The following is a 113,687-nucleotide window of genomic DNA, read 5'->3' as shown; positions in this document are numbered from 1 at the left end:
CAGCGTGCGTTGCGAACGAAAGCCCCTGTCGAATGCCGGCCGGGCGCCGGTGTGCAGCACCAGGTCGCAGCGCCGCGGCCAGTGCTCGCGCAATGGTCCCGCCGGCAGCAACCAACCGTTGCCAACGCCGCGATCGTCGAACACGCAAATCTCGAAGTCCCGCGCGAGCGCCAGGTGCTGCAGCCCGTCGTCGCTCACGATGAGCCGGGTTCGAGGATGCTGCTGCAGCAAGGCGCGTGCGGCCTCGATGCGCTTCGCCGCGACGAAGACCGGCACGCCTGTGAGCTGGCGTGTCAGCGCGGCCTCGTCGCCGACCTCGTGCGGGTCGGCGCCGGGCAGCACCTCCCGGCAATCCGTTGTCTTGCGGCCGTAGCCACGCGAGATCACGCCGACCTGGACGCCGCGCGCGCGCAGATGCTGGACCAGCGCGATCACCACGGGCGTCTTGCCCGACCCACCTGCGATGACGTTGCCGACCACCAGCACCGGGACGTCCACGCGCTCGGTGCGAAAGACGCCAAGCCGGTACAGCCAGCGTCGCAGGCCCGCCAATGCGCCGAAGACCAGCGAGACCGGCCACAGCAGCCGCGCCAGCGGGCCGCGACCGAGCCATGCCCGCTGCAGATCCAAGCTTCAGCGCCCGGCCTGTGCGGCCGATTGCGTCGCGAACGTGATCTGCATCAGCCCGGCTCGGCGAGCGCCCTCCATGACCGTGATCACGGATTGATGGGAGGCATTGGCGTCGGCACTGATCACCACCACCGAATCCTTGCCGCCCCGTGATGCGGAGGAGAGCGCGGCGGCCACCGTTTCGACGCTGCGATCGGGCAGGACGGTCTTGTTGATCGAATAGCGACCGTCTGCTGACACGGCGGCAATGATTTCCTTGGGGTAGTCGCGCTGCGCGTCCGCGTCCGCCACGGGCAGCCGCAGTTGCATCTCCGTGAACTTGCTGTACGTGGTCGACAGCATCAGGAAGATCAACACCACCAGCAGCACGTCGATGAACGGAATCAGGTTGATCTCCGGTTCATCGCGCGCACCGTGGCGAAAATGCATGCGGCCCCGCGTCACGACATGCCTCCGCAGGCCCGCTCAGATGAGCCGAGGGGTAGCGAGTTCAGGATGGGACAGGGCATGCGGCTACTTCCTCAGCGCGTTCAGGTGTCGTGCGAAGCGCTCGCCTGCGAGTTCCAGGTTCAGCAGGTACTCGTCGACGCGCGTGCGGAAGTATCGCCAGAAGATCAGCGTCGGGATCGCGACGATAAGCCCGAAGGCCGTGTTGTAGAGCGCAATCGAGATGCCATGCGCGAGTTGCGCCGGGTTGCCCGACCCCACGCCCCCGCTCGCAGGCGACTGCGAACCGAAGATCTCGATCATGCCGATCACCGTCCCCAGCAGCCCCAGCAGCGGTGCGGCGGACGCGATGGTCGCCAGCGCCGGCAGCCAGCGCTCGAGCTTGTGCGCGACGGTGCGGCCGGCCGCTTCCATGGCGGCGCGCAGATCGTCTTCCGTGCAACGCGGATTCGCGTTGAGCGCCCGGAAGCCCGAAGCCAGCACCTGCCCGAGCGCGGAGTTCTGTTCCAGCTTGGTGACCACGTCCGGCCCCGGAATCGAGGAATGCGATACCGTGATGGCTTCGTCGAGCAACTTGGGTGGCAGGACGCGAACGGTCTTGAGGTTGACGAAGCGCTCGATGACCAGCGCAAGCGCCAGCACTGAGCAAGCGAGCAACGGCCAGATGGGCCAGCCCGCGGCAACTATGATCGATAACAAATGATTCTCCAGCCGGGTGGATTGCAAAATTCGGCGCGATTATCTCCGAGCGACGGGTCTGCGAAGGGAGCGCCAACCCTGTAAGACCAGACGCACAGTTTCTGTGGACAACTTTGTGAGTAACTGCGCTGGAAAGGCGTCCGGAGCCGCATGCACAGGGGCTCTCATTAGATCGACTTAATTTTGAGCAGCATATTCTTCAATCAAATCAATTACTTGCACGGCAGAGACTGTATGTGTGGCGACATCGGCGGGCTGCCCGCGCTTGGTGCATGCGGCTGTGGAGCAATCACCGGGCCAACTCGCTTTCCATGGATTTCGTGTGGGTGAATTTAATGAAGTTTCGGCGTTGGCGCGCCGAGTCTGGCCCGTAGGTGCCCTTTGTCGCGCGGTGGCCGATGCGATCGACGCGCGCTTCAATCCGGTGACCGTGCGCGGCGAGATTTCCGGCTTCTCCCGCGCGTCGAGTGGCCACTGCTATTTCTCGTTGAAGGACGAAGCGGGCCAGTTGCGTTGCGCGATGTTCCGGCGTGCCGCAAGCCTTCTGGATTTCCAGCCGCGCGACGGCGACCAGGTCGAGGTGCGTGGCCGTCTTGCGGTGTATGAGCCCCGGGGGGACCTGCAACTGGTCGTGGAAAGCCTGCGCCGCGCCGGCCAGGGTGCCCTGTTCGAGCAGTTCCTGCAGCGCAAGGCACGGCTGGAGGCCGAGGGCTTGTTCGATCCAGCCCGCAAGCGACCGTTGCCGGTGATGCCAACGCGCATCGGCCTCGTGACTTCGCTGGGCGCTGCCGCATTGCATGACGTCGTGACGGCGCTGCGCCGCCGCGCGCCGCATGTCGAAGTCGTGCTGGCGCCCGCGGCAGTGCAGGGCGCACAGGCGCCGGCCGAACTGGTCGACGCCTTGCGAGCGCTCTACGCGCTGGTCCCGGCGCCGGACGCCATCTTGCTTGTTCGCGGCGGCGGTTCGATCGAAGACCTCTGGGCCTTCAATGACGAAACCCTGGCGCGCACGATTGCGGCAAGTCCGGCGCCGCTGGTCAGCGGTGTCGGCCATGAGACCGACTTCACCATCGCCGATTTCTGCGCCGATGTTCGCGCACCCACCCCTACGGCGGCGGCCGAACTGGTGGCTGCCCCGCAGGCGCTGTGGCTGGACGCGCTCGGCCTCGTGGGAGAACGGCTGGACGACGCGCTCGGCCGCCGCCTCGATGCGCTCGAGCAGCGGCTGGACCTGGCCGCGGGCCGGCTCGGACGGCCTTCCGGCCTGGTCGCCCGCCAGCGCCTGGGTCTCGCGCACCAAGCGCAGCGCCTCCACTATGCGGTCGTCTCGAAAACTGAGCGGCTGGCGCAAGCGCAGCGGGTCTTGCAAGCCGACCTGCCCTTGAAATTCGCGCGCGCGCTGGCACAGCGGCAAGATCGCCTGGGGCGCATCGGCGATCGACTCCAGCTGCTCGACCCGGCTCTTGTGCTGCAGCGCGGCTACGCGTGGCTCGCAGACCCGCAAGGGCGTGCGATCACCAGCGCACGGCAACTCGCCCCCGGCGACGCGGTGCAGGCGCGCCTGGCGGACGGGATCGTGGAGATGACGGTCAATGCAGCCTGAGGGGAAGCGTCTGCGTCCGACATCAGGTGCGGCAATCCTTTCTAGAATGCTGCACTCCCACAACCAACCCGCGAGTCAAAAAACATGGAACACGTACTTCCTCCGCTGCCGTATGCACTGGATGCGCTGGCCCCCGAGTATTCGAAGGAAACGCTCGAGTACCACTATGGCAAGCATCACAATGCCTACGTGGTGAACCTGAACAACCTTCAGAAGGGCACCGAGTTCGAATCCATGACGCTCGAAGAGATCGTCAAGAAGTCCAGCGGCGGCATCTATAACAATTCCGCCCAGATCTGGAACCACACCTTCTTCTGGACCTGCATGAAGCCGCAAGGCGGCGGCGCACCCACCGGCGCCTTGGCCAAGGCCATCGAGACCAAGTGGGGCAGCTTCGACGCGTTCAAGGAAGCCTTCACCAAGTCGGCCGTCGGCAACTTCGGATCGGGCTGGACCTGGCTGGTGAAAAAGCCGGACGGCACCGTCGACATCGTCAACACGGGCGCCGCCGGTACGCCGCTGACGACCGCGGACACCGCCCTGCTGACCATCGATGTGTGGGAACACGCCTATTACATCGACTACCGCAACCTGCGCCCGAAGTTCGTCGAAACCTTCCTGGCCAAGCTGGCCAACTGGGATTTCGCCGCGAAGAACTTCAGCTGATCCGAAGCTCGGCGATCAGGCAAGGCCGACCCGATGAGGTCGGCCTTTTTCTTGGCGGCGCATGAAAACAAGGCGATCGAACCCATGCGTGGGCACCCGCGGACTCGGCTTTGCCGGGCCGTGTTGCGCGCCCTCGAGGGGCCGAGGGCCGCGGCTCCAAGCCTGCCTTGGCGGCCCGCAAGAGCTCCGCCTAGGGCTGCCGCCCATGGCGCCGCAGGCGCGTTCGGGGGGAGGTTAATTTCTAGCGGTGCGCTTCGAACGGTGGGCCACCGAGCTTGACGCCCTTCTTGATGTTCTTCTTGGCGAACCAGCCTTGGTTCATTTCCAGGACATAGCGCACCGGCGCCTCGGAGCAATGCGTGTTGGTGGTTTGCGGCTGCATGTCGACCAGGTTGACGATGCGTCCGTCATCGGCCACGAAGGCGGCCGTGAGCGGCAGGATGGTGTTCTTCATCCAGAAACACTGGGTGGACGGCTCCTCGAATACGAACAGCATGCCTTCCTGCTGCGGCATTTCCCTGCGGAACATCAAGCCGATCTCACGCTCGCGCGGTTGCAGCGCTACTTGGGCGTCGATCTGGTACATGCCGGCCGTCAGGCGCACGCGCTGCAGATCCGTCTGCGGTTCCTGCGCCAAGGCAGGGGCCATGGCCGTCAATGACAGGGCGAGAAGGGCGAAAAGGCGCTGGAACATGGGTTGACTCTTGAAAGGAAACGGCGGAGGTTGCCAAGGAAGGGCGTTCGACCCCATGGCCTCCAATCGGGCTGCGAAGCTTACATCTTGCGGCGACGCTGCCGGAGGCGGCGATGGCTTTCCCGACTTTCGATGTGCGACGGACCACAAAAAAGCGCCCCGCAGGGCGCTTTGATGGACGCGGGTCGCGACTTACTTCGCACCCGGCATATCGGGCGTGCCGCCTTGGGTCGAACGGCGCTTCTTGGTGCCGTCCTTGTTGGTGCGGCGGGTGTCGCGGGTTTCAGCACGTGCTTCGCCGGATGCGGCAGCCTTGTCGGTGCCGATCGCGCCGCCTTCGGGCGTCTTGGCGATGTCGCCGGCGGGTGTCTTCACCTGGCCTTGTGCCTTCGAACTCTTCTTCGTTTCAGCGCGTTGCTGGGACTTGCTGTTGGTCGCGTTGCCTTGCTCGTCCGACGTGCCGCTCGGGTTTTGGGCGTATGCACCAGCTGCGAACAGGCCGGCGATCATGACTGCGAGAATCTTGCTCATTACTGAATTCCTCATGGATGGGTTGTAAACGCCTCCCGGCCAGCAGAAGGTCTGCCAACAACGAAGGCGCCTGATCTGTGGTTGACAGATGTTTAGAGCCTTTGCCGGTTGCGTCTAAAATTCTACGGCCATTCAGCCGACTGGAAACACACTGTCTCCTAGTCACCACTCCTCGACATTTCTCCCCGGAGCGCCCGACCACATGCCAAGCTATCAGCACATCAAAGTCCCGACTGAAGGCCAGAAGATCACGGTCAACGCCGACAATTCTCTGAATGTGCCCGACCAGCCCATCATTCCGTTTATCGAGGGAGACGGCACAGGCCAGGACATCACGCCGGTGATGATCAAGGTGGTTGATGCAGCGGTGGCCAAGGCCTACGGCGGTAAGAAGAAGATTCACTGGATGGAGGTCTACGCCGGTGAAAAGTCGACCAAGGTCTACGGTCCGGACGTCTGGCTCCCGGAGGAAACCCTGCATGCCGTACGCGACTATGTGGTTTCCATCAAGGGTCCGTTGACCACGCCAGTGGGCGGTGGCATTCGTTCGCTCAATGTCGCGTTGCGCCAGGAACTGGATCTTTATGTGTGCCTCCGCCCGGTCCAGTATTTCCAGGGTGTGCCCAGCCCGGTGAAGGAGCCGCACAAGACCAATATGGTGATCTTCCGCGAGAACTCGGAAGACATTTACGCGGGTATCGAATTCGAGGCCGAAAGCGAAAAGGCCAAAAGACTCATCAAGATCCTGCAAGAAGAATTCGGCGTCAAGAAGATTCGCTTTCCGAATACCTCGGGTATTGGCGTCAAGCCGGTTTCACGCGAAGGCACCGAGCGGCTCGTGCGCAAGGCATATCAATATGCGATCGACAATGACAAGTCCAGCGTGACCCTGGTGCACAAGGGCAACATCATGAAGTTCACAGAAGGTGGCTTTCGTGACTGGGGCTACGCCTTGGCCGCCAGGGAATTCGGCGCGGAACTCATTGACGGCGGCCCGTGGATGAAGTTCAAGAATCCGAAGAGTGGCAAGGAAATCACCGTCAAGGACAGCATCGCCGATGCGTTCCTGCAGCAGATCCTGTTGCGCCCGGCCGAGTACTCCGTGGTCGCGACCCTGAACTTGAACGGCGACTACATCTCCGATGCCCTGGCAGCCCAGGTTGGCGGCATCGGCATCGCTCCCGGGGCGAACTTGAGCGACACCGTGGCCATGTTCGAGGCCACCCACGGCACTGCGCCCAAGTACGCGGGCAAGGACTACGTGAACCCGGGCTCCGAGATTCTTTCCGCCGAGATGATGTTGCGCCACATGGGCTGGACGGATGCGGCCGACCTGATCATCAGCTCGATCGAGAAGTCGATCGCCAGCAAGAAGGTCACCTACGACTTCGCGCGGCTGATGGATGGCGCTACGCAGGTGAGTTGCTCGGGCTTCGGTCAGGTGATGATCGAAAACATGTAAGCTCAGTTTCAGGTCGCTCCACAAAACGTCACGTTGATGGAGAAGTTGAAGGAAATCAACAACTTGAGCTGAATGAGCGTCCCATGTCCCTGCCACTCCTCAAGCAGGCGTCCTCCGCAGGCGAGGCAGGCTCGGCCTTGATGAAAGAGACCGGTTCAGCACTCGCGACGATTGCTGAGCCGGCCCCCAGTACCCCTCGTTGAGCCGGGAGCGCGGGCGGCGCACGCCGAGGGCAGGGAGAAAGGCGCGGCTATTTTGCCGCCGATGCCGCCACGCGGAGTGTTCGATTTACGTCGCAACGGAGCGCGACACAGGAGGCCACAACGAATCGCTTCACGACCAGAACGTTTTGCCTTCGAACCTATGGCGGGAGGCGGCAGGAGCTTCCCACGCCTTATGGTGTGACGATGGGGAACCAGAAGTCGAAGTTATCCAGATAGGAAACCAGCTCACCCAGCTTGCCTTCGTTGCCCTGAACCTTGACCGCGCCTGAGGCGATCGCATCCTTGAGCGTGGTCTCCTTGAGCATGATCTTGTTGATGGTGTCGCGCGTCAGCGTCAAGCTGGTGTCGGCGTTATTGAGTACACGGCCTTCGGTATGGTTGAGCACGCCGTTTTCCATCTCCAGTGCGTACTTCTTCTTCAGGTCAGTGAAGTCCAGATTAATGCGAATGGTCTTGCCATCAGCCTTCACGCCATCGAGGCGCATGGCCAGGTAGTCGAAGAACAGTTCCATGTTCATCGCACGTACCGTATCGGGGCTGGCCGTGTCCGGTGTCGGCAGCTTCTTGACTCCTTCACGCAGTTCCTTGGCACCGGTGAGGTAGAAGTTTCGCCACGGGCCGCTCTCGGCCTGATATCCCAATTGCTCCAGTGCGTCTGCCTGAAGGTTCTTGGCGGCCTGGTTATTGGGATCAGCGAACACGAGGTTGTTCACGACCTGAGCGACAAAGCGATAGTCACCCTTGTCGTAGTACTCCTTGGCCTTCTTCAGCAGGTTGTCGGCGCCGCCCATCATGTCCACGTAGCGCTTGCCCGTTTCGTCCGGTGGCAACTCGTTCAAAGTGGCGGGGTTGCCGATGAACCAGCCCAGGTACAGCACGTACGTGGCCTTGACGTTGTGGTTGACCGAGCCGTAGTAGCCGCGATTGGAGAAGTTCGCGGCAATCGCCTTGGGCATCTTGAACTGCTCGGCAATCTCCGTCATGGTCATGCCCTTGTTCGCCATGCGCAGCGTCTCGTCGTTGATGTAGCGGTACATGTCGCGCTGCTGTGCCAAGTGGTCGTTGACTTGCTTATTGCCGAACACCGGCCAGTGGTGCATGCCATACATCACCTGCACGTCACTACCCCACATGCTCATCGCCTGGTTGAGGTATTTGGACCACGGCAACGGCTCGCGAATCTTGGCGCCGCGTAGCGAGTATGTGTTGTGCAGCGTGTGCGCGGAATCCTCGGCAGCGTTGAGCGCCTTCTTTTCTTTGATGTAGAAGAGGAACTCGGCTGGCGCCTCGCTACCCGGCGCATACAAGAACACGTAGGTCAGCCCGTCGATGGTGCGGGTGTCGCCTGTCTTGCCGATGATGTCCGTGGGCGGGATCAGCGTCACCGTACCTGCAGATGTCGTGGTGCCCAGACCGGCCCCGATTTGGCCGGTGGGACTGGGAGGCAGCAGGTTGCCGTACATGTAACTGGCGCGGCGGCTCATCGCGGTGCCTGCCATCACGTTCTCGGCCACGGCTGCATCCAGGAAGCCAAGCGGCGCATAGATTTTCACCTTGCCGGACTTCACGTCGGCTTCGTTAATCACGCCGCGTACGCCGCCATAGTGGTCCACATGGCTGTGCGTGTAGATGACGGCGACGACAGGCTTCTTGGGGCGGTTCTGGAAGTACAGATCCAGCGCCGCCTTGGCGGTCTCCGAGGACACCAGGGGGTCCATGACTGTGATGCCCGTCTTGCCTTCGACGATGGTCATATTCGACAGGTCATAGTTGCGGACCTGATAGATGCCATCGGCCACCTTGAACAGGCCGGAGATGTTGATCAGTTGCGACTGGCGCCAGAGGCTCGGATTGACGGTGTCGGGCGCGGGCTGGCCTTCCTTGATGAAGCCGTACTTGGTCGGGTCCCAGATCTGGTTGCCGTTGGGGCCGGTGAGCACGCTTTGCGGTAGCGGCGCGATGAAACCTTTGTGGGCCGCCTCGAAAGAAGTGTTGTCGTTGAACGGCAGATCTTGAAGCAGCTTGGCGTTGGCCGCCTTGGTGGCGTCTGTGGCGAGTTTGGGCTGGTCTTGTGCGTAAGAAAGCGACGAGAGCAAGCCAATAGAGACCGCAACCGTCCAAACAGGCAGACGGCTAAAAGACCTGCCTGAAATTCCCTGGGAGTCGATTAGCGAAGACACGATATTCATGACTCGGACCTTTCACCTCGAAGAGGAAACGCGCGGCCCCCGCGACGCGCGGAGGTTTGGCCGCAGGATTCTGTCTCAATAAGTTGACTGTTTGTTTAGGCCTGTTCCTGAATGCAACCTTGTCGGTGAGGCCGATGCGTTCGAACCCACGGGGCTTGATCTAAAGGCAAATTGATGCCAGTTGGACTGAGATGCAACACCGCTTCAGGCTCGATGATCCCAAGTACGCGGGCCATTTGGCGAGTGTCTGTCTGAGATCTGGTTGCGGCGGGAGAACTGGAGGTTTGCCCGATTGAACAAGCGCCGGAGACAAAGCCTGAACGGCAAGGGGCTCCAAGCAGCCCATCGATCGCGAATCTTGTGCTGAGAGAGCCATCGAACAGGCCCACCGAGGTCGAGGCGTCCCGTCACGGCGTCGAATACTGCAGATTTATCGATGATGCGGCGATGTCGGGGGATGATCCACAACCGCTGATCAATGCAATGGGGAAGCGCTTCGAGTCCATCGGCCCAACAAGCAACCCCGAGAGGTCCAAGCTCCGGATCATGCCGAGCACGGAACCTCAGAAAGTCACCGGCCTCGCGTAGCGATTGCGGCGGGGGCTTGCGGAGGGGGACTGAAACGCACACTCCGTCATTTGGACCGACAGATTCTGATCGAAATCAAGTGACGCAAGCGTCGCCGACACCCATCGGCAGCCTTGACCAAAGTACCCCGGCGGCCTGCAAGACGCCGGGGTTTTTTGTGGCATTCGGGGCGCGCGTGCCGTCTTTCACGCCGCCGGGCCCTTGTTATGTCGGGAAGACGCCACCAATTCCTCTTGGGCCGGCATGGCGCTTGCTCGATCTATAGAATGATTTTCATGGCAACCAGAATCCCCTCGACTCCGAAAACGCCCCCGGTGCGCAAGCCGGCGCGCGACGACGGCGACGCGGTCGTCCTGGAGCGGCGCCCGCAGAAAACCGCACCACCGCAGATGTACCAGGTGGTGATGCTGAACGACGACTACACGCCGATGGAGTTCGTGATCGTCGTCATCCAGGAATTCTTCAACAAGGACCGGGAGACCGCGACCCAGATCATGCTCAAGATCCACCTCGATGGCCGGGGTGTGTGTGGCGTGTTCTCGCGTGACCTGGCGGCCACGAAGGTCAATCAGGTGATGGAAGCGGCGGCCCAGGCGGGCCACCCTTTGCAGTGTGTCAGCGAACCCGTTGAATAAATTGCAATCCAACCCATATCGAACATATTTACAGCAAGGCAAAAAGGAAATCACATGATTGCCCAAGAACTGGAAGTCAGCCTGCACATGGCCTTCGTGGAGGCCAGGCAGCAGCGCCACGAGTTCATCACCGTGGAACACCTGTTGCTCGCTTTGCTGGACAACCCAAGCGCCGCCGAGGTGCTGCGGGCCTGCTCTGCGAATGTCGACGACCTTCGGGCCTCGTTGACCAACTTCATCAAGGACAACACGCCGCAAGTGGCCGGGACGGATGACGTGGACACCCAGCCGACGCTGGGCTTCCAGCGCGTCATCCAGCGCGCCATCATGCATGTGCAGTCCACCGGCAACGGCAAGAAGGAAGTCACCGGCGCCAACGTGCTGGTCGCGATCTTTGGCGAGAAGGACTCGCACGCCGTGTACTACCTGCACCAACAAGGGGTGACGCGCCTCGATGTGGTGAACTTCATCGCCCACGGCATCAAGAAGAGCGATCCACCGGAAGCCGCCAAGGGCAGCAGCGAATCGTCCTCGAACGAGAGCGAAGAGGGCGGCGGTGAGAAGAACGAGAAGTCTTCGCCGCTGGAGCAGTTCACCCAGAACCTCAACCAGGCAGCCAAGGACGGCAAGATCGATCCGCTGATCGGGCGCGACTATGAAGTCGAGCGCGTGATCCAGATCCTGTGCCGCCGGCGCAAGAACAACCCGTTGTTGGTCGGCGAGGCCGGCGTGGGCAAGACGGCGATCGCCGAGGGCCTGGCCTGGCGCATCACGCAGGGCGAAGTGCCGGAAATCCTGGCCGAGTCGAGTGTGTTCTCGCTGGACATGGGCGCGCTGCTGGCCGGCACCAAGTACCGCGGCGACTTCGAGCAGCGCCTGAAGGGCGTGCTCAAGTCGCTGAAGGACAAGCCGAACGCGATCCTGTTCATCGACGAGATCCACACACTGATCGGCGCCGGCGCAGCCTCGGGCGGCACGCTGGACGCATCGAACCTGCTGAAGCCGGCGCTTTCGAGCGGCGCGCTGAAGTGCATCGGTGCGACGACGTTCACCGAATACCGCGGCATCTTCGAGAAGGACGCGGCCTTGTCGCGGCGCTTCCAGAAGGTCGATGTGGGCGAGCCGACCGTGCAGGAGACGGTCGACATCCTGAAGGGACTGAAGTCGCGCTTCGAAGAGCACCATGGCGTGAAGTACGCGCTAGCCGCGTTGCAGGCCGCCGCCGAGTTGAGCGCCAAGTACATCAACGACCGGCACCTGCCCGACAAGGCGATCGACGTGATCGACGAGGCTGGTGCGGCCCAGCGCATCCTTCCGCCGAACAAGCGCAAGAAGACCATCAGCAAGACCGAGGTCGAGGACATCGTCGCGAAGATCGCGCGCATTCCCCCGGCCAATGTCAGCAACGACGATCGCGGCAAGCTGCAGACCATCGAACGCGACCTCAAGAGCGTGGTGTTCGGTCAGGACAAGGCACTCGAAGTGCTGGCCTCCGCGGTCAAGATGGCGCGCTCGGGCCTCGGCCGTGCGGACAAGCCAATCGGCTCGTTCCTGTTCAGCGGCCCCACGGGCGTCGGCAAGACCGAAGCGGCGAAGCAGTTGGCCTACATCATGGGCATCGAGCTGATCCGCTTCGACATGTCGGAGTACATGGAGCGCCATGCGGTGAGCCGGTTGATCGGCGCGCCTCCGGGTTACGTCGGTTTCGACCAGGGCGGCCTGCTGACCGAAGCGATCACGAAGAAGCCGCACGCCGTGCTGCTGCTCGATGAAATCGAGAAGGCGCACCCGGACATCTTCAACGTGCTGCTGCAGGTCATGGACCATGGCACGCTGACCGACAACAACGGACGCAAGGCCGACTTCCGCAACGTGATCATCGTGATGACCACCAATGCGGGCGCCGAGACCATGAACAAGGCGACCATCGGCTTCACCAACCCGCGTCAGCAGGGCGATGAAATGGCCGATATCAAGCGCCTGTTCACGCCGGAGTTCCGCAACCGCCTCGACGCGATGGTGAGCTTCAAGGCGCTGGACGAGCAGATCATCCTGCGCGTGGTCGACAAGTTCCTGCTGCAACTCGAGCAGCAACTCGCCGAGAAGAAGGTCGACGTCACCTTCACCGACACGCTGCGCAAGCACCTGGCGAAGAAGGGCTTCGATCCGCTGATGGGCGCTCGCCCGATGCAGCGCCTGATCCAGGACACGATCCGTCGCGCGCTGGCCGACGAGTTGCTGTTCGGACGCCTGATCGACGGGGGCCGCCTCACGGTGGACCTCGATGACAAGGAAGAAGTGCAGCTCGACATCGTTCCGCTGCCGAAGAAGGAAGGCAAGTCCAAGCCCGAGGCTGAGGAAGCGGCGACCGGCTGATACGATCCCTGCGCTCGGACCCAAGGTCGGTAGCATTCGCTCCCGACCTTTTTTCTTTGCCAAACCCGCTTCCTGCCGCCTTGAACTTCCCCGCACTCAGCCACGAATGGAAAACAGGCCTCTCGCTGGCCTGGAGCGGCTATATCGCGGTGTTGTCGGTGTGGATCGTGATGCAGAAGCGGGCGCCGGTGTCGACGTTGGGGTGGATCCTGTCGCTGGCGTTCATCCCCTTCGGCGGCTTTCTCATCTACTACTTCCTGGGGCCGCAGCGGCTGCGGAAGCAGCGGATCAAGCGCTTGCGCAGCCGGGTCAGCTCCCACAGCACAGGCGACCTGGCACGGCTCGGACAGTCCCTGGAAGCGGCGCCGCCGGCGTTGCGGCAAATGGCGGCGCTCGGCACAGCCGCGTGCGGCCTGCCGGTTTCAAGCGCCCAGTCCGTCGAACTGCTTTCTGGCGGCGCGCAGGCATTCGACGCGATGTTCGAAGCCATCGCCGCGGCGCGTCATCATGTGCATCTCGAGTACTACATCTTCGAGCCCGACCGCATCGGCACCGCGTTGCGCGACCTGCTGATTCGCAAGGCGAAGGAGGGCGTGGCGGTGCGATTGCTGCTGGACGCGCTGGGCTCCAAGCGGGTCGGGCGAAAGTTCATGGCGCCGATGCACGAGGCGGGCATCCATGTGGCGTTGTTCCACGACACGCGCATCGGCCGACGCCTGCGTCCGGTGACCAACTACCGCACCCACCGCAAGATCGTGGTGTGCGACGGGGTGGTGGGCTTTACCGGCGGCGTCAACATCACGGATGCGGAGGACAGGCGCACGCGCCCCGACGCCTATCACGATGTTCACGTGCGCATCGAGGGCACGGCGGTGCGCTGGCTGCAGATCACGTTCATCGAGGACTGGACCTATGCCACTGGCCAGCATTTGCGGCAGCTCCACGAAAAGCTCGCCAACCTGATGCCCGAGGTCGCGCCTGGCGACATCCCGGTTCAGATCGTCACCAGCGGGCCGGACAACTCGCTCGAGGCGATTCACCGCGTACACCTGTCGGCGATCAACTCGTCGATGCACCGCGCCTGGCTCACCACGCCTTATTTCGTGCCGGGCGAGCCGGCGCTGATGGCGCTCACCAGCGCGGCTTTGCGCGGCGTGGATGTGCGAGTGCTGGTGCCGCGTCGCAGCGATTCGCTGATCGTGAGCGCTGCCGCCCGGTCGTACTTCGACGAGTTGCTGGCCGCGGGCGTGAAGGTCTGGGAATACAAGGAGCGCATGCTGCATTCGAAGACGCTGGTGGTGGATGACAACTGCGCGATGGTGGGCACCGCCAACTTCGACAATCGCAGCTTCCGCCTCAACTACGAGGTGATGGCGGTGGTCTACGGCCCGGCACTGCTCAAGCCCCTGGCGGCGCAATTCGAGACCGACCTGCTCAGTTCCTCGCCCGTGCGCAGCCTGCGCCACCAGGCCTTCTGGAGGCGCCTCGGCGAGGCCACGGCGCGATTGTTTTCACCTCTTCTTTGACCATGGCCCACACCTTTCTCTGGCACGACTACGAAACCTTCGGGGCCAACGTCCGCCGCGACCGCCCGGCGCAGTTCGCGGGCATCCGCACCGATGCCGAACTCAACGAGATCGGCGAACCGCTGATGCTTTACTGCAAGCCGGCGCCGGACTTCCTGCCGAGCCCGGAAGCCTGCCTGATCACCGGCATCACGCCTCAGATGTGCCTCGCGCGCGGCATTGCCGAGAACCAGTTCGCCGCACAGATCGAACGGGTGTTCTCGGAGCCCGGCACCATCGGCGTGGGCTACAACACGATCCGCTTCGATGACGAAATCACGCGCTTCATGTTCTGGCGCAACCTGATCGACCCTTATGCGCGCGAGTGGCAGAACGACTGCGGTCGCTGGGACTTGCTCGATGTGGTGCGGCTGACCTACGCCTTGCGCCCGGACGGCATCCAGTGGCCGTTGAAGGAGGATGGGCGGCCCAGCTTCAAGCTGGAAGACCTGGCGCGCGCGAATGGACTCGTGCACGAGGCGGCGCACGATGCGCTTTCCGATGTGCGCGCCACCATCGCGCTGGCGCGGCTGATCCGCGCGAGGCAACCGCGTCTTTTCGATTTCGCGCTGCGCCTCCACAAGAAGGACCAGGTCGCTGCCGAACTGGGCTTTCCGGCCACGCGGGAGACTGCGCGGCCGTTCCTGCATGTCTCGGGCATGTTCCCGGTGGAGCGGGGTTGCCTGGCCGTGATGTGGCCGCTGGCGAGCCACCCGACCAACAAGAACGAGCTGCTGGCCTGGGACCTGGCCCATGACCCGAGCGAGTTGCCGCTGATCGACGTGGCTACCTTGCGCCAGCGCCTGTTCTCGCGCACAGCCGACTTGCCGGAAGGCATGAGCCGGCTGCCGGTGAAGTCGATCCACCTGAACAAGTCGCCAATGGTGGTTGGAAATCGCAAGACGCTCGTGCCGGAGATGGCTCAGCGCTGGCAGATCGACATGGACCAGGCCATGCGCCATGCCGAGATTGCCGCTGCGCTGCCCGACATGAGCGCGATCTGGCCGGAAGTCTTCAAGCGCCCGGCCGAGGGCAAGCGCGATGTCGACGAGGACCTGTACGGCGGCTTCGTCGGCAATGCCGACCGGCGTCGACTGAACCAGTTGCGCAGCCTCCAGGGCGCCGAACTCGCCCATGCGCGGACGGGCTTCGACGATGCGCGGCTGGAGGAACTGCTGTTCCGCTACCGGGCGCGCAATTTCGCGGAGACGCTCGATGCCGATGAGAGCGGGCGCTGGGAGGCGCATCGGGCGGCGAAGCTGATCGAAGGCGAGGGCGGGGCGCTCAACGTCGACCAGTTCTTTGCCGAGATCGACACGCTCGCGGCGACGGCCGATGAGCGGGCCGAGGCTATCCTCGGCGAGTTGTATGAATATGCGGAAGCCATTGCGCCTGAGCACTAGAAGGTGTGAATCCGCGGCGCCCTCGCTACGAAATCTTCATACCTTCCTGGCCGACGCCTTGCCCAAGAACCCCTTGTACGGAGACAAGCAACGTGATCCTCGTGACTGGCGCCATCGTCGCAAACGCCGCGACATTCGATGAAGTCCTCAGGCTGAGCAGCGAGCATGTGCAGCGCTCGCGTGCCGAGCCCGGCTGCATTTCGCACGCGGTGTTCCGGGATACCGTGAACCCGTGGCGGCTGGTGTTCTTTGAGCAATGGGCCGATGCCACGGCGCTGAAGGCGCACTTCGTGGTGCCCGCATCGCGCGCCTTTGCCAAGGCTGTCGGCGCGCTGGCAGCCGAGTTGCCGACCATCCAGATCTACGACGCCGAGATCGTCGAACCTGCCAGGCTGTGAGCACACCGGTGATCAGGCGGCTGGTTCCATCGGATGCGCCGGCCTATCGGGCGTTGATGCTCGACGGCTACGCGCGCCACCCGGATGCCTTCACGTCCAGCGTGGGCGAGCGCGCGGCCTTGCCGATGTCATGGTGGGAGGCCCGCCTGTCGGTCGAGCCGGCGGCCCGGGAGATGGTATTCGGCGCGTTCGAAGGCGGCGCGCTTGCCGGGGTGGCCGGCTTGTCTTTCGAGGCGCGGGAGAAGGCGCGGCACAAGGCGGATTTCTTCGGCATGTACGTGGCGCCGGCGTTTCGCAAGCATGGCCTGGGCGCCCGGATCGTCGAGGCGGCGCTCGATGTGGCGCGCGAGCGCGCAGGTGTCAGGCTGGTGCAGCTCACCGTGACCGAGGGCAATGCCTCGGCGCAGGCGCTCTATGAACGCTTCGGCTTCGTGAGCTTCGGGCTGGAGCCGATGGCGGTGGCGGTGGAGGGCGGCTTCGTGTCGAAGGTCCACATGTGGCTGCTGCTGTCGCGATGAAGCGCGCGAAAGCGCAAGGCCTCACTCCACGATGAACGTGGTCTTCAACGGCAGCGCCGTGCCGCTCAGCTTGTCCTTCAGGGAGACCCGAACCGTCCAGGTGCCACTCGGATCCGAGGGCTCGCTGGTGATCCCGAGCACCGGCTCGGAGAGGTACATGCTGCTGCGCCCGCCCCGGGGAGTGCCTTGGAAGCAGGCGACGCTGCGCTGAACGAGGCTTCGCCCGTCCGGCCCGGTGACGTTCAGGTCGCAACTGACATCGGCCCGGCCATCCGCGCCGACCTCGGGATTGCCGAGGAACACGAGGACGAACAGCGGCTTGCCCTTGGGCACCTTTTTCGCCTGCGTGAACACGGGCCCCACGATCGAGGGCCTCTCCCATTTCTCCTCCCAGTCCGCATCCGGCGTGACGACGACCCAGCCGCCAAGGCCATTGACCGTGCGCCTGGATTCGGTCTGGGGCACGGGCTTGCCGTAGCGGTCCTTCCAGATACCGTCCTGGGCCATCGCCCAAGCCGGGATGGCCGCGAGGGCGAGGACGCAGAGGATCGAGGCGGGGCGTTGCTTCATCGTCATCGTCGTCGCGGCGGTCAATGGGCCTGGATGTCTTCGTGCAGGCAGAGGATGTTGCCCTCGGTGTCGAGGAACCATGCCGCCTTCTCGGAACCCAGTACGCAGACATGTTCGACGGTCTTGAAGTCGGGGTAGTCGTAGTCCTCGAACACCACGCCGGCGCGCTTCAGTCCGGCGATGGCGCTGGCGATGTCCTCGACCTGGAAGCTCAGCGTGGTGTGGTCGGCTTTGGTGCCGCCCTCCTTGGGGAACAAGGCCAAGGTGGTGCCGCCGCAGCGGTAGGTGAACTTGCCGTCAGGCCTCAGTCCCTCGGGCTTGAGTCCCAGCCGGCCTTCGTAGAACTGCCGGGCGCGGTCCAGATCCTTGACCGGCAACATCGTTGTCACGGGAGCATCGTTCAGGAGCATGGCATTCCCCTTGGTTTGCGGCGCTCATTCTGCGCTTTTGCCAGTGCGAATGGCAGCCGGCGCCGTCGAAGGTGGACCCTTGAGTTCGATGGTGTTGCCTTCGGGGTCGGCGAGATAGACAGAAGGGCCTTCGCCCTCCGCGCCGTAGCGCGACTCGAGCGCACCCGCCTCGACGCCGTGCCTGAGGAGGTGGCTGCGTATCGCTGTTTCGTCGAAGGGCTCGACTCGCAAGCAGAAGTGGTCGAGGTTGCGTGCCTCCCTTCCCGGCGCTGCGCCCCCGGCGCGACCGAGTTCACCGTCGACGGGCACCAGGTCGATGAGCGAGCGGCCTGCGCGCAACTGGACGAGGCCGATCTTGTCCTGGCGCTTTTCCACCGTGCATCCGAGTGCCTCGCAATAGAAGCGAAGCATCCTCTCGAGGTCGACCACGCGCAGGACGAGGTGGTCGATTTCGCGAATCCGGATCATGGTGGAAGGGAGTCTATTGCGATGTCATGAAGGCCGTGCTCGGCGGCCTCCCCGCGACATGCAGCGCGGCCGTGGCGGCGGGCGACTCGGCCAGCAGCCTGCCTCGGCGGTAGACCTTGAGCCGCGTCGCGCGCAAGCGGATGGCTTCCACCGGATCGCGTGCCTGCAGCAGCACGAAGCTGGCATCGCATCCCGCGGCGATACCGTACTTCGGCAAGCCAAAGACCTTTGCCGCGTTGATCGTCACTGCGTCGAAGCATTGCTTGATGCCGGCCTGGCTGGTCATCTGCGCCACGTGCAGGCCCATGTGCGCAACCTCCAGCATGTCGCCCGAGCCCATGCCGTACCAGGGGTCCATCACGCAGTCGTGGCCGAAGGCGACGTTGACGCCGGCGGCCATCAGCTCGGGCACGCGCGTCATGCCGCGGCGCTTGGGGTAGTTGTCGTGCCGGCCCTGCAGCGTGATGTTGATGAGCGGATTGGCGATCACGCTGACGCCGGCCTCGGCGATCAGCGGCAGCAGCTTGCTCACGTAGTAGTTGTCCATGCTGTGCATCGACGTGCAGTGCGAGCCGGTGACGCGGCCCTGCAGGCCGAGGCGCTGGGCCTCGAAGGCCAGCGTCTCGATGTGGCGCGAGTGCGGGTCGTCCGATTCGTCGCAGTGCATGTCGACCCGCTTGCCGCGCTCGGCGGCGAGTTCGCACAGGAGCTTCACGCTGGCGGCGCCGTCGGCCATGGTGCGCTCGAAGTGCGGGATGCCACCGACCACGTCGACGCCCTTGTCGAGTGCGCGCTTCAGGCTGTCGACGCCGCCCTTCGCGCGCAGCACGCCGTCCTGCGGGAAGGCGACGAGTTGCAGGTCCAGGTAGGGCGCGACGCGGCGCTTGACTTCCAGCAGCGCGTCGACGGCGAGCAGGCTGGGATCGCTGGTGTCCACGTGCGTGCGGATGGCGAGCAGGCCCTTGGCCACGGCCCAGTCGCAGTACGCGAGTGCGCGCTCGATCAGGGCCTCCGCCGTCAGCAGCGGCTTGAGTTCGCCCCACAGCGCGATGCCTTCCAGCAGCGTGCCGCTCTGGTTGACGCGCGGCAGGCCGTAGCTCAGCGTGGCGTCCATGTGGAAGTGCGGGTCGATGAAAGGCGGCGTGACGAGCAGGCCCTGCGCATCGAGGGTCTTGTGCGCGGGCGCGGCCAGGCCTGGCGTGACTTCGGCGATGCGGCCGTCCTGCACGGCGATGGACATGCCGGTGCGGCCGTCGGGCAGGGTGGCGTTGGTGACGAGCAGGTCGAGCATGTCTATCTTTCTCCCTTTCGATAGGGCTTCATGAGTGCCTGCGGGTAGGCAGCCTTTCGTGCGACCAGCACCAGCGCAAGGATCGACAGCAGGTACGGCAGCATCAGGTAGAGCTGGTAGGGCAGCACCGCGTCGCCGGACTGCTGGAGGCGCAATTGCAGCGCATCGAAGAAGGCGAACAGCAGCGCGCCGAGCAGCGCCTTGCCCGGCCGCCAGGAGGCGAACACCACCAGCGCCACGCAGATCCAGCCGCGGCCGTTGACCATGTTGAAGAAGAAGGCGTTGAACGCGGAAAGCGTCAGGAAGGAACCCGCGATGCCCATCAGCGCCGAGCCGGCCACGATGGCGCCGGTGCGCGTGCCGACCACCGACACGCCCTGGCCTTCGGCCGCCTGCGGGTTCTCGCCGACCATGCGCACCGCCAGGCCGAGCGGCGTGCGATACAGCACCCAGCCGATCACCGGCACCAGCAGCAGCGCGAGCAAGGTGAGCGCGGTTTGCGCGTTGAGCACGGGAATCGGCAGCCAGTCCATCGGCGCGAAGGGCTTGATGGTCGGCGGTGTGTTCACCTTCGGAAAGCTCACGCGATAGCCGTAGTAGCTGAGCGATGTCGCCAGCAGCGTGATCCCCAGCCCCGACACGTGCTGCGACAGCGCGAGCCCCACCGTGAGCCAGGCATGCAACAGCCCGAACACCGCACCGGTCATCGCGGCCACGCCCACGCCGACCCACAGCGGCTGACCCGCATACACGGCGAGCCAGCCGGTGAAGGCGCCGGCCACCATGATCCCTTCGATGCCCAGGTTGAGCACCCCCGCGCGCTCGCAGAGCAGCACCCCCAGCGTGCCGAAGATCAGCGGCGTGGCGATGCGCAGCACCGCGACCCAGAAGGCCGGGTTGGCAAGGATGTCGAGCAGGTCGGTCATGGGCTCGTCATTTCCACCGCACCCGGTATTGCGCCAGCAGCATCGCCACCAGCACCGAGATGAGCGATGTCGCGACGATCACGTCGGCGATGTAGGTCGGCACGCTGACCGCGCGGCTCATGCTGTCGGCGCCGACCAGCACGCCGGCGACGAACACGCTGGCGCCCATCACGCCCAACGGATGCAGTCCGGCCAGCATGGCGATGACGATGCCGCTGTAGCCGTAGCCGGGCGACATGTCGAGCGTCACGTAGCTGGTGCGGCCCGCCACTTCGATGGCGCCGGCGAGTCCCGCCAGCGCGCCGGAGAGCAGCGCGACGGCCACCACGGTGCGCGTGGTGCCGACGCCCGCGAATGCGGCGGCGCGGGGATTGGCGCCGACTGCACGGATGTCGAAGCCGAGCACCGTGTGCTTGAGCAGCGCCCACATGGCGACCGACAACGCCATCGCCCACAGCAGGCCGGTGTGGACGCGCGTCTGCGCGATCAGCTTGCCCAGCTCCAGGTCGCCCTGCAGCGCCACGCTCTGCGGCCAGCCCATCGCGCTCGGGTCCTTCATCGGCCCGTCCAGCAGCGCGCCCACGCCCAGCAGCACGATGAAGTTGAAGAGCAGCGTGGTCACCACTTCGTCGACGCCGAGCTTCGCCTTCATGAGCGCCGGGCCCAGCAGCAGCGCGGCGCCGGCGATCGCTGCCGCGGCCATCATCAGTGGGAACAGGATCCAGGGGGAGACTTCGAAGCCCGTGCCGCCGTGCATCCCGCCGACCGCGATCGCGGCCAGCGCACCGGCGTACAACTGGCCCTCCGCGCCGATGTTGAAAAGGCGCGCCCTGAAGGCCACGGCTGCCGACAGGCCGGTGAGCGTTAAGGGGATCGCACGCGTGAGCGTCTCGCTCCATGCGAACACGGACCCGAAACCGCCTTGCAGCAGCAGCGCGTAAGTCCGCGTGACCGGTTGGCCCGCCCACAGCACCAGCAATGCCGTGACCGCGAGCGTGAAAAGCACAGCGCCGAAGGGCGCGAACACCATTGCGGCGCGCGAGACGGCAGGGCGCTTCTCGAGCCTCATGACGGCAGGCCCGCTTCAACATGCACACCGGCCATCGCCAGCCCAATGGATTCGCGCGTCCAGCCCTCCGCCGGCCGCGCGTCGCCGAGCGTGCCGCCGTGCATCACGGCGATGCGGTCGCCCAGCACCATCACTTCGTCGAGATCGTCCGAGATCACCAGCACTGCCGCACCCGCGTCGCGCGCAGCGACGAGTTGCTGGTGCACATAGGCCACCGCGCCGATGTCGAGGCCCCAGGTGGGCTGGTGCGCGACGATCAGTTTCGGCGTGGCAACCGCGCCGTCGGGCGCCAGCAGCGCGCGCCCCAGGATGAGCTTCTGCATGTTGCCGCCCGACAGCGAACGCGCTGTCGCATCGAGCCCGCCGCCGCGCACGTCGAAGGCCTTGACGATGCGCTGGGCCTGGGTGCGTGCAGCGGCGCGACGCACGATCGGTCCCTGTCGGAATGCAGGGCCGCGCAGGCGCTCGGAGACGGCGTTCTCCCACAGCGGCAAGTCACCGATGACGCCCACGGCGTGCCGGTCCTCGGGAATGCGCGCGACGCCCTGTTCGACCAGCAGCGCGGGCGAGGCGCGCAAGAGCTGGCCCAGCAGTTCGACCGTGCCCGCGGTCGCGCGGCGCGTGCCGCACAGCAGTTCCGCCAGCGCCACCTGGCCATTGCCCGAGACGCCCGCGACTGCAACGATCTCGCCCGCATGCAGCGTCAGCGAGACGCCGCGCAAAGCGTCGCGCGCGTCGCCGCCGGATTGCACATCGCGCAGCACGCACACCGACTCGCCGATGCGGCTGGCCGGATGTCGTTCGGGCGGCTTGACCGCATGCCCGACCATCGCGTTTGCCAACTGCGCCTGCGTCGCGCCGGCAGCCGGCATCTCGGCCACCAGCTTGCCGCCGCGCAGCACGGCGATGCGGTGCGAGACACGCAGCACTTCGCCGAGTTTGTGGCTGATGAAGATGATCGACAGGCCCTGCGCCACCATCTGCGCCAGGGTGTCGAACAGCGCCTCGCTCTCCTGCGGCGTGAGGACGGCGGTCGGCTCGTCGAGGATCAGGATGCGGGCGCCGCGATACAAGGCCTTGAGGATCTCCACGCGCTGCCGCTCGCCGACCGAGAGCGAGCCGACGCGGGCTTCGGGCACGACTGGCAGCCCGAAGCGCTGCGCCACCTCGAGCAGCCTGCCGCGTGCCGCGGACTTGCGCGTGAACGGCTGCCACAGCGGTTCGCTTCCCATCATCACGTTGTCCAGCACGCTGAGGTTGTCGGCCAGCGTGAAGTGCTGGTGCACCATGCCGATGCCGGCGGCCAGCGCGGCCTTCGGGTTCCCCGGCGCAAGCGGTTCGCCGAACACCTCGATATCGCCTTCGTCCGCGCGGTAGTGGCCGAACAGGATCGACATCAGCGTGGACTTGCCCGCGCCGTTCTCGCCGAGCAGCGCCAGCACCTCGCCGCGATCGAGGGTCAGCGAAATGGCATCGTTGGCGACCAGCGTGCCGAAGCGCTTGGTGATTCTGTGGAGACGGAGGACCGTCACAGTCCTATTTCCAGGCGCCGAGGAATGCCAGGAGCACCTTGGCCGAGTTGTCCGCCGCAATGCCCATGAAGGTGCCCATCTCGTTTTCTTCCGCGCCGCCGCCGGCCAGGTCGCTCAGCGAGCGGAACGCGATGTAGGGTACGGCGTTGCTGTACGCGACCATGCCGACCGCGGCCGTCTCCATGTCGAGCACGTTGGCCTGGAAGGTCTTGTACGTGTATTCGCGGTAGGCCTTGTTGTCCATGAAGGCCTGGCCGGAGACGCCGTTGCCGCCGACCCGCAGTTGCGGCTTGCGTGCGAGGCACTTGCCGGCACTGCAGCTGGCCAGGTCGACGTCGCGAAGGCTGCGCGCCACGTCGAGCATCTTCGGGTCGGCCTCGAACCAGAATTTCGGCGTCACCTTGGGGTTGGCTGCGGTGCGCGTTTCGACCGGGCGCGGATGCATCATGCCGAAGGCGGGCAACGTGGCGTCCTTCATCCACGGCGGCGCGCTGAACTTGCCCGTCGCGGTCTCGCGCGCCATCAGGACCTCGAGGTATTGGCCCCATTGCGCCGGCACGGTCACGTCGCCGATATGCAGGTCAGGGTTCACGCCGCCGGCAATGCCGCTGAACACGATGCGCTCGACGTTGAAGCGGTCGAGCACCAGTTGCGTGTTCATCGTCGCATTGGTCATGCTGATGCCCGACTGAAACAGCACGACCGGCTTGCCTTGCAGCGTGCCGGTCGTGAACTCGACACCGTTGACGCTGTACTTGACGGGCGACTGCACCTGCTTCAGCAACAGCGACAGCTCGGGCTCGAAGGCAGACAGCACCGCGATGCGCGGCGTACCGTCGAGCCGCGTGCTGCCCGCCGGCATGCCAACGCAGCCCGCGAGCGCCGCAGCAAGGACCGCGGCCGCGCCGACGCGACGAATGACGTGGTTGCTGCCGCGCATGCCGCCGTGCTTCCGCTTGCCGTTCGCCTACTTCGCAGTGGACTTGGGTTGGCTGTCGTCGACCTTGACGCTGAACTTGCCGCCGAGGATGTCCGCCTCCCTGGCCTTGACCTTGGTCACGATATCGGCCGGTACCTTACTTGCGAAAGTGCCCAGCGGCGCGAGCTCCGAGCCCTTGTGCTTCATCATCGAATACGGGCCGTAGTCCTCGGCGACGAACTTGCCTTCCTTCGCGAGCTTGATGGCGCGGTCCGCCGAGGGCTCGAAATTCCACAGCGCGGAGGCGACCACCGTGTCGGGGTACTGCGCCTGGGTGTCGATCACGTTGCCGATCGCGAGCTTGCCTTTTTCCTTGGCCGCGTCGCTCACGCCGAAGCGCTCCGCATACATTACGTCCGCACCCTTGTCGATCATCGCGAAAGCGGCTTCCTTGGCCTTGGGCGGGTCGAACCAGCTGTTGATGAAGCTCACGCTGAACTCGACCTTCGGATTGGTTTCCTTCGCGCCGGCCATGAACGCATTCATCAGGCGGTTGACTTCGGGGATCGGGAAGCCGCCGACCATGCCGATCTTGTTCGACTTGGTCATGCCGCCGGCGATCATGCCGGTGAGGTAGGCCGGCTCCTGGATGAAGTTGTCGAACACGCTCAGGTTGGGCGCCTGCGGCTTGCCCGACGAGCCGAGCAGGAAGTACGTCTTCGGGAAGTCCTTGGCCACCTTGCGGGCCGCGGCTTCCACCGCGAAGGCCTCGCCCACGATGAGCTGGTTTCCGCCGGTCGCGTACTCGCGCATCACGCGTTCGTAGTCGGCATTGGTGACGTTCTCGCTGGCCTTGTATTCGATCTCGCCGCGCGCCTCGGCCGCCTTCAGCGCCTTGTGCAGGCGGCTGACCCATTGCTGCTCGAAGGGCACGGTGTAGACGCCGGCCACCTTGAGCTTGGCGCCTTGCGCCAGCGCAAGGCCGGGCAGGGCGCCTGCGCCGAGAACGGCCGCGATGGCGGCGGAACGGATGATCAGGGCACGACGTTTCTGGCTCGGCACGGACATGGCGGTTTCTCCTCGTTGATGCAGTTGCGGAAAGAGGCTTCAGGCGGCAGCGGCCACCGGCGCCAGCAGCCGCTTCATCGGCATGCCGCGCACAAAACACCAGTAGTCGACGAAGGTGCTCGACGCATGGATGCGGTGGATTTCGGCGCAGCGGCCCAACGTGAACCAGTCGTGCAGCGCGGATTCGATGGCAGGCCGCGCGCGATCGTCGTCGTGTTCGGGGCGTTGCAACTCGCTGCGGATCACCGCGCGAGAAAGGCCAGGCAGTTCGGTATCGCTGGCAAGGAAGACATTCCCTTTTTCTGTCAGAGCATTGACCTCTGCGGTCGCGCGCGCGAGGTCGCAGTCGATCTCGGGGTGGTGCGTGCGCACATGGACGCCGATGGTGCCCGGCGGTACCGGCTGGCCACCTTCGCGCAACTGAAGCTTGCTCGGAAGGTTCCCGGTGATGACTTCGCCGCTCCAATGCCAGTGCCAGTCTTCCAGTTCATCGGGCGCGACGCCTTCATGGTTGGGATAGTGCCCCGTCGTGCCAAGGCGTGCCGGGTCGATGTTCGGGAACAGCCAGACGTAGTCGCCACCCTTCGTGTCCACGAGGTCCAGCGCCTCGGGGTTGCGGAAAAGGTCGTCGGGTCGAAGTTCGCCGGTCGCGCGCCAGCGAAGCGGGCGGCCCGACACCTGCGCCGCCCACGCGGCATTCATGCAGTTGCCGATGCCCCCGCGCGCTTCGATGGCCTTCAATTACTTGGTCCCGAAGATCCGGTCGCCGGCATCCCCCAGCCCTGGCAGGATGTAGCCATGGCTGTTGAGTTCGCGGTCGATCGCGGCGGTGTAGATGGGCACGTCGGGGTGGTTGTCCTGCATCGTCTTCACGCCTTCGGGGCAGGTCAGCAGGCAGACGAACTTGATCGACTTGGGGTTCAGTTCCTTCAAGCGGTCGACTGCGGCCACAGCCGAGTTGCCGGTGGCCAGCATCGGGTCCACCACCACGATGTCGCGGTTCTCCATCTCGCCGGGCATCTTGAAGTAGTACTCCACCGCGGTCAGCGTCTTCGGGTCGCGATACAGGCCGATGTGGCCGACGCGCGCGCCGGGCACCACGCTCAGCATGCCGTCCAGGATGCCGGTGCCGGCCCGCAGGATGGAGACGAACACCAGCTTCTTGCCATCGATGACCTTGGCCGTCATGGTTTCCAGCGGCGTCTCGATCTCGATCTCCTGCATCGCCATGTCGCGCGTGACCTCGTAGGCCATCAGCATGCTGATCTCGTTCAGCAAGCGGCGGAAGCTGTTGGTGGACGCATCCTTGCGACGCATCAAGGTGAGTTTGTGCTGGACCAGCGGGTGGTCGATCAGGTGGACGTTGCTCATGATCGGGAAGATGTTGACGTTGAGGAACCCGCGAGACTAGCAGTTGAAGGCGCAGTACTAAAAAACGGTGCCATCGCTTTCGATGCGAAGGGGAGGCGAACCGTCACGCAAGCGTTGTGCCAGTGCGCGGCCGGCCGCCCAGGTGCCGCCCTCCAGCACGCAGGCCAGCGGCAATTCGTCGATGCCACGGCCCAGCACATGGCGCACGCGCTCCGCCACTTCGTCGAGCAGGGCGACGGTGAGGGCGCGCCATTCGACGATGAACTCGTCATGCACCTGCCAGCTGCGCTCCAGCAGCGCCGGGCTGCGCGGGACGATCATCCCGCTGTCGATCAAGAGGCCGCCGTTGCGGTATTCGGGCAGGCCGGTCAACTGGTCGAGTCCGCTGACGCGCACGCCGGCCCATTCGAAGGGTTCGAGCAGTGAATAGGTGAGCCACTGCGACAGCTTGTGAAAGGGCATCCAGCCGTTGGTCAGGCCGGGCCCGGTCACGGCACTGTGGCGCCAGCAATCGCCCAGCGCAAAGGCCGGGTCGCCGGAAGCGATGCCGCCGGGCATGTCGCTGCCATCCGCCGCGATGCTGTCCACCGCATTGGCGGCCGGCCAGATGCCCGACAGCGTGTCGAGCAACAGGGTCAGGATCTCGTGCGCCGTCACCTCGGCCGTGGGCGGAACCGCCGGTCCGTAGGGCCCGACCAGCGCATCGAACAGGCCGCCAGGTCGACCGTCCTCGCCGAACACTTCGGGCTGCGCCGCCAGTGCTTCACCCAGGCGGCGCAACAACATTGCGCGACCCCCAAGCCCTACCAGCGGATTGCTCGTGCTCACCTGGAACGCGTCGCCGAGCCGGTCGGTCACGAGGCCGCGCAACCCGGCTGCATCGGCGCGCAACGGGTGCGCCGGGTCGGACGAGAACAGCCCGCTCGTGAAAGCATGGAAGCTCGCGACGCCGAGTCCTTCGGAGCGCGAGAAGCGCTGGCCGTTGGACGATTCGATGTAGTGCCAGTCCGGGCCGGCGCCTGCGTCCAGCAGCACGCTGACCAGCACCAGGTCGATGCGTGCGCGGGCACGCTCGCGTTCATGCACGTCGGGGCCCAGCAGGTCGTCGAGTTCCTTGAGCCGGTTGACGCCGCCCGCCTCGAAATGGCGCCAGCGGCTGTGGTACGGGATCGGCCCCCAGGTGTAGCGGTCGCGCGTGACCTCGGCGACGATGCGGGCGGTGTCGTCCATCTTCGCGTCGTCGCCGATGGTGAACCACTGCGATTCGCCGCGACGCGCACGGGCCAGCAGCGCGCGGGCCCGGCCACGCACCTCGGTCGTCGAGCGAAGGTACGCGGCGGCGCCTGCGGGATGGGCGGTGTCGGCGGTCAGCTCGGTCGCGGGATCGACCGGTCGGTGGGTCCCCTCGCTCATTCCGACAGACCCCGGCCCTTGGCCTTCTTCAGTTCCTCGGCATCGGGCACCGCACCGGGCGTGAAGTAGCCGGCGGCCATCTTGGCATCCATCTCGACGCGTGCGTCGGCAGGGATCAGCTCGTCGGGAATGTTCACACGCTCGCCGATCTCGATGCCCGAGCCGCTGATGGCGTCGAACTTCATGTTGCTCATCGACACCAGGCGGTGGATCTTCTTGATGCCGAGCCAATGGAACACGTCCGGCATCAGCTCCTGGAAGCGCATGTCCTGCACGCCGGCCACGCACTCGGTGCGGGCGAAATACTGGTCGGCCGTGTCGCCGCCGACCTGGCGCTTGCGCGCGTTGTAGACCAGGAACTTGGTGACTTCGCCGAGGGCCCGGCCTTCCTTGCGCGAGTAGGCGACCAGGCCGACGCCGCCGCGTTGCGCGCCCATGATGCATTCCTCGATCGCGTGCGTGAGGTAGGGGCGGCAGGTGCAGATGTCGGAGCCGAACACGTCCGAGCCGTTGCACTCGTCATGGATGCGTGCGGTGAGTTCGACCTCGGGGTTGGCCAGGTCGGCCGGGTTGCCGAAGATGTAGAGCGTCTGCCCGCCGATGGGTGGGAGGAACACTTCCAGGTCGGAGCGCGTGACCAGCTCCGGATACATGCCGCCCGTCTCCTCGAACAGCACGCGGCGCAGGTCCGCCTCCGAGCATCCGAAGCGCTTGGCCACCTCGGGCAGGAACCACACGGGTTCGATCGCGGCCTTGGTGACCACCGCCGCGCCGTTGGGCGTGAGGAACTTGCCGTCGGCCTTGAGGCGGCCCGATTGCAGCGCCTCGATCACCTCCGGCAGGATCACATGCGCCTTGGTGATGGCGATGGTCGGGCGGATGTCGTAGCCGGCCGCGAGTTCGTTGGCAAACACGTTGGCGATGGTCGCGCCCCAGGGGTCCAGCGAGACGATCCTGCCGGGCTCGCTCCACTGCGGATACGGGCCGATCACGTCGGTGGGCGAGGTGTTGGTGAGATCGGCCTTGTGCTGCGGATTGAGCGCGCCGGCTGCAACCGCCAGCGCGCGGTACACGCTGTACGAGCCGCTGTGCGTGCCGATCACGTTGCGGTGCGCGCGCTTGGTCGTCGTGCCGACCACCGGGCCACGCTCCGTGGCCGTGGCCGCCGCCCAGTGCAGGGGCAGGGCGCCGAAGCCGCCTGCATGCGAAGTCAGCCGTATGTGCCGTGGCGAGACGGCAGCAGTGGCAGAGGTGGCGGGGACGCCAGCGGCCGGAATGACAGGGGAAAGGGATACCGACGCCACCACGACTGTCGGCTCGGCGGCGTCGGCAGGGACTTGAGGGGGAGTCGTGGAGGTGGGCGTGGCGGAAGAAGAAGTCGAAGCGGTGTCTACAGACATTGCGGTCCCTCAAAAACAGCAATGTAGCGATCACCTCCGTGGCTGGCAAGCCGGCCCGTGGCGGGCATACGCCATCCGCCGTATCTTTGCCCTCAGTCGATCTTCAACAGCCGGTCCAGGGAGAAGCTGCCACCACCGCGCCCCACCAGGTAAAGCAGGATGGCTGCCCACGACAGATGCGTGGGCCAGGCATCGGGATAGACGAAGAGTTGGATGGTCAGCGTCATGCCGAGCAATGCAAGTGCCGAGAGCCGGGTGCACAGGCCGAGCACCAGCAGCACCGGGAACAGGTGCTCGGCGTAGGCGGCCAGGTGGGCCGCGATCTCGGGTGGCACCAGGGGCAGCTTGTATTCGCTGCGGAACAGTTCGTAGGCGCCATCGGTGATGTGAAGGAAGCCGTCGACCTTGGTGCGGCCCGACATGAAGAAGATCGCCGCGATGGACAGGCGGCCGGCAATCGCCAGTACGTCGTGCGTGACCAGTCGCTGCAGGCCTCGCGCGATGGCATTCCAGGCGCCACGCAGTCCTGCTGTCGTGGGTGCAACCGAGGCGGAGGAGGCGGAGGCGTGGTTCATGGTGTGCTTTCCAGAGTGGGAGAGACGACGAGGGCGCCGGCGTGCAGCAGTCCGGCAAGGAGGTCGGCAAGGTCGGCGTCGGGCTGGGCGGCGAGCGCTGCGGCTGCTGCGTCGCCAAGCGGCTTGCCTTCGGCGCAGGCATCGAGGAACGCGCAGACGGCCAGGGTCGCCTCGCGCCAGGTCACTGCGTCTTGCGGTCGCGTCAGCAACGCGCCTTCGGGCTGCCACTCGATCTCGGCCGTGTCGTCGCTCGCGCTGCGGTTGCGCTGCCAGATCGTGTAGATCGGTGCGTCCGGGAACCATTGCCAGCGCGCGGCGGGATGCGGCGCAACGCGCAGGCTGCCTAGCGCCTCGGGGCTCAGGCCCGCCAGCCAGGCGCCATCGATGGCGTTGGCATCGGCGGCCGTGTGCGCTTGCGTCCAGCAGTTATCCAGCCGCGCCACGCCGGGCAGGTAGGGCAAGCCGCTGGCGGGTTCGAAGGCGGCGAGGAAGTCTGCGAAGTCCGCGCCGTAGTCTTGCAAGCGGCCGTTGCGCGGTGGCCGCTCGACTACGTGGACCGCGGCCGCCGCGCGAAACCAGTCGCTGCCGACGAGCCGTGCCACGCTGGGGTAGTTGGCCTCCAGCGCGTCGATGCAGCCCTTCATCACCGTGTTGCGATAGACCGCGAACGCCGGTTGCGATGCCAGGCCGGTGGCGATGCCCGGGTCGAACAGAGTAGTGGCGAAGCCGGACTGGAAGTCTGCGAGCTTCACAGGGACACCTCCTCCGGCGTGCGAAGTCGCGGCAACGGGTCCGCAGACGATGCCGCCGCGTCAGCCGAATGAAGCTCGGCAGCTGCCCTGTGGCGCTCGGCGAGCAACTCGTCAAACGAGGGCACATTGCCGTCGCGCTCCAGCAAGGTCGGTCGCACGCCGATGCGCCCGACCAGCCGGCGATACAGCGCCCAGACTTCCGGCGCGACCGGCGCATCGTGCGAGTCGATGAGCAAGGCTTCGCCAAGCCGCGGGTCGTGGCTGTGGCCGGCCAGGTGAATCTCCATCACGGCGTCGCCAGGAAAGCGGTCGAGGTACGCCCCGGCGTCGAAGCCGAGGTTGCGTGCCGACACATGCACGTTGTTGACATCGAGCAGCAAGCCGCAACCGGTGCGCCGGGCCAACTCGGCGAGAAAGTCGATCTCGTCCCAATCGTGCCCGTCGATGTGCAGGTAGTGGGAGGGGTTCTCGATCGCGATGCGGCGGCCCAGCGCAACTTGCGTCTGCTCGATGTTCGCGACGATGCGGTGGAGCGCTTCGTTGCTGCGCGGAAACGGCAGCAAGTCGGGAAAGTAGTGGCCATCGAAGGCCGACCAGGCCAGGTGCTCGGACACCAGCGCCGGCTCGATGCGCCGCACCAGCGCGGCGAAGCGAGCCAGGTGATCGGCATCGGGGGGCGCAGCGCCTGCCAGCGAGAGCGAGACGCCGTGCAGCGCGACGGGATGCGCCGCGCGCACGGCTTCGAGCCAGCGCAGGCGTGGCCCGCCGGCCACCATGTAGTTCTCCGGATGCACCTCGAACCACAGGCCCTTGGCCGTGCAGTCGAGTGCCGCGTCGTAGTGCTCGGGCTTGAGACCCAGGCCGGCGGAAAGTGGAGAGGCCATGGTGCGTGTCGTGCGGCGGAATCAGGCGGAATCGGGCCGGGATCAGCTCTTGATCGGGGTCAGCGAGCCCATGCCCTTCGGCGTCTTGATGGTGGCGCAGGTGCCGGCCGGAACGTTCCTCCACGAGTTGCCTTGGTAGTCCATCTTGGACGTGCCGGCGCAGGTGGTGCCGGGACCGGCGGCGCAGTCGTTCTTGCCCGCCATGGAGACACCGAAGCACTTCTCCACGGTGGCCATCTTGTCGGTCATCTTGTCGCCCATCGGCTTGGTGTCCTGGGCCATGGCGGCGCCGGCGGCGAGTGCGCTGAGGGTGAGGGCGGTGATGGCAAGGGTACGGTTCATGATCGATTCGCTCCGAAAGGTAAGTTGAGGTTTGGAACCACGCCATCTGGCGCAGTCGTTTCTATTTCGCGGACTCTTGGGCGGGAGTTACAGCAGACGGCACAATTCGCCGAATTTCTTTTTCTCCACACGGCTGTAACCAACCGACCCGATGGCACGAATAACAGCTGGGAGCCTGGTGCAAGCGAATGAAGCCGAGACGATATTGCGCGGCTTGTTCCTGCGCGGCCTCGACGGCGACGCCGCGGCCTATCACCAGTTTCTCCAAAAACTCAGCGCGCACCTGCGTGCTTTTCTGGGCAAGCGCCTGTTTGGCTGGCCTGACGAAGTTGAAGATCTTGTTCAGGAATGCCTGCTCGCCATGCACAACCAGCGCCACACCTACCAGCCGGACCAGCCCCTGACGGCCTGGGTCCAGGCCATCGCGCGCTACAAGATGATCGACCTGCTGCGCGCCAAGTCGAGCCGCGAGGCCCTGCATGATCCTCTGGACGACGACCTTGCCGTGTTCGCCGATTCCGACACCGACGCCAGCGATGCCAGGCGCGACCTGGCAAGCCTGCTGGAAACCTTGCCGGACCGCCAGCGGCTGCCGATCGAGCACGTCAAGCTGCAGGGGCTTTCAGTGGCGGAGACGGCGGCGGCGACCGGCATGTCGGAGTCGGCGGTGAAGGTCGGCATCCATCGCGGACTGAAGGCACTGGCCGCCCGTATCAGGAGCAGCGCGTCATGAAGACCGACGACCTGGTTTCGCTGCTCGCGGCCGACACCTTGCCGGTGCCGCGGCGCGCTGCCTCCCGTCGCATCACGCTCGCGCTTGCCTTTGGCGTGCCGTTGGCGCTGCTGATCATGCAGATGGAATACGGCGTGCGGCGCGATCTGGTGCAAGTCATGTTCTGGCCGATGTTCTGGATGAAGCTGCTCGTGCCCATCACCATCGCGGTGGCGGGCTTCGTCGTGCTCCAGCGGTTGGCCCGGCCCGGCGCGAAGGTCGGCGCAAGCTGGCTCGGGGTGGCGGCCCCGGTGCTGATGCTGTGGGCCATGGCCATTGCAAGCTACCTGATGGCGCCGGAGGACCGTCGGTCCGACATGGTCTGGGGCCAGACCTGGCGCACCTGCGTGTTCAGCATCGCGGAGATCGCGCTGCCCGTGTTCGTCGCCGCGCTGGTCGCGTTGCGCAGCCTGGCGCCCACGCGGCCGGCATGGGCCGGAGCCTGCGCCGGCGCCATGTCCGGCGCGGCCGGGGCGGCGGTCTATGCACTGCACTGCCCCGAATTGACGGCGCCCTTCCTCGCGATCTGGTACGTGGCCGGGATGGCGCTGCCGGCGGCCGTGGGCGCCGCGCTCGGGCCGCGCATTCTCAGGTGGTGAAGGGGCTGGCTACCGCCCCTTCGACCCGAAGATTCCGCCGAGCACGCCGCGCAGGATTTCCTTGCCCACGCTGGTGCCGACCGTGCGCACCGCCGACTTGGCCATGGTCTGAACCAACCCGTCGTGCTTGCCGCCACGTGGGCCGGTGGTGCCGAACAGCAGGTCGTTCAGCCCGCCCATGAGCCCGCCCGAAGCGCCTGCCTGCGGGCTGCCGGGCGCACCTGCTGTCGCTGGCGGCGCGCCGGGCGCAGAAGCGGCACGGCCCTTCAGTTTTTCATAGGCCGATTCGCGGTCGACTGTCTTTTCGTAGACGCCCGCCACCAGCGAACCGGCAATCAGCGCCTGTCGTTGCACCGGCGTGATCGGGCCGAGCTGGCTGCCGGGCGGCACCACGAACACGCGTTCGGTCACGCTGGGGCGGCCCTTCTCGTCGAGCAGGCTCACCAGTGCTTCGCCCACGGCAAGTTCGGTGATGGCTGCTTCGATGTCGAGGCCGGGCTTCTGCCGCATCGTGGTCGCCGTGGCCTTGACCGCCTTCTGGTCCCGCGGCGTGAAGGCGCGCAGCGCATGCTGCACGCGGTTGCCCAGCTGGGCCAGCACGGAATCGGGAATGTCGAGGGGGTTCTGTGTCACGAAATACACGCCGACGCCCTTGGAGCGCACCAGCCGCACCACCAGTTCGATCCGCTCGACCAGGGCCTTGGGCGCCTCGTTGAACAGCAGGTGCGCCTCGTCGAAGAAGAAAGCCAGCTTCGGCTGCTCCGGGTCGCCGATCTCGGGCAGTTGCTCGAACAGCTCCGACAGCAGCCACAGCAGGAAAGTGGCGTACAGCCGTGGCGAATTCATGAGCTTGTCGGCCGCGAGGATGTTGATCACGCCCTTGCCGCCGACGGTCTGCATGAAGTCGGCGATGTTGAGCATCGGCTCGCCGAAGAACTTGTCGCCGCCCTGGGTCTCGATCTGCAGCAGCCCGCGCTGGATCGCGCCGACGCTGGCCGCGCTCACGTTGCCGTACTGGGTGGTGAACTGGCTCGCGTTCTCGCCGACGTACTGCAGCATGGCGCGCAGGTCCTTCAGGTCAAGCAGGAGCAGGCCGTTGTCGTCCGCGATCTTGAAGACCAGGTTCAAAACGCCCGCCTGCGTTTCATTGAGGTCGAGCATGCGCCCCAGCAGCAGCGGGCCCATGTCGGAAATGGTGGCCCGCACCGGGTGGCCCTGCTCGCCGAACACGTCCCACAGCGTGACGGGGCAGGCCAGCGGCGCTGGCAGGTCGAGGCCGCGCTCCTTCAGCACGCCGGCCAGCTTGCCGCCGATGGTGCCGGCCTGACTGATGCCTGTCAGGTCGCCCTTCACGTCGGCCAGGAACACCGGGACGCCGATGGATGAGAGCTTTTCGGCCATGGTTTGCAGGGTGACGGTCTTGCCGGTGCCGGTGGCGCCGGTGATCAGTCCGTGGCGGTTGGCCAGTGCGGGCAGCAGCAGGCACTCGGTCGTGGCGTGGCGGGCAATCAGCAGGGGTTCGGCCATGGGGTCTCCGGGGGCAGGTAGAAGCGTCAGTCTATCCAAGCAGACTCCTATAATTCCCGATCGCGTAGCGCAATCGTTCCCCCTCAAATCGTCTCGGAGTTTGCTTTGTCATCGACCGCCCAGTCTTCCCTTCCCGCCGATGGCGAAACCCTCGCGCAAACCGCACTCGAAAACGAATTGGCCGTGTTGCTGGTCGAATCGCTGAATCTCGAGATCGCCGCAGACGAAATCGTTCCGACCGCACCCCTTTACGGCGACGGCCTGGGCCTCGATTCCATCGACATCCTCGAAGTCGCGCTCGAGGTGTCGCGCAAGTACGGTTTCCAGTTGCGCTCGGACGATGAACGCAACCAACAGATCTTCGAATCGCTGCGCAGTCTCGCGACCCACGTCGCCCAGAACCGCAGCGCTGCGTGATCCGCTGCGCATGACGCGCTGGCGCCTGGCCCTCCTGCTGCTGGGCGGTGCCGCCTACGCGGTGTTGTCGCACTGGATGATGCTCTATCACGCCAATGATCCGTGGGCCGTGCTGGTGCTGCTCGTGCCGCTGTGGCTCACCGCGCTGGGCCTGGCCGGTTCGTACTTCGGACGCTGGGGGCTGCTGGCGGTCGGGGCTGCCGGTGCGGCCCTGTTCTGGTTGGTGATGAATGGCGATGCGGGTGACACGAATCGTCTTTACGTGGTGCAGCACGTCGGCATCAACGCCCTGTTGTGCGGCTGGTTCGGCAGCACCCTGCGCGGGGGCGGTTTGTCGCTGATCGGGCAATTGGCAGAGCGCGTGCATCCGCTCGTCGGCGAGATGCCGCGCTACACGCGCCAAGTCACGATGGTCTGGACGGCGTTCTTCGCGCTCACGGTGGTGTCTTCCATCGTGGTGTACCTGTGCCTGCCGTTCTCCGCCTGGTCGCTGTTGTCGAACGTGCTGTCGCCCATCGGCGTGGTGTCGTTGTTCCTGGGCGAGCATCTCCTGCGCTATCGCATTCATCCCGAATTCGAGCGCGCACGCCTCATCGATGCGATGCGCGCTTTTTCCGGCGCCAGCGGCGATCGCCGCGCTCCCTGATGAACGCAAGAGTGAACACACAAGGCGCCGCGCTGCTTCCCTTGCTGGGAGCGCGCGACCTGGATGTACCCCTGGCCTGGCGCGGTGGCCAGGCCATTTCGGGGCGGCAGTACCTTGCCGATGTGGCGCAATTCGCGGCGCAGCTGCCCGAACGTGGGCCGGTGGTCAATCTCTGTGTCGACCGGTACGCCTTTGCGATCGGGCTCGGCGCTGCGATGCTGCGCGGCCTGCCCAGCCTGCTGCCGCCCGATGCGCGCCAGGACACGCTGGACCGCCTGCGCCAGGGCCAGCCCGATGTGTTCGCCGTGGCCGACGACCGGCGCCTCGACGTGCACGGCATCCGGGTGATGTGGATCGACCCGGCTTCGCATGCTGCCGTCGACACCTTCGCCACCGCGCCGGACCTGCCGTCCGCCATGCATGCCGTGAGCTTGCTCACTTCCGGGTCGACGGGCGTGCCGCAGCCCCACGCGAAGAGTTGGCACACGTTGGTGTATGACGTCGCTGCGGCCGTGCCACGCCTTGCGCAGTTGCTGGGGCTGCCCTCGTTGGCCGGCCTGAACCTGGTCACGACGGTGCCGGTGCAGCACAGCTACGGGCTGGAGTCGTCGGTACTGCTCGGGATGCTGGGTGGCGCGGCATTCGATAGCGGCCGGCCGTTTTTTCCGGCGGACGTGGCTGCCACGCTGGCCTCGTTGCCGCGTCCGCGCGCCCTGGTCACCACCCCGTTCCATCTGAAGAACCTGCTGCTGGCCGGCATCGAATTGCCTCCCGTCGACCTGATCCTCTCGGCCACGGCGCCGCTCTCGCCGCAACTGGCCGCGCAGGCCGAGCAGGCCATGGGCGCGGTGCTGATCGAGATCTACGGCAGCACCGAGTCGGGCCAGGTGGCCTCGCGCCAGACTGCACGCAGCGATGTCTGGCATGCGATGGGCGCCATCGAAGTGCGTGCCGAGCGGGACGCGGCCGGCGACGAGCGCTTTGTCTTCGATGGAGACTTCATTCCGCAGCCGACGCCGATGGCGGATGTGCTCGAACTGATCGACGCGCAGCACTTCCGGCTGCTGGGTCGCGCCAACGACCTGATCCACGTGGCCGGTCGGCGCAGTTCGCTGGGACACCTCAATTTCCATCTCAATAGCGTGCCGGGCGTGCTGGACGGCGCCTTCTGGTTGCCGGACGACGTGACCGATGGCGTGGTGCGTCCTGTTGCCTTCGTGGTGGCGCCCGAACTGGATGCCCACGCCGTCATCGCGGCCCTGCGACAGCGGCTCGAACCCGTGTTCGTGCCGCGTCGCGTGGTGCACGTGGCGTCGCTGCCGCATGAAGGCACAGGCAAGCTCACGGTGCGCGCGATGCGCGAATTCGCGCTGGCCCAGCTTGCCGGCGACGGCACGACCGTGCGGGTGACGCGCGATGTGCCGCTCGACCATCCCGTGTTCGCGGGGCACTTTCCGGGCCAGCCGCTGTTGCCTGGCGCACTGGTGCTGGCCGAGGTGCTGGAGGCCGCAAGGGCCGTGCCCGCACTGCTTGCCCGCCTGGGCCCGAATCCCACGCTGGCCCAGGTCAAGTTTCTTGCGCCGGTGCGCCCGGGCAGCGCCATGATCATCGAGTTGCAGCCCGAAGAGGGCGCCGCACGCGGCGTGCGATTCGAGGTGCGCTGCGGCGACCGGGTCGCCGCCAACGGGCGGTGGTTGCCGCATGCCGGCGCTGCTTGATGGGCGTGTTGCGATGAGCGCGGCGTTAATCCAATGAGCGCCGTGCCGGGCCGCCCCAAGGACGCGCAGTGCCGAGCGTGGGGGCTGTCGTGAGCGCAGTCGACCCCTCCGACAACGCGCGTCCGGACGATTGGTCCCGCAAGCCCGAGCGCAGCAACATGCTGGCGCTGCGGGTGATCTGCTGGATCGCGCTGACCTGCGGGCGCAGCGTCGCCCGGCTGGTGCTGCATCCGATCTCCATCTATTTCTTCCTGTTCTCGCCCGCGGCGCGGCGCAACATCAAGCGCTACCTGCGGCGCGCCATTGGCCCGGACATCGGTTGGCGCGACGGCTATCGCCTGCTGTATTCCTTTGCCTCGACCGTGCTGGACCGCGTGTACTTCCTGCGCGGTCGCTGGGATCTGTTCGACGTAACTCTCGCCGGCAACGTGCCGGTCGAAGCCGAGGCGCTGGCCGGGCGCGGCGCCTTCCTGCTGGGCGCGCACGTGGGCAGTTTCGAGGCGCTGGGCGCCTGCAAGCACATGAGTCCGGACGCGCCGCGCCTGCGCGCGGCCATGCTGATGTTCCCGGACAACGCACGCCAGATCACCGCCATCCTCAACGCGATCTGCCTGCCTGAAATGCGGCCGCATGTCATCGCGCTGGGACGCGCGCATTCGATGCTGGAACTGCGCGACTGGCTCGACGCCGGCGGCATGGCCGGCCTGCTGGCCGATCGCACCCTGCCGGGGCAGGAAAGCGATCCGGGCGTGCAGCGCGGCAACAACCTGTCGATTCCGTTCCTTGGGCAGCCGGCCATCTTCAACGACGGCCCGTTCCGGCTGGCCGTCCTGTTGCGCCGGCAGGTGTACTTCATGTCCGGCCTCTACCTCGGCGGCGCCCGCTACGATGTGCAGTTCGAACCCCTGGCCGACTTCAGCGCGCGCATCACCGATCCGGTCGAGCGGGAACGCCGCATCCGCGAAGCCGTCCAAAGCTATGTCGCGCGCCTCGAGGACCTGTGCCGAAAGTACCCCTACAACTGGTTCAATTTCCATGATTTCTGGCTGGAAGATGCGCGCTGATGACGTGGTGCGCCGATCGCGCGCGCTGCTGTTGCTGCTGCTGTGCGCCGCCGCGCCGGCGTGGGCGTTCGACCTGACTGAACTCATGGGCCTGCTGGCCAGGAAGAAGCAGGGCGAGGGCACCTTCACCGAGCAGCGCTATGTGCACGGCCTCGAAGGCCCGTTGTCCGCAAGCGGCACGCTGAGCTTCGTGGCGCCCGACCAGATGACGCGGCGCACGCTGACGCCGCGGCCCGAGTCGATGGTGGTCGACGGCAACAACCTCACGCTCACGCGCGGCAACCGCACGCGCAGCATGGCGCTCGACAGCATGCCCGAGTTGCTCGGCATGGTCGAAGCCATGCGTGGCACGCTGAGCGGCAACGGCGCGGTGCTGCAGCGCTACTTCCGCAGCACCCTCAAGGGCAGCAGCGCGGAATGGACGCTCGACCTCGTGCCCATCGACGAGCGCCTCTCCGCGCAGGTGGAAGCCATGCGTCTCAGCGGCAAGGGTGGCGAAGTGCTTGGCGTGGAGATGGAATTTCGCGGCGGCGACCGGTCGGTCATGACCATCGTGCCGCAGCGCAGCGGCGCGGCGGGGTCGACGCAGGCGCCCGCCGGGCGCACCACGCCGTGACAATGGCCGCAGCCGGACCCAGCCGCTCGCGCAGGGCGCTGGTGCTGCTGATCTGGCTGGCGTCGGTTCTGGCCGGGGTCGCGGTCATTTCGCGCACGCACTTCAGCGCCGACCTGTCGGCCTTCCTGCCCGCCAGCCCCGACCCGCACCAGCGCGTCCTCATCGAGCAGCTCCAGGCGGGCGTCGCCTCGCGCACGTTGCTGATCGGCATTGAGGGCGGCAAGGATGCGGCGCAGCGCGCCGACGTGTCGCGCGCCTTGGGCAAGGCCATGCGCGCAAGCGGCCTGTTCGACCAGGTGCAGAACGGCGACAACAGCGATTGGGCGGCGTCGGGCACCTTCGTGTTCGACCATCGCTACCAACTCTCGCCGGAGGTCACGCCCGACCGCTTCACCGTCGAAGGCCTGCGCAACGCCATCGACGACACCCTTTCGCTGCTGGGCACGCCCGCCGGCAACATCGTCAAGCCGCTGCTCGAGCGCGACCCGACGGGCGAGACGCAGCGCATCGCGGAAGGCCTGCTGCCCGCCACATCGCCGCGCACCGATCATGGCGTGTGGGTCTCGCGCGATGCGCCGCGCGCCATGCTGCTGGCCGGCACCAAGGCTGCCGGCGGCGACCTCGATGCGCAGGCGCAGGTCATCGCGCGCGTCGAGGCCGAATTCGCGAAGGCCACGCAAGGCCTCGGCGCCAGCGCGCCCAAGCTGCTGATGAGCGGTGCGCCGGTGTTCTCGGTGACCAGCCGCGACCAGATCAAGCGCGAGGCCCTGCATCTCGCGCTCATCGGCGGCATCGTGATGAGCGGCTTGTTGATGCTGGCATTCGCATCACCGCGCGCGCTGGTCATCGCCTTGCTGCCGGTGGCGACGGGCGTGGTGGGCGGCACGGCCGCGGTGTCACTCGCGTTCGGGCACGTGCACGGGATGACCATGGGCTTCGGCAGCACGCTGATCGGCGAGACGATCGACTACGCGATCTACTACCTGATCCAGGCGCGTGGTGCGCGCGTGCCCGGCACCGGATGGCAGCGCTGGCGCGACCTCAATTGGCCCACCGTCCGGCTCGGCCTGCTCACTTCCGTGTGCGGCTTCGCGGCCTTGGTGTTCTCCGGCTTTCCGGGGCTGGCGCAGTTGGGCGTGTTCTCGATTGCCGGGCTGATCGCGGCCGCGCTGGCGACGCGCCACGGCCTGCCGATGCTCGCGCCCGACGGCGCCGCGGGCATGGGCATGCGCCACCTCATGGCCCGCGCCGCCGGCGCCATCGCGCGCACGCTGCCCAGGCTGCGTTGGGGCTTCCTGGCGCTGGGCGTCGTCGCGGCCGGCCTGGTGGCGTGGCAAGGCGCCGACCTGTGGCGCGCCCGGCTGTCGTCCATGAGCCCGATCAAGCAGGAGATGAGCGACCTGGACGCCAGGCTGCGCGAGGACATCGGCGCGAGCGATGCCAGCACGCTGGTCGTGGTACAGGCGGCGGACCAGCAAGCCGTGTTGCGCGCCACCGAAGCCGCCAGCGCGCGGCTCGATGCCTTGATCGAGGGCGGCGAACTCCTCGGTTTCGAGACCGTCACCCGCATGCTGCCGAGCATCGCAGCCCAGCAGTTGCGCATCGCGAGCCTGCCCGATGCGGTGACGCTGCGCACCCGCCTGGCCCAGGCCACGGCCGGCGGGCCGCTGCCGGCCGCACGGCTGGAGCCCTTCATCGCCGAGGTCGAGAAGGCGCGCGTGCAGAAGCCGGTCATGCGTGCCGATCTGCTCGACGGGCCGCTCGGAGCCGTCGTCAACGCGATGCTGTATGAGCGGCCGGGCGGCGGTTGGGCGGCGCTGATCGCGCTGCATCCCGGTCCCAGCTTCGACGCGGTCCGGTTGGCCGCGGCACTGTCGACGCTGCCGGAAGTGCAGGTGGTGGATGTCGGCAATGAACTCAACAGCCTCTATGCGCACTACCTGCATGAGGCCTTCGTGCAGGTCATGGTCGGCGCGCTGGCGGTGGTCGTGCTGCTCGGGGTCTACCTGCGTTCCGGGCGCAGGCTGCTGGCCGTGTGCGAGCCGCTGGCGCTGGCCGTGCTGCTGACGCTCGGCGGCATGGCGGCGCTGCATGTCGCGCTCGGCATCCTGCACCTGGTGGGACTGCTGCTGATCGTGGCGGTGGGCTCCAACTACGCGCTGTTCTTCGACCAGTTGCAGGAGACCGGAAGCGCCGATGAGGACACGCTGGCCTCGCTGATGCTGGCCAACCTGACGACCGTGGTCTCGTTCGGACTCATCGCGATCTCGGATATTCCGGCGCTGTCGGCGATCGGCCGCGTGGTGGCGCCGGGGGCCCTGCTGGCCTTGTTGTTGTCGGCGGCGTTCATGCACCGGAAGAAGACCGCCACGGGCGTTGCAAGCAAAATGGCCCTCTGATGTCGACCACTGTTCCTGCCTCTGCGGCGATGCCCGATGCACCGGGCATGCCGCCCATCTTCATCGCCAGTGCGGTGCTGCACGTGCTCGCGATTGGCGCTGCGGTCCTGGTGCCGGGCGCATGGCCCTGGGCCCTGGGTGCGGTGGTGCTGAACCATGCGTTGATCACCGGCGCCGTGCTCATGCCGCGCGGCAGGCTGATCGGGCCCAACGTGACGCGCTTGCCGCAGGCGGCCATCGATCGCCGCGAGCTCGCGCTGACCATCGACGATGGGCCGGACCCCGAGGTCACGCCGCAGGTGCTGGACCTGCTGGATGCGGCGGGCGCGCGCGCCACCTTCTTCTGCATTGCCGAACGCGTGGCCGCGCACCCGGCGCTGGCACGCGAAATCATTGCGCGGGGACACAGCATCCAGAACCACACGGCCATCCATCGCCACGACTTCTCCTTGCTGGGACCACGCGGCTACACCGCCGAGATTGGACTGGCCCAGGACATGCTGGCGGCCGTCACCGGCCAGCGGCCGACCTGCTTTCGTGCGCCCGCCGGCTTCCGCAATCCATTCCTCGCGCCGGTGCTGCGCCGGCTCGGCCTCTCGCTCGTGAGCTGGACGCGCCGCGGTTTCGACACCCGCGAGCGCGACCCGGCCAAGGTGCTGGCGCGCCTCGCGCACAGGCTGGCCGCGGGAGACATCCTGCTGCTGCACGACGGCCATGCCGCGCGCACTGCGGCTGGCACGCCGGTCGTGCTCGAAGTCCTTCCGCCGCTGCTGCAGAAAATCAGGCAAGCCAGGCTGTGCGCCGTCACCTTGCCTGAAGGCTTCGCTGCATGAGCGCCGCCCGGCCGCCCGAAGGCGCTCGCACCGTAGCGCGCAGCGCGGAGGTTATCGAATGAGCGCCGCCCGGCCGCCCGAAGGCGCTCGCACCGTAGCGCGCAGCGCGGAGGTTATCGAATGAGCGCCGCCCGGCCGCCGGCAGGCGCGCACCGCGGCGCACCGCGCGATGGTTACCGAATGACTTCCATGATCTCCACCGATGCCGCCTGGCGGCAGTTGCATGACGCCGCCACCGCGCCTTATCGAAAGGCCGGCAAGTTCACCTATGAATTCGCGCGCGGCAAGCTGGGCCGCGATCCGGTCTTCCGCGGCCTGATCGAGCGCGGGCTCCTTGGCGCGGGGCGGGGCAGGGTGCTCGACATCGGTTGCGGACAGGGCCTGTTCGCGAGCCTGCTGTCCTCGATGGCGGCGATGCAAGCGAAGGGCGCGTGGCCGTCGGCTTGGGCCGCCACGCCAGCACGCGCGGACTACACCGGCATCGAGTTGATGCCGCGCGACGTGGCCCGTGCCGAGTCCTCCATCGGGCAACTGCAGCCCACGCCGCGCTTCGTCTGCGGCGACATGTGCACCGCGCCGTTTCCAGCCAGCGACCTGGTGGTGATCCTCGACGTGCTGCACTACGTCGACCTCGACGCGCAGGAGGGCGTGTTGCGCCGCGTCAGCGAGGCCTTGCCCGCCAACGGCGGCAGGTTGCTGCTGCGCGTGGGCGATGCAGCCAGCCGGCGCGGCTTTGCGATCAGCCAGTGGGTCGACCGCACCGTGACGCGCATCCGTGGCCACAAGGTCTCGCCGACCTGGGGCCGCACCCTGCAGGAGTGGATCGCGCTGCTGCAACGCCTTGGCTTTCGCGTGCAGAGCATCCCTATGAGCGAGGGTACGCCGTTCGCCAATGTGCTGCTGGTCGCCGACCGCAACGAAGCATGAGCCATCCCCAGACCATGGACCGCGAGGCGATCGAAGCCCTGATTCCCCACCGCGGCACGATGTGCCTGCTGGAGCGCCTGGAAAGCTGGGATGCGCAGGCCATCCACTGCGCCACCTCCACGCACCGCCTGCCCGACAACCCCTTGCGCACCGCCAGCGGGCTGATGGCGCCGAACGCGATCGAGTACGCCGCGCAGGCAATGGCCCTGCATGGCGGCTTGCTGATGGAGGACGGCGACACGCCATCCGCCGGATTCATCGCCAGCGTGCGCAACGTGCGCCTTGCCGTCACCCGGCTCGATGACGTGCCGGGCGCCCTGCAGGTGCGCGCCACCCGGCTCTCGGGCGATGCCCGGCAGGTGCTCTACGAATTCAGCGTCACCGACGCGAACGGCGCCGCGCTCGCGGACGGCCGTGCGGTGGTCGTGCTCAACACCCCCATGCCCACATGACTGCGACGAACCTCTCCGGAAAACGTGCCTTGGTCACCGGCGCCAGCGGCGCCCTGGGCGCGGCGATTGCGCAGCGCCTCGCGCGCGATGGCGCCACCGTCCTGCTGCATGCCAGCTCGCGCCCCGAAGCCGTCCAGCAACTGGCCGGATCGATCAAGACCGCCGGCGGCAGCGCCGAATGCCATGTGTTCGATCTGCGCAGCGACGAAGCCGCGGCAGCCGGCTGCGCCGCGATGCTGCAGGGCGGGCCGGTGCAGATCATCGTGAACAACGCTGGCGTGCATGACGACGCCGTGCTGCCCGGCATGCGGGCGGAGCAATGGCACAAGGTCATCGACGTGTCGCTCAATGGCTTCTTCCGCGTCACGCAGCCACTGCTGCTGCCGATGCTGCGTACGCGCTGGGGCCGCATCCTGAACATCTCCTCGGTGGCGTCGCTCATGGGCAACCGCGGCCAGGTCAACTATGCCGCCGCCAAGGGCGGGCTCAACAGCGCGACCAAGGCGCTGTCGCTCGAAGTCGCGGCGCGCGGCGTCACGGTCAATGCGATCGCGCCTGGCGTCATCGCCTCGCCGATGGCCGATGCGGCGTTCGACCCGGCGCTGATCCAGCAGATGGTGCCGGTGAAGCGTGCCGGTACGCCAGAGGAAGTGGCGGCACTGGCCGGCTTCCTGGCGAGCCACGAGGCGGGCTACATCACGGGGCAGGTGATCTCGATCAATGGCGGGATGATCTGACGACGAGCCTCTTCATGTGTTGCCGTTCTTCGGCAAGAACTCGGAGAGGTAGCGATATTTGATGTTCGGCTCCCACAGCACGTGTTCGCTGATCAGCAATCGAAGCGCACGCTCGAAATTGGAGATCTCACGCTGTTCTGCGGCGGTCTGCCTCCCGACTTGCCCGACATATGCGGCGGGAAAGATTTTTTGAATCGCGCGTCTTGCCGATTTCATCGTGGTCGGGACATCGAACAGTTCAAGGTGTGTCGAGTCTTCGGCGGGCAATACATGGATGTAAAGCGGAAAGTCGCGCAAAGTGCCGCTGCTGACCGTCACTTGCGATAGTCCCCGTAACAGGCCCTTCAGGTTGGTCTGCTCAACAAATTTCAGGTCGTCCGGGATCACGATGTTCAGCGTGAACGTCTTGTACTTGAGTTCGCGCTCGATGACTTCATCGCTGTCGGGAGCCTTTCCCTTGAATTTCAGCGGTTGGTAATTGTCGAGTTGGTCGCAGACCCTCGAGATGAAATTCTCGAAGTATCCAATCGCCAGCGCAGTGGAAGGCAATTGCGAGAATTCGGCCGTGGTCGCGTGGTGCTCAAGAATGTCGCTGACGATGCGATCAGCCAACGCCCCGAAGTCTTCATCGGGAGTCTTGTTGTCGGGCCCGAGTTTGAACCTGTCGAAGTGGATGCCTTGCAGGTCGGAAGGAACAGGCAGTTTGTCAAGCACGAGGGCGAAGGCTCTGTGTTTTCCAACACGTCCCAGGAACAAGCCGTACTCGAACAGGATGTTGTCACGGGCGGTGGCGCGAGTCACATCCCGGCTGGTCGTCTCATCGTCCGACGTGAACACCAGGACAGCAAATTCGTAGAGGCTCGATGCCGTCAGAAGCGAATCGAGATAGGACTCCTGTCGTCGAAATACCTGGCCGGCACCGTTCCACATTCGAACGACCGCCTTGTCGCCAAAACGCGCTTCCAGCGCCTTGGCAACTTCCAGCCCTTCGCTCGAAGAACCAATGAAGACGGTGGGTCTCTTGTCCATGGCGCGATCCGATGCTGCTTGCCGGCCAAAACGGCCGCAGCCATCGTGACCGCCGCGACGCATGAACGCAATCCAACTTATTGGGGATGCCGGGCCGCAGGCGCTGGCGGGAAGCTACCTCTGGAACGGCGGCAAGCCCAGCACGCGCTTGACCAGCAGCCACGGCAGCCGGAGCACGAACTCCACCATCAGCCGCGTGTGCATCCAGGTCAGCAGCACGTTGTCGCGCCCGTACCGAAAGTGCGAGACGCCGCCTTCGGCCGCGGTGAGGTACTTGACCGGCGCATCGATGTTGACCGGCTTCACGCCACGCCAGGCCAGCCGCACCACGGCCTCGGTGTCGAAGTCGAAGCGGCGCATCCAGGGCTGCCGAGCCATCACATGGATCAGCGCGTCGATCGGGTAGACGCGAAAGCCATAGAGCGAATCGCCGATGCCGGCGAACAGCGTCTCCAGCTGCGTCCAGCTGTTCGACACACGCCGCCCGCGCACGCGCAGCAACGGGGCGCTGGCGTCGAACACGGGGCGGCCGAGCACCATGGTCTCGGGTCGCGCGATGGAAGCCTGCATGAAGGCCGGGATCAGGTTGGCGGGATGCTGGCCGTCGGAGTCCATGGCCAGTGCATGGGTGAAGCCCGCCTCCCGGGCCTTGCGCAGGCCATACAGCACCGCAGCGCCCTTGCCCTCGTTCATGGGCAGTTGCAGTACCTTGAGGCCGCTGTCGTCCGCAGCGAGTTGCGCAAGCCGCTCGCCCGTGCCGTCGGTGCTGCCATCGATGACCACCCACACCGGCGTCCATTGGGCGCGCGCTTCGCGGACAGTCGAAAACAGGCGCTCGCCGGTGTTGTAGCTCGGGATCAGTACGAGGTGTGTGCGCGAGTCGGCGTCTTGGGGCATGCGGGCTGGGCGTCGGGGGCGCGTTGTTCGAGGTTTTGGCGGAAGTACTGTTCGAGTTGCATCAGCAGCGCATTGCTGTCCTGCTGCGGTGCAAAGCGCTGGCCGAGCCGCAGCTTGAAGACGATCGGCAGCGGCGGCACCTTCCAGATCGGCCAGCCCTTGCCGAGGTAGGGCGATTCGGTGTCGATGAAGACGGTCTGGATCGGCGCCTGCGCGAGTTTGGCGATGAGCGTGACGCCGGGGCGGAAGTGGTTGACGGGTTGCTCGACCGTGCGCGTGCCTTCGGGAAACAGCACCAACTGGCCGCCGGCGCGCAGGTCCTCGACCGCCAGCCGCACCATCGAGCGGGCCGAGTCGTTGCGGATGTAGTGCGCAAGTCGCGCGCCCGCCCCGAGGAAGACGTTCTTCATCAGGTCGGCCTTCATGATGCAGGCGCTGCGCGGCAGATGCGCCACCAGCAGCAGTGCGTCCAGCATGGTGGGATGGTTGGCCACGAAGATCAGCCGGCGTTCGTCGCGCAAGGCGTCCAGGCAGCGGGCGTCGATGCGCATCATGCCGGTGATCGATGAAATCGCCCAGAACCAGCGGTAGGCCATTGCAATGGTGGCGCGGCCCAGCGGGCGCGCTGCACGGGCGGGCAGCACCGGGTGCAGCAGCATCGCGATGAGGTTCCACACCAGCGACATGATGCCCAGCAGCGTCAGCAAGGTGTAGAGCGGCACGGCCAGCAAGACCTTCTTGAGCGCACGTAGAAGCTGCATCTCGATCCGGACCTTCAGTCGCCGAGTTCGCCGGCTTCGGTGGCGTGGGCTTCGATCTCGACCAGCAGGTCGCTGCGGCAGATGTCGGCCTCGAGGAACACCGCGTGCCGCATGAAGCGCGAGCGCGCACCGAGCGCCTGCACCAGTTGCGCACGGATGCCCGGCGCGTCGGCCGGGTGGCGTACGTACACCACCGCGTCGCTGCGATCCAGCGAGAACTGCGCGCTGGTGCGCTGGTTGGCCGCCTGGATCACGGCGCGCAGGTTGACCAGCGTCTCCGCCAGTTGCGCGCGCACGTCGCCGGCATGCACGGTTCGATGGCCGACGATGCTGGCCGTGCCGGAGATGAACAACGCCACCTGGCCCCCGCCCAGCGCAGCCAGCGCGGCGCGCGAGAAGGTCGGCGAGCGCGGGCCGTAGTCGCTGGGGTAGTGGTAGGCCGACACCTGGCGCGGGTTTTCCACGGGCACCGGCGGGATGCGGCCGGCCAGGAAGCGCACGCACAGCGCGCCTTCGTGCACGCCCAGTGCGCAGGCGGCGGGCGCACCTTCGAACGCGGCCTGGCCGGCTTCCAGGAAGGCCTGCTGGCGCCCGGCATTGAATTGGCGGTAGCGCTCCATGCCGCCGCCGTCGGCATTGATGCGCGGCAGGTAGTTCCAGATGCGCAAGAGATGCGGGCAGCCCGCGTGCTTCATGGCCTCGAACACATTGCGGTAGGCACGACAGGAGAGCGCAGCGAGGTCCTCGCCAAACGCGTCTTCGTCCAGGTCCACCACGCCGAGCAGCCAGTGGCCGTCGGTACGCCAGCGCACCACGCCGGTGGTGCCGGACTGCACCGGCGTGCCCGCGTGCCACAGGTCGACGACTGGCTCATTGTCGAGCAGCACGCGCGCCGCCACGCCGCTGACCCAGGAACTGTCGCCGCCTGCGCCATAGCTCAGTGCGGCGAAGGGCCGCGCGCCATCGGCCGCGCGGGCCAGGCCCTGGGCCAGGGTGAGCCGTTCGACACGAAGGGGTGGGGCTTCCGCCGCAACGGAGGTTGTCATGCAGCCCCTGCGAGCTTCACGGACGCGGACACGCGTGGCGTGGTCCAGGTCGATGCCTTGTGGTGAATGGCGCCAGCCATCGATGCCTCCTTTGCGCATGGCCGGATCGCGGGAGAGGCGGCCGTCGTCGTGTTGTTCGGGTGTTTCATGCCGCTCGGGGGCTCGGATGCTGAAGGTTGGACCGGTCCCTGCACGAAAGGGCGGCGGGTGCAGGTGGGTGTGCCAGGGACGGCAGCCGGGCGAAGCGCTTCGGCGTCATCGGCGGATTATCCCAAAAAGCTTGGACGCACCATTCGCCGGAAAGGCGGCGTTGCGTTCGCCGGACAGTAAACTCGCGGACTGCTTTGCAAACAAGAGAACGCGAGATATAGAGCTATGGCCGGACACAGCAAATGGGCGAACATCCAGCACAGGAAAGGCCGGCAAGATGAAAAGCGCGGCAAGGCCTGGACCCGGGTGATTCGCGAAATCATGGTCGCCGCGCGGCTCGGCGGCGGCGACCTGTCCATCAATCCGCGGCTGCGGCTGGCGGTGGAAAAGGCCAAGGCGGTCAACCTGCCGATCGACACGGTCAAGCGCAACATCGACAAGGCCACGGGCAACCTGGAAGGCGTCAACTACGAGGAAATCCGCTATGAAGGCTACGGCATCGGCGGCGCGGCCATCATCGTCGACACCATGACCGACAACCGCGTGCGCACCGTCGCCGAAGTGCGGCATGCCTTCAGCAAGCACGGCGGCAACATGGGTACCGAAGGCTCGGTGGCCTTCCAGTTCAAGCATTGCGGCCAGTTCATCTTCGCGCCCGGCGCGAGTGAGGACAAGATCATGGAAGTGGCCCTGGAAGCCGGCGCGGAAGACGTCATCACCGACGACGACGGCGCCATCGAAGTGCTGACGGCCGTCGGCGACTTCGAGGCGGTGAAGAACGCGCTCGAAGCCGCGGGCCTCAAGCCCGAGGTGGCCGAAGTCACGATGCGGGCGGAGAACCCCATCGAAGTCACCGGCGAGGACGCTGCGAAGATGCAGAGGCTGCTCGACGTGCTCGAAGACCTGGACGACGTGCAAGAGGTCTATCACAACGCCGAGCTCTCCGAATGAAAGTCCTCGTCATCGGCAACGGCGGACGCGAGCATGCGCTGGCCTGGCGCCTCGGCCAGTCGGAGCGCGTGTCCAAGCTTTACGTGGCGCCGGGCAACGGCGGCACCGCGCTCGACCATCGCTTCGAATGCGTGCCCATTACCGACCCGGTCGCGCTGCGCGAGTGGGCCGCCAAGGAAAAGATCGTGCTGACCGTGGTCGGCCCCGAGACGCCGCTGGCAGCGGGCGTGGTCGACGAATTCCGCGCGCACGGGCTGCGCATCTTCGGCCCGACCAAGGCCGCGGCGCAGCTCGAGAGCTCAAAGGCCTTTTCCAAGGCCTTCATGAAGCGGCACAAGATCCCGACGGCGGAATTCGAGACCTTCACCGACCCGGCGCAGGCGCATGCCTATATCGACGCCAAGGGCGCACCGATCGTGGTCAAGGCCGATGGCCTCGCGGCAGGCAAGGGCGTGGTGGTCGCGATGACGCTGGCCGAGGCGCACGAGGCGGTCGACTTCATGCTCGAAGGCAACAAGTTCGGCGTGACCCACAACGAAGGTGGCGCGCGCGTCGTCATCGAGGAATTCCTGCAAGGCGAGGAAGCCAGCTTCATCGTGATGTCCGATGGCCGCAACGTGACCGCGCTGGCCACCAGCCAGGATCACAAGCGCCTGCTCGACAACGACGAAGGCCCGAACACCGGCGGCATGGGCGCCTATTCGCCCGCGCCCGTGGTCACGGCCACCGTGCATGCGCGCGCGATGCGCGAGGTCATCCTGCCGACCATCCGTGGCATGGAGCGCGACGGCATCCTCTTCACCGGCTTCCTGTACGCAGGCCTGATGATCGACGCGCAAGGGCACGTCAAGACGCTCGAATTCAACTGCCGCATGGGCGACCCGGAAACGCAGCCGATCATGATGCGGTTCAAGTCCGACCTGTTCGAGGTGCTGTGGCATGCCACCGATGGCACGCTCGACCAGGTCGACCTGCAATGGGACCGCCGCACCGCGCTCGGCGTGGTGATGGCCGCGCATGGCTATCCGTTGGACCCGCGCAAGGGTGATCTGATCACCGGCCTGCCGCCCGAGGCGCCGGACGCGATGGTGTTCCATGCCGGCACCGCGCTGTCGAATGGCGAAGTCCGCACCAGCGGCGGCCGCGTGCTTTGCGTGACTGTGCTGGCCGACAGCGTCAAGCAGGCGCAGCACCGCGCGTATGAAGTCGCGGCGCGCATTCATTTCGACGGCGTGCAATACCGCCACGACATCGGCTTCCGGGCCTTGCCGCACCGTTGATGGACAAGGCAGCTTCGCCCGAAGCGGTCGGTGAGTGGCTGCGGGGATTGCAGCAGCGCATCGTTGCAGCGGTCGAGCAGGCGGATGGCGGCGTGGCCGTGCGCGATGCCTGGCAGAAGGCGCCCGATGAGCCCTTGCAAGGCAGCGGCCTGACCTGCATCCTCGAAGGCGGCACGCTGTTCGAACGTGCGGGCTGCGGCTTCTCTCAGGTACGCGGACTGAAGCTGCCACCCTCGGCCACGCAGCATCGGCCGGAACTCTCGGGTGCGCCCTTCGAGGCCATGGGCGTGTCGCTGGTGTTCCACCCGCGCAACCCTTATGTGCCGACGGTGCACATGAACGTCCGCATGCTGGCCGCGATGCCGGCCGACGGCGAGCCGGTCTGCTGGTTTGGCGGCGGCATGGACCTCACGCCGTACTACGCTTTCGAGGATGACGCACGGCACTTCCATCAGACTTGCCGCGATGCGCTGGCGCCGTTTGGCGACGACAAGTACCCGCGCTTCAAGGACTGGTGCGATGACTACTTCTTTCTAAAGCATCGCAACGAGGCGCGTGGCGTGGGCGGCATCTTCTTCGACGACTTCTCGGAGCTGGGCTTCGCACAGAGCTTTGCAATGCTGCAGGCGGTCGGCGATGGCTTGTTGCCCGCCTACATGCCCATCGTCGAGCGCCGCCGCAACACGCCGTATGGCGAGCGCGAGCGCGAGTTCCAGCTGTACCGGCGGGGGCGCTACGTCGAGTTCAACCTGGTGTGGGACCGGGGCACGCACTTCGGCCTGCAATCGGGCGGGCGCACCGAGTCGATCCTCTTGTCGATGCCGCCGCTGGCAAGCTGGGTCTACCGCCGCGAATCCGAGCCTGGGTCGCCCGAGGCCGCGTTGACCAGCGATTTTCTCGTTCGACGCGAGTGGGTGTGATACAGGCGATGCCGTGCCTGGGCGTCTTCGGCGGCGCCTTCGACCCGCCGCACAACGCGCACGTGGCCTTGGCGCAGGCGGCGCTGGCGCAACTCGATCTCAGGCAGTTGCGCATCTTCCCGACCGGCCAGGCATGGCACAAGGCACGCGGTCTGAGTAGTGCGCAACACCGTCTTGCCATGGCCGAACTCGCCTTCGAAGGCTTGCCAAATGTGGCCGTCGATGCGCGCGAAATCCGGCGTTCCGGGCCAACCTATACACTAGACACCCTGCTCGAACTCAAAAAGGAGTGTCCGGACATGCAACTCGTGTTGCTGATCGGCACCGACCAAGCGGCTGCCTTGCGCAGTTGGCATGGCTTTGAGGAGATCCTCTCCATCGCTATCGTTTCGATAGCGCACAGGGCAGACCCCACACGCGCTACAGCCCGGTTCGATCCGCAGAGTCTGGCGCCGCTTCCCCGCGGCGCAAGGTTCGAACCGATCGATCTGGCACCGATGGACATCAGCGCCACCGATATTCGCGCCCGCGTTGCCCGCGGCGCCGACATCTCTGGTCTGGTTCCACCTGCCGTTGCGCGCTATATTGACCGCCACCACCTCTACGCACCCGCCTGATGACCACTGAAGCCGCCGCCAAGAAAGACACCCAGAAACTCCAGAGAGCCATCGTCGATGGACTCGAAGACGTCAAGGCGCAGGACATTCAGGTTTTCGACACAGAGCATCTTTCACCGCTGTTCGAGCGCGTGATCGTGGCCTCGGGCACCTCCAACCGCCAGACCAAGGCGCTGGCCGCGAGCGTGCGCGATGCGGTGTGCGAGGCCGGCTTCGGCAAGCCGCGCATCGAAGGTGAAGACAACGGCGAGTGGATCATCGTGGACTGTGGTGCGGCGGTGGCGCACATCATGCAGCCGGCGATCCGCCAGTACTACCACCTGGAAGAGATCTGGGGCGAGAAGCCGGTGCGACTGAAGTTCGGTGCGGCCAAGCCTGCCACCGCGGCAAGCGCTGCACCCGCACCTGCCGCGAAGAAGGCGCCGACCACGCTGCGCCGCGCGAGCGCCGCCAAGACCGCGATTCGCGAAGCGGAACAAGCTGCCAAGGCCGCAAAGCCATCGACGCGCAAGCCCGCGGCCAAGAAGACCGCGGCAAAGCCCGCTGCAGGCAAGGCGCCCGCGAAGAAGTCGGCCGCCAGCAAGACCCCGATCAAGACGGTCGTCGCCGGCAAGCCAGCCGCCGGCAAGGCCGCCGCCAGGAAGCCCGCAGCCAAGAAGGCAGCACGCAAGACTCCTGCCTCGCGCAGCAAATGAAGCTGCTGGTGGTCGCGGTCGGGCAGCGCATGCCCGACTGGGCGCAGACCGCCTGGGACGACTATGCCAAGCGCTTCCCGCCCGAACTGAAGCTGGAGCTGCGCGCCGTCAAGACCGAGCCGCGCGGTTCCAAGACCCTCGAAACCCTCTACGCAGCCGAACGCGAGCGCATCGAAGGCGCAATAGCCCGCGGCATGCGCATCGTGGCGCTCGACGAGCGCGGTACCTCGCTCACCACAAAGGCCCTGGCTGCGCGCCTGCAAGCCTGGCAAGGCGAGGGCGACGACGTGGCGCTGGTCATCGGCGGGCCCGATGGCCTCGACCCGGCCTTCAAGGCCGCCGCGCACGAACGCATCCGCCTGTCGGACCTGACCTTGCCACATGCGATGGCGCGCGTGCTGTTGGTCGAGCAGTTGTATCGCGCGTGGTCGGTCAATGCAGGCCATCCCTATCACCGCGAATGAAATCGCTGTTCATCTACCTCGCTTCGCAAAGCCCGCGCCGCGCGCAGTTGCTGGGCCAGCTTGGCGTGCGGCATGAGTTGTTGCTGGCCGCGCCCGATGAAGACGCCGAGGCGCTGGAAGCGGTGCGTGGCGGCGAATCGCCGAGCGCCTATGTGCAGCGGGTGACCGGCCTCAAGCTGGACGCTGCCGTGGCACGCCATGCACGCCTCGGCTTGCCGCCTGCGCCGATCCTTTGCGCCGACACCACCGTCGCACTGGGGCGCGTCATCCTTGGCAAGCCCGAGGACGCCCGCGATGCGCATCGCATGCTCGCGATGCTGTCCGGGCAAACGCATCGCGTGTTGACCGCGGTGGCCGTGCAGAACGGCCGGCGCCGCGTGGCCGCATTGAGCGTGTCGCGCGTCACCTTCGGCGCCGTCAGCCGCAAGGACATCGCGGACTACGTGGCCAGCGGCGAGCCGCTCGGCAAGGCCGGCGCCTACGCGATACAGGGGCGCGCGGCGGCATTCATCGAGCACATGACGGGGTCGTATTCGGGCATCATGGGACTCCCCATGTACGAGACAAACGCATTGCTCCAACAGGCCGGATTCAAGGCCTGAATCACAACCCATGCAAGACATCCTGATCAATTGGTCTCCGCAGGAGACCCGCGTAGCGCTGGTCGAATATGGCTCGGTGCAGGAGCTTCACGTCGAACGAACGCTGGAGCGCGGACTGGTTGGCAACGTCTACCTCGGCAAGGTTTCGCGCGTGCTGCCCGGCATGCAATCGGCCTTCATCGACATCGGCCTGGAGCGCACTGCGTTCCTGCACGTGGCCGACATCGTCGCGCCCTTCACGCCGGGCTCGCGCCCGATGAGCGCAGCGCCCGAACGCGATCATCGCGGGAACGCCAGCGCGATGGTGCCGATCGAGAAGCAGGTGTTCGAGGGCCAGTCGCTGCTGGTGCAGGTCATCAAGGATCCGATCGGCAGCAAGGGTGCGCGGCTTTCGACCCAGATCAGCATCGCGGGCCGGCTGCTGGTGTTCCTGCCGCAGGACAACCACATCGGCGTGTCGCAGAAGATCCCGCCGGACTTGCGTGACGCGCTGCGCACGCGGATGCAGGCGCTGATCGAGGCCGCAGCCATCGCCGACGGCAACGGCACGGCGCCAGCCAACACCGGCGGCTTCATCCTGCGCACCAATGGCGAGGATGCCAGCGATGCCGAACTCGCCGACGACATCGCCTACCTGCGCAAGACCTGGTCGCGTGTGCGCGACCTGTCGACCCGCCTGCCGCCGATGTCGCTGCTGCACCAGGACCTGAGCCTGCTCCAGCGCGTGCTGCGCGACCTGACCAACGAGGAGACGCAGGCCATCCGCATCGACTCGCGCGAACAGTTCGAGGCGCTGCAGAAGTTCGGTCGCGAGTTCATGCCCAAGGCGGCCGAGAAACTGCAGCTCTACAAGGGCGAGCGGCCGATCTTCGACCTGTGCTCGGTGGACGAGGAGATTGGCCGCGCGCTGGGCCGGCGGGTGGACCTTAAATCGGGCGGCTACCTCGTGGTCGACCAGACCGAGGCGCTGACCACGATCGACGTGAACACCGGTGGCTTCGTCGGTGCGCGCAACTTCGACGACACGATCTTCAAGACCAACCTGGAAGCGGCGCAAGCGATCGCCCGCCAACTGCGCCTGCGCAACCTGGGCGGCATCATCATCGTGGACTTCATCGACATGGTGCGCGACGACCACCGCGAGCAGGTGCTGGCCGAGTTCCGCAAGCAACTGGCGCGGGACCGGGTCAAGACCACAGCCGGCGGCTTCTCGCAACTCGGGCTGGTGGAGATGACGCGCAAGCGCACGCGCGAGTCGCTGGCGCACATGCTGTGCGAGCCTTGCGCCGCCTGCAACGGCCAGGGCATCGTGAAGACCGCGCGCAGCGTGGCCTATGACGTGCTGCGCGAGATCCTGCGCGAGGCGAGGCAGTTCACGCCGCGCGAGTTCCGGATCGTGTCGTCGCCGCAGGTGATCGAACTGTTCCTCGACGAGGAGAGCCAGCACCTGGCGGGCTTGAGCGATTTCATCGGCAAGCCGATCTCGCTGCAATCCGAGCCCGCGATGGGGCAGGGGCAATACGACATCGTGCTGCTGTAGCTGACTTTCACTTGGCCGGCCGATTAAGCTCGGGCACGCAAGATACTCGGCTAGTACGCCGAATCGGAACCTTCGACCGAAACCTCATGATCGTCACACATCTAAGATTAAAAAATTGGCGCAACTTTCGCGAAGTTGATGTACCTCTTCGCGAGCGAACTTATCTTCTCGGTGCGAACGCCGCCGGGAAGTCAAACTTGCTAGACGTTTTTCGGTTTTTGAGAGATGTGAGCAAGCCACAGGGAGGCGGCTTGCAAAAGGCAATTCATGATCGGGGCGGCATCCAGAAGCTTCGCTGTCTGCACGCCCGCAAAGATCCGGAGGTGCGAATCGAGGTGTACTTGGCGGACAGCGCAGATGACAGTGTTCCGTTGTGGCGCTACGTCTTGGGATTCAAGCCGGAAGGGAAGGGCGCGCAGAGATCATTGATCTCGGTCGAACAGGTATGGCGCGAGGGAAAAATAGTGCTAAACCGACCCGACAAGGATGACAAGATCGATGTGATGCGGCTGACTCAAACGGCGCTGGAGCAGATTCAGGTCAATGCAAGATTTCGGGAGTTGCCTACGTTCTTTGGAGACACGACCTATTTGCATTTGGTACCTCAACTTCTCAAGTACTCGGACTTGATCGGAGGGCAAAGGCTAGACGATGACCCCTTCGGGCAAGGCTTCCTCGAACGCGTGGCGCAGACGGCGCCAAAGGCTCGAGAATCGAGACTGAAAAAGATTGAAAAGGCTCTGGCGCTGGCAGTACCTCAGTTCAAGGAATTGAGGTACGTGTCGGACCGCGTCAACGGACGGCCGCACCTCGAGGCGATGTACACGCACTACCGACCGAACGCGGGTTGGCAACGGGAAGAGCAGTTCTCCGATGGCACCCTGAGATTGTTGGGACTTCTCTGGGTCCTTCTTGAGGGCGATTCACTGCTGCTGCTCGAAGAGCCAGAATTATCACTGAACGACTCAATTGTTCGGGAGATACCAAGACTCCTTCAACGAATCCAGCGGGACAAGAAGCGTCGGCCGCGGCAGGTTCTGATAAGCACGCACAGTGAGGCGCTCTTGAGTAATCCGGGTATTGACGCCCGAGGGGTGCTGCTTTTGGAGCCAGCGCAAGAAGGTACGGAGGTTCGTCCCGTCAACTCGAAGGAAGCGCTCTCGCTTGAAAGTGGGTTTTCCGTCGCGGAGGTCGTATTGCCGAAGACGCACCCGACTGCCGTCTCTCAACTTGGGCTGTGGTGATGCCATGGGTAGTCCTCGCGACAGAGGATGAACTTAGTGAAGAGGTTGGACGGGCTCTGGCAGGGGAGGCGGGCATCGAGATTGGTCAGTGCCTTCGGAGGGGTGGATCAGGCTATCTTAGAAGTCGCATCCCAAACTTTTGCCAGATGGCCATGCAGCAACCAGTACTTGTGCTTGCTGATCTCGACCAGGTTGCCTGCGCATCGCGTCTCCTCGCAAGTTGGTTTGGAGCGAAGACGCGTCCACAGAACTTATTACTTCGCGTTGCGGTGCGAGAGGTTGAGGCCTGGTTACTTTCCGATCATGAAGCGATGCGCGCGCTCCTGGGTCGGGGTGCAACAAGGCTACCAAGTGACCCCGATACCTTGACCGATCCGAAGAGGTCACTGTTGACGCTGGCTCAAGGCGCTCCGCGAGACGTCCGTGACGATTTACTTGTCCAGCATGGTGCAATTGCTTCGCAAGGATTGGGCTACAACGCCCGACTTTGCCAAGTGGTACGAGACGCCTGGCGGCCAGAACGGGCGGCCACCCGCTCGCCAAGCTTGGCCAAGGCTAGACATCGGCTTAGAGAACTGGCCGAGAGAATGGGTCTTTCGAAGTAGGCCGACTTTCTTTGCGCATGCCAGAAAGCCCACCTATATCGCAGGCACTTGGTCCGCTGGCGCGGTGCGCATCGCATGCGTCTGCAGGCGCGCATACAGGCCGTCGAGCTGCATCAGTTGCGCATGGCTGCCGATCTCGGCGATGCGTCCGTGGTCCATCACGACGATGCGGTCGGCATGCTGGATGGTGCTGAGGCGGTGTGCCACGATCAGCGTGGTGCGGCCCTGCATCAGGCGGGCGAGGGCCTCCTGCACCAGGCGCTCGGATTCGGTGTCCAGTGCGGACGTCGCCTCGTCGAGCAACAGGATCGGCGCGTCCTTGTAGAGCGCACGTGCAATCGCCAGCCGCTGCCGTTGGCCACCGGAGAGTTGCGTGGCGTTGTGGCCGAGCACGGTGTCGATCCCGTCGGGCAGGCTGGCCACATGCTTCGTGAGGTTGGCAGCCTCCACGCATTCGACCACGCGCTCGCGGTCCACCGTGGCGCCGAGCGCGACGTTGGCGGCCAGCGTGTCGTTGAGCATGACGACGTCCTGGCTCACCATCGCGAACTGGGCGCGCAGGTTCTGCACCTTCCATTCGCCGATCTCGTGGCCGTCGAGCCGGGCGGTGCCGGCGCTCGGCAGCACGAAGCGCGGCAGCAGGTTCACCAGCGTGGTCTTGCCGGAGCCCGAGGGGCCGACCAGCGCGATGGTCTCGCCGGACTCGATCGTCAGGCTGACGCCGTCAAGCGCGCGCGCCTCGTCTTCGCCGCGGTAGTTGACCCGGACGTCACGCAACTCGATGTGACCGGTCGCGCGTTTGGTTTCATAGCTGCCTTGCTGTTCCGGCGCAACGTCGTCGATCAGCACCATGCCGCGTTCCAGGGCGGCCAGTCCACGCGTGATGGGGTTGGCCATGTCGGCCAGGCGCCGGATCGGTGCGATAAGCATCAGCATGGCCGTGATGTAGGCGACGAAGCCGCCGACGGTAAGGCCCTGTTCTCCGCTTTGCCACAACGCGATCACCACCACGATCGACATCGCCACCGCCGCGAGCAATTGCGTCAACGGCGTCATCGCGGCGGAAGCGATGGTCGACTTCACCGCCAGCCTGTTGAGGCTGGCGCTTAGCTTTTCGAAGCGGCCCAGCTGGCCCGCTTCGGCGCCATGGAGGCGCACCATGCGATGGGCCAGCACGTTTTCTTCCACGACATAGGCCAGTTCATCGGTTGCCTGCTGGCCAAGCCGGGTGAAGTGGTAGAGCCGCTTCGAAAAGAACTTCATGATCCAGGCCACGCCCGGCAGCAGCACGCCGATGATGAGCGTGAGCTTCCAGTTGAGATAGAGCAGGTAGAACAGCAGCGCCACGGCAGTGAAGCCGTCGCGCGACAGGCCCAGCAGCGCCTGCACCAGCAGCATGGCGCCGGTCTGCACTTCATAGACGACGGTGTTGGACAGCGCGCTGGCGGATTGCCGCGTGAACAGCGCGAGTTCCGCGCCGAGCAAGCTGTCGAACAGCACGCGCCGCAGTCGCTGCATGCCTTCGTTCGCGATCCGGGCGAGCGCGTACTGCGATACGAACTGGGCCAGCCCGCGCACCGCGAACAGGCCGATGACGAAGGCCGGCACCAGCCACATCTGCAGCTTGCCGGTGAATCCGCGGTCGAGCAGCGGCTTGAGCAGCGCCGGTATCAGCGGCTCGGTGAGCGCTGCGATCATCGCGGAGACGACGCCAAGCGCCCACCACTGGCGCGACTGGCCGAACCACGTCATGAGCCTTGCCAACCGGCGCGTCAGGGGAGGGCGCGCGATCGCGTCGTCAGTAGAAGGCTGCATGGCGGCGCATTCTACGGGCGGCCCCGAATACGCATTTCAACGACCCGCCGGCGATGGTCAGGCAGTACACAGTTTGTGACGTGGGTGTTGATGCAGTGTGTACCATGTCGTTTCGTTACGCCCGGCCCAGAAACTTTCTGACCGGAAACATCTCCGAACCGCATGATCAAGCCGTTGCACGACTCCTCCCCAACTCCTTCTTCATCGTTCCTCGCCCGCCGCAGCCTCATCGCGGCACTTGCTGCCTCCCCTGCGCTTCCTGCACTCGCCCAGTTCCGGGTCGAAGTGACGGGCGTGGGCTTGACGCAGTTGCCGATCGCGATCGTGCCGTTCAAGGGGCAGGACGCGTCGCCGCAGAAGATCTCCGCCATCGTGCAGGCCGACCTCGAGCGCAGCGGGCAGTTCCGCGGCGTCGATGCGTCGGGGCAGGTGATGGACGAAGCCTCGCGGCCGGACCTCAGCCTGTGGCGCCAGCGTACGGCGGACTCGGTGGTCGGCGGCAGCGTGACCCGCCTTGCCGATGGCCGCTACTCGGTGCTGTTCCGCTTGTGGGACGTGGTGCGCGGGCAGGACCTCGGCGGCCAGAGCTACACCGTTCCCCAGGGCGACCTGCGCCTCGCCGCGCACCGCATCGCCGACTTCGTCTATGAAAAGCTGACCGGCGAGAAGGGCATCTTCTCCACGCGCATCGCCTACGTCACCAAGGGCGGGCGCTACACGCTGTGGGTGGCGGACGCCGACGGCGAGAACGCGCAGGCGGCGCTGACCAGCCCCGAGCCGATCATTTCCCCGCGCTGGTCTTCCAACGGCGGACAGCTGGCCTACGTGTCCTTCGAGTCGCGCAAGCCCGTGGTCTACGTGCACAACGTGGCCAGCGGCCAGCGCCGCCTGGTCGCCAACTTCCGCGGCAACAACAGCGCGCCGGCCTGGTCGCCCGATGGTGGCACGCTGGCGGTGACGCTGAGCCGCGACGGCGGCTCGCAGCTCTACACCATCTCGTCCAACGGCGGCGAAGCCAAGCGCCTCACGCAGAGCAACAGCATCGATACCGAGCCGGTCTACTCGTCCGATGGCGGCACGATCTACTTCGTGAGCGACCGCGGCGGTGCCCCGCAGATCTACAAGATGGGCGCGGGCGGTGGCAACCCGACCCGCGTGACCTTCACCGGCACCTACAACATTTCTCCGTCCGTCAGCGCCGATGGACGGTGGTTGGCCTACATCTCCAGGGTGGGTGGTGCCTTCAAACTCCACGTGATGGAGTTGTCGTCCGGCAATGTGTCAGCCATCACCGACACCTCTGCCGACGAGAAGCCCAGCTTTGCACCCAACAGCAAGCTCATCGTCTATGCAACGCAACTCGGCGGCAAGGAAGCGCTGATGACCACAACACTCGACGGCAAGATCAAGGCTCGATTGGCAGGACAGGCAGGCGACATACGCGAACCGGACTGGGGTCCGTTTCAAAAGCAATGATTAACACTGAGGAGTTCCAAATGTTGAAACGCACGATTTACTCGCTGGCCGTAGTGGCCTTGATCGCCGGATGCTCGTCCAGCACCAAGCTGAACGACGTGCCCGTGACGGATGCGCGCGGTGGCGCGGGGCAGGGCGGGCAGAGCGCCGTGGCGCCGGTCAACGCCGACCAGGGCTCGCTCAATGCGCAAGGCCCGGTCGGCGTCGCCCGCATCGTGTACTTCGACTTCGACAGCTATACCGTGAAGCCCGAGTTCCAGTCGCTGATCGACGGCCACGCGCGCTTCCTCAAGGCGAATCCGTCGCGCCACGTGTTCATCGAAGGCCATACCGACGAGCGCGGCGGCCGCGAGTACAACCTCGCGCTGGGCCAGAAGCGCTCGGAAGCCGTGCGCCGTGCGCTCGCCTTGCTGGGCGTTGCGGACACGCAGGTGGAGGCCATCAGCTTCGGCAAGGAAAAGCCGGCCGTTGCGGGCTCGGGTGAGCAAGCATGGGCGCAAAACCGCCGCGCCGAGATTTCGTACCGTTGATGAGCCCCGCATTGAGTTTGCGGCGCGTGGCTTGCGCCGCCGTTGTCATGTGTGCCTCGCTCGGTGCGCACGCAGCGCTCTTCGAAGACGATGAAGCGCGCCGCGCGATCCTCGACCTGCGCCAGCGCGTCGAGACGATGCGCACGCAATACGAGGCAGCGAGCCAGCAGAATTCGCGCTCGGTGCTGGAACTGCAGAACCAGATCGAGGGACTGCGCGGCGACGTTGCGCGCCTGACGGGGCAGAACGAGCAACTTGCCAAGACGGTCTCCGACATGCAGTTGCGACAGCAGGCTGTGGACGACAAGCTGAAGAAGAGCGAGCCCGCGCCGGTGAACGTGGACGGGCGCGAGTTCACGGCCGATCCGCGCGAGAAGTCCGACTTCGACGCGGCGCTCGGCATCTTCCGTGCGGGCCAGTTCGCGCAGTCGCAATCGGCATTCGCGGACTTCATCAAGCGCTATCCGCAGAGCGGCTACAACCCGTCGGCGCTGTTCTGGCTCGGCAATGCGCAGTACGCCACGCGCAACTACAACGAGGCGATCGCCAATTTCCGCTCGATGCTCTCGCTGGCGCCGGACCATGCCAAGGCGCCCGAGGCGGTGCTGTCGATCGCCAACTGCCAGATCGAACTGAAGGACACCAAGGCCGCGCGCCGTACGCTGGATGACCTGATCAAGGCCTACCCGCAGTCGGAAGCGGCCTCGGCTGCAAAAGAGCGGCTGGCCCGCTTGAAGTAGCAGGGCTTCGTTCTGGATAACGCGACATTGCCCGATGCTGTCGAATCCCCCGAGGCGGCTGCCGACCTGGCGCGGCGCTTCGGTGGGCTCGAGCGGCTGTACGGCGTGCCGGGCGCCACGCGCATCCGCCATGCGCATGTGATGGTGGTGGGCATCGGCGGCGTGGGGTCGTGGGCCGTCGAGGCCTTGGCCCGCAGTGGCGTGGGCAGGCTGACGCTGGTGGACCTGGACCACATCTCCGAATCGAACATCAACCGCCAGATCCACGCGCTCGACGACACGGTTGGGCAGGCCAAGGTGGAAGCGATGGCCAGCCGCATCGCGCACATCAATCCCGACTGCCGGGTGCTGGCGATCGACGACTTCGTCGAGCCGGACAACTGGGCCGCGCTGCTCGCTCGGTCGGAGCAAGCGCACGGTCCGTTGAATGCCGTGATCGACGCTTGCGACGAAGTGCGGGCCAAGCTCGCGATGGCGGTGTGGGCGCGGGCCGGCAAGCATCGCTTCATCGCGGTGGGCGCGGCGGGCGGCAAGCGCCTTGCGCACAAGGTCGAGATCGATGACATCGCCATGGTCACGCACGACCCGTTGCTGGCGCAGATGCGCAATCGCCTGCGCAGATTGCACGGTGCGCCGCGCGAAGGCAAGAAGATCGGCGTGACCTGCGTCTTCAGCCGCGAGGCGGTCGCGCCGCCCGATGCGTCGTGCGCCGTCGAGGAGGGCGACGGCAGCCTCAACTGTCACGGCTACGGCTCGGTGGTGAGCGTCACCGCGACTTTTGGTCAATGCGCTGCAGGCTGGGCGCTCGATCAAATCGCGCAAGACGGCAAGCTATAATCTTTGGCTTTGCCGCGTTTGATGCGCGGTGAAGAAACAAGAGTGGGACGTTAGCTCAGTTGGTAGAGCAGCGGACTTTTAATCCGTTGGTCACTGGTTCGAATCCAGTACGTCCTACCAGAAAAGACAAGGGTTAGCAGGTAAGCACCTGCTAACCCTTTTGTCATTTTGTTAGATCTGTCTCGATCCATTCTTGAAGTTCCGTGAGTGGCGTCGGCGTTGGTGCCTCGGGGCGGCGAACGGATCGTTGTGTTGACTTGGCGGGTATGGAAGTGCCTTCATCAACCTATCCCACGCATCCCAAGCGAGCCATCGAATTCGCAATCAACGAAGGCTGGAACTTGGCTTCTACGCGCCGGTCTGAATTGGCCGATTCGATTGACTGGAGCCAGGTCGAGCGCTTCCCACGCTGCTGGGGTGGGCAACGAGTGGCGACGCGGTTTTTCGAGGCGGTCGTACAAAGGCTCGATCTGCCGCTTCGTTTTTTGCTATGCGGCACTTCAGTCTTGCAGTCCAAGAGACTCACGATATGACTTCGTCAGCCTGAAGGAGCGCGCTCTGCGGGATCGGGTCCGAACGAGAGGAGGCACCCATAGCCGCGATAGTCCCCCATCACAGGTACTCGTTGCGCTGTCTCAAATGCAACCCAGTCGTCTCGTAGCTTCGCGTTGATCTGGGTTGGCATGAGAAGTACGCCGTCGGCTTGCTCCCGCTTGACTAACGCGGCTGCCGCCGGGAAATCAGTAGCCGCGTCGATGTCCAATGGAATCAAGGTGAGACCCAGCGATCGCGCGTTTTCACTGTAGTTCTCGAAAGCCGCGTCGATGCTTGACTTGCTGAGGCCCGACTGCCGACCGCATTCCGGGCAGCGGGCCAATGCGATCTTGGAGATGGCCGGGACCGCGGCCTTGAACAGCTCGATCCGCTTCGGCACGAGGTCGCCGGCGAAGTTCGACATTCCAGTGACCTGCCCGCCTGGATGGGCGAAGCTCGCGACGAGGCCGGTTCGCAGCGGGTCGTTGATTCCGAACGTGACGACGGGGATGTTTCCTCCCGCCTCCACCACCGCATGTGCTGCCGTCGATGTGCCGGTAACGACCACGTCAACGCCCTTTTCCCGCATCTCTTTGAAGACGATCAGCTCGCTTCCCGCCATGGCGGCGTAGGGTCCGTCCTGGCCGAACGGCGAGATCTACGTCATGACGATGCGCGGGAAGAGGTTGCCGAACAGCTGGTAGCGCCCGAGTCGAGGCGCGCCGATGATGGTCGGCGACCAGCGGCCAGGCATGTGGCGGATGCGATTGTCGATCGCTGGCTATGCCCGGCCAAGGATGTGCTGTTGGGCGCCATCGGCACCGCTCTGGTGGGTGCGACCGTCATCGACCATATTGCCTGTCTGCTCAGCCGCGCTGCCGCCGCATGTGAGACCATCGCCACCCACCTGACGACGCTGATCGGCGTTATCTTTCGCTCTCTTGGGCGCACGGCGCAGGCGGGCGTGTCGGTCACCGCAGCGTCCTTCGCTAGTGCCTCGATCTGTTGTCCACCTCGGTGCACGCAGTGGTGCTGCGTGCTTTGTCGCTCGTAGGCTGATGCTGGCTTCTTGCAAGCAGGCATCAAGACTCACAGGAGGGTTCTCAATGCCACAGTTCTATATGTTCAAGTGCAGCACTTGCAACACGCGGATCAAGGGCCCGAAGGTTCAACTCGACAAACTGAAAACTTTTAAGATTGGCACCCTTTTCGTCGGAGGCAACCGGCCACCAGGCGTGGCATGCAGCAACTTGGTGCACACGGGAGTCACCTACACCGGAAACCAAGACCTGCTGGAAACGCTCTACGAGTTGAGCCAAGACCCCGCCATCACGAGCCCGACGGGCGGCGACAATGTGGCGGGCTACATCGATGGCACCGAGTTCAAGTTCTATAAGTCGACCAACCTGGCGCGGCCCGCAGTGGTCAACGCAATACTGGGCAAGGCGAAGTCGAACCACGCAACGGTCTACACCAACCACGCGGATGCGCTTTGGATCAAGCACTATCCAAAGATGAAGGTGAAGTTGATGAACCAACTGAAGCCCAACGAGGGTGACGGAGCGGTCGGCGTGACACTGGCCTTTCAAAGCGTCAAGAAGTGGCCCCGCCAGATTGCCGCACTCGCGCTGAAAGCCCCCCTCCCGGACGGCGGCCTCTACGCAGCGGCGGCAGGCCTCAGCAAAGATCTCGACCTCCCGCCCGGCAGCCGCAAGAAGGGCCTGGCCCGCGCGCTTCGGTACTACATGCTGGCCACCTACTCGCTGGTGGACATCAGCTCGGCCGAGGGCTACGAAGGGTTGAAGAACTACGTGGGCACCTTGCTCGTGAGCGACCAGGGGCAGATCCTCGCCGCGGGCATCAACACCGGGTCGTTCCGGCACGCCGAGGTCAACATGCTGCTGTCCTACTTCCGCAACAATCTCACGGCGACCAAGGTGCCCGAAAACAGCGTCATCTTCTCGACGCTCACACCGTGCAAGGGGTGCACCGGTTTTCTCTCGGTGACGAAATCCAGCAACTGCGTGATTTACTTCGGCCAGGAAGACACCGGCAAGGACGGCAAGGTCGGCAAGAAGATCTCGACTCAATTGAGTGAGAAAACCAAGGCCCCTCTCGGCCGGAGCAAGGAAAAGCTCCCCGGCGAGATCGATACGGACGATACCGAGGACACCGAGGGCACAGGCGTCGTTGCGTTAGGCACCGCGAGCGAGATCCACAAGGTTCAAGTGGACAAGGGCCTGACCAACTGCATGGGCACCGGGTCGATCGCGACCCAGATCGGCAAAGCGACGCATGCGAAAGAAGTCCTGCGTTCCGCGAGCGAGGCCCTGATCCAAAAGATGCTCAGGACCCGCGCAGCCTCAGACGCCGAGAGCGAGGTCAAGCTCGCCGTCCTCACGCATATTGGCCAATGGCTGGGTACGTCGAGGTCCGTTGAGTAATTCGGCCCCTGAACCGCCGCGCTTTTCGAGGAGGCTCCGATCCTTGAGGGGATGGAGCCATGAGGATGTCAGTGAAGTTTCGCCCGAGGTTCGGGAGCGCGCGGTGCGCATGGATCAGCCTTTCGGCATCATCTCTGCAGCACCTGTCGACCCATTCCGAGGCGATCCTGGCTCAGACGTTGCCGAAGCCGCCGCCGCAGACCAGCACCTGGCCCGAGACGTAGTTCGATTCGGGCGCGCAAAACAGGTAGACGGCGTCCGCTGCCTCCTCGGCCGTGCCCGGGCGGCCCAGCGGGATCACCTGCTTGCTGGCGTCGATCATGGACTGCTGAATGCCGACCTTGATCTCGCGCCCCTCGATGCTCACGGTCTTGCTGTCGCTGCCGGCCAGGGCCTGCGTCAGGCGCGTCTCGATGTGGCCGAAGGCGACAGCGTTGACGTTGACCTTCAAGCGGCCCCATTCGCGCGACAGCGTCTTGGTCATGCCCGTCAGGCCTGCCTTGGCCGACGCGTAGTTGGTCTGGCCCACGTTGCCGCCGGCGGCGATCGACGAGATGTTGACCACCTTGCGGAACACTTCCTTGCCGTCGGCGGCCTCGGCCTTGGCGGCCGCGCTGATCACGGGGTAGGCCGCGCGCAGGATGCGGAAGGGCGCCGTCAGGTGGCAATCCATGATCGCGTACCACTGCTCGTCGCTCATCTTCTGGATCACGTTGTCCCAGGTGTAGCCGGCGTTGTTGACGACGATGTCGATGCTCTTGTAGTTGTCGACCGCCGTCTTGACGAAGTGTTCGGCGAAGTCCGGCGCGGTGACGCTGCCGACGCAGGCGACGGCTTCGCCGCCATTGGCGCGGATGGTCTCGACCACTTCGTTGGCCGGTTCGGCGTCGAGGTCGTTGACGACCACGCGGGCGCCTTCGGAGGCGAGCTTGAGGGCGACGGCGCGGCCGATGCCGCGGCCCGAGCCGGTGACGAGTGCAGTTTTTCCAGTGAGCTTGGTCATGTGTTTGTTTTGATCAGGAGAGAGTGAAGGGAATCAGCCGCGGCCGTACAGGGTGACCACGCAGGCTCCGCCCAAGCCCAGGTTGTGCTGGAGCGCCAGTTCGGCGCCTTGCACCTGCCGCGCCTCGGCCGTGCCGCGCAGCTGGTGGGTCAATTCGTAGCACTGCGCCAGCCCGGTGGCGCCCAGCGGATGGCCCTTGGACAGCAGGCCGCCCGAGGGGTTGGTCACGACCTGGCCGCCGTAGGTGTTGTCGCCGTCCTGGACGAACTTCTCGGCGCCGCCTTCGGGGCAGAAGCCCAGCGCTTCGTAGGTGAGCAGTTCGTTGTGGGCAAAGCAGTCGTGCAGCTCGGCCACGCGGATGTCCTCCGGTGCCACGCCGGCCTTCTCGTAGACCTGTTGCGCCGCCGACTTCGCCATGTCGAAGCCGACCATCTTGATCATCGACGGCGGCTCGTAGGAGCTCACGCCGTCGGTGGTCATGGCTTGGGCCAGGATGCACACGTCGGTGCGCAGGCCGTGCTTCTTCGCGAAGCGCTCCGAGACGATGATTGCCGCGGCACCGCCGCAGGTCGGCGGGCAGGCCATCAGGCGGGTCATGACATCGGGCCAGACCATCATGTCGTTCATCACGTCGTCCACGGTGACTTCCTTGCGGAAGAGGGCCAGCGGGTTGTTGGCGGCGTGGCGGCTGGCCTTGGCGCGGATGGCGGCAAAGGTCTCCAGCTGCGTGCCGTACTTCTGCATGTGCTCGCGGCCGGCGCCGCCGAACATGCGGATCGCCATGGGCATGTCGGGCACGTCGCCGGCAAGCGTGTCCGCGACCGCAAAGCAGTTGCCCATGGCAGCGGGCCGGTCGTTGTACATGTTGCCCAGCGCGCCCGGCTGCATCTGCTCGAAGCCCAGCGCCAGGGCGCAGTCGACCGCGCCGCTTTCCACGGCCTGGCGCGCGAGGAAGAGGGCGGTGGAACCGGTCGAGCAGTTGTTGTTGACGTTGACGACCGGGATGCCGGTCAGTCCGACCTCGTACAGGGCCGACTGGCCGCTGGTCGAGTCGCCATAGACATAGCCGACATAGGCCTGCTGGATCAGCTCGTAGCCGATGCCCGCATCGGCGAGCGCGAGGCGGGCCGCCTCGGCGCCCATCTCGATGTAGCTGCCACTGGCGCCCGGCTTCTTGAAAGGAATCATGCCGACTCCGGCAACGACGACTGCTTGCGTCATGGGTCTATCTCCTGTGGGGATGGTGGAAAAGTGAAAGGGGGAGGCTGCTCAGGCCTTGAGCCTGCGCGCCCGCGTGACCGCGTCGTAGCGGGTGGACACGCCGAGCTTGCGAAAGATGTTCTTCAGGTTCCACTTGACGGACTCGTAGGTGATGTCCAGCGTCAGGGCAATGCGCTTGTTGGACATCATCTGGCCGAGCAGCTCCAGGATCTCGCTCTCGCGCGGCGTGAGCTTCGTGCCCTCCGGGCGGCCGCGCGTGTCCTCGCCAGCGGGGTCCCTCGCGGCGAAGGCGGCGGCCAGTTGCGCCAGGTATTCGCCCAGGGGCCCGTCGAGCTGCGCTTCGAGACGGGCGAGTCCGGCGCCCACCTCGGCGCCTTCGTCGATCACGGTTCGCAGCAGGCCGCGCCGCTGCGCCAGTGCCAGCGCGGCATGCCAGCGCAGCGTGGCCTCGTCGGTGCGCCCCAGCGCGTCGAGCGCCAGCGCGGAGAGCAGGTGAACGGTGACCAGGAGCCGGCTGCATCCATGCGAGGTGGCATGCCGGCCGACCCGCTCGAGCTCGCCCAGCGCGACCACCGGCTCGCCGGTGGCGATGGCGATGCGCGCCCGGACCAGTGCGGCCATGACCGGGATCTGGGCGAGCCATCCGCTGGCTTCCCGGTGCGTGGCCGCGAGTTCGTCGAGATCGGCCTGCAGCTGGATCGCGCGGTCCACGTCGCCTTGCGCGAGCACGATGCGCGCATGCTCGGCCAGCACATTGGCCAGCGCCCGATCGGTGCCCGCCTCGCGGATGCGCGCTTCTTCCGTGGCCAGGGCGGCGAGCGCGGCCTGCGGGCTGTCCTCGACTTCCAGCAGCCTGGCATGGCAGAGCATCGCGTGCGCCGCCGAGTGGCGGGATGCGGACTGCAGCATGTCGAGCCGGTTGGCCAGCGCCTCGCGTGCCTGCTCGATGCGATTGGTCTCGTGGAACACATCGGCCAGCACCGCGGCGCAGCCATTGGCGCTGATCGATCGCCGCCCGAACCGCTGCTCCGCGCGCAGCAGGCATTCGCTCGCGATCTGCTGCGCTTGCCGCATGTCGCCCTGCCGAAGCGCGGAATGCGCCAGATGCAGCGTGGCCAGGATGGCCATCTCGTCATCGCTGGTGCGGGTGATCCGCGCCACCGCCGACTCGTAGTGGCGCCTGGCCTCCAGGTGCCGGCCGGCGATCCCGTGGCTGGCGATGATCATCGCGGTGCGGACGTGTGAGAAGAAAGGGTCCGCAAAGGACTGGTGCGCCAGCGGGGCGATCCACTTCCACATCTCGTCGCTGTCGTCCCGGCTGCTCGCGATCATGGCCCGCAGCACGCACATCTGCGCCTGCACCTCGGCATCGGCCTGCGCCAGGGGGATCTGGTCCAGCCAGTGCTGCGCGTCCTCGTAGCGGCTGCCCAGCACGAAGGTGCAGCAGGCCGTCACCAGCACGCCGGGGTGGCGCAGTACGGTGCTGGCCGGCAGGCGGTCGAAGCAGCGCAGGAAGGCGCCGAGGTGGCTCAACGAAAGGATCCTGGGCGCGCTGCGCTCGATCAGCCCGATCGCGACCTCTGCCTCGTCGCCCAGCAAGGCATAGCGGATGCCTTCGGCCAGCAGGTCATGTGCGGCAAACCAGGCACTCGCGCGAAGGTAGAGGCGCGCGGCTTCGTGCCGCACAAGGCGTTCCGACAGGAACTCGGCGAACAGCGGGTGAAGCCGGTACCACTGGTAGCCGTCGTCGGAATCGACGGGAAAGACGAACAGGTTCTGGCGTTCGATCTGCGCGATCAGCGCCGCCGCATCGGGTGTCTGCGTCACCGCGCCGGCCAGGTCGGCGTTGAAGCGGCGCAGGATCGCGATGCGTTCCATGAAGCCGAGCAGCGAGGCCGGCAGGTGCGCGATGACATCCTCGAGCAGGTAGGCGCGCAGGTCGGCGGGCCGGGGCATCATCCGGCGCAGGCGCGTGCGTGCATTCGGATCGGCCTTGAAGGCGATCGTCATCAGTTGCAGGCCGATCGGCCAGCCATCGGTGAGCGCGTGCATCCAGTGCGCGCCGTCCGCATCGATCGCCGCGTCGAGGTTCTCCTTGAGGAAGGACAGGCTCTCGTGGAAGTCGAAGCAGAGGTCGGCGCAGTCGATCTCGGCCAGGTCGCCACTCGCCCGCAGGCGCCCCAGCAGCAGCCCCGGCATCGAGCGCGACGCCAGCACCAGGTAGAGGCGATCCGGCGCGCAATCGACCAGGGCCTGCAGCAGTCGCGTGACCTGCGGGTCGTCGACATGGTGCAGGTCATCGATCAGCAGGTGCACGTCGTGTGGCACCTTGGCCAACGCGTTGACCAACGCCCACGCGACCGGCTCCGGCGAGCTGCCGAGATCGGCGCCGGCCAGGTAGGGCAGCTCTTCCTGGATCGGCACGCCTGCTTCCCGCAGGGCGCCGATGAGGCTTGCGCAGAAGGGCGCGAGCTGGCCGTCCTCGGCCACCAGCGACAGCCATGCGACGTTCTCACCGGCTTTCAGCAGTTCCTTGCGCCATTGCGCGAGCAGGGTGGTCTTGCCGTAGCCCGCCCCGCCGCTGACGAGGACCAGCCGGCACTCGCGACTCTGCTGCAGGCGGTACAGCAGGTGCTGCCGCAGCACCGACCGGGCGCTCGTCCGCGGGGGCGAGAACTTGGTGCTCGGAAGGAGCCTGGCGGATTGCATGGTCACGCGCCTGCGGCACTCTTGCGTTGCGTCAGAGCGCGATCGCCACCGACTTGAGCTCGGTGTAGGCTTCCACGCCTTCGCGGCCCAGTTCGCGGCCCACGCCGGATTCCTTGTAGCCGCCGAAGGGCAGCGCCAGGTCCAGCCCGGCCGGCGCATTCACCCGCACGGTGCCTGCCTTGATCTTGCGCGCGAGCTTGTGGGCCACGCCGATGTCGCGCGTCCAGATGTTCGACGACAGGCCGTAGCAGGTGTCGTTGGCCAGGCGCGCGACGGCGTCCAGGTCCTCGTCCTCGAAGGGCATGGCGCACAGCACGGGGCCGAAGATTTCCTCGCGCATGACCGACATGTCAGGCAGCGTTCCGGTCAGCACCGTCGGTTGCACGAAGTTGCCCGCGCCCTCGATGACGCCGCCACCTGCGATGACATCCGCGCCTGCCTTTCGGCCGGCCTCGATGTAGCCCGTGACGCGCTGCATGTGCTCGCGCGACACGAGAGGGCCGATCTCCGTGCGCGGATCAAGGCCGGAACCCACGCGCAACTTGGCAGCGGCACCGGCGATGGCGCCGACCACGTCGTCGAACACCTTCCGGTGCACGTAGAGACGCGAGCCCGCGATGCACATTTGCCCGGTGTTGCCGAAGATGCTGTGCACGGCCGCCGTGACGGCCTGCTCCAGGTTGGCATCGGGAAACACGATGAACGGCGACTTGCCACCGAGCTCCAGCGTCACGCGCTTCATGGTGTGCACGGCGTCCCGCACGATGGACTTGCCCACCGCCGTCGACCCCGTGAAGGTGATCTTGTCGACCATCGGATGCGCGACCAGCGCCTGGCCCGCCGCCTGGCCCAGTCCGGTGACGACGTTGACCACGCCGGGCGGGAAGCCTGCTGCCTCGATCAGCTGCGCCAGGCGCACGGCCGTCAACGGCGTCTGCTCGGAAGGCTTGAGCACGACCGTGCAGCCTGCGGCCAGGGCCGACGCGATCTTCGTGACGGCCATCATCAGCGGGTAGTTCCACGGCACGATCGCGCCGACCACGCCGATGGGTTCGCGCAGCGTGTAGGCGTGCCACTGGCCGGGCATCGACGAGGTGATCGTCTCGCCGTTCAGCTTGGTCGCCCAGCCTGCCATGTAGCGCAGGCATTCCGATGCCAGCGCCACGTCGCCGATGCGGGCGATCTTCAGCGGCTTGCCGTTGTCGAGCGATTCGAGCAGCGCCAGTTCATTGGCGTTGGCGTCGATCGCATCGGCCAGCTTGTGCATCAGCCGCGAGCGGCCTGCCGGGGGCATGCGGGCCCACGGGCCGGCGTCGAAGGCCTGGCGCGCGGCCTTGACGGCCAGGTCGATGTCGGCAGCGCCGCCGGCGGCGGCCTGGGCCAGCAGGCGATCGGTCGCGGGGTCCACCACGTCCAGGGTCTCGCCCGATTGGGCGGGCATCCATTGGCCGCCGATGAAGTTCTGCAGCGGCTGCGCCAGGAAGCCGGCGCCCAGTGCGGCGGCTTGTTGCTCGATGGTGAGGTTGGTCGTCATGGCGTCTGTCTCATTGAAGGTTGAAGGTCAGTCGCATTCGAGGATTGCAGGGCCCGGGGTGGCTTGCACCACTCCGGTGGAGTGGCGCAGGTCCGCGTGCCACTCCACCGGAGTGGTGAAGTGCTTGCGGCTGCGACCTAACCTCGTCTCATCCCGACAGCTTCAACCTGAAAGAGCAAGAGACAATGAAAGCAGCCGTATTCCACAGTCCCGGCACACCACTGGTGATCGAGGACGTTTCCATCGACAAGCCCGGACCGCACGAAGTGCTGATCCGCACCGTGGCGGCCGGCGTGTGCCACTCCGACCTGCACTTCGTGGACGGCATGCTGCAGCACCCGGCGCCCGTGGTGCTCGGCCACGAAGCGGCCGGCGTGGTCGAGCAGGTCGGTTCGCTGGTGCGCACCGTCAAGCCCGGTGATCACGTGGTGACCTGTCTCTCGGCTTACTGTGGCCATTGCGATCATTGCCTCACGGGCCACCTCTCGCTGTGCGTCTCGCCCGACACCCGTCGCGGCAAGGGCGAAGAGCAGCGCCTGTCCTACCTGCAAAAGCCGATGCCCCAGTTCGGCAACCTGTCGGCCTTTGCCGAGCAGATGCTGGTGCATGAGCATGCCTGCGTCGCCATCCGGCGCGACATGCCGCTGGACCGCGCCGCCCTGATCGGCTGTGCCATCACCACCGGCGCCGGCGCGGTGTTCAACACGGCCGGCGTGCGGCCGGGCGAGACCGTCGCGGTCATCGGTTGCGGCGGCATCGGGCTGGCCGCGATCAACGGCGCGGCGCTGGCCGGTGCGGGCCGCATCATCGCGATCGACATGCTGCCGTCCAAGCTCGAACTGGCCAAGCTGTTCGGCGCCACCGACGTGATCAATGCAGCCGACACCGACGTCGTGAAGGCGGTGCGCGATCTCACCAACGGCGGCGTGCACTTCTCCTTCGAATGCATCGGCCTCAAGGCGACCGCGGAGCAATCGTTCGCGATGCTGCGCCGCGGCGGCACGGCGACCCTGATCGGGATGATCAAGCCGGGCGTGAAGCTGGAACTCGATCCCAATCACCTGCTGCACGAACGCCGCATCCAGGGTTCGGTCATGGGATCGAACCGCTTCCCGGTGGACATCCCGCGCCTGGTCGATTTCTACATGGCCGGCAAGCTGCACCTGGACCCGATGATCTCGCGCCGCCTGGAGCTGGGCCAGATCAACGAGGCTTTCGACGAACTACGCCGCGGCGAGCTTGCCCGTTCCGTGGTCGTCTTCGAGCAATAAGCAAACAAACAATAAAAGGAGACATCCCATGACCCAAGCTGCACAAGCCAGCCAGCTGCCCGAAGCCTTCTCGGGTGAAGCTGCCGCCGAGCCAAGCTTCCGCGACTCGAAGCTGCTGAACTCGGCAGCGTCGCACCAGCGCCGCGCCGATGGCACGCTGCTGATGAAATCCCTGGACGATCCGGGCGAGATCACAGAGTCCACCTTCAGCGAATTCGTCGCTCAGTGGGCGCAGACCCGTGGCACGCAGGTGGCCCTGGCCGAGCGCAACGGGCCCGACACCTGGCGCACCATCGACTGGGCAGGCTTCCATCGCCAGATGCTCTCGGTGGCTGCCGCGCTGCTCGAACTCGGCCTGTCGCAAGCGCGGCCGCTGATGATCCTCTCGGGCAACTCGATCGAGATGGCCGTGCTCACGATGGCGGCGGACTACGTCGGCATCCCCACCGCGCCGGTCACGCCGGCCAGCGCGCTGATGAGCCAGGAGTTCACGCGCCTCATCGACATGCATGCGCTGGTCGAGCCGGCCGCGGTCTTCGTGCAGGCGGTCGGGCCCTTCGCCAAGGCGCTCCAGGCGCTCGGCACGCCGGCCGGCGAGATCATCGCGGTGCAGGGCAGCACGCCGGGCCAGATCACCTGGCAATCGCTCGTCGAGACGCCCATGACGCCGCAACGGCTCGCCGCCGTGCAGGCCGCCCACGAGGCCATCGACGTCGACCGCGACGTCGCACGCATCTTCTTCACCTCGGGCTCCACCGGCGTGCCCAAGGGCGTGCCGCTGCGCTACCGCAATGCCGCGGCCATGATCGGGCAGATCCGCTACATGCACCGACCCATGCTCGACGAGACGGTGGTGATGCTGGACTGGCTGCCCTGGAGCCATGCCTTCGGCGCCGTGGCCAACTTCGGCCGCCTCTTCGTGACCGGCGGCTCCTTCTACATCGACGACGGCCGGCCCCTGCCTGCCATGTTCGCGCGCACCGTGCAGAACCTGCGCGAGGTCTCGCCCTCGTTCTATGCCAACGTGCCGGCGGCATTTGCCATGCTGAGCGCGGAACTGGAGCGTGACGAAACGCTGGCCCGCTCCTTCTTCTCGCGCCTGAACTTCGCCGGCTATGGCGGGGCCAGCCTGCCGCGCGACGTCTGGAAGCGCTTCCAGGCCGTGGCGGTGCGCACCATGGGCCAGCGCATCGTGTTCGCCTCCGGCTTCGGCGCGACCGAGACGACCGGCCTGGGCTCGGGCTTCACGGTGCCGGGCGAGGACGTGGACAACATCGGCCTGCCGGGTCCGGGCGTCGAGCTCAAGCTCGTCCCGCTGGAAGGCGAGGAGGGCCGCTACGAGATCCGCACGCGCGGGCACCATGTGTTCCCCGGCTATCTCAAGCGTCCCGACCTGAGCACGGCCGCCTTCGACGACGAGGGCTTCTACTGCCTGGGCGATGCGGTTCGCCTGGCCGATCCGCAATTGCCCGGAGCGGGCCTGCGCTATGCCGGCCGCTGCGTCGAGGACTTCAAGCTGGCCAGCGGCACCTGGGTGCGCACCGGCGCGGTCCGCCTCGGCCTGATCGAGGCCTGCGCACCCTTGCTGGCCGACGCGGTGATCTGCGGACACGACCGTCACCAGCTGGGCGCGCTCGCCTGGCCGAATGTCGCGCAGTGCCGCGCCTTGGCGCCTGAACTGGCCGAGCTGCCGGTTGAGGCGCTGATCCGCCACCCGCTCGTTCTCGATGCATTGCGCGCCAGGCTGCGCACCCAGGTCGGCGCCAGCAGCCAGCAGGTGCGCCGCGTGATCCTGATGGCCGAGCCGCCGTCGCCGGATGCCTATGAGATTGCTGACAAGGGCTATGTGAACCAGGCCATCACGCGCCAGCGCCGCGCCCACCTGATCGACGTGCTGTATGCCGATCCGGTGGATGCCGCTGTCGCCAGCATCGGCTGAGTGACCCCGCGCACGCACCCTTGACAGACACAAACAACCCGGAGACAAGAATGCAATCCACCCCCATCGCGCTGGACGCCAAGCTCGGCATTGCGGTACGCGACGACACTGTCGAGTCGGTGTACTCGAAGGTCGGCTGGCGCATCATGCCGCTGCTGATCATCTGCTACATCGTCGCCTTCCTGGACCGCATCAACATCGGCTATGCGCAGTTGCAGATGAAGCAGACGCTGCCTTTCAGCGACACGGTCTACGGACTGGGCGCGGGCATCTTCTTCATAGGCTACTTCCTGTTCGAAGTGCCGAGCAACCTGATGCTGGCGAAGGTCGGCGCGCGCAAGACGCTGCTGCGCATCATGTTCTGTTGGGGCATCGTCGCCGCCGGCATGGTGTTCGTGCAGACGCCGACGCAGTTCTACGTGCTGCGCTTCCTGCTTGGCGCCTTCGAGGCCGGCTTCCTCCCAGGTGCGATCCTGTACCTGACCTTCTGGTACCCGTCGGCGCGGCGCGGCCAGATGATCGCCCTGTTCATGACCGCGACCACCCTCGCGAGCCTGATCGCCGGTCCGTTGTGCGGCGGGATCATGAAGTGGATGGACGGCATGAACGGCTGGCACGGCTGGCAATGGCTGTTCCTGGTGCAGGGCCTGCCGGCGTCGGTGCTGGGCATCGTCGCCTTCTTCTACCTGGACGACAAGCCGGAGGATGCGAAGTGGCTGGACGCGCGCGAGAAGGCGGTGCTCCGTGACCATCTGGAGCACGACCAGCGCCCGGTGGCCGGTACTGCCCACGGTTCGGCATGGCAGATCCTGAAGGACCCGAAGGTCTATTCGCTGGCGCTGGTGTTCGCCCTGTTGCTGGGGGCGGCCTACACCGTCGTGTTCTGGCTGCCCACGCTGATCAGGAGCTGGGGCATTGCCGACCTGTTCATGATCGGCATCTACGCCGCCATCCCCAACATCTTCGGCGTCATCGGCATGGTGCTGATCGGCCGCAACTCCGACCGCACGAAGGAGCGGCGCTGGCACTTCGCGGCCTGCGCGCTGCTCGCCGCCGCCGGCCTGACCCTGACCATCGTGATGCAGGGCAACTTCATCGGTTCGATGATCGGCCTGTGCATCGCCGTCACGGGCATCGCCTCGCTGGCGCCGCTGTTCCTCACCATCACCAGCGAGTACCTGTCGAAGGCGGCTGCCGCCGGCGGCATCGCGTTGATCAGCAGCCTAGGCAACCTCGGTGCGGCCGTCAGCCCGTCGATCACCGGCGCCATCAACGCCGCCACCGGCAACCCGAACAACAGCATGTACCTGGTGGTCGCAATGTATGTCGCTGCCGCCCTGTTGCTGCTGCGCTCGGTGCGGCCAGCCCAGCGCGGATGAACGCGCCGGGAGTCGCCCGGCGTCGCCGGATTCGCGGCCATTTGCCCACGAACTGACTAACTACTGCACAGGCGCCTGCGCCGTCGCCGAATTGCCAGCGCCGTCCCACGCCGTCACCTTGATCGTGCCGTTGAGCGGAAGGCGGTTGCAGGATACGGTCAGGCCAGACGGCTGCTGGCCGTCGGGGCAGGTCCAGCGGGCTGCCAGCAGTTGTCCCTGGCCGCCCTGTGGCGTCAGGTTCAACTGAATCTTGCCGACATCCTGCTCCGATGGCGATGCCACGATGGCCAGCGACAAAGGCTGCTGAATGGTCAGCGTCTGCGACCAGGCGCGTGCATTTCCGGTCGTGGTATCGGTCACCTTCGCGGTCACCTTGTAGGCGCCCGGTGTGGTAAAGGCATGCGACAGGCGGTCCGAGCTGTTGGAGTTGACCGCGCCAGAGTCGTCGCCGAAGTCCCAGTCGATCATGCTCAGCGCATGTGCCGGCTGCTTGTAGTTGTTCTGCGGCTGGGCGGTGGAACCATAGAAGCTGATGGTCGCTGCCGTGGTGGCGATGCGAGTCGAATAGAACTGGATACCTGGCAGGTCGCCTACCGTGCTGTCGTAGACGGCCTTGACCACGTCCTTGCCCGCCTTGACCTTGAAGCCGAGCGCGGCCGCATTCGAGTAGGCGCCGTCGGCGGTCAGTTGACCCAGGTCCGGCCCGACGTTGTAGCGGGCGAAGTCGCCCGAGCCGAACTGAACCGTGGTGTAGTCGCTCGGCGACCAGGCGTAGCCCAGGAAGTCACCCGACAGGCCAACGACATTGACGGATTGCGCGTCCAGGACTTCGCCGCGGACCGTGTCGTTCACCTCGGCAAAGGATTCTCCAGGGTTGCTGATGTAGAGCAGCGGCCCGATGCGCAGCGCCGTCATGTAGGTGCCCAGCGTGGTTGCGCCGCTGCCGCTGACAGCACAGTTGCCGTTGCACCAGGGTGCGACCAGCGCGCGCGGCACCGAGCAGTTGCCGCCGAGCGCCGCATTGCAGTTGGGGCCACCGAAGGGGGCGCTAGCCGCGTTGTACTTCATCAGGCTGAGCAGCCCCTGGTTCTCCGCCGTGGCGCCGACCGTGACGTTGTTGATCAGGGTCTCCGAACTGCCCAGTGCGGCGCTCGTCAGGGGAGCCGCCTTGGCCATCGCCAGACGCAGTGTGTTGAGTACGTATTCGCCCTGGTAGGCCACCTCGGCATAGTCCGCGTTCTGGCCGGGCGATTCCTGGCGACCCAGCGTGCCGGTGGCGACGACGGCCATGCCACCGATGGTGTCGTCCATCTGCTTGCGCACGTAGCCCGGCACGTCGGCCGAGAAGCCTTGCGTGACCGCGCCATTGAACGGCCGGAACTGGTCTGGATGGTTGGGAATGTTGACGTAGAGCGCGTTGGTCGCGCCTGTCTGCGGATCGCGCGCCCACAGCACCGGCATGCGTGCATCGACGGCGAAGCCGTCCACGTGGTCGGTGCCCTGGCCGTTCTGCCAGATCAAGGCATCGATGCTGCCGTTGGCCACCCACAGCTCCGAGGTCTTGAGGTCCGCAGCGGCCGCATCGACGGCCTGCACCACGGCATCGTGGACCTTCTTCACGTAGGCGCGGTTGTCCGTGCCCATCAGCCCCCAGATGCCAACCAGCGTCGGCGTCGCATGCGAGTGCGTCGTCGAGACCATGACCGCCGAGCGATCGACTGTGAAGCCGCGATCGGCCAGCTTCTGCGCCGCGTCCACTCGGGCCCCGAACTGGCCCATGCCCGCTTCGGCGCCTTGGTAGTCGGCGAACCAGCCGGTGCTGTCGACCACCGCGAAGGCCACGGCCTTGTCGCCGCTGGCCACCACGAAGGCGCGCACTTCGAGCGGGTCGTTGCTGGTCTGGATCGCCGGCTTGGACTTGTCGGAGTAGCCACCGACGTAGACGGGCTTGTCCGGCGCGATGCTGACGGTGGCCGCGCCGACCTTGAACAGTGCGTTGGGCGTGGGCGCAGGCTGAGTCGGCGCGCCATTCGTCGGTGCGTCGGGCGCCTTCTGTGTGGTGTCCTGCGGCGCGGCATTCGACGCGAGCGGCAGGCTGAGGGCGGGGCCCGAGTTGCCACCGCCGCAGCCGGCGAGCAGCGCGATCAGCGCGCAGCCCAGCCAGGCAATTGATCTCTTCATTCTCTATCTCCAGGGTTCATTGGGTCTGTTGTGTCGCAGGCCCGCAGGGGTGCTGCGACGCGCCGACGAACTCTATGGGCGTCGCCCGCGGCGATCCATGACTTGTGGTGCCAGCAGCTTTGCCTTTGGTGACACGCCTTGGGGGCGCTGACTAGCTGTGACAGGCCGCGTCGACCTGGCGCTGAAGCTCGCGCGGACTCAGGCCGAACCAACGCTGCACCGCGCGACTGAGCACTGCGCTGTCGGCGTATCCCAGGTCTTCCGCAATCTCGGCGAGATTGAGCTTGCGTTCCCTCTGGGCCGGGTGCCGATCGCTCATCCGGCGCATCAGGCGCTGCTTGCGGCTGGCATCGACCAGATCGCTGAATGTCGTTCCTTCGTCGGCCAGGCGGCGGATCACCGTGCGGCGCGAAGTGCCCAGGTGTTCAGCGACCTTGGGCAGCTTGTAGTTGGCAGCATGGCCCGTACGAAAAAGCTGCTCGATGCGCGACCTCAATGACGCCGACCATCCCTGATGGCGTTCCGCGTCCTCACACGCTCGCCAGGCACGGGTGTAGTCCTCTGCCGAGGCCGTCGGCACGCTGGCATCGGCCAGGACAGCGGGCACGAACAGCGTTGGCCAGCGCGCACCTCCTTCGACATGCAAACCCACTTCGGCCCAGGCGCGGGCAATGTCGGCGCCCATGCCCGACAAACGCAGCGTGGTGCTTCGACGGGCTTCCGGGGAAAGCTCCTCCAGCATCGAGCAGATCATCGCCAGCAGGAAATCCAGGGTGAACCGCTCCACATCGCCCAGCGCGACGCGCGGACGCACATGGAGTTCCAGGCTGCCCTTCCGCTCGCGCAATTGGACGTTCAGCACCGCCAACCGGAGTGGCGCAAAGCGCACCAGTGCTTCGAGGGCCTGGCGCAAGTTGCTTGCGCTGGCCATCAGGTAGGCAAGCGGTCCATGTGCGAGAAGCGGTACTCGCCTGCCCAGCCGAATGGCCAATCCGGGTCGCGGCGCGCATCGTTCCAGGCTCAGCATCAAGTCTCGCCAGACCGCCAATGACACCGGCTCGTCGCAGTTGGAAAGCCAACGAGCGTTCAGCCCGAGCGGCACCAGGCAGGCGTCGAGGTCCACCCCTTCGGCCTTGGCCGCCGCGACGAGCAGCCGCAGATAAGTGGGGTGTACCAATGGCAGGTCGAGCTCCCAGGTGTCCGGGCCAACTTCAGAGTCGCTGGCGAAGGGCAAGTGGGGCTTTTCGTTCGAGGCAAGCAAGGCAGATGGAAGTCAGCGCCTTTTCAGGCTGAAAGAAAGTTGTTGAAACGGCCGGACTTGCCCAGTAAGAGGTGCCCCGCTGAATCGGTGTGGTGCGCGTACGGAACTGTAGGGATCGCGACGACTTGACGTTTCGCAAGTTGCGACATGCTTTTCGCTTTTCGTGCCCGAATCGGGCTCACCGATTGCCAAACGGGCAGCGCACCGTTGCCAATGCCGGAAGCGGGCCTCACAATCCGCCGGCTTCGCAACGCGGGTTGTTGAGTCCAGCGAATGGGTCTGCCTGGGCTCGTCGGCACGCAACTATTGATTGCCTGAGGACGACGCATGAATTCTCGACTTTTGACGCTGGTGGCGCCCCTCCTGATGTCTGCCTTGCTGGCGGCCTGCGCCAGCGGGCCGGGCGCTACCGGGCCGGGCGCTGGACCTCGAGACTCACTGGCCCGCATCGGCCAGTCCCAGACCCTCAAGCTGGGCTATCGGGAGGATGCAAAGCCGTTCTCGTTCAAGGGGGCTGACGGTGCACCGGCAGGCTATTCGGTGGAACTGTGCAAGCGCGTGGCCAGTTCCCTGCAAGCCCAGCTCAAGCTGGCCAGACTGGACGTGCAGTGGGTGCCCGTGACGGCAACGACACGGATGCAGGCCGTGAATGACGGCAGCGTCGACCTTGAATGCGGCAGCACTTCGCGCACGCTGGGTCGCGAGCGGCAAGTCGACTTCAGCAATCCCATCTGGGTCGAGGGAAGCTCCTTCGTGTCGCTGGCCTCCTCGTCGATTGGCCGCGCGGTGGACCTGAATGCGAAGCGGGTGGCTGTCATTCCTGGCACCACCACGGAACAGGTGCTCAAGGGGCTGTCTTCGCGTGACATCGTGCCGGCCCTGGTGCCGGTGAAGACCAGTTCCGACGGAATCGCCGCGGTGCGTGACGGACGGGCTGATGCCTTTGCCACTGACAGCCTGATCCTTGTGGGTGAAGTCACTGGCGGCGCGCCGGGTGCGACCCTCAGGCTCAGCAACGACTACCTGTCGATGGAAAGCTATTCGCTGATGATGCGACGCGACCCGGACATGCGGCTGGCGGTCAACCGCGCATTGGCCGAGACCTACCGCAGTGGCGAGATCGTCAGGGTGTTCCGCCAGAGCTTTCCGGCTGGCACCGCTCCGTCGCCGCTGGTCGAAGCCGTCTATTTGCTGAATGCGCTGCCGGAATAGGAAAGGGCTCCGTGGACATCGTGTTGGGTAATCTGGGACGAGAGGAACCTTGATGAGCATGTCGAGCGCGTTCGCGCAGATGGTTGCGCTGGCCGGTAATGCAGCGCTGCAGTGGCGCCGGATGCAGGCCGGCGATCCGACGCAGGCGGTCGGAGCCGCGCCGACGATCCCCGACGCACGCCCTCAGGGCCGCATCCCGACACTCAAGATGCCGACTGCGCGCGGCTGGTCCGGCGGGCACAAGCCGACACCGGCGCCCGGGCTCGAGGTCAACGCGTTTGCCACCGGACTGAAGCATCCGCGCTGGATCCACGTGCTGCCCAACGGCGATGTGACGGTGGCCGAGGCGCTGTTCCAGCCGGGCCCGATCAAGTCTGTGTTCGACTACGCGATGGTCAGCACCATGCGGCGCGCCGCCGCGATCGGCCCAAGCCCGAACCGCATCACGCTGCTGCGCGATGCCGACCGCGACGGCGTCGCCGAGATCCGCTCGACACTGCTCGAGGGCTTGAGCCAGCCCTTCGGCATGGCGCTGATTGGCGACGTGTTCTATGTCGGCAACACCGACGGCGTGGTGGCGTTCCCGTACACCCCCGGCACGACGCGCATCGACGCGCCGGGCCGCCGCCTGAACGAATTCAAGCCGGGCGGCCACTGGACGCGCAGCCTGCTCGCGAGCCCCGACGGCAGCAAGCTCTACGCCGCCGTCGGCTCGCTCAGCAACATTGCCGAAAGCGGCTTCGAGGTCGAAACCGGGCGCGCCTGCATCTACGAGATCGACCTCGCCAGTGGCCACAGCCGGATTTACGCCGGCGGCCTGCGCAACCCGGTCGGCCTCGCCTGGGAACCGACCACCGGTCAATTGTGGACCGTGGTCAACGAACGAGACGGCCTCGGTGACGAGACGCCACCCGACTACCTGACCTCGGTGCGCGACGGCGGCTTTTACGGCTGGCCGTACTGCTATTGGGGCCGCACGGTCGACGACCGCGTGCCGCAGGACCAGGCCGCGGTCGCGCGTGCGCTGACACCCGACTACGCGCTCGGCGGGCACACTGCGTCGCTCGGCCTGTGCTGGCTGCCCGCTGGCACGCTGCCCGGCTGGCCCGCGGGCATGGCGATCGGTCAGCACGGCTCGTGGAACCGCAGCAAGCTCAGCGGCTACCGGGTCGTGTTCGTACCGTTCGAGGGCGGCCTCCCGGCAGGCCTGCCGCGCGACATCCTGAGCGGCTTCCTGTCGCCCGACGAAAGCGAGTCGTACGGGCGCCCGGTCGGCGTCGCCATCGGGCCCGACGGCGCGTTGCTGGTGGCAGACGACGTGGGCGACGTCATCTGGCGCGTCACCGCCCGCGGCGCGGGCTAGTACAAACGGCTTGCCAATCGCGCCAGCCAGCCTCTCAAGATCTGCACATGGTTGAGATCTCCGCAGCAGCGAAAGCGGTCGATCGCTGGAGCGCATCAGAGCGACCGCTTCGTGCTCCCTCCTGGACGACGTGCCCCGGCGATCACGCCTTGGAAGATGGCCGGGACCGCCGTTCCAAAGTGCACCCAGGAAACTGCCATTCGCTGACCACATGGGCAGTCCGTCGACAAGGCGGGCATATCGACCGATCGCTTCATCGAGTTCTGCGACCGACGCACGCCCGATTGACAGCCGCCGGCACCGGTGCAGTCAGTCCATCCCTCATTCGTCGAGCGGGATGCCTTCTGCCCTGAGCATGCGCATCCTGCTGTGCAGGTGAGCCCGGGCACTTGCCGGGTCTCCGGCCCGCATCTGCTCATGGGTGCGCTGCGCCACCTCCGGCGCAATCGGCTTGATGGGCCGGCCGGCGCTCATGGCCTTGAGCTGCACTTCGGCGGCGCGCTCGAGGTAGTAGAGGTCGTCCCAGGCTTCGGAGACATTGGGGCCCGTGACCATGACACCATGGCTCTTCAGGAACACGATGTCGGCATCGCCCATCGCCTGGGCGATGCGATCGCCTTCGGAGGCGTCCAGCGCCAGCCCGTTGTAGTGCTCGTCGACAGCGGTCCGGCCGTAGAACTTCAGCGCAGTCTGCCCAGCCCATATCAGCGGCGGTCCTTCGAGCATGCTCAGCGCGGTGGCATTGGGCATGTGGGTGTGCAGCGCGACCTTGATGCGGGGCTTCAGCCGATGCAGGCGAGCGTGGATATGGAAGGCCGTCGCCTCCGGTACCCCTTCGCCGGCCAGGACGTTGCCATCGAAATCGCAGACCAGCAACCGCGATGCCGTGATCTCGCCAAAGGCGTAGCCGAAGGGGTTGATGAACATCAGTCCGTCATGCCCCGGCACCACGGCCGAGAAGTGGTTGCAGATCCCCTCCTCGAACCCGAACCTGGCGGCGAGACGGAAGCACGCGGCGAGTTCGACGCGCGCCGCCATGGCCGCCTCCGAGTCAAGTTTCAGCTTCTGTGGAGCCGGTGAAGCATGTGAGGCGCGGGAGACAGCCAGCGTGTGTGCCATGGTGAATTTCCTCAAGCGTCTTCACAACCAGCCCAGCTCGTTGAAGAGCGGGGCGACCTGATCGAGCTTGCTCAGCGTGGCGTCCGGCGTGTAGTCGGGAAGCAGCTGGCGGCCGGTCCCGCGGTCGATCCAGACGCAACGGAAGCCGACATCCCGCGCGGCGGCGTGGTCCAGGTGCGGGCTGGCGCAGATGTGGACCACGTCATCCTTCGAAACGCCAAGCTGGGCGTGTGCATGGTCGAACAGGCCACGGGCCGGCTTGTAGACCCCGGCTTGCTGGGCCGTGATGACGCGGTCGATCAGTCCGTCGAGTTGCGCCACGTTGGACGCGATGATGTCGTCGTCGGTGTTGGAGACGATGCAGAGATTGAAGCCCGCGGTCTTCAAGCGGCGCAGCGATTCGACGACTTCCGGGAAAGGAGGCATGGCGCCAATGCCGTCCGTGAGGACGCTGATGTCATCGGGAGAGCTCCGCAGCCCCAGTTCGTCGAGCGCCAGGCGCAGACTCTCGCCCGCGACCGTGCGGAACGAGCGATGCGGGGGCGTCTGCTCCAGTGCGTGCTCGTGCGAGTCGTAGACCGAAATGAGTCGAGCGGGATCGATGTCGACCGAGCCCTTGCTGCGCAGGATGCGCTCGACGGCGGCCAGCAGGCCTTCGTCCCATTGAATCAGCGTGCCGTAGCAGTCGAAGGTCAGCCATTGCGGGCGGGGGGTATTGAAGAGCGGCATTCAGTGCACCGTGTCGAATGAGAGGCCTCGATGGTGCTCAGGTGCTCGATTATTTGGAAATTAAATCTTTGCATGATTGTCAGTGGATAATCGACTGACGGAGGCCATATGCTGGATCTTGAACTTCTGAAAACGCTGGTGTGCGTTGTCGACGAGCGCAGCTTCTCGCGTGCTGCCGACCGCGTCCACAGGACCCAATCGACGGTGAGCCAGCAGATCCTCAAGCTGGAAGACAGGATGGGGCAGGCGCTGCTGCTGCGTGACCGCACCGGCAAGCGCGTCGTGCCGACAGAAGGCGGCGAGCGGCTTGCGCACTATGCCCGCAAGCTGCTGGCGATGGCGCAGGAAGCCGAAGACGCCTTGGCGCGACCCGCGTCCTTGCCACCCGTGCGTATCGGCGTTCCCGAGGACTTCGATGCGGTTCGGATGTCGACGATCCTGTCCGGCTACATGGCATCGCACGCCGACGTGCGACTGGAAACGGTGAGCGGCATGAGCATCGACCTGCGACGCCGACTGGACGCAGGCGAGATCGACATTGCGCTCGTCAAACGCGAGCCCGGGGCCGGCGAGTGCATCGCCGCCTGGCCGGAGCGCCTCGTGTGGGTCACCGGCGCGCAGGGCCTGCGCCGGGAAGAGAGCAGCGTGCCCTTGGCACTGTTCCCCGACGGTTGCATCTATCGGCAGCGCGCCATCCGCTCACTGGAGATCGCCGGCCGGCCTTGGCGAGTGGCCTTCGGCAGCCAGAGCCTCACCGGCATCCAGGCGGCCGTGGCTTGCGGTCTCGGCGTGACGGTGCTGCCGACGAGTGCCGTCATGGAAGGTCACGCGCTCCTGGGAACACGGGATGGCTTCCCCGAACTGCCGCCGACAGAACTCGCGCTCGTGACTTCGACGCAGCCCTTGAGCGCCGTTCAGAGAGAGATCGCGCAGTATCTGGCGACCGAGGTTGAAGTGCATGCCAGCTCGACAGCTTCGCGGAAGCAACGCGCAACGCGCGCCCGAAGTGGCCCGTCGCAACGCGCCACCAGCTCCGCAAGAGCCTGAGGCATCGCCCACATCGAGCCCTTGCGAAAACTGGCGCTTTTCCGGACTAGCACTTCGGCGCCGTGGTGAGCCGCCGTTCGATCGGGGGCACTACTGCAATGGCGCAGTTGGTAGAGGGACGGAGCCCGGGCCATGTCTGTACTACCTTGGAACCGGTCGTAGATCCTGGGATGGCCCGAGCGCTTGAAAGACCGCAGCCGGCCGAGGCGCAGCATCCTCCATCCTCTATCGGCGAGCATCTCAAGGCGCCGGCGCAGCGATCGGAAAGATGGACAACACGCGCCACGCGCCCCCCGATTTCACGAGCACCTGGTTCAGGAAGAGCCGGGTGACCTGCGGTGCCTGCCCGGCCGGACCGGTCGTGAACTGGACCGGCACATGGACTTCGGCAACGTCTTCGCCGATCGGCACGACCCGAAAGCCGCCGTATTCCGGGTCCAGCCGCCAAGTGCCCGTATAAAGCTTCGCGAACTGCTGCAACGCCGCGTCTCGCCCCCAAATGACTGTTCCGCGTGTGATCCACAGGAATCCGGGGGAGTCCGCGAGCAACCCCTCCAGCGCCTTGGCATCGTGCGTGTTCTGCACTTGCACGAATCGCTCGAAGCTCGCGCGCACCTCGTCTTCGGCGGCAGCCTGGGCCGCGCCGCCTTGGCAAATAGCCGTAGCAATGAGCAACGCAATCGAATGGGGTCCTGGCCGGATGTTCATGATGAGCTCCTTTGGATCGTCACGCTCCGGCACATGCCGGTGCTACGATGGTTCGCGCTTCGCTCGCACCAGTCCCTGCACAAGGGCTGGATTTCTCCTGCAAAAGCCCTGAGGCACGGGGTCAGGCGACATGAAGGGTCACGAAGAGTCGATCTTTCGATGCGGCAACATCCTGCTGGTGCCCAGCGAACGCCTGCTCATGCAAGGCGGCCAGGCGGTCGAGATCACCGGCAAGGCCTTCGACATCCTCGTCGCGCTGATGCGCCATCCGGGGCACCTCGTCAGCAAGGATCAACTGCTGCAGCAGGTCTGGCCGGGGCTGGTCGTCGAAGAAGTCAACCTCAGCGTGAACGTGTCGGCGATCCGGAAGGTGCTGGGGCGATCGCCCGATGGCGCCGGGTGGATCGAAACGGTTGCGCGCCAGGGCTACCGCTTCGTCGGCCCCGTCGAGTTTGAAGACATCGCGACCTTGAACCTCGCGCAATTGCGCGGTGGTGGAGGCTCAGGCCCACCCGTGACTCCGGCGCCAACGCCGGTGGCAGCGGGGCCAGCGCGTCGAACGGCCGCCTGGCTGCTTGCGGGCGTGCTGGGGGTGCTGGTGGCCGCCTTCATCGCCTGGCAGTTGGCTGCACGGCCCGATCCATACGATTCAGTCGCGGTCCTGCCCTTTGCCGTCGACGTACCCGCGATCGCATACCTCGCCGATGGAATCTCCGACAGCGTTATTGACAGACTGACGCTGATTCGCGGCCTTCGTGTGACGCCACGCGCCTCCACCCTGGGCTTCAAGGGCAGGCCCGTCGACGCAAAGGATGCCGGACGCAAGCTGAATGCTGCCGCCATCCTCAGCGGAACGCTTGTGGAGCGGGGGAAGGATTTGACCCTCCGGCTCGAGTTGTTCGATGTCGCGCGTCAGCGCAGCGTCTGGAAGTCGACCTACGAGATTCCGGCCACCGACCTGCCGCATCTGCCTGCCCGCCTCTCCGCAGACCTGCTTCGAGAACTGCGCGTGAATCCTCCGGAAGCGCAGATCAACGCCCTGGGTCGCCGGCCCACCGCCCATGACGCGGCGTACCGGGCTTATCTACAGGGCCGCTTCCTGTGGAATGAACGCAGCGAAGAGGGCCTTCAACGCGCCATCAAGCACTTCCACCGCGCAATCGAACTCGACGCGGACTTTGCGCTCGCGTACGCCGCACTTGCCGATGCGCACACCACGCTCGGCTACCTGAGCTACGTGGCACCCGTCGGCGCCTTTCCCGTGGCGCGCCCCTATGCCCTGAAGGCACTTGAACTGGATCCTTCTCTGGGGCAGGCGCACGCTTCGCTGGCCTATATCAAGTTCTACTTCGACTGGGACTGGGCGGGCGCTCGCGAGGAATTCGCGCGGGCCATTGCGTTGAACCCCAACGACCCGGTTGCACACCAGTGGTACGCGGTCTACCTGCTGGCGACAGGCGATGCCGACGCGGCCTTTCGGGAGATCGGCACCGGGCAGCGCCTCGATCCGCTGTCACTCGCCATCAACACCGACATCGGATTCCACCACTATTACAACGGCCGCGAGGCGCAGGCGATTGCGCAATTGCAGTCGGTTCTCGGCATGAAGAGCGACTTCCTCCTGGCGCATCTGTGGATGGGCCGTGCCCTTGTCGAGACGGGCCGGTATGACGAGGCGCTCGTGGAGACCGCCAGCGCCGAACGTGTGGCACCTGGGTGGCCCGTCCTGGTCGCCGCCCGCGGCTACACCTGCGGCGTGGCGGGACGCAAGGATGACGCGCGATCCGTGCTGCTGGAGATGGAAGCCCTGTCGACGCACCGCTTCGTCACCGCCTATGGGGTGGCGCTCGTGCATGCGGGACTCGGCCAGAAAGATGAGGCTTTCGCTTGGCTCGACAAGGCCTTCGAGGAACGCTCCAACTGGCTCGTCTGGTTGCGGCTGGACCCGCGCTGGAAATCGCTTCGGGACGATCGCAGATTCACTGCCCTTGTCGAACGGATGAAGTTCCCATCTTGACGTGCGCGGGGTGCATTGCTCGTTCGCGGATTCGATCCGGCCTCGGTCGGCCGGTCTAACGCACCATGGGCAATCGCGTTTCGTCAACGCCGCCGCCCTCAGCCTCAAAGCGGCGCCGAACTGCGGCGCCATACATGTTGCGCCGACTCAGTCCTCAAGCCGCTTCATCTTCGACGTATCCATGCGCATCAGTCCGAACGCCATGCCGAACAGGATGTTGCCGTCCGGGTCGCACTTGATCGGCGCAAACATGCCGTTGAAGCGCGGATCGGTGCCGGTGCGGATCCGCAGCACGGTCTTGCCGGTGTCGAGGTCCATGCCGATGAGATGACGGTCATTCATGCGGTCCGCGAAATAGCCGTCGATGATCGCCATCCGGCTGCCGCCGCTGATCATCGGCACGATCGAAATCGAGCCCAGGTCGGTGCGGGTCCACTGGGTCTTCCATGCATGTGTGCTCGGGTCCCACTTCATCATCGCGGCGCCGCGCGGGCTGGGACGGGTTGCGCCGTTGATCATGGACGCGAAATAGGACTGGTTGCTCAATTGCGGCGCTTGCCTGGTCGGGATGTTGTTGATCACGAAGGCATAGTCGCCATACACCGCCACCGATTGCTCGGATTGCACTGTGTCAATCTCCGGTCCCAGGTCGACTTCGCGCTGATCGGCGATGCGCCTCGACAGCGTGCCGGGCTTCTGCTTCCAGCCGGCAGGAATCTTGTCGCGCCACATCGCCACCAGGCGCATCTTGTTGGCGCCATCGGTGAACACGACCAGCTTGTCGTCCTTCGGTCCAAAACCCATCAGCGTGGGGGTCGAGCCCGTGCCGTCGGCGATCTTGATGCTCGTGAACTTGGCGCCGCGCTCATAGGGCTCCTGCCATGCGCCGCTCTTTTCGTCGGCGTGGATCTTGCCCTTCGCGTCGACCACCAGGCGATACATCGTCGTGTTGGAGGCCACATACACCGCGCCGCCGCCCATCTCCCGGCCGGTGGCGAAGCCGTTCAGGAACAGCTCGTCGCTTCCCTTGACCGCGTACACGTCGACCACGTCCAGGGTCTTGCGGTCGAGGGTAATGATCTTGCCGCCGACGGTATTGGCCAGCAGGTAGCCGTTGTAGGTCATGCCGATGCCGAACATGGCATCGACCGGATAACGCGTGCCGCGCTTGGCCTTCTCGTTGTCGAACAGCTCCTCCGGCAGGACCTTTTCCCTGGGCGGCAGCAGGCGCGATTCCGGATCCTTCGGATCGGACTGGGCGATCGTGAACAGCCGGCGGCCGCTGGCACCGACGAAAGTATCTTCGCGCGTCAGCAGCGAATAGATGGCGCCGGTCCGAACCTGGTCTTCGACCGCGGTGAGCATGCGGTTGGGTTGCGACTTCATGTAGTCGAGCAGCCCCTGTTCATCCTTCGCCTGCAGGAATTTCTGCACCTCGGCGGCCTGCGCCATGCGCTGCTCGGGCGTGGCTTCCTTGTAGTCCGGCAGCGAGAGCGGGATCTTCATCCGGTCGATCTCGACGAACTTGCCGTTGTCGATACGCAGCTTGCGCAGCGAAAAACCAGACCACCACCAGTAGATTTCCTTGCCGCCGACCTTGTCGCTGTAATGCGGCAGGCTGGCCGATTCATTGGGGACCACATCGAAGGAACCCGGCGTGACTTCGAACGCGCCGCGCGGCACGGCGATGTCGGTGCTGTCGGTGGCCGCGTCGTTCCAGTGGCCCTGGTTGTTGTAGGACTGTGCGAGGTAGGGGTTGTATTGCGGCATCGTGGACGAAGCCGCCGACGCGGCGCCGGCCAGCATCAACGCAATGCCTGCGATCGCAAGCCGTGATCCATGCCACCGCGAAGCCCGGCCGCATTGCTGCGTGCCCAAGGTCTTCGCTGTCGGGGTGACACCGTGAATTGAAAGTTCTCTGTTGCTTGTCATAGGTCAGTCTCCGTGTGTGCCGGTCAAGACCGGCGAGTTGTAGTGAATGAAAGAGTCATGCGAGTGGATTCACGCGCTCAATGCCCGGTCCAGGCCCATCACCTGCATGCGCGCCTGCACCTCGTCGATGTCGTGGCCGAGCAGCGCCAGGTCGTGCGAACGGCCTTCGCGATCCTTGACGTGATCGCGCAGGACCGCTTCCGCGCGGAAGCCAAGTTCCTCGAACAGCGCAATGGCGGCGCCCTGGTCCACCGTCATCCGCACGATGAGCTTGTCGAGCCCGAAGCCCAGCGCCAGTGCAAAGCTTTCCTGCACCAGCACGCGGCCCAGGCCACGGCCGCGCCATGACGTATCCACCAGCACGCGCAGTTCGCCCACGTGCGAGGACCACGACAGCGGATCGATGACGATCGCCGTGCATCCGACCAGTTGGTCGCCCTCGAAGGCCACCAGGCTGCGCATGCGGTCATCCGCCAGGGCGCTCATCCAGGCGGCCAGCACCTTGGGATGGCTGATGTCCTGGCTCACGAACAGCAGGTCGTGCGCGGGCAACGACTGGACGAAGGCGCCGACGGCGGCCGCGTCGTCCGGCGTCATCCAACGCACGGTGATGCCGGACTTGCCCAGCTTGAATTGGCGCGGGTAGTCGCGCGAAAGCGGTTTTTTCTTCATACGGACCTCGGGGCTAACCATTGATCGAGTGCGGGCCACATGCGCTTGACGGCATTGGGGCCTGCCACCAGGCTGGCATGGCCGCCTGGCAGGATGAGTTCGGACTTGTCGCGCGAGCCCGCGCGTTCGACCAGGGGGCGCCCGCACGCCTGCGGGACCATGTGGTCGTACTGGGCCATGATGTGCAGCAGCGGCACCTCGATGTTCTCCAGCCGCACCGGCCGGCCGCCGATGCGCAGCGTGTCGTTGACAAGGCCGTTCTTGCGGATCAGCTCTTTCAGGATCTGCCGCGAGTAGGTGCCGGCCATCGGCAGCGTCTCGGCTTCGCAGCGTTGCATCATGCGGTACGCCTTGACGTACTTGTCGTTCCACATGTTGTCCCACAGCCGTACCTGCGCGACGGCCCGGCTGGCGGGGCGCTGCAGGTTGATGGCGGAGATGATGGACTCGGGCGGCACCAGGTCCACAGCCTCGATCAGGCGGTCGACGTCCCGGTCCTGCGAGCCGGCGATGGACGCGGCCAGCGTCGTCTGGGTCCAGTCGATCGGCGTTGTGAACGTGACCAGGTTCTTCAGGGGCCCACCCGGGTGCAGTGCGGCGTAGATGGTGGCCAGCACGCCGCCCATGCAGTAGCCGATCAGCGAGACATCGGGCTCGCCGCAGTGCTGCTGCACGCGGCGGATGCTGTCGGGTATGAAGTCGAGCACGTAGTCCTCGATGCGCAACCCGCTTTCTGCACGCGTGGGGGCGTTCCAGTCCATCACGTAGACGTCGTAGCCATGCCGCATGAGGTACTCGACCATGCTCTGGCCCGGGGTCAGGTCGAAGAAGTTGGCCTTGTTCGTGGTGGCCATCACCAGCAGCAGCGGCACGCGGTAGAGCTCGTCGTTGAGGGGCTCGTAGTGGTACAGGCCCAGCGTGCCGCGCCGGTGCAGCAGGCGGCGCGGCGTCACGCCCACCTGCGGCGCCGGCGAGCCGAAGTACTCCAGGCCCTTGAACCCGCGCTGGATCATTCGCTCGACTTCCTCGCGCAGCCGCGCGGCCGGCGTCGGTTCGGCGGCGGCCGGCGGCATCGGCGCGGCCTTCTTCGACGCTGCCCGCGGTGTCGGGGGCGGCGCCTTTGCTGTAGCCGATCTCGAGATCATCGGCGGGCTCCTTTCGCGTCCGACACCCGCTTGGCGGCAGGGGCACGCCTGGTGGCGGGCGCAGGCCTGGCGGCAGGCGCAGGCTTGGCGGTGGACACATGTCTGGCAGCGGGCGCAGGCTCTGCCGGCGCGGCGGCGGCCGGCAGCGGCAGCGGCAGCGGTGGCGGCGGCCGACGCGTGCGCCTGGGTGCGAACTGCATGGCCTGCTGCGCAGGCGTTGGAAGCAACTGGTCGAGCTTGTCCTCGACGCGCTGCACGGCGGCCGCCAGCGCGGCCAGTTCGCTGCGGCTGGGCAGGTCCAGGCGCTTGAGCACGCTGGCCTGAGCCTGCCCGGTCAGGTGCTTCAGGCCCAGCGGCCACTGCGCCAGGCTGCCGAGCGTGCGCACGAAGTCGGCGTCCGCCATCTTGCGGCTGGCGTAGGCGTTGACGCCGGTCTCGAACTGGTCGAGCGCCTGCCGACCCAGGGCCAGTGGGTCGGGTATCTTGGGTCGTGTCATGTTTGTCGTCTCCATCGTTGTTCTCAGGCAATCGGCCGCGACGGGTGGGTCTGGCGCACATGCCGCCGGTCCAGCCGCGACATCGCCAGCCGGCGCAGCCCCAGGGCCGGCCCGAGGGTCCACCCTGCCAGGCGGCCCACGGACCGCGCGGCGCGCGGTGCTGCCAGGTTCAGCAAGGTGTGGCCCCACCGCTCGGAGGAGATCCACAGCAGCAGTGCGGTGCTGGCGCACTCGGCCACCAGGTGGTGCACGAGCGGGGGCGGCGGGCCTGGCGGGTCGGTGATCTCCAGCGTTCGGTCGGTCAGCGCCGTGCTGCCGAAAGTCGTGGCCAGCGCAGTGGCGACGCGTTCGAGCGCATCGCGGCCAGCGCCGATCACGGTGTCGAAGTTCAGGAAGCCGTGGATCTGGCCGGCGTAGTGCAGCAACTCCACCGGTATGCCGGCCGTGCGCAGGCGTGCCACATAGTCCAGCCCGTCGTCGCGCAGCGGGTCGAAGCCGGCGGTGATGACCAGGGCCGGCGGCAGGCCGCGCAGGTCCGGATTGCGGCGGGGCGACAGCTTGGGATCGCTCAAGCCCTCGCTCGCGCTCTCGCCGAGCAGGCTCTTGATCCAGCCGGTCACTTTCTCGTCGAGCAGGTAGCCGCCCTTGGCGTTCTCGGCGTGCGACGGAAACTCGTGCAGCAGATCGGTGACCGGGTAGGCCAGCACCTGCAGCGACACATGCGGGCCGTCATGGCTCTGGCATGCCTGCGCGACGGCGGCGCTGATGTTGCCGCCGGCGGAATCGCCGCCGATGGCCAGCCGCGCGGTGTCGACGCCGATCGATGCGCCGTGCTCGGCGACCCAGCGCAGCGCGGCCATGAAGTCCTCGCGGCTGGCGACCAGGTCATGCTCGGGCGCCAGCCGGTAGCGCACGGCGATCGCGATGCAATCTGCTTCCAGCGCGACCTGCCGGCAGATGGATTCCGCGGTGTCCAGTCCGCCGGTGACGAAGCCGCCGCCATGGCACCACAGGAAGGCTGGCCGTGGCTTCGATTCGCGCTTGGGCGTGAAGATGCGCAGTGCGATCTGTCCGCCGGGGCCGGCGATCGTGCGCTCGGCCACTTCGGCCATGTCGGGCCGGTCGCCGTAGGCCAGGGCCGACAGGCGGATGATCTCGCGCTGGGCTTTCAGGGGAACGAGCTTTTGCGGAATGAGAGGCTGGACCAGGTTGAGCATGCGCAGGAAGGCGCGCGTCGCCCGGTCGGGACGGGGACTGCGCAAGGCCTTCGGCATGCCGATGTCGGGGCCGAGCCTGGGCGGCACCGGATGTGCCGTCAGGGGGGTCGCTCGTGCAGCGTCGGTCCTGCTGGACGCGGCGTGCTTGCGCGGCTGCTTTGGCCGTCGCTCGATGGTCATGGCGTTTCCGTCTTCTTCTTTGATGGTTGTCGTGCTCGCCCGCAGCGATGGATTCGTGTGTTCGCAGGTGGGGGGCTCGGGGAGGGGGATCACTCGCATTCGAGGATCTCAAAGGCAGGTGCGGCATGCACCACTCCGTGAGAGTGGCGCCCCGCACATCACGCTTTCACGTCGATGTGGCCTTGCCATCTCGACTTGATCCCCTGCGCGGGGGACGGGCCGGGCAAGGCCCGGCCCTGGGGGCTCAGAAAGCGTGCCGGATCCCGAAGTCGTAACCGTAGCCGCGCCCCGCCCGATAGCCGGGCGCCGAGGAGTTGGCCGTGTTCGTGTAGCCCGGACCGACGTCGGCCGAGGTCACGCTGACCGGCGAGATGGCCGCGCCGTTCTCGTTGTCCGTCACCGCAAAGGTGGCGTACAGCGCCGTGCGCTTCGACAGGTTGTGCACGTAGCCGATGGCGTACTTCTGCGCCTTCGGAGGCGGCGTGGTCACCGGCACCGCGCCGGCGCGCGTGAATGCGGAAAACTCCCCCTTCACCTGTGAATACGAAGCCTTGATCAGGCCCACACCGACCGGGATCGTCAGGCCGACCAGGTAGTTGTTGGTGCTGAGGTCTTGCGGCGGGCTCAGCGCGGGTGTGAGCGGGAAGGCGGCAATGTTCACGAAGTCGCTCTTGACGTCGACCTTCGAGTACTCGCCGAAAAACTTCACCACGTCGAAGTCGTACGAGGCACCGATGTTGAAGGTGGTCACGTTCGTCGTCGAGCCGAAGTGGAAGTTGTCGGCGACCGTGCTGCCGCCGTAGGCCACAGCCACGTCGAGCGGGCCATTGGCGTAGCCGGCGCGACCGCCTGCGTAGCGGCCTGTGCGCGCGTTGTTCGCGGTGGTCGGATCGTTCAGCGCGTCCGAGTTGACGACCTCGTTGAACGCATACATCACCTGGCCGTAGAAGCCGCCCAGGCTGGGTGGCAGGAAGTAGCCCACGGAATTGGACTTGCGGGCGTAGAACCCGCGGTTCAGCTGCAGCGTCGGGAAGGCGCTGCCCATCGTCTGCACGATCAGGCTGCTGCCGGAGCCGGCGTTGCCGAAGGGATCGAAGACCCCGTCGTTCCAGAAGGTGGGGCTGTAGTCGCGGCCGAGCCGCACTTCGCCGAAAGGTCCGAGCAGGCTCACTGTCGAGCGCCGGTCGAAGTAGAGGGCGCCACGGCCAACCGTTGCGACGTCGCCCCACATCGAGGACTCCAGCCAGAAGCCCGCGGCCAAGCCGCCGCCGAGGTCTTCCTGGCCCCTGAAGCCCAGCCGTCCGCCTGCATTGCCGCCGTTGGACAAGACCGTCTGGCTCTGCTTGAGGTCCGGCTTGGGCGTGGCGGGAATGACGCCGTTGTTCTGGTAGTTGCTGGTCGTCTGGTAGTAGCTGACGCCGATGTCGACGACGCCGAACAAGCTCACGCTCGATTGCGCCGACGCCGTGCCGACGGCCGCCAATGCGGCGATCGCGACAAGGATCCTGTTCATGGGCGGGTGGTTTCCTGCGAGCTTGCGGCGCGACTGTTGCGCCTGTTGTCTCTGGTTTTTCATCATCTGTCTCTCGATCTCGATTTCGTGTTGGGTTTCTTGATGTGCAGGGCTGGCGTCGTTGCCGGCCGTCATGGGGGTGCGCGGGTCGCTAGGCGTCTCCTTTGCTAGCTCAAGGCGGAAATGCCGGTGAGCGCCCGTGCGGCGACCAGCTTCTGGATCTCGACGGCGCGATCGGCGCCTGCGCGCTTGAAGGATTCGCGGTGGTCGTGGGGTGCGTCCCATTCGGGGGCATCGACGCCGCGAAGCTGCCGCGCCTGTCGATGCAGGCTGGCAGCGGCCTCCGACGCGTACCACCGGGCCATGCCGGCCTCGGTCTCGCAGTCCATGCCGGCGTCCACCATCGCGAGGCAGCGGTGGCACATGAGGCGGGCCGACTCGACGCGCGTCGCCATCTCCGCAATGCGTGCCGCGACAAGACGATGCGCCGCCATCGGACGCCCGAACTCCTCGCGCGCCCGGGCGTGGGCAATCGATTCCTCCAGCGCCAGCTGCATCAGGCCGACGCTGCCCAATCCGGCATGGATCCATTGCTGCGTGCGAGCGGCGGCGAGCAAGCGTTGCGCCTCGTCGCCTTGCGCCAGCACATGGTCCGGCGGCACGCGTGCGCTGGCCGTGAAGATCTCCGCCGTGCCTGTGTCGGCCGGGCCGGCGGCGTGGTCGAGGCGCACCTCATAGCGATGCGCGTCGCGCTCGACCAGCACCAGCGCCGACTGGCCGGCCGAAGTGCGCACCGGGCAAATCACGAAATCGGAATTGATGCCGTTGGAGACGCGGATCTCGTTCGCCGTCACCAGCCAGTGGCCATCTTCCAGGCGCGCCTGTGCCCGGGACTGCGACGACGCGCCGGGCGCCGCCTCCAGGGCGGCCAGCGCGCCAATCTTCCTGCCCGCGATCACATCCGGCAGGTAGCGGTCGCGGATCGCCGGCGCGGCCGCGAGCAGCAGGCGCGCCACCACGATGCTGTCCTGCACGCCGGGCAGCGCCTCGCCGCCGGCCTGGGCGAATTGTTCGAAGAGCAGGCCCTGCGTGCCACACGACAAGCCGAGGCCCCCCAGCGCCTTCGGGATGGCGGCGCCGGGCAGCCCGAATTCGGCCACCATCTGCTGCACCTCGTGCGCCGCGGCCCACGACATCACCCGATGCCGGTGCTTGCCGGCGACCGGATGGATCTCGCGCTGCGCGAAGGCCCTGAAGACCTCGACGGCGAGCCGCTGTTCTTCGCTGGGCGTGGTGAATTGCATGCATGGTCCTCTTGTCGACTTGCACGCATTGGAAGATTTGGGCGCCGCGATGTCGCCCCCCCACGGTGGGGAGCGTGTCGCACACCCGCCGCGGGGGGGTCACGCGCGCCACGTCCCCCGCTAAGGTCCTGCACCTGCGTTGCTGCCGCACCGCTGGTGCATACGGCCCCAATCACCCCAAGACAGAGATTTCTAAGTGACCGGACTCCCCCAGTTGCTTCGCCATCCGTGGATGGACGAAGACATCGAGACTTTCCGCGACCAGGTGCGTCGCTTCATCCACAACGAGTTGTCGCCCCACCTGGAGGGCTGGCGCCGCCAGGGCTACATCCCGCGCGAAGCCTGGCGCCCGTTCGGCGAGATGGGCTTCCTGCTGCCGGAGGTGGAGGAAAGCTACGGCGGCGCGGGCGTCTCGATGGCCTACCAGCTGGTGGTGCAGGACGAACTGGCCAAGGCCGAGTTCCCCGGCAACATCGCGGTGCACAACCTGGCCGCGCACTACATCGTCGACTACGGCACCGAGGCGCAGAAGCGCCGCTGGCTGCCCCGGCTGGCGAGCGGTGAACTGCTGGCCGGCATCGCGCTCACCGAGCCGGGCGCCGGCTCGGATCTGAAGGCGCTGCGAACCCGCGCGCGGCGCGACGGCGATCACTACGTGGTGGACGGTGGCAAGACCTTCATCACCAATGGCTTCTCGGCCAACCTGCTGGTGATGGCCGTGCGCACCGGCGACGCCGGCAGCCGCGGCGTCTCGCTGATCGTGGTGGAGACCCAGGACCTGCCCGGCTTTCGCGTCGGGCGGCGCCTGGAGAAGCTGGGCCAGCATGCCTCCGACACGGCAGAGCTCTTCTTCGACGGCATGCGCGTGCCGGCCGATCACCTGCTGGGGAAGGAGGGCGAGGGCTTTGCCCAGCTCATGAGCCAGCTGCCTTACGAGCGCATGCTGCTGTGCGTGCCGGCGGCCGCAGTGATCGAGCTCGCGGTCGAACTCACGGTCGAGTACACGCGGCAACGCAAGGCCTTCGGCCAGACGGTGTTCGACTTCCAGAACACGCGCTTCAAGCTGGCCGAATGCGCGACCATCGCGCACGTGGTGCGCAGCTTCGTCAACGACTGCGTGCAGCGCCTGGTCGATGGCAAGCTCGAGCCGGAGGCCGCCTACATGGCCAAGCTCTATTGCACCGAGCAGCAGGGCAAGGTGGTCGACGAGTGCCTGCAGCTCTTCGGCGGCTACGGCTACATGGTCGAGTACCCGATCGCGCGGCTGTACGCCGATGCACGCATCCAGCGCATCTATGGCGGCACCAGCGAGATCATGAAGGATCTCATTGCGCGGAGGTTGGGAGCATGAAGCCACCATTGGCGGGCGTGAAGGTCATCGAGTTCGAAGGCATCGGACCGGGGCCGCTGGCCGGCCGCATGCTGGCCGACATGGGCGCCGAGGTGACCGTGGTGGCACCGCCGCAACAAGGTTCGGTGTCCAAGCAGTTGGGCGGCGACCTGGAGAGCCCGCTGCGCCGCGGCAAGACAATCGTGCCGCTGGACCTCAAGAAGCCCGAGGACAACGCCCGGGCCATGGCGCTGGTCGAAGCGGCCGATGTGGTGATCGAAGGCAACCGCCCCGGCGTGATGGAGCGCCTGGGCCTGGGGCCCGCCCAGTGTGCGGTGCGCAATCCGCGCCTGGTGTACGGCCGCATGACCGGCTGGGGCCAGAGCGGCCCGCTGTCGCATGCCGCCGGGCACGACCTCAACTACGTCGCGCTGACCGGGCTGCTGTCGCTGTCGGCGCACCGCGGCGAACGCCCGATCCTGCCGCCGACCGTGGTCGGTGATGCGGGCGGCGCGCTGGGCATGGTCTTCGGCATCGCCTGCGCGCTGGTCGATGCGCGTGCCAGCGGGCAGGGACGCGTGGTGGATGCCGCCATCGTCGACGTGGTCGCCATGCTGGGCACCATCGCGCACTGGGCGCGCGCCAACGGGCAGCTCGACAGCCCCGAGCCCAGCCCCTTCCACGACTCGCCTTTCTACGACGTGTTCGCCTGCGCCGACGGCGGCCTCATCACCATCGGCGCGCTGGAGCCCAAGTTCTATGCGCTGCTGCTGGAGAAGCTGGGCCTGCATGACCTGGACCCGGCGGCGCAATACGACAAGGCGGCCTGGCCGGCGCTGAAGGCGCGGCTGGAAACGCTCATTGCCAGCCAGCCGCGTGCGCACTGGTGCGCGCTGCTGGAAGGCAGCGACGTCTGCTTCGCGCCGGTGCTGAGCATCGACGAAGCGACCCGGCATCCGCACAACGTCGCGCGCGGCATCTACGGCTTGAGCGCCAGTGGCGGCCTGCAGGTGGCCAGTGCGCCGCGCTTCCTGCCGCTGCGCGAGCCGGAACAGGAATAGAAAAGGCCGAAGGGGCGGCTGACCACCGGGTTGGGCAGCTGCTTCTGGCGGCCGCCCGGAGCGCCGCAGGCGCTTTTGGGGCGGGTTTTTTCATTCGGCGAAATTGCAGTCTTCCCGTCGAGCGGCTCCGGGTCAATACTCGCCCCAGGAGACAAGACATGACCCTCGAATGGCCCGGCGCCATCGCCAGCACCAAAGTGACTGCCCCGCGCGCGGCCCGGCGGCTCGTGCCGCGCGAGGCCTTGCTGGCGCGCCTGGTCGAGGCGCGCCACCAGCGCTGCGTCGTCGTCCAGGCACCGGCGGGAAGCGGCAAGACCAGCACGCTGGTCGCGTGGCTGCAGGCGCTGGTGCCTTTCGACGCCGACGTGGCCTGGCTCTCGATCGCCCCCGAAGACAACGAGCTGCCGCGCTTCCTGCGCTGCCTGCTGGCCAGCATCGCGGAGGTGGACGTCGACCTGGTGGGCGAGGCCTCGCTGCTGGTCGACACCGATGTCGATGAGGCCGCCGTCGAGCACTGCGTCATTTCCCTGGTGCAGGCCATCGCCTCCCGGCGGCGAACGCTGATGCTGATGCTCGACGACCTGCACTGGGTCGACGATCCGCGCATCTTCCAGACCATCCAGTGGCTGCTCGACCATGCGCCGCCGCAATTGCACCTGGCGCTCGCCTCGCGCAGCGCGCTGCCGCTGTCGCTGGGGCGGCTGCGCGCGCAGGGCCAGCTCTCCACCTTCGACCTGCGCGACCTGAAGTTCTCCGCCGACGAGTCGGAGCGCTTCCTGCGCGAGCACCTGGGGCAGGTCGACGCCCGCGACGCGCGCGCCCTGCACGAGATGACGGACGGCTGGGTGGCTGGCCTGCAGCTGTATGCGGTCGACCTCAAGGGCAAGCGCGGGGCCGCGGTCGCGCGCTCGCCGGTGCCCTTGTCGAACGCACGCGCCTTCGCCAGCTACTGCGAGCGCGAGGTGCTGGACCAGCTCTCGCCGGAAGACCTGCACCTGCTCACTCGCATGGCCGTGTGCCAGCGCTTCTGCGCCTCCTTGTGCGCGGCGCTGCTGGGCCATCCCCACGCCCTGGCCCGGATGATGACGCGGCTCACGCAACTGGAGAGCGACAACCTCTTCATCGTCCGCATCCAGGGCCGCGACCGCGAGCCCTGGTACCGGCTGCATCCGCTGCTGCGCGAGGTGCTGCTGGCGCGCCTGGCGCGCGAGCCCGCGGAGGAGGTGCGCGCCCTGCACGCATTGGCCTGGCATTGGTTCGAGAAGAACGGCCCGGTCGACGAAGCGGTGCGGCACGCGCTGCGGGTGAACGAGACGAAGGCGGCGGCCGACATGGTCGAGGCCGTGGTGCGCGAGCTGCTCAACGGCGGCGAGCTGGGCCGCCTGTCCGTGCTGTTGCGGCAGATACCGCCCGAGGCGTTGCGTTCGCGCGGCAGCCTGCGGCTGGCGCAGGCCAACCTGCAGGTGTTCGCGCGCGACCTGGGTCCGCTGTCGCAGACCCTCGCGCAGATCGATGCCGACTGCCTGAGTGGCGAACTGGTGCTCGGGGATGTGCACCGCTACGAACTCCTGCTGCTGCGCGCCTGCCTGGCGCTGCACCTGGACCACACTGCGGCGCTGAAGGCCATGCTGCCCGCGATGGCGCAGGTTCCCGAAGGCGCGGACGATCTCGCGCTGGCCGGCAGCAGCACGATCCAGGGTTGGGCCTACATCCACCTGGGCGATTTCGAGCAGGCCCGCAGCGTCCTGGGCGCCGGCGCGGGCGGCAGCGTCCGCCAGGCCCTGATCGCCCGCAGCCTCGGCGCGCTGAGCCATGTGATGGAAGGGCGCGTCGTCGAGGCCGAGCGGGAGTTGCGCGAGGTATACGACGAGGCCGAGCAGGGCGGACCGGCCTTTGCTGGCGTGGCCTGCACGGCCGCGGCGCTGCTCGGCGACGTGCTCTACGAACTCGGCGAAGTCGAGTCCGCGCGCCGCCTACTGGAATCGCGGATCGAGCTGATCGAACGCGTCACCATTCCCGACGCGGTGCTGCGGGCGTACGTGGTGCTGGCCACGGCGCACTGGCAGGAGGGACACCAGCTCGAAGCCTTCGACGCGCTCGACCGCCTGGAGGACTTCGCCGACGTGCGCGGCCTGGACCGCCTGCATGCCCACGCGCTGCGCCTGCGATGCGGCTGGAACCTGCGGCAGGGAAAGTCCGATGCTGCCAAGGCGGCGCTGGCCCGGCTCGAGGCGCTGGCGGCAAAGTACGCGGATGCGCTCCCGCCCATCCAGAGCGAGATCGAATGGTGTGCAGCCAGCGCACGCGTGGCCGTGGCCTTCCAGGTGGGCGACTTCCATGCCGCTGCTGGCGTGCTGGATGCGATGCTTGCGCGCGCCGAAAAGGCCGGGCGCGCCCGTGCGATCGCGCAAAACCGCCTGAAGCGCGCCTATGCGAACTGGCGGCTCGGCAAGACCGAGCGTGCGCGCACGGACCTGGTCGAGGCGCTCGCCGTCGGGCGCCGGCTCGGCCTGGTGCGCCGCCTGCTCGATGCGGTTCCCGAGTTCGTGGAAATGATGACCGAACTGCTGCGCGAGAACGATGTCGACCCGGTGCGCGCGTTCTACGTTCGCCAGTTGCTCGATGCGGCGGCTGCTTCTTCGGCCCGCGCACCCGGCGTCGCTGGCAACCCGTCAGCGGCCGCTGGTGCAGAGCCGCTGAAGGAGCGCGAGGTCGAGGTCCTTGAACTGCTGGCCCAGGCCCTGCCCAACAAGAAGATCGCGCGTGCGCTCGGCCTGTCGACGCAGACCGTCAAGTGGCATCTGAAGAACATCTTCGCCAAGCTTGGCGTGACCAGCCGCGACGCAGCGGTGGCGCGCATGCGCGACATGCAGGACCGCAAGGCAGCGCAGACCGGCGGCTGAGCGCGGGCGCATGGCGCGATCCACGAATCCAGGCGGGCCATCGCCCCGCGGTAGACGACTATTGTCAATGGATGGTCGGCTACTTGCGACCTTGGGCCGCTCGCCGTCCGTCCTGTTCGGCGAATGGAAGTTCCATCAACCTGTCCTGATCGCGTGGTACGCAAACTGGGGGTCGACTCGGTTTTTCAAACAAACCTTGGCCCATTGAAGCGACACGGGCGAGAAGCTGCTCGCAGGTCTGCCGGTTGATCTTTTCGACTACGGACGGGAGATTCTTTTGCTCGTGGCAATACTGAACGTAGTAGTACCGGTTCGTGTCGCCCACGCAGGGATCGAACGACCGCAATCTTTGCCCTCCAAGTGGAGGTCCGGGCCCAACCCGGTCTGTCATCGCCGGCGCCTGGACGGCAGGTGCGCAGCGATTGCTGTCCCTCGGCCTTTGCCTCGCCAACGGCTGTCAACGCACCGGATGCAGCGGTTGCTCCTCTTTGCCTGCATATGCCGGGTGGACGTTATGCTCCCCGGCTACGGTTGTGCGACTTGGCACCCCGATCTTCAATAGCCTGGTAAAGAGCGCTACGTGAACGAGGGCTGAAATTCGTTCGCACATGGCCTCTTTTGGTTGAAGCAATAGTGGGGAGCGGGCTTCGTGAGAATCAGAAAACTATCTATCAGGAATTTTCGCGGGATCAAGGAGCTTGACTGGAGCCTTCCAACAGCGGACATCTTCTGTCTCATTGGGAAGGGTGACTCGTCCAAGTCCACGATCTTGGAGGCCGTCAGGTACGCCTTCTTTCCACAGTGGAACCTGACCCTCAACGACTCGGATTTCTACCAGTGCAAGGTGGAGAATGCCATCGTCGTCGAGGTGTCCATCGGCGATCTCGTTGAAGACTTCCTCTCCCTGAACAAGTACGGGCAGTACCTTCGGGGCTGGGATGCCAAAAATGGGAAGCTCGTTGACGAGCCCGACGATGGTCTTGAAATTGTCCTGACGATCCGCTTGACGATTGCCAAGGACTTGGAACCCAAGTGGCTTGTCGTGTGTGATCGCCACCCAGATGGCGTGCCCTTCAAGCAGGCTGACCGCAACAAGGTAAGTGTGGGCCTGATCGGTGCTTACAGCGAGAGGCAACTGTCGTGGGCAACAGGCACGGCCTTGGCAAAGCTTACCGAAGCGCAGAGCCTGAACGAGTTGCTGGCCAATGCTTCAAGAACGGCCCGCACCTCCCTTGACGCTGATCGGCCCAACACCCTAAAGAACTTCGACGCTGCCGCGGCTAAGTCTCAGGAGGTCGCCAAGCTCTTGGGTGTGCCCGTTGCGCAAGCCTACAAGGCCCACCTTGATCTGAACTCAGTCAACCTGAAGGTCGGCGGACTGGCTCTTCATGACGGCGACATTCCGCTGCGTCAGTTGGGACTTGGATCCCGTCGCATGCTGCTCTGTGGCATTCAGAAAGTGGGTCTTGAAGAGGGCCACATCACCCTTTTTGACGAAATTGAGTTCGGCCTTGAGCCTCACCGCATTTCGCGGCTGCTCAAGCACGTGCGGGATGACAAGCGGGGGCAGTATTTCCTGACGACCCATTCACCTGTCGTGCTCCGTGAACTCACCGTCAATGACCTCTACATCGTCCACAGCAAAGCAGGAACCGTGCGAGTCATTCCTGCTTACTGCGACGGCTTGGTCGCCCACGAGGCACAGGGAAAGATTCGATCAAGTGCCGATGCTTTCTTGTCGAGGAAGGTCGTCGTCTGCGAAGGGGCCACCGAAGTGGGCTTCTTGAGAGGCTACGACGACTACCAGGTCGGAAAGGGCAATGATCCGTTCTCGTATCACGGCCTCGCGCTGTTGAATGCTGGTGGTGCAAGCAAGATCAAAGCCTTGGCTGAAGCTTTCAAGCTGCTGGGCTATGAGGTCTGTGTTGTCGCTGACGGAGACGCTGAAAAGCAGTTCTCGCCTGCTCATGAAGCGGAGTTGGAAGGTAAGGATATTGCTGTCCATGTCTGGACAGAAAAGCTTTCGTTGGAGGAACGGGCGTTTCAGGACTTACCTTGGGCGAGCGTGATTGCCAGTGTGAAGCTTGCCCAAACCGTGCCAAGCCTCACCGTCTACGACAACGTGCGTTCCAAGTATCAGAAGGAACTTGATCAGGACGTGGGCACGTGGGTGGAGAGTGCCGAACTGAGGCTTGCTATCGGTAAGGCTGCGAAAGGCTGTGACTGGTTCAAGGACATCACGCGAGGAGACTTGTGGGTACAAGCCATAGGTCCTGCCTTCGCTGATCCTGATTTTTCAAAGAAGGACATACCCACGAAGCTTGCCAAGCTCTGGACATGGGCTGAGCATGTCTGAGGAACTGGCAGTCAAGCTTGGCGAATGCACAACCAAGGGGTATGTCATTGCTCCTGCGGGGTATGGCAAGACGCACTTGATTGCCATGGCGGTGAAGGCTGGGAATCATCGTCAGTTGATTTTGACCCACACGTTTGCCGGGGTGAACTCCATCAGGACGAAGATGAGCACTCTCGGTGTCCCCTCGTCCAAGTACCAGATAGACACGATTGCCAGTTGGTCGTTGCGCCTCTGCCTTGCCTACCCCAAGGCGTCAGGCTGGAAGATTGAAAACCCGACAAGCAAGCAGTGGGCGAATCTCTACGAGTGCTGTTCAATCCTGCTCGGCAAGGATTTCGTTCGCCGCGTAGTCAAGGCCAGCTACGCCGGCGTCTACGTCGACGAGTACCAAGACTGTTCAGATCTCCAGCATGGGCTTGTATGTGCCTTGGCCGACTTCTTGCCAAGCCGCATTCTGGGTGATCCCATGCAGGCGATTTTTGACTTTGATGACGCCAAGCCGGTGGATTGGGACGCCAGCATCTATCCGCACTTCAACTGTTTGGGCCAATTGGAGACGCCTTGGCGTTGGGTCAATGCTGGGGAGCCCAAGCTCGGCGCATGGCTGAAATCTGCGAGAAAAAGCTTAGAGCAAGGCCAGAAGATTGACCTCATGAACGGCCTGCCAGCGTCGGTCAAACGCGCTTACACCGATCCGCAGTACCTGCCTAACAAGCAATACGCGCTGCTCTGCGGGCACCTTGAAAACACAGCTTCAGTCATCGCCTTGTATGGCGGAGATCAGGTTTCCAAGAACAAGACCCACCGCTTGGCTCGGACGATGGCTGGGCGCTTCTCTTCCATCGAGGAAGTGGAGGGCAAGGCCCTGTTCTCGTTCGTCAAGAAGCTCGATGCGGCCAAGACAACGAAGGCCCGATTTCTGCTGATCTTGGAGTTCGCCAAGAATTGCTTCAACGCCGTCGACAAGACGCTGACCGCAGGTACGAAGCTTGGCAACATTGCCAAGGAAACCAAGGCCACCAAGTATCCCGATCTGCTGGCGGCGGCCAACCTGTACCTCACCACGCCGACTAGCAGGAACCTCAAAGCCTTTGTCTTGCTGCTCAAGGCCAACCCTGAGACTTCAGCCTACCGACGCGACTTGCTCTATCGCTTCCTGGGTGTGTTGAAGTTGCACATTGACGGACAAGGAGCGACCCTTCTTGAGTCGGCCAATCTGTATCAGAGGGAAATGAGGCACACGGGCAGGCCGATCAGGCACCAGAAGTTGATTGGAACCACCTTGTTGGTCAAGGGGCTTGAGTACGACCACGCCGTGATCTTGGACGCCGATTCGCTGGGTGTCAAAGACCTTTATGTCGCCATGACGAGGGGCGCAAAATCGCTGACGATCATTTGCAGCGGCACAACTCTGCCGGTTGTCAAAGTTTAGCCATTGCGCTAGCTTGAAGAGTGGAGCTCAGACACATGTGAACGGTAAGTTCGCTGGCAAAGTTTGGCGTGTCGAATGGCGAGGATGTTGGCGGCTCGGTCATGGAGCTCACCGGAACCGTTCCCTTGCGCCCTCGCGATCAAGGTCTGCTTTCAGTCTGGAGCGCCAGTTCGTGACGGCCGCCCGAACACCCGCTCATGGCCGAGACCGGGGCTCGGTATCAACTCCAGAAAGCTGCCCCTCGGCCTGAGCATGCACCCCCCTGCGCAGTGTCTTTCATATGAGCAGTGCCGAGTGCTTGGACAGCACCCGGCGCATCGTTGAACTCGCTCAACTTGATGGGCGTTCGTCATGAAAACCATGTCCAACGCTGCGCGGCGGCAGGCGGCCCGCGCTTGCCGTTTACGAGGCCTCGGGCGCGCCTCTAGACGCTCCCGGCGAGCGCCTGGTCCTTCTCGTTCTGCGCTTGCTGCAGCACGCGCCAGAGCACCTTGCCCGCAGGCGTCTTCGGCAGGCTGTCCACGATCTCCACCAGCCGCGGCGCCTTGTATGACGCCATGGTGCCGCGTGCCCACTCGATCAGCTGCTCGGGCGTGACCGTCTCGCGCGCCTCGGGCCGCAGCACGATGAAGGCCTTGACGGTTTCGCCGCGGCGCGCGTCGGCGGCGGCGATGACGCAAGCCTCCTGCACCGCCGGGTGCCCGTACATCCACGATTCGACTTCGCTCGGCCAGACCTTGAGCCCCGAGGCGTTGATCATCCGCTTGAGCCGGTCGACCACGTAGAAGTAGCCGTCCTCGTCGTGGTAGCCGATGTCGCCGCTGCGCAGGAAGCGTTTGCCGTCGATCTCGATGAAAGCCTCGGCGGTGGCCTGCGGCATGTTCCAGTAGCCGTCGAACAGCGTCTTCGTGTGAAGGATGATTTCGCCGTGCACGCCGGGACCGAGTTCCTCGCCGGTCGACGGGTCGATCACGCGCGCATCGGAGTCGATCCACGGAATGCCCGCGCACTGGCGCCGCGGGGCGTGTGGCGGGTTCACATGCGAGGCGCTGCATGTCTCCGTCATGCCGTAGCTCTCGATCAGCGTCAGGCCGAAGCGCAGCTTGATCTCGTCGGCCACGGCCTGCGGAATGGGCGTCGCGCCGCCGAGGACGTAGCGCAGCGAAGACAGGTCGCGCGGCTTCTCGGCCAGTTGGGCGAGAAGCTCCACGATCATCGGCGTCACGCCGCCCCAGACGCGCACGCGGCGCCGCTCGAGCAGTTCGGCGGTGGCACCGGCGTCCCAGCGCGAGAGCTGCACCTGGGTGCGTCCGCCCGCGAGCAGCACGTTCATCATCGCCATGCCGCCCATGTGGTTGAGCGGCATGCAGGTCAGCTCGGTGTCGTCCTCGCGAAAACCCATCCACGCGATGCGCTGGTTGAGCGTCTGCACGAAGGCCCGGTGCGACATCATGGCGCCCTTGGCCTTGCCGGTGGTGCCCGAGGTGTAGGCGATAACGGCGAGGTCGGCGCCGCGCGCGCTGGAGGGCAGCGGCGCGATGTCGGCCGCCAGGGCGCCCATGAAGTCGTGCACCAGCGGCTGGCTGCCGTGCTCGCGCGGCGCCAGCACGAAGTCGGGGATCGTCATGAAGGGCACGTCCTCGGGCCGGCCGGCCAGGTCGCTGTAGGCGCCCGCGATGACGCCTTCGAGCGCGCCATCGTCCAGCAGCGGCTGCAGCCGGGGCAGGAAGTCCTGCATCGCGATTGCCACGCGCGCGCCGGAATCGCTCGCGTAGTAGCGCAGCTCGGCATCGGTGCTCATGGGGCTGAGCGCCACCACCACCGCGTCGCAGCGCAGGATCGCGTAGTAGGCCATCACGAACTGCGGGCAGGGCTGCATCACCAGCAGCACGCGGTCGCCGCGGCGCACCTCCAGGTGCTGCTGGAGGTAGCCGGCCAGTGCCACGGCGCCGTCATGCAGCGCGCGGTAGGTGGTGGGGCGCCCGTAGTAGTCGATGGCGGTGCGCTCGGGGTGGAGCTCCGCCCGCTGCGGCAGGTGGTCGAAGAGGTTGCGCTCGGGCACCTCGAGGGTGTGCGGGATGCCGGCGGGCCAGTGGGCGTGGTGCCTCGTCAACTGTGGCATGTTGGATTCCTTATCGACTGCGCCGTTGTGAAGGACGGGTTCAGAACCCGCCGCGTCCGCCGCCGCAGATGAGCGTCTGGCCGGTCACGTAGTTCGACTCGGGCAGGCACAGGATGTAGACCGCACCGGCCGCTTCCTCGACGGTGCCCATCCGGCCGAGCGGGATCTCCTTGGCGGCGAGTGCGATCTTGTCCGCGGGAATGCCCACGCGGACGTCGCGGCCGTCGACCTTGACAGTCGTCTCTTGCGTGACGGCCTGCGTCAGGCGCGTCTCGACCGCGCCGAAGGCGACGCAGTTGACGTTGACCTTCATGCGGCCCCATTCCTTGGACAGCGCCTTGGTCATGCCCATCACGCCGGACTTGGCCGACGAGTAGTTGACCTGGCCCGCGGTGCCGCCGGTGCCCGAGGTCGACGAGATGTTGACCACCTTGCGGAACACTTCCTTGCCCGCCTCGGCCTCGGCCTTGCTGGCTTCGCGGAAGTGGGGCTGGGCCGCGCGCAGCACGCGGAAGGGCGCCTTCAGGTGGCAGTCGAGGATGGCGTCCCACTGCTCGTCGCTCATCTTCTGGATCACGTTGTCCCAGGTGTAGCCGGCGTTGTTGACGATGATGTCGAGCCCGCCGAAGGTGTCCAGCGCGGTCTTGACGATGCGCTCGCCGAAGTCGGCTGCCGTCACGTTGCCGACGCAGGCCACCGCCGCGCCGCCGGCCTCGCGGATCTCGGCCACCACTTCCTCGGCCGGTGCGGCGTCGAGGTCATTGATGACGATGCGTGCGCCTTCGCTGGCGAGCTTCAGTGCCACGCCGCGGCCGATGCCACGGCCCGATCCGGTGATGATGGCGACCTTGCCTTCGAGTTTTCTGCTCATGTGTGTCTCTTTTGCTGGATGTTGGGTTGAATGAGATTCAGGCGACGGCGATCACGGCCTGGCCGGTGATCTTCACGTCGCCCTGCTGGTTGGCGACCTGCATGTCGATGCGCAGGCGTGTCTCGCCGTCCTGCTCGAAGCGCTCGGCGACGACGCCGGTGCAGGTGGGCGCGTCGTGCACGGCGGTGATGCCGGTGAAGCGGATGTTCAGCGAGCGCACGCGCGCCTGGCCGGCCCAGTCGGTGACCATCCGGCCCACGTAGGCGGCCGAGAGCATGCCGTGCGCGAACACGTCGTCCACGCCGGCCGCGCGCGCGAAGTCGATGTCGATGTGCATCGGGTTGTGGTCGCCCGAAGCACCGGCGTACAGCGCCAGCGTGGTGCGGGAGATGGCGGGGATCTGCAAGGTTGCCGTGCTGTCGCCGACCTTCAGGGCCTGGAGTTGCTGGATGTCGATGGCCATCAGTTGGACTTTCCGAGTTGGCGCTGCACGACCGTGGAGCGCAGGTCGGCCACGTGCACGCCGTCCTGGTTGGTGACGCGGGTTTCCTTGATCAGGAACTCCAGCGCGCCGCCCTTCTTTTCGTAGATGTCGGCGATGCGCGACTCGAAGGTCAGCGCCTCGCCCGCGCACACCGGTGCGTGGTAGGCGTAGGCCTGCTCCGCGTGCAGGATGCGCTTGAGCTCCATGCCCACGAGCTTGAGTACGTCGCGCGAGGGGAAGGCCTGCGTTTCCAGGCACGACAGGTAGGTCGGCGGCACGCGCAGCGAGCGCAGGCCCGAAGCTCGGGCGGCGTCCACGTCGCTGTAGATGGGGTCGGTCTCGCCGATCGCCTTGGCGTAGAAGCGCACCGCGCCTTCCTCGATGGTGACGGTGCGCCGGCCGAGGTCGGTTCCGATGAAGGACTTGTCGATCATGGGTGTCTGCCGGCCGTTCAGTTCTTGCCGTACAGCGTCACCACGCAGGCGCCGCCGAGGCCGATGTTGTGCTGCAGGCCGATGCTCGCTCCTTCCACCTGCCGCTTGTCGGCTGTGCCGCGCAACTGGTTGGTGAGCTCGTAGCACTGGGCCAGGCCCGTGGCGCCCAGCGGGTGGCCCTTGGACAGCAGGCCGCCCGAGGGGTTGGTCACCACCTGGCCGCCGTAGGTGTTGTTGCCGTCGAGCACGAACTTCATGCCTTCGCCGGTGGCGCAGAAGCCCAGGCTTTCATAGGAGAGCAGTTCGTTCTGCGCGAAGCAATCGTGCATCTCCGCCACGCGGATGTCCTCGGGGCCGATGCCAGCCTTCTCGTAGACCTGCTTGGCGGCGGCGCGCGTCATGTGGTCGCCGACGTAGCTGATGAGCGAGGGCGGGTCGAAGGATTCGACCGGGTCGGTGGTCATTGCCTGCGCCAGGATCTGCACGTCGGTGCGCAGGCCGTGCTTCTTCGCGAATTTCTCGGACACGATGATGGCGGCAGCGGCGCCGCAAGTGGGCGGGCAGGCCATCAGGCGGGTCATCACGCCGGGCCACATGACCTTGTCGGCCATCACTTCCTCGGTGGTGACGATCTTTTTGAACAGCGCCAGCGGGTTGTTGGCGGCATGGCGGCTGGCCTTGGCGCGGATCGCGGCGAAGGTCTCCATCGTGGTGCCGTACTTCTGCATGTGCTCGCGGCCCGCGCCGCCGAAGCCGCGCAGCGCCTGCGGGATCTCGATGTCCGAGGTCAGGCCGAACAGCACCGGCAGGAAGCGCTCGCGCGTGGGTGGGCGGTCGTCCCATGGCGACTTGAGCGCGCCGGCCTGCATCTGCTCGAAGCCGAGCGCCAGCGCGCAGTCGACCTGGCCGCTCTCGACCGCGGCGCGTGCCAGGAAGAGGGCGGTCGAGCCGGTCGAGCAGTTGTTGTTGACGTTGAAGATGGGGATGCTGGTCTGGCCCACCTCGTAGATGGCGGTCTGGCCGCTGGTGGAGTCGCCGAAGACGTAGCCGGCGAAGGCCATCTGCACCTTGTCGTAGCCGATACCGGCATCGGCCAGCGCCAGGCGCAGTGCCTCGGCACCCATCTGCGTGTAGCTCGGGCTCGCGCCGGGCTTGCTGAAGGGAATCATGCCGACGCCGGCCACAATCACTTTCTCGCTCATATCAGTCTCCAGGTTTGGGGGCGCCTTCGCGGCGCCGGTTCATTCATGATGGTCCGCACGCCGGGCCGCGGCACCACTCCCACGGAGTAGCGGCACGGGCGCCGGACACGCGGATAAAAAATCAGAGCTTGCGTGCGATGAGTTCGCGCATCACTTCGCTGGCGCCGCCAGCGATGCGCTGGTAGCGCAGGTCGATGAACGCGCGCGCAATCGGGTACTCGACCATGTAGCCGTAGCCGCCGTGCATCTGAACCATGTCGTCCACGGCCTTCCACATCGCCTCGGTGGAGAACAGCTTGGCGATCGCGGCCTCCTGCAAGGTGATCTTGCGCTGCATGTGCTCGCCGATGTAGTAGTCGACCATCAGGCGCGTGGCGACCGCCTGCGCCTTGATGTCGGCCAGCTTGAACTTGGTGTTCTGGAAGTCCCACACTGTCTGGTCGAAGGCCTTGCGCTGCTTCACGTAGTCGATGGTCAGGCCCAGCAGCCATTCAAGCTTGCTGGCCGCGGCGACCGCCATCAGCAGGCGCTCCTGGGCCAGTTCCTGCATCAGGTACTTGAAGCCCATGTTCTCTTCGCCGAGCAGGTTGCCCACGGGCACGCGCACGTCGTCGAAGAACAACTCGGCGGTGTCGGCCGCGTGCAGGCCGACCTTCTCCAGCTTGCGCCCGCGGCGGAAGCCCGCGCGCTCGGCCTCGACCAGGATCAGGCTCACGCCCTTGGCGCCCGCCTGCGGATCGGTCTTGCAGGCCAGCAGGATGAGATCGCAGTTCAGGCCGTTGCTGATGAAGGTCTTGGCGCCGTTGATGACGTATTCGTCGCCCTCGCGCCTGGCGGTGGTGCGCATCGCCTTGAGGTCGCTGCCGCCGCCGGGCTCCGACATGGCGATGGCCAGGATCGATTCGCCGGCGCAGATCGAGGGCAGCCACTTCTGCTTCTGTTCCTCGGTGCCCAGGCGCAGGATGTAGGGCGCGATGATCTCGGAGTGCAGGCCGAAGCCCAGGCCCGAGACGCCGCAGCTGGACATGGCTTCGCCCAGCACGGCCGCATGGCCGAAGTCACCGCCGCCGCCACCGTATTCGACTGGGATGGTGGTGCACAGAAGGCCTTCGCGCCCGGCCTTGAGCCAGGTCTCGCGGTCCACGCGGCCCGCGCGGTCCCAGTCGGCCTGGCGCGGCAGGCATTCGCGCTCGAAGAAGCGCCGCGCCGTGTCGCGGAATTGCTCGTGGTCCTCGCGAAAGACCTTGCGTTGAATTTCCATGGAATCCTCTTGGCAAATGGGGGTGTTCTTGGCGGCGGGGCGCGTTGGGCGAGGCCCGCCGGCTTGACTGTCATGGTCGCGCGGGCCTCCGTGGCGGTCACCACTCCAGTGGAGTGGAAGGGGCCGCTGTCAGCGCCGCAGGCCCAGCAGTTCGCGCGCCACCACCCAGCGATGCACCTCGCTCGGCCCTTCGTAGATGCGCATCAGGCGCGTCTCGTTGGCCATCTGTTGCAGGGGGAGCTCCTTCGTCATGCCCATGGCGCCGAAGGCCTGCATCACGTGGTCGATGATTTCCCAGGCCATCTCGGTGGCGTAGACCTTGATCATCGAGACCTGGCTGCGCGCTTCCTCGCCGCGGTCGATGCGGGCGGCGGCCTCGTAGGTCATGAGGCGGCAGGCGTGGATACGGGTGGCCGCGTCGGCGATCCACCACTGGATGGCCTGGCGCTCGGCCAGCGGCGCGCCGAAGGTGGTGCGCTGGGGTGCGTATTCGCACAGCATGTCCAGCGCGCGCTGGGCGCGGCCGATGCACCAGGCCGCCATCTGCACGCGGCGGCTGCTCAGGCGCGCCTGCATCGGCGCGAAGCCCGCGCCTTCCTTGCCGAGCAGCTGGCCGCCGCCGACGCGGCAGTTGTCGAAGCTCACCTCGAAGGTCGAGTGGCCGCCGATCATCGGGATGCGCCGCTCGACGTTGAAGCCGGGCGTGCCCCGGTCCACGATGAACGCGGAGATGCCGCCGCGCGCGCCCTTGGCCTTGTCGGTGACGGCCAGCACGATGGACCAGTCGGCGCGGTCCGCGCGCGTGATCCAGATCTTGCGGCCGTTGATCACCCAGCCGCCGCCGTCGCGCTCGGCCCGCGTCTTCATGCCCGCCGGGTCGGCGCCGGCGCCGGGCTCGGAGATGGCCATGGCGGAGACGGTCTCGCCGCGCGCGTAGGGCGCGAGGTAGCGCTCGCGCTGGTCGTCATTGGCGCTGAGCATCAGCATGCGCAGGTTGGGCGAATCCGGCGGCAGCTCATAGGGCGTGATGGTCTTGCCGAACTCCTCGTTGACGCCCACCATCGCCGTGACCGGCATATCGGCGCCACCCATCTCGGTGGGCGCGTCCAGGCCCCACAGGCCCAGCTCCTTCGACAGTGCGTCGAGGCGCTGGTGTTCCTCCGGCAGCAGCGCGAACTGGCCGGTGGTGGATTCGCGGGCCATGGCGCTCGCTTCCAGCGGCAGCAGTTCGTCGCGTACGAAGCGCGCGACGAGGTCCTTGAGCATCTGGTGCTCTTCTTCGAGTTCGAAGTTCATGGTGTGTCTCTTTTCAGTCTTGGCGTTGGGGGAGGGCGCGCGGCATCGCGATGCCTGCTTCGCGCAGCACCTCCTGGGTGTGCTCGCCAAGCGACGGCGCATGGCGGCGAAGCGTGGCGGGGGTCTTGTGGAACAGGGTGGCGGGGCGCAATTCGCGGATCGCGCCCTCGGTCGGATGCGTCGAGTTTTGGAACAGGCCGACCGCTTCGAGCTGCGGATGACGCGGCAGATCGTCGAGCCGGCAGATCTCGGTGGCCGGAATGTCGAGCCGCTCGCAGAG

At 66.0% G+C, this 113,687-nt stretch carries 101 protein-coding genes, 1 tRNA gene and 1 pseudogene (2 of these 103 only partly in view); 49 read left to right on the top strand and 54 right to left on the bottom strand.

Annotation, left to right across the window (positions count from 1 at the left end):
* From lpxK to HCU76_RS06335, 3 genes are all read right to left on the bottom strand, one after another.
* On the bottom strand, window positions 1-630 hold the 5' portion of the coding sequence (lpxK, locus tag HCU76_RS06345; protein WP_213959821.1) for a tetraacyldisaccharide 4'-kinase. Its footprint begins 351 nt before the window's first position; the window shows 630 of its 981 coding nt (coding positions 1-630); its start codon is at window positions 628-630; its stop codon lies beyond the left edge, outside the window.
* A gap of 3 nt (window positions 631-633) precedes the next feature.
* Window positions 634-1,059 (bottom strand): biopolymer transporter ExbD, encoded by a 426-nt coding sequence (locus HCU76_RS06340; RefSeq protein WP_213959822.1) that lies wholly within the window; start codon window positions 1,057-1,059, stop codon window positions 634-636.
* An 84-nt stretch (window positions 1,060-1,143) separates the two neighbouring features.
* Window positions 1,144-1,776, bottom strand: coding sequence for a MotA/TolQ/ExbB proton channel family protein (locus tag HCU76_RS06335; RefSeq protein ID WP_213959823.1), 633 nt, complete (start codon window positions 1,774-1,776; stop codon window positions 1,144-1,146).
* A 322-nt stretch (window positions 1,777-2,098) separates the two neighbouring features.
* On the opposite strand from HCU76_RS06335, the gene xseA reads away from it, so the two are divergent.
* Complete coding sequence (gene xseA, locus HCU76_RS36535; protein ID WP_213959824.1) at window positions 2,099-3,379, top strand: exodeoxyribonuclease VII large subunit; 1,281 nt, start codon at window positions 2,099-2,101, stop codon at window positions 3,377-3,379.
* Between the two features lie 84 nt (window positions 3,380-3,463).
* Complete coding sequence (locus tag HCU76_RS36530; protein WP_213959825.1) at window positions 3,464-4,045, top strand: superoxide dismutase; 582 nt, start codon at window positions 3,464-3,466, stop codon at window positions 4,043-4,045.
* Between the two features lie 241 nt (window positions 4,046-4,286).
* On the opposite strand, the gene HCU76_RS06325 is transcribed toward HCU76_RS36530, so the two are convergent.
* Window positions 4,287-4,739 carry a DUF192 domain-containing protein gene (locus HCU76_RS06325; RefSeq protein WP_213959826.1) on the bottom strand — a complete coding sequence of 151 codons (453 nt, stop codon included), beginning with the start codon at window positions 4,737-4,739 and terminating at the stop codon, window positions 4,287-4,289.
* A 192-nt stretch (window positions 4,740-4,931) separates the two neighbouring features.
* The gene (locus tag HCU76_RS06320) at window positions 4,932-5,249 is read right to left on the bottom strand and encodes a cell envelope biogenesis protein TolA (protein ID WP_256354026.1); all 318 of its coding nucleotides are present in this window, start codon (window positions 5,247-5,249) and stop codon (window positions 4,932-4,934) included.
* A 223-nt stretch (window positions 5,250-5,472) separates the two neighbouring features.
* Here HCU76_RS06320 and icd point away from each other — a divergent pair, with 223 nt between their 5' ends.
* On the top strand, window positions 5,473-6,732 hold the full coding sequence (gene icd / locus HCU76_RS06315; protein ID WP_213959828.1) for an NADP-dependent isocitrate dehydrogenase: 1,260 nt from the start codon (window positions 5,473-5,475) through the stop codon (window positions 6,730-6,732).
* 394 nt (window positions 6,733-7,126) lie between these two features.
* Here the strand turns inward: icd and HCU76_RS06310 are convergent, their stop codons facing one another.
* Window positions 7,127-9,145, bottom strand: coding sequence for an alkyl/aryl-sulfatase (locus HCU76_RS06310; protein ID WP_218508765.1), 2,019 nt, complete (start codon window positions 9,143-9,145; stop codon window positions 7,127-7,129).
* Between the two features lie 863 nt (window positions 9,146-10,008).
* Between HCU76_RS06310 and clpS the strand changes: the two genes are divergently transcribed.
* From clpS to HCU76_RS06280, 6 genes are all read left to right on the top strand, one after another.
* Window positions 10,009-10,368, top strand: coding sequence for an ATP-dependent Clp protease adapter ClpS (gene clpS, locus HCU76_RS06305; RefSeq protein WP_213959357.1), 360 nt, complete (start codon window positions 10,009-10,011; stop codon window positions 10,366-10,368).
* Between the two features lie 54 nt (window positions 10,369-10,422).
* Complete coding sequence (gene clpA / locus HCU76_RS06300; protein WP_213959356.1) at window positions 10,423-12,744, top strand: ATP-dependent Clp protease ATP-binding subunit ClpA; 2,322 nt, start codon at window positions 10,423-10,425, stop codon at window positions 12,742-12,744.
* A gap of 80 nt (window positions 12,745-12,824) precedes the next feature.
* Window positions 12,825-14,270: a cardiolipin synthase gene (gene cls, locus HCU76_RS06295; protein WP_213959355.1), complete on the top strand. Its 1,446-nt coding sequence runs from the start codon at window positions 12,825-12,827 to the stop codon at window positions 14,268-14,270.
* 2 nt (window positions 14,271-14,272) lie between these two features.
* Window positions 14,273-15,712 carry an exodeoxyribonuclease I gene (gene sbcB, locus HCU76_RS06290; protein ID WP_213959354.1) on the top strand — a complete coding sequence of 480 codons (1,440 nt, stop codon included), beginning with the start codon at window positions 14,273-14,275 and terminating at the stop codon, window positions 15,710-15,712.
* Window positions 15,713-15,804: 92 nt separating this feature from the next.
* Window positions 15,805-16,110 (top strand): putative quinol monooxygenase, encoded by a 306-nt coding sequence (locus HCU76_RS06285; protein WP_213959353.1) that lies wholly within the window; start codon window positions 15,805-15,807, stop codon window positions 16,108-16,110.
* Between the two features lie 8 nt (window positions 16,111-16,118).
* Window positions 16,119-16,628: a GNAT family N-acetyltransferase gene (locus HCU76_RS06280; protein ID WP_345944802.1), complete on the top strand. Its 510-nt coding sequence runs from the start codon at window positions 16,119-16,121 to the stop codon at window positions 16,626-16,628.
* A gap of 21 nt (window positions 16,629-16,649) precedes the next feature.
* Here HCU76_RS06280 and HCU76_RS06275 read toward each other — a convergent pair whose 3' ends face one another.
* From HCU76_RS06275 to HCU76_RS06195, 17 genes are all read right to left on the bottom strand, one after another.
* Complete coding sequence (locus HCU76_RS06275) at window positions 16,650-17,198, bottom strand: hypothetical protein (RefSeq protein ID WP_213959352.1); 549 nt, start codon at window positions 17,196-17,198, stop codon at window positions 16,650-16,652.
* A gap of 20 nt (window positions 17,199-17,218) precedes the next feature.
* On the bottom strand, window positions 17,219-17,608 hold the full coding sequence (locus HCU76_RS06270; protein WP_213959351.1) for a VOC family protein: 390 nt from the start codon (window positions 17,606-17,608) through the stop codon (window positions 17,219-17,221).
* 24 nt (window positions 17,609-17,632) lie between these two features.
* A complete protein-coding gene (locus tag HCU76_RS06265) occupies window positions 17,633-18,076 on the bottom strand; it encodes a VOC family protein (protein ID WP_213959350.1) in 444 nt (147 codons plus the stop codon).
* A gap of 13 nt (window positions 18,077-18,089) precedes the next feature.
* Window positions 18,090-19,367, bottom strand: coding sequence for an amidohydrolase family protein (locus HCU76_RS06260; RefSeq protein ID WP_213959349.1), 1,278 nt, complete (start codon window positions 19,365-19,367; stop codon window positions 18,090-18,092).
* Window positions 19,368-19,369: 2 nt separating this feature from the next.
* Window positions 19,370-20,293: an ABC transporter permease gene (locus HCU76_RS06255; protein ID WP_213959348.1), complete on the bottom strand. Its 924-nt coding sequence runs from the start codon at window positions 20,291-20,293 to the stop codon at window positions 19,370-19,372.
* A 7-nt stretch (window positions 20,294-20,300) separates the two neighbouring features.
* Window positions 20,301-21,362, bottom strand: a complete 1,062-nt coding sequence (locus tag HCU76_RS06250; RefSeq protein ID WP_213959347.1) for an ABC transporter permease — start codon at window positions 21,360-21,362, stop codon at window positions 20,301-20,303.
* Window positions 21,359-22,894: an ABC transporter ATP-binding protein gene (locus HCU76_RS06245; RefSeq protein WP_213959346.1), complete on the bottom strand. Its 1,536-nt coding sequence runs from the start codon at window positions 22,892-22,894 to the stop codon at window positions 21,359-21,361. The genes HCU76_RS06250 and HCU76_RS06245 overlap by 4 nt, the downstream gene beginning before the upstream one ends.
* Window positions 22,895-22,898: 4 nt before the next feature.
* On the bottom strand, window positions 22,899-23,834 hold the full coding sequence (locus HCU76_RS06240; protein ID WP_213959345.1) for a 5'-methylthioadenosine/S-adenosylhomocysteine nucleosidase: 936 nt from the start codon (window positions 23,832-23,834) through the stop codon (window positions 22,899-22,901).
* 27 nt (window positions 23,835-23,861) lie between these two features.
* Window positions 23,862-24,881: a BMP family protein gene (locus HCU76_RS06235; protein WP_213959344.1), complete on the bottom strand. Its 1,020-nt coding sequence runs from the start codon at window positions 24,879-24,881 to the stop codon at window positions 23,862-23,864.
* A gap of 39 nt (window positions 24,882-24,920) precedes the next feature.
* Window positions 24,921-25,622: a hypothetical protein gene (locus HCU76_RS06230; RefSeq protein ID WP_213959343.1), complete on the bottom strand. Its 702-nt coding sequence runs from the start codon at window positions 25,620-25,622 to the stop codon at window positions 24,921-24,923.
* Window positions 25,623-26,252, bottom strand: coding sequence for a uracil phosphoribosyltransferase (upp, locus tag HCU76_RS06225; RefSeq protein WP_213959342.1), 630 nt, complete (start codon window positions 26,250-26,252; stop codon window positions 25,623-25,625). It lies immediately after the preceding gene.
* Window positions 26,253-26,309: 57 nt separating this feature from the next.
* Window positions 26,310-27,665: a URC4/urg3 family protein gene (locus HCU76_RS06220; protein WP_213959341.1), complete on the bottom strand. Its 1,356-nt coding sequence runs from the start codon at window positions 27,663-27,665 to the stop codon at window positions 26,310-26,312.
* Window positions 27,662-29,065, bottom strand: coding sequence for a GTP cyclohydrolase II (locus tag HCU76_RS06215; RefSeq protein ID WP_218628382.1), 1,404 nt, complete (start codon window positions 29,063-29,065; stop codon window positions 27,662-27,664). The genes HCU76_RS06220 and HCU76_RS06215 overlap by 4 nt, the downstream gene beginning before the upstream one ends.
* 92 nt (window positions 29,066-29,157) lie before the next feature.
* The gene (locus tag HCU76_RS06210; RefSeq protein WP_213959340.1) at window positions 29,158-29,640 is read right to left on the bottom strand and encodes a DoxX family protein; all 483 of its coding nucleotides are present in this window, start codon (window positions 29,638-29,640) and stop codon (window positions 29,158-29,160) included.
* A complete protein-coding gene (locus HCU76_RS06205) occupies window positions 29,637-30,392 on the bottom strand; it encodes a DNA-binding domain-containing protein (RefSeq protein WP_213959339.1) in 756 nt (251 codons plus the stop codon). Before HCU76_RS06205 ends, HCU76_RS06210 begins: the two co-directional genes overlap by 4 nt.
* Complete coding sequence (locus HCU76_RS06200; protein WP_218508764.1) at window positions 30,389-31,276, bottom strand: DUF692 domain-containing protein; 888 nt, start codon at window positions 31,274-31,276, stop codon at window positions 30,389-30,391. Before HCU76_RS06200 ends, HCU76_RS06205 begins: the two co-directional genes overlap by 4 nt.
* A 42-nt stretch (window positions 31,277-31,318) precedes the next feature.
* Window positions 31,319-31,621 carry a DUF2282 domain-containing protein gene (locus HCU76_RS06195; RefSeq protein WP_213959364.1) on the bottom strand — a complete coding sequence of 101 codons (303 nt, stop codon included), beginning with the start codon at window positions 31,619-31,621 and terminating at the stop codon, window positions 31,319-31,321.
* A gap of 148 nt (window positions 31,622-31,769) precedes the next feature.
* Here HCU76_RS06195 and HCU76_RS06190 point away from each other — a divergent pair, with 148 nt between their 5' ends.
* Both HCU76_RS06190 and HCU76_RS06185 read left to right on the top strand, forming a co-directional pair.
* Complete coding sequence (locus HCU76_RS06190) at window positions 31,770-32,351, top strand: sigma-70 family RNA polymerase sigma factor (protein WP_213959337.1); 582 nt, start codon at window positions 31,770-31,772, stop codon at window positions 32,349-32,351.
* Window positions 32,348-32,989 (top strand): NrsF family protein, encoded by a 642-nt coding sequence (locus HCU76_RS06185; protein ID WP_213959336.1) that lies wholly within the window; start codon window positions 32,348-32,350, stop codon window positions 32,987-32,989. Before HCU76_RS06190 ends, HCU76_RS06185 begins: the two co-directional genes overlap by 4 nt.
* A 9-nt stretch (window positions 32,990-32,998) precedes the next feature.
* On the opposite strand, the gene HCU76_RS06180 is transcribed toward HCU76_RS06185, so the two are convergent.
* A complete protein-coding gene (locus HCU76_RS06180; RefSeq protein WP_213959335.1) occupies window positions 32,999-34,516 on the bottom strand; it encodes a helicase HerA-like domain-containing protein in 1,518 nt (505 codons plus the stop codon).
* Window positions 34,517-34,621: 105 nt separating this feature from the next.
* Between HCU76_RS06180 and HCU76_RS06175 the strand changes: the two genes are divergently transcribed.
* The 10 genes from HCU76_RS06175 to fabG all read left to right on the top strand — a co-directional run bounded on the left by HCU76_RS06175 (window position 34,622) and on the right by fabG (window position 44,325).
* Window positions 34,622-34,933 (top strand): phosphopantetheine-binding protein, encoded by a 312-nt coding sequence (locus HCU76_RS06175; protein ID WP_213959334.1) that lies wholly within the window; start codon window positions 34,622-34,624, stop codon window positions 34,931-34,933.
* A gap of 10 nt (window positions 34,934-34,943) precedes the next feature.
* On the top strand, window positions 34,944-35,579 hold the full coding sequence (locus tag HCU76_RS06170) for a hypothetical protein (RefSeq protein WP_218508763.1): 636 nt from the start codon (window positions 34,944-34,946) through the stop codon (window positions 35,577-35,579).
* An 11-nt stretch (window positions 35,580-35,590) separates the two neighbouring features.
* Entirely contained in the window at window positions 35,591-37,297 is a 1,707-nt protein-coding gene (locus HCU76_RS06165; protein ID WP_371319767.1) for an AMP-binding protein, read from the top strand.
* Between the two features lie 158 nt (window positions 37,298-37,455).
* A complete protein-coding gene (locus tag HCU76_RS06160; RefSeq protein WP_218628384.1) occupies window positions 37,456-38,361 on the top strand; it encodes an acyl-CoA synthetase in 906 nt (301 codons plus the stop codon).
* A complete protein-coding gene (locus tag HCU76_RS06155) occupies window positions 38,333-38,977 on the top strand; it encodes an outer membrane lipoprotein carrier protein LolA (RefSeq protein WP_256354024.1) in 645 nt (214 codons plus the stop codon). The genes HCU76_RS06160 and HCU76_RS06155 overlap by 29 nt, the downstream gene beginning before the upstream one ends.
* A gap of 2 nt (window positions 38,978-38,979) precedes the next feature.
* Window positions 38,980-41,376, top strand: a complete 2,397-nt coding sequence (locus HCU76_RS06150) for an MMPL family transporter (RefSeq protein ID WP_218508761.1) — start codon at window positions 38,980-38,982, stop codon at window positions 41,374-41,376.
* Window positions 41,376-42,209: a polysaccharide deacetylase family protein gene (locus tag HCU76_RS06145; protein WP_371319766.1), complete on the top strand. Its 834-nt coding sequence runs from the start codon at window positions 41,376-41,378 to the stop codon at window positions 42,207-42,209. The genes HCU76_RS06150 and HCU76_RS06145 overlap by 1 nt, the downstream gene beginning before the upstream one ends.
* Window positions 42,210-42,389: 180 nt before the next feature.
* Complete coding sequence (locus HCU76_RS06140) at window positions 42,390-43,136, top strand: class I SAM-dependent methyltransferase (protein ID WP_218508760.1); 747 nt, start codon at window positions 42,390-42,392, stop codon at window positions 43,134-43,136.
* Window positions 43,133-43,588 carry a hydroxymyristoyl-ACP dehydratase gene (locus HCU76_RS06135; protein WP_218508759.1) on the top strand — a complete coding sequence of 152 codons (456 nt, stop codon included), beginning with the start codon at window positions 43,133-43,135 and terminating at the stop codon, window positions 43,586-43,588. The genes HCU76_RS06140 and HCU76_RS06135 overlap by 4 nt, the downstream gene beginning before the upstream one ends.
* Window positions 43,585-44,325, top strand: coding sequence for a 3-oxoacyl-ACP reductase FabG (gene fabG, locus HCU76_RS06130; protein ID WP_218508758.1), 741 nt, complete (start codon window positions 43,585-43,587; stop codon window positions 44,323-44,325). Before HCU76_RS06135 ends, fabG begins: the two co-directional genes overlap by 4 nt.
* A 12-nt stretch (window positions 44,326-44,337) precedes the next feature.
* Here the strand turns inward: fabG and HCU76_RS06125 are convergent, their stop codons facing one another.
* From HCU76_RS06125 to HCU76_RS06110, 4 genes are all read right to left on the bottom strand, one after another.
* Window positions 44,338-45,354 carry an STING domain-containing protein gene (locus HCU76_RS06125; protein ID WP_213959326.1) on the bottom strand — a complete coding sequence of 339 codons (1,017 nt, stop codon included), beginning with the start codon at window positions 45,352-45,354 and terminating at the stop codon, window positions 44,338-44,340.
* A 114-nt stretch (window positions 45,355-45,468) separates the two neighbouring features.
* Window positions 45,469-46,251, bottom strand: a complete 783-nt coding sequence (locus tag HCU76_RS06120; RefSeq protein ID WP_213959325.1) for a glycosyltransferase family 2 protein — start codon at window positions 46,249-46,251, stop codon at window positions 45,469-45,471.
* A complete protein-coding gene (locus HCU76_RS06115) occupies window positions 46,212-47,012 on the bottom strand; it encodes a 1-acyl-sn-glycerol-3-phosphate acyltransferase (RefSeq protein WP_213959324.1) in 801 nt (266 codons plus the stop codon). Before HCU76_RS06115 ends, HCU76_RS06120 begins: the two co-directional genes overlap by 40 nt.
* 14 nt (window positions 47,013-47,026) lie before the next feature.
* Entirely contained in the window at window positions 47,027-48,058 is a 1,032-nt protein-coding gene (locus HCU76_RS06110; protein ID WP_213959323.1) for a hypothetical protein, read from the bottom strand.
* 375 nt (window positions 48,059-48,433) lie between these two features.
* On the opposite strand from HCU76_RS06110, the gene HCU76_RS06105 reads away from it, so the two are divergent.
* From HCU76_RS06105 to HCU76_RS06065, 9 genes are all read left to right on the top strand, one after another.
* Window positions 48,434-49,159: a YebC/PmpR family DNA-binding transcriptional regulator gene (locus HCU76_RS06105; protein ID WP_218508757.1), complete on the top strand. Its 726-nt coding sequence runs from the start codon at window positions 48,434-48,436 to the stop codon at window positions 49,157-49,159.
* Complete coding sequence (purD, locus tag HCU76_RS06100) at window positions 49,156-50,439, top strand: phosphoribosylamine--glycine ligase (protein WP_218508756.1); 1,284 nt, start codon at window positions 49,156-49,158, stop codon at window positions 50,437-50,439. The genes HCU76_RS06105 and purD overlap by 4 nt, the downstream gene beginning before the upstream one ends.
* Entirely contained in the window at window positions 50,439-51,359 is a 921-nt protein-coding gene (gene hemF, locus HCU76_RS06095; protein ID WP_213959320.1) for an oxygen-dependent coproporphyrinogen oxidase, read from the top strand. Before purD ends, hemF begins: the two co-directional genes overlap by 1 nt.
* Before the next feature lie 8 nt (window positions 51,360-51,367).
* Entirely contained in the window at window positions 51,368-51,976 is a 609-nt protein-coding gene (gene nadD, locus HCU76_RS06090) for a nicotinate (nicotinamide) nucleotide adenylyltransferase (RefSeq protein ID WP_213959361.1), read from the top strand.
* A complete protein-coding gene (rsfS, locus tag HCU76_RS06085) occupies window positions 51,976-52,671 on the top strand; it encodes a ribosome silencing factor (protein WP_218508755.1) in 696 nt (231 codons plus the stop codon). Before nadD ends, rsfS begins: the two co-directional genes overlap by 1 nt.
* Window positions 52,668-53,135, top strand: a complete 468-nt coding sequence (gene rlmH / locus HCU76_RS06080; protein ID WP_213959318.1) for a 23S rRNA (pseudouridine(1915)-N(3))-methyltransferase RlmH — start codon at window positions 52,668-52,670, stop codon at window positions 53,133-53,135. The genes rsfS and rlmH overlap by 4 nt, the downstream gene beginning before the upstream one ends.
* The gene (locus HCU76_RS06075; protein ID WP_213959317.1) at window positions 53,132-53,737 is read left to right on the top strand and encodes a nucleoside triphosphate pyrophosphatase; all 606 of its coding nucleotides are present in this window, start codon (window positions 53,132-53,134) and stop codon (window positions 53,735-53,737) included. The genes rlmH and HCU76_RS06075 overlap by 4 nt, the downstream gene beginning before the upstream one ends.
* Window positions 53,738-53,747: 10 nt before the next feature.
* Window positions 53,748-55,277, top strand: a complete 1,530-nt coding sequence (rng, locus tag HCU76_RS06070; protein ID WP_213959316.1) for a ribonuclease G — start codon at window positions 53,748-53,750, stop codon at window positions 55,275-55,277.
* Between the two features lie 86 nt (window positions 55,278-55,363).
* Window positions 55,364-56,521, top strand: coding sequence for an AAA family ATPase (locus tag HCU76_RS06065; RefSeq protein ID WP_218508754.1), 1,158 nt, complete (start codon window positions 55,364-55,366; stop codon window positions 56,519-56,521).
* Between the two features lie 638 nt (window positions 56,522-57,159).
* Here HCU76_RS06065 and msbA read toward each other — a convergent pair.
* Entirely contained in the window at window positions 57,160-58,941 is a 1,782-nt protein-coding gene (gene msbA, locus HCU76_RS06060; RefSeq protein WP_218508753.1) for a lipid A export permease/ATP-binding protein MsbA, read from the bottom strand.
* 162 nt (window positions 58,942-59,103) lie between these two features.
* Here msbA and tolB point away from each other — a divergent pair, with 162 nt between their 5' ends.
* The 5 genes from tolB (at window position 59,104) to HCU76_RS06035 (ending at window position 62,644) form a co-directional block, all read left to right on the top strand.
* Complete coding sequence (gene tolB, locus HCU76_RS06055; protein WP_213959315.1) at window positions 59,104-60,417, top strand: Tol-Pal system beta propeller repeat protein TolB; 1,314 nt, start codon at window positions 59,104-59,106, stop codon at window positions 60,415-60,417.
* Window positions 60,418-60,437: 20 nt separating this feature from the next.
* Window positions 60,438-60,947, top strand: a complete 510-nt coding sequence (gene pal, locus HCU76_RS06050; RefSeq protein WP_213959314.1) for a peptidoglycan-associated lipoprotein Pal — start codon at window positions 60,438-60,440, stop codon at window positions 60,945-60,947.
* Complete coding sequence (ybgF, locus tag HCU76_RS06045; protein WP_213959313.1) at window positions 60,947-61,687, top strand: tol-pal system protein YbgF; 741 nt, start codon at window positions 60,947-60,949, stop codon at window positions 61,685-61,687. The genes pal and ybgF overlap by 1 nt, the downstream gene beginning before the upstream one ends.
* Window positions 61,688-61,714: 27 nt before the next feature.
* Window positions 61,715-62,524, top strand: coding sequence for a ThiF family adenylyltransferase (locus HCU76_RS06040; RefSeq protein ID WP_256354023.1), 810 nt, complete (start codon window positions 61,715-61,717; stop codon window positions 62,522-62,524).
* Window positions 62,525-62,568: 44 nt separating this feature from the next.
* Window positions 62,569-62,644 (top strand) — tRNA-Lys (locus HCU76_RS06035).
* 418 nt (window positions 62,645-63,062) lie between these two features.
* Here the strand turns inward: HCU76_RS06035 and HCU76_RS06030 are convergent.
* Complete coding sequence (locus tag HCU76_RS06030) at window positions 63,063-63,680, bottom strand: ABC transporter substrate binding protein (protein ID WP_213959312.1); 618 nt, start codon at window positions 63,678-63,680, stop codon at window positions 63,063-63,065.
* Between the two features lie 484 nt (window positions 63,681-64,164).
* On the opposite strand from HCU76_RS06030, the gene HCU76_RS06025 reads away from it, so the two are divergent.
* On the top strand, window positions 64,165-65,502 hold the full coding sequence (locus HCU76_RS06025) for a hypothetical protein (protein ID WP_213959311.1): 1,338 nt from the start codon (window positions 64,165-64,167) through the stop codon (window positions 65,500-65,502).
* A 172-nt stretch (window positions 65,503-65,674) separates the two neighbouring features.
* Here HCU76_RS06025 and HCU76_RS06020 read toward each other — a convergent pair whose 3' ends face one another.
* The 4 genes from HCU76_RS06020 to HCU76_RS06005 are packed head-to-tail and all read right to left on the bottom strand — an operon-like array spanning window position 65,675 to window position 71,969.
* Window positions 65,675-66,505: an SDR family NAD(P)-dependent oxidoreductase gene (locus HCU76_RS06020; protein ID WP_213959310.1), complete on the bottom strand. Its 831-nt coding sequence runs from the start codon at window positions 66,503-66,505 to the stop codon at window positions 65,675-65,677.
* Window positions 66,506-66,538: 33 nt separating this feature from the next.
* Window positions 66,539-67,726 carry a lipid-transfer protein gene (locus HCU76_RS06015; RefSeq protein WP_213959309.1) on the bottom strand — a complete coding sequence of 396 codons (1,188 nt, stop codon included), beginning with the start codon at window positions 67,724-67,726 and terminating at the stop codon, window positions 66,539-66,541.
* A gap of 48 nt (window positions 67,727-67,774) precedes the next feature.
* Window positions 67,775-70,435, bottom strand: coding sequence for a LuxR C-terminal-related transcriptional regulator (locus HCU76_RS06010; RefSeq protein ID WP_218508752.1), 2,661 nt, complete (start codon window positions 70,433-70,435; stop codon window positions 67,775-67,777).
* 31 nt (window positions 70,436-70,466) lie between these two features.
* Window positions 70,467-71,969: an aldehyde dehydrogenase gene (locus HCU76_RS06005; protein WP_218508751.1), complete on the bottom strand. Its 1,503-nt coding sequence runs from the start codon at window positions 71,967-71,969 to the stop codon at window positions 70,467-70,469.
* A 185-nt stretch (window positions 71,970-72,154) separates the two neighbouring features.
* On the opposite strand from HCU76_RS06005, the gene HCU76_RS06000 reads away from it, so the two are divergent.
* Genes HCU76_RS06000 through HCU76_RS05990 form a run of 3 tightly spaced genes read left to right on the top strand, consistent with a single transcriptional unit; the run spans window position 72,155 to window position 76,558 of the window.
* A complete protein-coding gene (locus tag HCU76_RS06000) occupies window positions 72,155-73,240 on the top strand; it encodes a Zn-dependent alcohol dehydrogenase (protein WP_218508750.1) in 1,086 nt (361 codons plus the stop codon).
* Window positions 73,241-73,268: 28 nt separating this feature from the next.
* Complete coding sequence (locus HCU76_RS05995) at window positions 73,269-75,179, top strand: AMP-binding protein (protein ID WP_256354022.1); 1,911 nt, start codon at window positions 73,269-73,271, stop codon at window positions 75,177-75,179.
* A gap of 50 nt (window positions 75,180-75,229) precedes the next feature.
* Entirely contained in the window at window positions 75,230-76,558 is a 1,329-nt protein-coding gene (locus tag HCU76_RS05990) for an MFS transporter (RefSeq protein WP_218508749.1), read from the top strand.
* A 60-nt stretch (window positions 76,559-76,618) separates the two neighbouring features.
* Here the strand turns inward: HCU76_RS05990 and HCU76_RS05985 are convergent, their stop codons facing one another.
* Together HCU76_RS05985 and HCU76_RS05980 are read right to left on the bottom strand one after the other, a co-directional pair.
* Window positions 76,619-78,739: a PKD domain-containing protein gene (locus tag HCU76_RS05985; protein ID WP_213959304.1), complete on the bottom strand. Its 2,121-nt coding sequence runs from the start codon at window positions 78,737-78,739 to the stop codon at window positions 76,619-76,621.
* 151 nt (window positions 78,740-78,890) lie between these two features.
* Window positions 78,891-79,973, bottom strand: a complete 1,083-nt coding sequence (locus tag HCU76_RS05980) for an AraC family transcriptional regulator (protein ID WP_218508748.1) — start codon at window positions 79,971-79,973, stop codon at window positions 78,891-78,893.
* A gap of 354 nt (window positions 79,974-80,327) precedes the next feature.
* Here HCU76_RS05980 and HCU76_RS05975 point away from each other — a divergent pair, with 354 nt between their 5' ends.
* On the top strand, window positions 80,328-81,212 hold the full coding sequence (locus tag HCU76_RS05975; protein WP_218508747.1) for an amino acid ABC transporter substrate-binding protein: 885 nt from the start codon (window positions 80,328-80,330) through the stop codon (window positions 81,210-81,212).
* Window positions 81,213-81,264: 52 nt separating this feature from the next.
* A complete protein-coding gene (locus tag HCU76_RS05970) occupies window positions 81,265-82,575 on the top strand; it encodes a sorbosone dehydrogenase family protein (protein ID WP_218508746.1) in 1,311 nt (436 codons plus the stop codon).
* A gap of 321 nt (window positions 82,576-82,896) precedes the next feature.
* Here the strand turns inward: HCU76_RS05970 and HCU76_RS05965 are convergent, their stop codons facing one another.
* A complete protein-coding gene (locus HCU76_RS05965; RefSeq protein WP_218508745.1) occupies window positions 82,897-83,694 on the bottom strand; it encodes an aldolase in 798 nt (265 codons plus the stop codon).
* A gap of 21 nt (window positions 83,695-83,715) precedes the next feature.
* Window positions 83,716-84,423 carry an HAD-IA family hydrolase gene (locus HCU76_RS05960; protein ID WP_218508744.1) on the bottom strand — a complete coding sequence of 236 codons (708 nt, stop codon included), beginning with the start codon at window positions 84,421-84,423 and terminating at the stop codon, window positions 83,716-83,718.
* 108 nt (window positions 84,424-84,531) lie between these two features.
* Here HCU76_RS05960 and HCU76_RS05955 point away from each other — a divergent pair, with 108 nt between their 5' ends.
* Window positions 84,532-85,470: a LysR family transcriptional regulator gene (locus HCU76_RS05955; protein ID WP_218508743.1), complete on the top strand. Its 939-nt coding sequence runs from the start codon at window positions 84,532-84,534 to the stop codon at window positions 85,468-85,470.
* Window positions 85,471-85,710: 240 nt separating this feature from the next.
* Here the strand turns inward: HCU76_RS05955 and HCU76_RS05950 are convergent, their stop codons facing one another.
* Complete coding sequence (locus HCU76_RS05950) at window positions 85,711-86,178, bottom strand: nuclear transport factor 2 family protein (protein WP_218508742.1); 468 nt, start codon at window positions 86,176-86,178, stop codon at window positions 85,711-85,713.
* 130 nt (window positions 86,179-86,308) lie between these two features.
* Here HCU76_RS05950 and HCU76_RS37165 point away from each other — a divergent pair.
* Together HCU76_RS37165 and HCU76_RS05945 are read left to right on the top strand one after the other, a co-directional pair.
* A pseudogene (locus HCU76_RS37165) lies at window positions 86,309-86,554 on the top strand (transcriptional regulator); the annotation flags it as partial.
* Window positions 86,555-86,647: 93 nt separating this feature from the next.
* Entirely contained in the window at window positions 86,648-88,195 is a 1,548-nt protein-coding gene (locus HCU76_RS05945; RefSeq protein ID WP_256354016.1) for a tetratricopeptide repeat protein, read from the top strand.
* A 147-nt stretch (window positions 88,196-88,342) separates the two neighbouring features.
* Here HCU76_RS05945 and HCU76_RS05940 read toward each other — a convergent pair whose 3' ends face one another.
* The 7 genes from HCU76_RS05940 to HCU76_RS05910 all read right to left on the bottom strand — a co-directional run bounded on the left by HCU76_RS05940 (window position 88,343) and on the right by HCU76_RS05910 (window position 96,655).
* Window positions 88,343-90,127 carry a hypothetical protein gene (locus HCU76_RS05940; RefSeq protein WP_256354015.1) on the bottom strand — a complete coding sequence of 595 codons (1,785 nt, stop codon included), beginning with the start codon at window positions 90,125-90,127 and terminating at the stop codon, window positions 88,343-88,345.
* 69 nt (window positions 90,128-90,196) lie between these two features.
* On the bottom strand, window positions 90,197-90,799 hold the full coding sequence (locus HCU76_RS05935) for a GNAT family N-acetyltransferase (protein WP_218508740.1): 603 nt from the start codon (window positions 90,797-90,799) through the stop codon (window positions 90,197-90,199).
* Window positions 90,796-91,944 (bottom strand): alpha/beta fold hydrolase, encoded by a 1,149-nt coding sequence (locus tag HCU76_RS05930; protein WP_256354014.1) that lies wholly within the window; start codon window positions 91,942-91,944, stop codon window positions 90,796-90,798. Before HCU76_RS05930 ends, HCU76_RS05935 begins: the two co-directional genes overlap by 4 nt.
* A complete protein-coding gene (locus HCU76_RS05925; RefSeq protein WP_218508739.1) occupies window positions 91,941-92,441 on the bottom strand; it encodes a hypothetical protein in 501 nt (166 codons plus the stop codon). The genes HCU76_RS05930 and HCU76_RS05925 overlap by 4 nt, the downstream gene beginning before the upstream one ends.
* A gap of 23 nt (window positions 92,442-92,464) precedes the next feature.
* Entirely contained in the window at window positions 92,465-93,838 is a 1,374-nt protein-coding gene (locus HCU76_RS05920) for an alpha/beta hydrolase (RefSeq protein WP_218508738.1), read from the bottom strand.
* A 244-nt stretch (window positions 93,839-94,082) separates the two neighbouring features.
* Window positions 94,083-95,351 carry a porin gene (locus tag HCU76_RS05915; protein ID WP_218508737.1) on the bottom strand — a complete coding sequence of 423 codons (1,269 nt, stop codon included), beginning with the start codon at window positions 95,349-95,351 and terminating at the stop codon, window positions 94,083-94,085.
* Between the two features lie 167 nt (window positions 95,352-95,518).
* Window positions 95,519-96,655: an acyl-CoA dehydrogenase family protein gene (locus tag HCU76_RS05910; RefSeq protein WP_218508736.1), complete on the bottom strand. Its 1,137-nt coding sequence runs from the start codon at window positions 96,653-96,655 to the stop codon at window positions 95,519-95,521.
* Between the two features lie 232 nt (window positions 96,656-96,887).
* On the opposite strand from HCU76_RS05910, the gene HCU76_RS05905 reads away from it, so the two are divergent.
* The 5 genes from HCU76_RS05905 (at window position 96,888) to HCU76_RS05885 (ending at window position 105,737) form a co-directional block, all read left to right on the top strand.
* The gene (locus tag HCU76_RS05905) at window positions 96,888-98,006 is read left to right on the top strand and encodes an acyl-CoA dehydrogenase family protein (RefSeq protein ID WP_218508793.1); all 1,119 of its coding nucleotides are present in this window, start codon (window positions 96,888-96,890) and stop codon (window positions 98,004-98,006) included.
* Window positions 98,003-99,046 (top strand): CaiB/BaiF CoA-transferase family protein, encoded by a 1,044-nt coding sequence (locus HCU76_RS05900; RefSeq protein WP_218508735.1) that lies wholly within the window; start codon window positions 98,003-98,005, stop codon window positions 99,044-99,046. The genes HCU76_RS05905 and HCU76_RS05900 overlap by 4 nt, the downstream gene beginning before the upstream one ends.
* Before the next feature lie 158 nt (window positions 99,047-99,204).
* Window positions 99,205-101,949: a LuxR C-terminal-related transcriptional regulator gene (locus tag HCU76_RS05895; protein ID WP_218508734.1), complete on the top strand. Its 2,745-nt coding sequence runs from the start codon at window positions 99,205-99,207 to the stop codon at window positions 101,947-101,949.
* A gap of 649 nt (window positions 101,950-102,598) precedes the next feature.
* Window positions 102,599-104,305 carry an ATP-binding protein gene (locus HCU76_RS37160; RefSeq protein ID WP_218508733.1) on the top strand — a complete coding sequence of 569 codons (1,707 nt, stop codon included), beginning with the start codon at window positions 102,599-102,601 and terminating at the stop codon, window positions 104,303-104,305.
* Complete coding sequence (locus HCU76_RS05885; protein WP_218508732.1) at window positions 104,298-105,737, top strand: UvrD-helicase domain-containing protein; 1,440 nt, start codon at window positions 104,298-104,300, stop codon at window positions 105,735-105,737. Before HCU76_RS37160 ends, HCU76_RS05885 begins: the two co-directional genes overlap by 8 nt.
* A 424-nt stretch (window positions 105,738-106,161) precedes the next feature.
* Here HCU76_RS05885 and HCU76_RS05880 read toward each other — a convergent pair whose 3' ends face one another.
* The 8 genes from HCU76_RS05880 to HCU76_RS05845 form a co-directional block, all read right to left on the bottom strand.
* Entirely contained in the window at window positions 106,162-107,859 is a 1,698-nt protein-coding gene (locus HCU76_RS05880; protein ID WP_218508731.1) for an AMP-binding protein, read from the bottom strand.
* 40 nt (window positions 107,860-107,899) lie between these two features.
* Window positions 107,900-108,730, bottom strand: coding sequence for an SDR family NAD(P)-dependent oxidoreductase (locus HCU76_RS05875; protein WP_218508730.1), 831 nt, complete (start codon window positions 108,728-108,730; stop codon window positions 107,900-107,902).
* Between the two features lie 37 nt (window positions 108,731-108,767).
* On the bottom strand, window positions 108,768-109,193 hold the full coding sequence (locus HCU76_RS05870; RefSeq protein ID WP_218508729.1) for a MaoC/PaaZ C-terminal domain-containing protein: 426 nt from the start codon (window positions 109,191-109,193) through the stop codon (window positions 108,768-108,770).
* Window positions 109,193-109,648: a MaoC family dehydratase N-terminal domain-containing protein gene (locus tag HCU76_RS05865; protein WP_218508728.1), complete on the bottom strand. Its 456-nt coding sequence runs from the start codon at window positions 109,646-109,648 to the stop codon at window positions 109,193-109,195. The genes HCU76_RS05870 and HCU76_RS05865 overlap by 1 nt, the downstream gene beginning before the upstream one ends.
* 17 nt (window positions 109,649-109,665) lie before the next feature.
* Window positions 109,666-110,850, bottom strand: coding sequence for a lipid-transfer protein (locus tag HCU76_RS05860; protein WP_218508727.1), 1,185 nt, complete (start codon window positions 110,848-110,850; stop codon window positions 109,666-109,668).
* A 121-nt stretch (window positions 110,851-110,971) separates the two neighbouring features.
* Window positions 110,972-112,111 (bottom strand): acyl-CoA dehydrogenase family protein, encoded by a 1,140-nt coding sequence (locus tag HCU76_RS05855; protein WP_218508726.1) that lies wholly within the window; start codon window positions 112,109-112,111, stop codon window positions 110,972-110,974.
* Window positions 112,112-112,240: 129 nt separating this feature from the next.
* Window positions 112,241-113,407 (bottom strand): acyl-CoA dehydrogenase family protein, encoded by a 1,167-nt coding sequence (locus HCU76_RS05850; protein ID WP_218508725.1) that lies wholly within the window; start codon window positions 113,405-113,407, stop codon window positions 112,241-112,243.
* 13 nt (window positions 113,408-113,420) lie between these two features.
* A protein-coding gene (locus HCU76_RS05845) for a CaiB/BaiF CoA-transferase family protein (protein ID WP_218508724.1) crosses the window boundary here: on the bottom strand, window positions 113,421-113,687 show its 3' portion. The gene runs 930 nt beyond the window's last position; the window shows 267 of its 1,197 coding nt (coding positions 931-1,197); its start codon lies beyond the right edge, outside the window; it ends in the stop codon at window positions 113,421-113,423.

Origin of the sequence: Variovorax sp. dw_308 (genome assembly GCF_019207085.1) — a bacterium.
In the GTDB taxonomy this organism is placed as follows: Bacteria; Pseudomonadota; Gammaproteobacteria; order Burkholderiales; family Burkholderiaceae_C; genus Variovorax.
The sequence above is the reverse complement of the archived record's forward strand: the minus strand, read 5'-3'. Positions and strand labels throughout refer to the sequence as shown.

What these genes read in the sequence shown, in the direction of transcription:
- HCU76_RS06340 (WP_213959822.1), bottom strand. Translation starts at nt 1,059, where the DNA reads ATGCATTTTCGCCACGGTGCGCGCGATGAACCGGAGATCAACCTGATT.
- HCU76_RS36530 (WP_213959825.1), top strand. Translation starts at nt 3,464, where the DNA reads ATGGAACACGTACTTCCTCCGCTGCCGTATGCACTGGATGCGCTGGCC.
- HCU76_RS06325 (WP_213959826.1), bottom strand. Translation starts at nt 4,739, where the DNA reads ATGTTCCAGCGCCTTTTCGCCCTTCTCGCCCTGTCATTGACGGCCATG.
- HCU76_RS06320 (WP_256354026.1), bottom strand. Translation starts at nt 5,249, where the DNA reads ATGATCGCCGGCCTGTTCGCAGCTGGTGCATACGCCCAAAACCCGAGC.
- icd (WP_213959828.1), top strand. Translation starts at nt 5,473, where the DNA reads ATGCCAAGCTATCAGCACATCAAAGTCCCGACTGAAGGCCAGAAGATC.
- HCU76_RS06310 (WP_218508765.1), bottom strand. Translation starts at nt 9,145, where the DNA reads ATGAATATCGTGTCTTCGCTAATCGACTCCCAGGGAATTTCAGGCAGG.
- clpS (WP_213959357.1), top strand. Translation starts at nt 10,009, where the DNA reads ATGGCAACCAGAATCCCCTCGACTCCGAAAACGCCCCCGGTGCGCAAG.
- clpA (WP_213959356.1), top strand. Translation starts at nt 10,423, where the DNA reads ATGATTGCCCAAGAACTGGAAGTCAGCCTGCACATGGCCTTCGTGGAG.
- sbcB (WP_213959354.1), top strand. Translation starts at nt 14,273, where the DNA reads ATGGCCCACACCTTTCTCTGGCACGACTACGAAACCTTCGGGGCCAAC.
- HCU76_RS06275 (WP_213959352.1), bottom strand. Translation starts at nt 17,198, where the DNA reads ATGAAGCAACGCCCCGCCTCGATCCTCTGCGTCCTCGCCCTCGCGGCC.
- HCU76_RS06270 (WP_213959351.1), bottom strand. Translation starts at nt 17,608, where the DNA reads ATGCTCCTGAACGATGCTCCCGTGACAACGATGTTGCCGGTCAAGGAT.
- HCU76_RS06265 (WP_213959350.1), bottom strand. Translation starts at nt 18,076, where the DNA reads ATGATCCGGATTCGCGAAATCGACCACCTCGTCCTGCGCGTGGTCGAC.
- HCU76_RS06260 (WP_213959349.1), bottom strand. Translation starts at nt 19,367, where the DNA reads ATGCTCGACCTGCTCGTCACCAACGCCACCCTGCCCGACGGCCGCACC.
- HCU76_RS06255 (WP_213959348.1), bottom strand. Translation starts at nt 20,293, where the DNA reads ATGACCGACCTGCTCGACATCCTTGCCAACCCGGCCTTCTGGGTCGCG.
- HCU76_RS06250 (WP_213959347.1), bottom strand. Translation starts at nt 21,362, where the DNA reads ATGAGGCTCGAGAAGCGCCCTGCCGTCTCGCGCGCCGCAATGGTGTTC.
- HCU76_RS06240 (WP_213959345.1), bottom strand. Translation starts at nt 23,834, where the DNA reads ATGCGCGGCAGCAACCACGTCATTCGTCGCGTCGGCGCGGCCGCGGTC.
- HCU76_RS06235 (WP_213959344.1), bottom strand. Translation starts at nt 24,881, where the DNA reads ATGTCCGTGCCGAGCCAGAAACGTCGTGCCCTGATCATCCGTTCCGCC.
- upp (WP_213959342.1), bottom strand. Translation starts at nt 26,252, where the DNA reads ATGAGCAACGTCCACCTGATCGACCACCCGCTGGTCCAGCACAAACTC.
- HCU76_RS06220 (WP_213959341.1), bottom strand. Translation starts at nt 27,665, where the DNA reads ATGAGCGAGGGGACCCACCGACCGGTCGATCCCGCGACCGAGCTGACC.
- HCU76_RS06215 (WP_218628382.1), bottom strand. Translation starts at nt 29,065, where the DNA reads ATGTCTGTAGACACCGCTTCGACTTCTTCTTCCGCCACGCCCACCTCC.
- HCU76_RS06210 (WP_213959340.1), bottom strand. Translation starts at nt 29,640, where the DNA reads ATGAACCACGCCTCCGCCTCCTCCGCCTCGGTTGCACCCACGACAGCA.
- HCU76_RS06200 (WP_218508764.1), bottom strand. Translation starts at nt 31,276, where the DNA reads ATGGCCTCTCCACTTTCCGCCGGCCTGGGTCTCAAGCCCGAGCACTAC.
- HCU76_RS06190 (WP_213959337.1), top strand. Translation starts at nt 31,770, where the DNA reads ATGGCACGAATAACAGCTGGGAGCCTGGTGCAAGCGAATGAAGCCGAG.
- HCU76_RS06185 (WP_213959336.1), top strand. Translation starts at nt 32,348, where the DNA reads ATGAAGACCGACGACCTGGTTTCGCTGCTCGCGGCCGACACCTTGCCG.
- HCU76_RS06180 (WP_213959335.1), bottom strand. Translation starts at nt 34,516, where the DNA reads ATGGCCGAACCCCTGCTGATTGCCCGCCACGCCACGACCGAGTGCCTG.
- HCU76_RS06170 (WP_218508763.1), top strand. Translation starts at nt 34,944, where the DNA reads ATGACGCGCTGGCGCCTGGCCCTCCTGCTGCTGGGCGGTGCCGCCTAC.
- HCU76_RS06160 (WP_218628384.1), top strand. Translation starts at nt 37,456, where the DNA reads ATGCTGGCGCTGCGGGTGATCTGCTGGATCGCGCTGACCTGCGGGCGC.
- HCU76_RS06155 (WP_256354024.1), top strand. Translation starts at nt 38,333, where the DNA reads ATGATTTCTGGCTGGAAGATGCGCGCTGATGACGTGGTGCGCCGATCG.
- HCU76_RS06150 (WP_218508761.1), top strand. Translation starts at nt 38,980, where the DNA reads ATGGCCGCAGCCGGACCCAGCCGCTCGCGCAGGGCGCTGGTGCTGCTG.
- HCU76_RS06145 (WP_371319766.1), top strand. Translation starts at nt 41,376, where the DNA reads ATGTCGACCACTGTTCCTGCCTCTGCGGCGATGCCCGATGCACCGGGC.
- HCU76_RS06140 (WP_218508760.1), top strand. Translation starts at nt 42,390, where the DNA reads ATGACTTCCATGATCTCCACCGATGCCGCCTGGCGGCAGTTGCATGAC.
- HCU76_RS06135 (WP_218508759.1), top strand. Translation starts at nt 43,133, where the DNA reads ATGAGCCATCCCCAGACCATGGACCGCGAGGCGATCGAAGCCCTGATT.
- fabG (WP_218508758.1), top strand. Translation starts at nt 43,585, where the DNA reads ATGACTGCGACGAACCTCTCCGGAAAACGTGCCTTGGTCACCGGCGCC.
- HCU76_RS06125 (WP_213959326.1), bottom strand. Translation starts at nt 45,354, where the DNA reads ATGGACAAGAGACCCACCGTCTTCATTGGTTCTTCGAGCGAAGGGCTG.
- HCU76_RS06120 (WP_213959325.1), bottom strand. Translation starts at nt 46,251, where the DNA reads ATGCCCCAAGACGCCGACTCGCGCACACACCTCGTACTGATCCCGAGC.
- HCU76_RS06115 (WP_213959324.1), bottom strand. Translation starts at nt 47,012, where the DNA reads ATGCAGCTTCTACGTGCGCTCAAGAAGGTCTTGCTGGCCGTGCCGCTC.
- HCU76_RS06110 (WP_213959323.1), bottom strand. Translation starts at nt 48,058, where the DNA reads ATGACAACCTCCGTTGCGGCGGAAGCCCCACCCCTTCGTGTCGAACGG.
- HCU76_RS06105 (WP_218508757.1), top strand. Translation starts at nt 48,434, where the DNA reads ATGGCCGGACACAGCAAATGGGCGAACATCCAGCACAGGAAAGGCCGG.
- purD (WP_218508756.1), top strand. Translation starts at nt 49,156, where the DNA reads ATGAAAGTCCTCGTCATCGGCAACGGCGGACGCGAGCATGCGCTGGCC.
- hemF (WP_213959320.1), top strand. Translation starts at nt 50,439, where the DNA reads ATGGACAAGGCAGCTTCGCCCGAAGCGGTCGGTGAGTGGCTGCGGGGA.
- nadD (WP_213959361.1), top strand. Translation starts at nt 51,368, where the DNA reads ATGCCGTGCCTGGGCGTCTTCGGCGGCGCCTTCGACCCGCCGCACAAC.
- rsfS (WP_218508755.1), top strand. Translation starts at nt 51,976, where the DNA reads ATGACCACTGAAGCCGCCGCCAAGAAAGACACCCAGAAACTCCAGAGA.
- rlmH (WP_213959318.1), top strand. Translation starts at nt 52,668, where the DNA reads ATGAAGCTGCTGGTGGTCGCGGTCGGGCAGCGCATGCCCGACTGGGCG.
- HCU76_RS06075 (WP_213959317.1), top strand. Translation starts at nt 53,132, where the DNA reads ATGAAATCGCTGTTCATCTACCTCGCTTCGCAAAGCCCGCGCCGCGCG.
- rng (WP_213959316.1), top strand. Translation starts at nt 53,748, where the DNA reads ATGCAAGACATCCTGATCAATTGGTCTCCGCAGGAGACCCGCGTAGCG.
- HCU76_RS06065 (WP_218508754.1), top strand. Translation starts at nt 55,364, where the DNA reads ATGATCGTCACACATCTAAGATTAAAAAATTGGCGCAACTTTCGCGAA.
- msbA (WP_218508753.1), bottom strand. Translation starts at nt 58,941, where the DNA reads ATGCAGCCTTCTACTGACGACGCGATCGCGCGCCCTCCCCTGACGCGC.
- tolB (WP_213959315.1), top strand. Translation starts at nt 59,104, where the DNA reads ATGATCAAGCCGTTGCACGACTCCTCCCCAACTCCTTCTTCATCGTTC.
- pal (WP_213959314.1), top strand. Translation starts at nt 60,438, where the DNA reads ATGTTGAAACGCACGATTTACTCGCTGGCCGTAGTGGCCTTGATCGCC.
- ybgF (WP_213959313.1), top strand. Translation starts at nt 60,947, where the DNA reads ATGAGCCCCGCATTGAGTTTGCGGCGCGTGGCTTGCGCCGCCGTTGTC.
- HCU76_RS06030 (WP_213959312.1), bottom strand. Translation starts at nt 63,680, where the DNA reads ATGGCGGGAAGCGAGCTGATCGTCTTCAAAGAGATGCGGGAAAAGGGC.
- HCU76_RS06025 (WP_213959311.1), top strand. Translation starts at nt 64,165, where the DNA reads ATGCCACAGTTCTATATGTTCAAGTGCAGCACTTGCAACACGCGGATC.
- HCU76_RS06020 (WP_213959310.1), bottom strand. Translation starts at nt 66,505, where the DNA reads ATGACCAAGCTCACTGGAAAAACTGCACTCGTCACCGGCTCGGGCCGC.
- HCU76_RS06015 (WP_213959309.1), bottom strand. Translation starts at nt 67,726, where the DNA reads ATGACGCAAGCAGTCGTCGTTGCCGGAGTCGGCATGATTCCTTTCAAG.
- HCU76_RS06010 (WP_218508752.1), bottom strand. Translation starts at nt 70,435, where the DNA reads ATGCAATCCGCCAGGCTCCTTCCGAGCACCAAGTTCTCGCCCCCGCGG.
- HCU76_RS06005 (WP_218508751.1), bottom strand. Translation starts at nt 71,969, where the DNA reads ATGACGACCAACCTCACCATCGAGCAACAAGCCGCCGCACTGGGCGCC.
- HCU76_RS06000 (WP_218508750.1), top strand. Translation starts at nt 72,155, where the DNA reads ATGAAAGCAGCCGTATTCCACAGTCCCGGCACACCACTGGTGATCGAG.
- HCU76_RS05995 (WP_256354022.1), top strand. Translation starts at nt 73,269, where the DNA reads ATGACCCAAGCTGCACAAGCCAGCCAGCTGCCCGAAGCCTTCTCGGGT.
- HCU76_RS05990 (WP_218508749.1), top strand. Translation starts at nt 75,230, where the DNA reads ATGCAATCCACCCCCATCGCGCTGGACGCCAAGCTCGGCATTGCGGTA.
- HCU76_RS05985 (WP_213959304.1), bottom strand. Translation starts at nt 78,739, where the DNA reads ATGAAGAGATCAATTGCCTGGCTGGGCTGCGCGCTGATCGCGCTGCTC.
- HCU76_RS05975 (WP_218508747.1), top strand. Translation starts at nt 80,328, where the DNA reads ATGAATTCTCGACTTTTGACGCTGGTGGCGCCCCTCCTGATGTCTGCC.
- HCU76_RS05970 (WP_218508746.1), top strand. Translation starts at nt 81,265, where the DNA reads ATGAGCATGTCGAGCGCGTTCGCGCAGATGGTTGCGCTGGCCGGTAAT.
- HCU76_RS05965 (WP_218508745.1), bottom strand. Translation starts at nt 83,694, where the DNA reads ATGGCACACACGCTGGCTGTCTCCCGCGCCTCACATGCTTCACCGGCT.
- HCU76_RS05960 (WP_218508744.1), bottom strand. Translation starts at nt 84,423, where the DNA reads ATGCCGCTCTTCAATACCCCCCGCCCGCAATGGCTGACCTTCGACTGC.
- HCU76_RS05955 (WP_218508743.1), top strand. Translation starts at nt 84,532, where the DNA reads ATGCTGGATCTTGAACTTCTGAAAACGCTGGTGTGCGTTGTCGACGAG.
- HCU76_RS05950 (WP_218508742.1), bottom strand. Translation starts at nt 86,178, where the DNA reads ATGAACATCCGGCCAGGACCCCATTCGATTGCGTTGCTCATTGCTACG.
- HCU76_RS05940 (WP_256354015.1), bottom strand. Translation starts at nt 90,127, where the DNA reads ATGACAAGCAACAGAGAACTTTCAATTCACGGTGTCACCCCGACAGCG.
- HCU76_RS05935 (WP_218508740.1), bottom strand. Translation starts at nt 90,799, where the DNA reads ATGAAGAAAAAACCGCTTTCGCGCGACTACCCGCGCCAATTCAAGCTG.
- HCU76_RS05930 (WP_256354014.1), bottom strand. Translation starts at nt 91,944, where the DNA reads ATGATCTCGAGATCGGCTACAGCAAAGGCGCCGCCCCCGACACCGCGG.
- HCU76_RS05925 (WP_218508739.1), bottom strand. Translation starts at nt 92,441, where the DNA reads ATGACACGACCCAAGATACCCGACCCACTGGCCCTGGGTCGGCAGGCG.
- HCU76_RS05920 (WP_218508738.1), bottom strand. Translation starts at nt 93,838, where the DNA reads ATGACCATCGAGCGACGGCCAAAGCAGCCGCGCAAGCACGCCGCGTCC.
- HCU76_RS05915 (WP_218508737.1), bottom strand. Translation starts at nt 95,351, where the DNA reads ATGAACAGGATCCTTGTCGCGATCGCCGCATTGGCGGCCGTCGGCACG.
- HCU76_RS05910 (WP_218508736.1), bottom strand. Translation starts at nt 96,655, where the DNA reads ATGCAATTCACCACGCCCAGCGAAGAACAGCGGCTCGCCGTCGAGGTC.
- HCU76_RS05905 (WP_218508793.1), top strand. Translation starts at nt 96,888, where the DNA reads ATGGACGAAGACATCGAGACTTTCCGCGACCAGGTGCGTCGCTTCATC.
- HCU76_RS05900 (WP_218508735.1), top strand. Translation starts at nt 98,003, where the DNA reads ATGAAGCCACCATTGGCGGGCGTGAAGGTCATCGAGTTCGAAGGCATC.
- HCU76_RS05895 (WP_218508734.1), top strand. Translation starts at nt 99,205, where the DNA reads ATGACCCTCGAATGGCCCGGCGCCATCGCCAGCACCAAAGTGACTGCC.
- HCU76_RS05885 (WP_218508732.1), top strand. Translation starts at nt 104,298, where the DNA reads ATGTCTGAGGAACTGGCAGTCAAGCTTGGCGAATGCACAACCAAGGGG.
- HCU76_RS05880 (WP_218508731.1), bottom strand. Translation starts at nt 107,859, where the DNA reads ATGCCACAGTTGACGAGGCACCACGCCCACTGGCCCGCCGGCATCCCG.
- HCU76_RS05875 (WP_218508730.1), bottom strand. Translation starts at nt 108,730, where the DNA reads ATGAGCAGAAAACTCGAAGGCAAGGTCGCCATCATCACCGGATCGGGC.
- HCU76_RS05870 (WP_218508729.1), bottom strand. Translation starts at nt 109,193, where the DNA reads ATGGCCATCGACATCCAGCAACTCCAGGCCCTGAAGGTCGGCGACAGC.
- HCU76_RS05865 (WP_218508728.1), bottom strand. Translation starts at nt 109,648, where the DNA reads ATGATCGACAAGTCCTTCATCGGAACCGACCTCGGCCGGCGCACCGTC.
- HCU76_RS05860 (WP_218508727.1), bottom strand. Translation starts at nt 110,850, where the DNA reads ATGAGCGAGAAAGTGATTGTGGCCGGCGTCGGCATGATTCCCTTCAGC.
- HCU76_RS05855 (WP_218508726.1), bottom strand. Translation starts at nt 112,111, where the DNA reads ATGGAAATTCAACGCAAGGTCTTTCGCGAGGACCACGAGCAATTCCGC.
- HCU76_RS05850 (WP_218508725.1), bottom strand. Translation starts at nt 113,407, where the DNA reads ATGAACTTCGAACTCGAAGAAGAGCACCAGATGCTCAAGGACCTCGTC.